Origin of the sequence: Marinobacter sediminum (assembly GCF_023657445.1) — a bacterium.
Lineage (GTDB): Bacteria > Pseudomonadota > Gammaproteobacteria > Pseudomonadales > Oleiphilaceae > Marinobacter > Marinobacter sediminum_A.
The window spans coordinates 3,778,792-3,862,884 of record NZ_JAGTWY010000001.1 but is presented as its reverse complement, the minus strand read 5'-3'; the positions used below and the strand labels follow the sequence as shown (position 1 = coordinate 3,862,884).

General features: G+C 56.3%; 72 protein-coding genes, 7 tRNA genes and 3 rRNA genes (1 of these 82 only partly in view). 41 read left to right on the top strand and 41 right to left on the bottom strand.

Going from position 1 to position 84,093, the window contains the following annotated elements:
• Positions 1 to 84: 84 nt before the first annotated feature.
• From KFJ24_RS18080 to tyrS, 13 genes are all read right to left on the bottom strand, one after another.
• Positions 85 to 160 (bottom strand) — tRNA-Thr (locus tag KFJ24_RS18080).
• 14 nt (positions 161 to 174) lie between these two features.
• A tRNA-Gly gene (locus KFJ24_RS18075) sits at positions 175 to 249 on the bottom strand.
• A gap of 9 nt (positions 250 to 258) precedes the next feature.
• A tRNA-Tyr gene (locus KFJ24_RS18070) sits at positions 259 to 342 on the bottom strand.
• 39 nt (positions 343 to 381) lie between these two features.
• Positions 382 to 457, bottom strand: a tRNA-Thr gene (locus KFJ24_RS18065).
• Positions 458 to 488: 31 nt separating this feature from the next.
• Complete coding sequence (locus tag KFJ24_RS18060; RefSeq protein ID WP_250832519.1) at positions 489 to 1,160, bottom strand: hypothetical protein; 672 nt, start codon at positions 1,158 to 1,160, stop codon at positions 489 to 491.
• A complete protein-coding gene (locus KFJ24_RS18055) occupies positions 1,157 to 1,891 on the bottom strand; it encodes a type III pantothenate kinase (RefSeq protein WP_250832518.1) in 735 nt (244 codons plus the stop codon). Before KFJ24_RS18055 ends, KFJ24_RS18060 begins: the two co-directional genes overlap by 4 nt.
• Entirely contained in the window at positions 1,888 to 2,853 is a 966-nt protein-coding gene (locus tag KFJ24_RS18050) for a biotin--[acetyl-CoA-carboxylase] ligase (protein ID WP_250832702.1), read from the bottom strand. Before KFJ24_RS18050 ends, KFJ24_RS18055 begins: the two co-directional genes overlap by 4 nt.
• A gap of 294 nt (positions 2,854 to 3,147) precedes the next feature.
• Positions 3,148 to 3,262, bottom strand: a 5S ribosomal RNA gene (gene rrf / locus KFJ24_RS18045).
• Between the two features lie 91 nt (positions 3,263 to 3,353).
• Positions 3,354 to 6,248: ribosomal RNA gene (locus KFJ24_RS18040) — 23S ribosomal RNA — on the bottom strand.
• A gap of 319 nt (positions 6,249 to 6,567) precedes the next feature.
• A tRNA-Ala gene (locus KFJ24_RS18035) sits at positions 6,568 to 6,643 on the bottom strand.
• Between the two features lie 45 nt (positions 6,644 to 6,688).
• Positions 6,689 to 6,765: transfer RNA gene (locus tag KFJ24_RS18030), tRNA-Ile, on the bottom strand.
• An 89-nt stretch (positions 6,766 to 6,854) separates the two neighbouring features.
• Positions 6,855 to 8,394 (bottom strand): 16S ribosomal RNA (locus KFJ24_RS18025).
• Together the 16S, 23S and 5S rRNA genes with 2 tRNA genes alongside form the textbook arrangement of a ribosomal RNA operon.
• Before the next feature lie 471 nt (positions 8,395 to 8,865).
• Positions 8,866 to 10,068 carry a tyrosine--tRNA ligase gene (tyrS, locus tag KFJ24_RS18020; RefSeq protein ID WP_250832517.1) on the bottom strand — a complete coding sequence of 401 codons (1,203 nt, stop codon included), beginning with the start codon at positions 10,066 to 10,068 and terminating at the stop codon, positions 8,866 to 8,868.
• A 307-nt stretch (positions 10,069 to 10,375) separates the two neighbouring features.
• Between tyrS and KFJ24_RS18015 the strand changes: the two genes are divergently transcribed.
• Positions 10,376 to 11,773 (top strand): peptidoglycan DD-metalloendopeptidase family protein, encoded by a 1,398-nt coding sequence (locus tag KFJ24_RS18015; RefSeq protein ID WP_250832516.1) that lies wholly within the window; start codon positions 10,376 to 10,378, stop codon positions 11,771 to 11,773.
• Positions 11,774 to 11,778: 5 nt separating this feature from the next.
• Complete coding sequence (locus tag KFJ24_RS18010; RefSeq protein ID WP_250832515.1) at positions 11,779 to 12,876, top strand: anhydro-N-acetylmuramic acid kinase; 1,098 nt, start codon at positions 11,779 to 11,781, stop codon at positions 12,874 to 12,876.
• A gap of 60 nt (positions 12,877 to 12,936) precedes the next feature.
• Here the strand turns inward: KFJ24_RS18010 and erpA are convergent, their stop codons facing one another.
• From erpA to argC, 4 genes are all read right to left on the bottom strand, one after another.
• Positions 12,937 to 13,269, bottom strand: coding sequence for an iron-sulfur cluster insertion protein ErpA (gene erpA, locus KFJ24_RS18005; protein WP_250832701.1), 333 nt, complete (start codon positions 13,267 to 13,269; stop codon positions 12,937 to 12,939).
• 85 nt (positions 13,270 to 13,354) lie between these two features.
• Positions 13,355 to 13,837: a bactofilin family protein gene (locus KFJ24_RS18000; RefSeq protein WP_250832514.1), complete on the bottom strand. Its 483-nt coding sequence runs from the start codon at positions 13,835 to 13,837 to the stop codon at positions 13,355 to 13,357.
• 1 nt (position 13,838) lies between these two features.
• A complete protein-coding gene (locus KFJ24_RS17995) occupies positions 13,839 to 14,579 on the bottom strand; it encodes a DUF6776 family protein (protein ID WP_250832513.1) in 741 nt (246 codons plus the stop codon).
• 9 nt (positions 14,580 to 14,588) lie between these two features.
• Complete coding sequence (gene argC, locus KFJ24_RS17990; RefSeq protein WP_250832700.1) at positions 14,589 to 15,626, bottom strand: N-acetyl-gamma-glutamyl-phosphate reductase; 1,038 nt, start codon at positions 15,624 to 15,626, stop codon at positions 14,589 to 14,591.
• A gap of 153 nt (positions 15,627 to 15,779) precedes the next feature.
• Here argC and KFJ24_RS17985 point away from each other — a divergent pair, with 153 nt between their 5' ends.
• The 6 genes from KFJ24_RS17985 (at position 15,780) to KFJ24_RS17960 (ending at position 21,996) form a co-directional block, all read left to right on the top strand.
• Entirely contained in the window at positions 15,780 to 17,555 is a 1,776-nt protein-coding gene (locus tag KFJ24_RS17985) for a chloride channel protein (RefSeq protein ID WP_250832512.1), read from the top strand.
• A 3-nt stretch (positions 17,556 to 17,558) separates the two neighbouring features.
• Entirely contained in the window at positions 17,559 to 17,981 is a 423-nt protein-coding gene (gene hemJ, locus KFJ24_RS17980) for a protoporphyrinogen oxidase HemJ (RefSeq protein ID WP_250832511.1), read from the top strand.
• A gap of 41 nt (positions 17,982 to 18,022) precedes the next feature.
• Positions 18,023 to 18,781, top strand: coding sequence for a bifunctional hydroxymethylpyrimidine kinase/phosphomethylpyrimidine kinase (thiD, locus tag KFJ24_RS17975; RefSeq protein WP_250832699.1), 759 nt, complete (start codon positions 18,023 to 18,025; stop codon positions 18,779 to 18,781).
• The gene (gene thiE, locus KFJ24_RS17970; protein WP_250832510.1) at positions 18,769 to 19,437 is read left to right on the top strand and encodes a thiamine phosphate synthase; all 669 of its coding nucleotides are present in this window, start codon (positions 18,769 to 18,771) and stop codon (positions 19,435 to 19,437) included. Before thiD ends, thiE begins: the two co-directional genes overlap by 13 nt.
• A 15-nt stretch (positions 19,438 to 19,452) precedes the next feature.
• Positions 19,453 to 20,733, top strand: coding sequence for a glutamate-1-semialdehyde 2,1-aminomutase (gene hemL, locus KFJ24_RS17965; protein ID WP_250832509.1), 1,281 nt, complete (start codon positions 19,453 to 19,455; stop codon positions 20,731 to 20,733).
• A 342-nt stretch (positions 20,734 to 21,075) separates the two neighbouring features.
• The gene (locus KFJ24_RS17960; RefSeq protein ID WP_250832508.1) at positions 21,076 to 21,996 is read left to right on the top strand and encodes a lipase family alpha/beta hydrolase; all 921 of its coding nucleotides are present in this window, start codon (positions 21,076 to 21,078) and stop codon (positions 21,994 to 21,996) included.
• A 32-nt stretch (positions 21,997 to 22,028) separates the two neighbouring features.
• On the opposite strand, the gene KFJ24_RS17955 is transcribed toward KFJ24_RS17960, so the two are convergent.
• From KFJ24_RS17955 to KFJ24_RS17940, 4 genes are all read right to left on the bottom strand, one after another.
• Positions 22,029 to 23,357 carry a tetratricopeptide repeat protein gene (locus KFJ24_RS17955; protein ID WP_250832507.1) on the bottom strand — a complete coding sequence of 443 codons (1,329 nt, stop codon included), beginning with the start codon at positions 23,355 to 23,357 and terminating at the stop codon, positions 22,029 to 22,031.
• A gap of 146 nt (positions 23,358 to 23,503) precedes the next feature.
• Positions 23,504 to 23,899 carry a hypothetical protein gene (locus tag KFJ24_RS17950; protein WP_250832506.1) on the bottom strand — a complete coding sequence of 132 codons (396 nt, stop codon included), beginning with the start codon at positions 23,897 to 23,899 and terminating at the stop codon, positions 23,504 to 23,506.
• Positions 23,896 to 24,603: an anti-sigma factor family protein gene (locus KFJ24_RS17945; protein WP_250832505.1), complete on the bottom strand. Its 708-nt coding sequence runs from the start codon at positions 24,601 to 24,603 to the stop codon at positions 23,896 to 23,898. The genes KFJ24_RS17950 and KFJ24_RS17945 overlap by 4 nt, the downstream gene beginning before the upstream one ends.
• A 4-nt stretch (positions 24,604 to 24,607) precedes the next feature.
• Entirely contained in the window at positions 24,608 to 25,144 is a 537-nt protein-coding gene (locus KFJ24_RS17940; protein ID WP_350455583.1) for an RNA polymerase sigma factor, read from the bottom strand.
• A 268-nt stretch (positions 25,145 to 25,412) separates the two neighbouring features.
• On the opposite strand from KFJ24_RS17940, the gene KFJ24_RS17935 reads away from it, so the two are divergent.
• Positions 25,413 to 26,321 carry a DUF4382 domain-containing protein gene (locus KFJ24_RS17935; RefSeq protein WP_250832503.1) on the top strand — a complete coding sequence of 303 codons (909 nt, stop codon included), beginning with the start codon at positions 25,413 to 25,415 and terminating at the stop codon, positions 26,319 to 26,321.
• Positions 26,322 to 26,418: 97 nt separating this feature from the next.
• On the opposite strand, the gene KFJ24_RS17930 is transcribed toward KFJ24_RS17935, so the two are convergent.
• Together KFJ24_RS17930 and mrcB are read right to left on the bottom strand one after the other, a co-directional pair.
• On the bottom strand, positions 26,419 to 26,994 hold the full coding sequence (locus KFJ24_RS17930) for a tetratricopeptide repeat protein (RefSeq protein WP_250832502.1): 576 nt from the start codon (positions 26,992 to 26,994) through the stop codon (positions 26,419 to 26,421).
• The gene (mrcB, locus tag KFJ24_RS17925; RefSeq protein WP_250832501.1) at positions 26,991 to 29,321 is read right to left on the bottom strand and encodes a penicillin-binding protein 1B; all 2,331 of its coding nucleotides are present in this window, start codon (positions 29,319 to 29,321) and stop codon (positions 26,991 to 26,993) included. The genes KFJ24_RS17930 and mrcB overlap by 4 nt, the downstream gene beginning before the upstream one ends.
• 121 nt (positions 29,322 to 29,442) lie before the next feature.
• On the opposite strand from mrcB, the gene KFJ24_RS17920 reads away from it, so the two are divergent.
• Both KFJ24_RS17920 and KFJ24_RS17915 read left to right on the top strand, forming a co-directional pair.
• Complete coding sequence (locus KFJ24_RS17920) at positions 29,443 to 31,020, top strand: AAA family ATPase (RefSeq protein ID WP_250832500.1); 1,578 nt, start codon at positions 29,443 to 29,445, stop codon at positions 31,018 to 31,020.
• 35 nt (positions 31,021 to 31,055) lie between these two features.
• A complete protein-coding gene (locus KFJ24_RS17915) occupies positions 31,056 to 31,430 on the top strand; it encodes a Rieske (2Fe-2S) protein (RefSeq protein WP_250832499.1) in 375 nt (124 codons plus the stop codon).
• Here the strand turns inward: KFJ24_RS17915 and sfsA are convergent.
• On the bottom strand, positions 31,414 to 32,145 hold the full coding sequence (gene sfsA, locus KFJ24_RS17910) for a DNA/RNA nuclease SfsA (protein WP_250832498.1): 732 nt from the start codon (positions 32,143 to 32,145) through the stop codon (positions 31,414 to 31,416). The genes KFJ24_RS17915 and sfsA overlap by 17 nt on opposite strands.
• 178 nt (positions 32,146 to 32,323) lie before the next feature.
• Between sfsA and dksA the strand changes: the two genes are divergently transcribed.
• The 10 genes from dksA (at position 32,324) to pgi (ending at position 44,367) form a co-directional block, all read left to right on the top strand.
• The gene (dksA, locus tag KFJ24_RS17905) at positions 32,324 to 32,764 is read left to right on the top strand and encodes an RNA polymerase-binding protein DksA (protein ID WP_250832497.1); all 441 of its coding nucleotides are present in this window, start codon (positions 32,324 to 32,326) and stop codon (positions 32,762 to 32,764) included.
• Positions 32,765 to 32,831: 67 nt separating this feature from the next.
• The gene (gene gluQRS, locus KFJ24_RS17900; protein ID WP_250832496.1) at positions 32,832 to 33,704 is read left to right on the top strand and encodes a tRNA glutamyl-Q(34) synthetase GluQRS; all 873 of its coding nucleotides are present in this window, start codon (positions 32,832 to 32,834) and stop codon (positions 33,702 to 33,704) included.
• A 50-nt stretch (positions 33,705 to 33,754) separates the two neighbouring features.
• Entirely contained in the window at positions 33,755 to 33,931 is a 177-nt protein-coding gene (locus KFJ24_RS17895; RefSeq protein ID WP_250832493.1) for a hypothetical protein, read from the top strand.
• The gene (locus tag KFJ24_RS17890) at positions 33,921 to 36,884 is read left to right on the top strand and encodes an ATP-binding protein (RefSeq protein WP_284709218.1); all 2,964 of its coding nucleotides are present in this window, start codon (positions 33,921 to 33,923) and stop codon (positions 36,882 to 36,884) included. The genes KFJ24_RS17895 and KFJ24_RS17890 overlap by 11 nt, the downstream gene beginning before the upstream one ends.
• A 7-nt stretch (positions 36,885 to 36,891) precedes the next feature.
• A complete protein-coding gene (locus KFJ24_RS17885) occupies positions 36,892 to 38,295 on the top strand; it encodes a sigma-54-dependent transcriptional regulator (RefSeq protein ID WP_250832492.1) in 1,404 nt (467 codons plus the stop codon).
• A gap of 716 nt (positions 38,296 to 39,011) precedes the next feature.
• Entirely contained in the window at positions 39,012 to 40,379 is a 1,368-nt protein-coding gene (gene pcnB / locus KFJ24_RS17880; protein WP_250832491.1) for a polynucleotide adenylyltransferase PcnB, read from the top strand.
• The gene (gene folK / locus KFJ24_RS17875) at positions 40,379 to 40,891 is read left to right on the top strand and encodes a 2-amino-4-hydroxy-6-hydroxymethyldihydropteridine diphosphokinase (protein WP_250832490.1); all 513 of its coding nucleotides are present in this window, start codon (positions 40,379 to 40,381) and stop codon (positions 40,889 to 40,891) included. The genes pcnB and folK (KFJ24_RS17875) overlap by 1 nt, the downstream gene beginning before the upstream one ends.
• A gap of 147 nt (positions 40,892 to 41,038) precedes the next feature.
• Complete coding sequence (panB, locus tag KFJ24_RS17870; protein WP_250832489.1) at positions 41,039 to 41,833, top strand: 3-methyl-2-oxobutanoate hydroxymethyltransferase; 795 nt, start codon at positions 41,039 to 41,041, stop codon at positions 41,831 to 41,833.
• The gene (gene panC, locus KFJ24_RS17865; protein ID WP_250832488.1) at positions 41,830 to 42,678 is read left to right on the top strand and encodes a pantoate--beta-alanine ligase; all 849 of its coding nucleotides are present in this window, start codon (positions 41,830 to 41,832) and stop codon (positions 42,676 to 42,678) included. The genes panB and panC overlap by 4 nt, the downstream gene beginning before the upstream one ends.
• A gap of 30 nt (positions 42,679 to 42,708) precedes the next feature.
• A complete protein-coding gene (gene pgi, locus KFJ24_RS17860; protein ID WP_250832487.1) occupies positions 42,709 to 44,367 on the top strand; it encodes a glucose-6-phosphate isomerase in 1,659 nt (552 codons plus the stop codon).
• On the opposite strand, the gene folK (KFJ24_RS17855) is transcribed toward pgi, so the two are convergent.
• Positions 44,353 to 44,877 (bottom strand): 2-amino-4-hydroxy-6-hydroxymethyldihydropteridine diphosphokinase, encoded by a 525-nt coding sequence (gene folK, locus KFJ24_RS17855; RefSeq protein WP_250832486.1) that lies wholly within the window; start codon positions 44,875 to 44,877, stop codon positions 44,353 to 44,355. The two genes, pgi and folK (KFJ24_RS17855), sit on opposite strands and share 15 nt — an antisense overlap.
• Positions 44,877 to 45,233, bottom strand: coding sequence for a dihydroneopterin aldolase (gene folB, locus KFJ24_RS17850; RefSeq protein WP_250832485.1), 357 nt, complete (start codon positions 45,231 to 45,233; stop codon positions 44,877 to 44,879). Before folB ends, folK (KFJ24_RS17855) begins: the two co-directional genes overlap by 1 nt.
• 142 nt (positions 45,234 to 45,375) lie before the next feature.
• Between folB and plsY the strand changes: the two genes are divergently transcribed.
• The gene (gene plsY / locus KFJ24_RS17845; protein WP_250832484.1) at positions 45,376 to 45,969 is read left to right on the top strand and encodes a glycerol-3-phosphate 1-O-acyltransferase PlsY; all 594 of its coding nucleotides are present in this window, start codon (positions 45,376 to 45,378) and stop codon (positions 45,967 to 45,969) included.
• A 9-nt stretch (positions 45,970 to 45,978) separates the two neighbouring features.
• Here the strand turns inward: plsY and tsaD are convergent, their stop codons facing one another.
• A complete protein-coding gene (tsaD, locus tag KFJ24_RS17840; protein WP_250832483.1) occupies positions 45,979 to 47,034 on the bottom strand; it encodes a tRNA (adenosine(37)-N6)-threonylcarbamoyltransferase complex transferase subunit TsaD in 1,056 nt (351 codons plus the stop codon).
• A gap of 236 nt (positions 47,035 to 47,270) precedes the next feature.
• Between tsaD and rpsU the strand changes: the two genes are divergently transcribed.
• From rpsU to KFJ24_RS17805, 7 genes are all read left to right on the top strand, one after another.
• Entirely contained in the window at positions 47,271 to 47,486 is a 216-nt protein-coding gene (rpsU, locus tag KFJ24_RS17835) for a 30S ribosomal protein S21 (protein WP_007153483.1), read from the top strand.
• A gap of 155 nt (positions 47,487 to 47,641) precedes the next feature.
• Positions 47,642 to 49,369: a DNA primase gene (gene dnaG / locus KFJ24_RS17830; RefSeq protein WP_250832482.1), complete on the top strand. Its 1,728-nt coding sequence runs from the start codon at positions 47,642 to 47,644 to the stop codon at positions 49,367 to 49,369.
• Positions 49,370 to 49,488: 119 nt separating this feature from the next.
• Positions 49,489 to 51,336 carry an RNA polymerase sigma factor RpoD gene (gene rpoD, locus KFJ24_RS17825; RefSeq protein ID WP_250832481.1) on the top strand — a complete coding sequence of 616 codons (1,848 nt, stop codon included), beginning with the start codon at positions 49,489 to 49,491 and terminating at the stop codon, positions 51,334 to 51,336.
• 99 nt (positions 51,337 to 51,435) lie between these two features.
• A tRNA-Ile gene (locus tag KFJ24_RS17820) sits at positions 51,436 to 51,512 on the top strand.
• Positions 51,513 to 51,632: 120 nt separating this feature from the next.
• On the top strand, positions 51,633 to 52,277 hold the full coding sequence (locus KFJ24_RS17815) for a PEP-CTERM sorting domain-containing protein (RefSeq protein WP_250832479.1): 645 nt from the start codon (positions 51,633 to 51,635) through the stop codon (positions 52,275 to 52,277).
• A gap of 642 nt (positions 52,278 to 52,919) precedes the next feature.
• On the top strand, positions 52,920 to 55,214 hold the full coding sequence (locus KFJ24_RS17810; RefSeq protein ID WP_250832697.1) for a molybdopterin-dependent oxidoreductase: 2,295 nt from the start codon (positions 52,920 to 52,922) through the stop codon (positions 55,212 to 55,214).
• A 20-nt stretch (positions 55,215 to 55,234) separates the two neighbouring features.
• Positions 55,235 to 55,696: a DUF2489 domain-containing protein gene (locus KFJ24_RS17805; RefSeq protein ID WP_250832478.1), complete on the top strand. Its 462-nt coding sequence runs from the start codon at positions 55,235 to 55,237 to the stop codon at positions 55,694 to 55,696.
• 328 nt (positions 55,697 to 56,024) lie between these two features.
• On the opposite strand, the gene KFJ24_RS17800 is transcribed toward KFJ24_RS17805, so the two are convergent.
• The 3 genes from KFJ24_RS17800 to KFJ24_RS17790 all read right to left on the bottom strand — a co-directional run bounded on the left by KFJ24_RS17800 (position 56,025) and on the right by KFJ24_RS17790 (position 60,584).
• Entirely contained in the window at positions 56,025 to 57,389 is a 1,365-nt protein-coding gene (locus KFJ24_RS17800) for an HDOD domain-containing protein (RefSeq protein WP_250832477.1), read from the bottom strand.
• A gap of 148 nt (positions 57,390 to 57,537) precedes the next feature.
• Positions 57,538 to 59,613: an ATP-dependent DNA helicase RecG gene (gene recG, locus KFJ24_RS17795; RefSeq protein ID WP_250832475.1), complete on the bottom strand. Its 2,076-nt coding sequence runs from the start codon at positions 59,611 to 59,613 to the stop codon at positions 57,538 to 57,540.
• 8 nt (positions 59,614 to 59,621) lie between these two features.
• Positions 59,622 to 60,584, bottom strand: coding sequence for a hydrogen peroxide-inducible genes activator (locus KFJ24_RS17790; RefSeq protein ID WP_250832474.1), 963 nt, complete (start codon positions 60,582 to 60,584; stop codon positions 59,622 to 59,624).
• A 75-nt stretch (positions 60,585 to 60,659) separates the two neighbouring features.
• Between KFJ24_RS17790 and KFJ24_RS17785 the strand changes: the two genes are divergently transcribed.
• Positions 60,660 to 61,526 carry an NAD-dependent epimerase/dehydratase family protein gene (locus tag KFJ24_RS17785; RefSeq protein WP_250832473.1) on the top strand — a complete coding sequence of 289 codons (867 nt, stop codon included), beginning with the start codon at positions 60,660 to 60,662 and terminating at the stop codon, positions 61,524 to 61,526.
• 55 nt (positions 61,527 to 61,581) lie between these two features.
• Here the strand turns inward: KFJ24_RS17785 and KFJ24_RS17780 are convergent, their stop codons facing one another.
• From KFJ24_RS17780 to KFJ24_RS17760, 5 genes are all read right to left on the bottom strand, one after another.
• On the bottom strand, positions 61,582 to 61,968 hold the full coding sequence (locus KFJ24_RS17780) for a RidA family protein (protein ID WP_250832472.1): 387 nt from the start codon (positions 61,966 to 61,968) through the stop codon (positions 61,582 to 61,584).
• A 78-nt stretch (positions 61,969 to 62,046) separates the two neighbouring features.
• Complete coding sequence (locus KFJ24_RS17775; RefSeq protein ID WP_250832470.1) at positions 62,047 to 64,188, bottom strand: RelA/SpoT family protein; 2,142 nt, start codon at positions 64,186 to 64,188, stop codon at positions 62,047 to 62,049.
• A 165-nt stretch (positions 64,189 to 64,353) separates the two neighbouring features.
• Complete coding sequence (rpoZ, locus tag KFJ24_RS17770; protein ID WP_250832468.1) at positions 64,354 to 64,566, bottom strand: DNA-directed RNA polymerase subunit omega; 213 nt, start codon at positions 64,564 to 64,566, stop codon at positions 64,354 to 64,356.
• An 86-nt stretch (positions 64,567 to 64,652) separates the two neighbouring features.
• The gene (gmk, locus tag KFJ24_RS17765; RefSeq protein WP_250832466.1) at positions 64,653 to 65,285 is read right to left on the bottom strand and encodes a guanylate kinase; all 633 of its coding nucleotides are present in this window, start codon (positions 65,283 to 65,285) and stop codon (positions 64,653 to 64,655) included.
• Positions 65,286 to 65,387: 102 nt separating this feature from the next.
• The gene (locus KFJ24_RS17760; RefSeq protein ID WP_250832465.1) at positions 65,388 to 66,254 is read right to left on the bottom strand and encodes a YicC/YloC family endoribonuclease; all 867 of its coding nucleotides are present in this window, start codon (positions 66,252 to 66,254) and stop codon (positions 65,388 to 65,390) included.
• Positions 66,255 to 66,436: 182 nt separating this feature from the next.
• Here KFJ24_RS17760 and rph point away from each other — a divergent pair, with 182 nt between their 5' ends.
• Positions 66,437 to 67,153, top strand: coding sequence for a ribonuclease PH (gene rph / locus KFJ24_RS17755; RefSeq protein ID WP_250832464.1), 717 nt, complete (start codon positions 66,437 to 66,439; stop codon positions 67,151 to 67,153).
• Between the two features lie 135 nt (positions 67,154 to 67,288).
• Here the strand turns inward: rph and KFJ24_RS17750 are convergent, their stop codons facing one another.
• Entirely contained in the window at positions 67,289 to 68,095 is an 807-nt protein-coding gene (locus KFJ24_RS17750) for an exodeoxyribonuclease III (protein WP_250832463.1), read from the bottom strand.
• 81 nt (positions 68,096 to 68,176) lie between these two features.
• Between KFJ24_RS17750 and pyrE the strand changes: the two genes are divergently transcribed.
• Both pyrE and KFJ24_RS17740 read left to right on the top strand, forming a co-directional pair.
• Positions 68,177 to 68,815, top strand: coding sequence for an orotate phosphoribosyltransferase (gene pyrE / locus KFJ24_RS17745; protein WP_250832462.1), 639 nt, complete (start codon positions 68,177 to 68,179; stop codon positions 68,813 to 68,815).
• 3 nt (positions 68,816 to 68,818) lie between these two features.
• Positions 68,819 to 69,466: a DUF4124 domain-containing protein gene (locus KFJ24_RS17740; protein ID WP_250832461.1), complete on the top strand. Its 648-nt coding sequence runs from the start codon at positions 68,819 to 68,821 to the stop codon at positions 69,464 to 69,466.
• Positions 69,467 to 69,563: 97 nt separating this feature from the next.
• Here the strand turns inward: KFJ24_RS17740 and KFJ24_RS17735 are convergent, their stop codons facing one another.
• Together KFJ24_RS17735 and KFJ24_RS17730 are read right to left on the bottom strand one after the other, a co-directional pair.
• Positions 69,564 to 69,968: a hypothetical protein gene (locus KFJ24_RS17735; protein ID WP_250832460.1), complete on the bottom strand. Its 405-nt coding sequence runs from the start codon at positions 69,966 to 69,968 to the stop codon at positions 69,564 to 69,566.
• A 190-nt stretch (positions 69,969 to 70,158) separates the two neighbouring features.
• A complete protein-coding gene (locus tag KFJ24_RS17730) occupies positions 70,159 to 70,497 on the bottom strand; it encodes a DUF2782 domain-containing protein (RefSeq protein ID WP_250832459.1) in 339 nt (112 codons plus the stop codon).
• 87 nt (positions 70,498 to 70,584) lie between these two features.
• On the opposite strand from KFJ24_RS17730, the gene polA reads away from it, so the two are divergent.
• Positions 70,585 to 73,311 carry a DNA polymerase I gene (gene polA / locus KFJ24_RS17725; protein ID WP_250832458.1) on the top strand — a complete coding sequence of 909 codons (2,727 nt, stop codon included), beginning with the start codon at positions 70,585 to 70,587 and terminating at the stop codon, positions 73,309 to 73,311.
• Between the two features lie 297 nt (positions 73,312 to 73,608).
• A complete protein-coding gene (locus KFJ24_RS17720; RefSeq protein WP_250832457.1) occupies positions 73,609 to 73,989 on the top strand; it encodes a hypothetical protein in 381 nt (126 codons plus the stop codon).
• A gap of 35 nt (positions 73,990 to 74,024) precedes the next feature.
• Here the strand turns inward: KFJ24_RS17720 and KFJ24_RS17715 are convergent, their stop codons facing one another.
• From KFJ24_RS17715 to KFJ24_RS17705, 3 genes are all read right to left on the bottom strand, one after another.
• Positions 74,025 to 75,482: an OmpP1/FadL family transporter gene (locus KFJ24_RS17715; protein ID WP_250832456.1), complete on the bottom strand. Its 1,458-nt coding sequence runs from the start codon at positions 75,480 to 75,482 to the stop codon at positions 74,025 to 74,027.
• A gap of 102 nt (positions 75,483 to 75,584) precedes the next feature.
• Positions 75,585 to 76,706 (bottom strand): PilT/PilU family type 4a pilus ATPase, encoded by a 1,122-nt coding sequence (locus tag KFJ24_RS17710; protein ID WP_250832455.1) that lies wholly within the window; start codon positions 76,704 to 76,706, stop codon positions 75,585 to 75,587.
• A 37-nt stretch (positions 76,707 to 76,743) separates the two neighbouring features.
• Entirely contained in the window at positions 76,744 to 77,778 is a 1,035-nt protein-coding gene (locus tag KFJ24_RS17705; protein WP_250832454.1) for a type IV pilus twitching motility protein PilT, read from the bottom strand.
• Between the two features lie 140 nt (positions 77,779 to 77,918).
• On the opposite strand from KFJ24_RS17705, the gene KFJ24_RS17700 reads away from it, so the two are divergent.
• The 6 genes from KFJ24_RS17700 to metW form a co-directional block, all read left to right on the top strand.
• Positions 77,919 to 78,623, top strand: a complete 705-nt coding sequence (locus tag KFJ24_RS17700; RefSeq protein ID WP_250832453.1) for a YggS family pyridoxal phosphate-dependent enzyme — start codon at positions 77,919 to 77,921, stop codon at positions 78,621 to 78,623.
• A 62-nt stretch (positions 78,624 to 78,685) separates the two neighbouring features.
• Positions 78,686 to 79,519 carry a pyrroline-5-carboxylate reductase gene (gene proC, locus KFJ24_RS17695; protein WP_250832452.1) on the top strand — a complete coding sequence of 278 codons (834 nt, stop codon included), beginning with the start codon at positions 78,686 to 78,688 and terminating at the stop codon, positions 79,517 to 79,519.
• A 22-nt stretch (positions 79,520 to 79,541) separates the two neighbouring features.
• A complete protein-coding gene (locus tag KFJ24_RS17690; RefSeq protein WP_250832451.1) occupies positions 79,542 to 80,126 on the top strand; it encodes a YggT family protein in 585 nt (194 codons plus the stop codon).
• Between the two features lie 253 nt (positions 80,127 to 80,379).
• On the top strand, positions 80,380 to 82,344 hold the full coding sequence (locus KFJ24_RS17685; RefSeq protein ID WP_250832450.1) for a dynamin family protein: 1,965 nt from the start codon (positions 80,380 to 80,382) through the stop codon (positions 82,342 to 82,344).
• A 123-nt stretch (positions 82,345 to 82,467) separates the two neighbouring features.
• On the top strand, positions 82,468 to 83,616 hold the full coding sequence (gene metX / locus KFJ24_RS17680) for a homoserine O-succinyltransferase MetX (protein WP_250832449.1): 1,149 nt from the start codon (positions 82,468 to 82,470) through the stop codon (positions 83,614 to 83,616).
• A protein-coding gene (metW, locus tag KFJ24_RS17675; RefSeq protein WP_250832448.1) for a methionine biosynthesis protein MetW crosses the window boundary here: on the top strand, positions 83,613 to 84,093 show its 5' portion. The gene runs 125 nt beyond the window's last position; the window shows 481 of its 606 coding nt (coding positions 1-481); its start codon is at positions 83,613 to 83,615; its stop codon lies off the right edge, out of view. The genes metX and metW overlap by 4 nt, the downstream gene beginning before the upstream one ends.

The window sequence follows — 84,093 nt, the reverse complement described above, 5'->3', positions numbered from 1 at the left end:
TGGCTTACTGCGATCAAACTTTTCTTTAGACATTCGACCAGTCCCCCTAATCAACCTCGATCGTCACGTTGACCGGATTAATGATGGAGCTCATGGGCGGATTTGAACCGCCGACCTCACCCTTACCAAGGGTGTGCTCTACCAACTGAGCTACATGAGCATTTCAAATCAAATTGGAGCGGGCAGCGGGAATCGAACCCGCGTCATCAGCTTGGAAGGCTGAGGTAATAGCCACTATACGATGCCCGCGGCAATAAGTGGTGGAGGGGGCAGGATTCGAACCTGCGAAGCTTTCGCGTCAGATTTACAGTCTGATCCCTTTGGCCACTCGGGAACCCCTCCGAGTCAAACCCGCTTCCGCGGATTTGCTACTACAAAAAGTGGAGCTGGCGGACGGAATCGAACCCCCGACCTGCTGATTACAAGTCAGCTGCTCTACCAACTGAGCTACGCCAGCTCACATTCGCCTCGTCAGCGAGGGCGGTATACTACGGACTTTTTTCTGGTGTTGCAACACCCTTACAAGCGTTGATTTCGACGAAATCGAAATTCTTGCCGTAGTCCATTTCCACCGCCTGAACCATCTCTTTCGCAAGTTCCGGTTCAGCCTCAAAAGCGAGCGCGTAGCTTATCTGATTTCGGGGGAAGTTGGCCAGTACCACATTAAGATTCTGGCCTTTTTTTTCTTCAAGCACGGATATTGCAGCTTCGCGGGACTCGAACAGGCCCAGGGAGATTGCATTCCGGTTCTCGCCCTCGGTAACCAGGTAGGAGTCAATGCCCTGGCGCTGGATATCCCGGAACTGCCTGCTCGCAACCTCAGGTGGCTGCGGAGGGATGATCACCCAGTACAGGGAGGGGAGCTCCCGCTCCAGCTCCTGGACGGCAAAGGCGAACTCTGTGGCCATCGGCTGGTCGTTTACCAGTGCCTCGACCGCTTCACGGGAGTCGAACCAACCAACCCTGACACAGGAGAGAGCACCTGCCTCTGCCGGACGGGCATCACTGGCCATTGCCTGTGGATTGGGATTCTTGAGACTGGCGACCCTTGGCAGGGTTCCTCTTGCTTCAACACCAGATTGAGAAGGAGACTGCAGCAATCCCGCCAGGTACCAAACACCAATGTTCAAGATCAGCACAACAAGCGCAAGCCGCTTCATCCCCGGCACTCCTCCGCATCTATCGCCTGCAGCCCCTCAAGCACAAGCGAAGGATGGTGGACACCCGCCAGACCGAGACCGATCAAACGATCGGCATCTCCACCAGTTACCAGAATATCCGGCAGCCCGTAGGTTCCCGCATCTGCGTGGATTTGAGCCACCAGTGCGCCAGACAACCAGGCAAGTCCATGATTGACACACTCACCGGTGCTCACTCCCGGACGGGTATCCAGCACCTGATCGGGGTCGAAACCAATTCTCGCCGCATCGGATCTGAGGCTGCGGAGCATCATCTGCAAGCCAGGGAGAATAAAGCCACCAAGATGCTGTCCGGCAGGATCAACATAATCAACGGTGACAGCGCTGCCTGCATCTACCACAGCAAACCCTCGCCTATGCTCCTGCCATGCCCCGTACATGGCGTGCCAGCGATCCGCCCCCATCCGTTCACAGGCGGCATATGCGTTGGTCAAACCGCCCCGCGCCGCCTCTGCCCAGTAGAAGCTGACAGGCGCACCTGTACGCTCTACAAGATACTCCAGGAGGCGCAGTCTCTTTTCTTCCGATGCAACTGTGGATACCGCCACCCGGGTAATCTGACCAACTTCATCTGGCAACCCATGCAACGGATCGGTGTCATCGAGCGCACCGGTCCCCTTTTCGATCCATTTGCCGGATTGCTCGAGGCGCCACTTCAGACGAGAATTTCCTGCGTCAACCAACAATCTCATGAAGCAACCCGCAGGCTGATCTCACCAGCTCTCACTGGAACCACCCCCTGTTCGGTACGAAGCAGGTAGTTACCGTTTTCATCAACGCCGCAACCCGTGCCGTTAATTTCACCACCTCTTGCCTGGACAAGCTTCCCGCTGAAGATGTCCCTTTTCTGCCAGGGACCACGGAAATCGCGAAAGCCCCGATCGGAGAAGAGTCGTGCAGCATCAAGCACTGCACTAATCACTGCCCCGGCAACCTGGTTTCGGGACCATTCAATGCCAGGGTATGCAGATCCAAGACTGCTCCACGGCTGATCCACGCCCTCTGCTTCTGACATATGAACGTTAATTCCGATGCCGGCGACTACCTGGACCACACCCTCTTGTAGTTCGCCTTGTAATTCAACAAGAATACCGCCCAGTTTGCCTGTGGGGAGAAAGATGTCGTTCGGCCATTTCAAACCAATATCTGCGGCGCCCAGCTGTTCGAGGGCGTTTGCGACAGCAACCCCCAAAGCCAGACTGAGACCATCAAGAACCGCAAATCCGCCATGAAACGTCAATCCCATACTGAGGTACAGGTTTTCGCCGCGGGGACTGCGCCAGGTTCGACCTCTGCGGCCACGGCCTGCCGTCTGGCAGTCTGCAATGGTTACCGGAAGCCCCTTACCGCCCTCCGCAATCTGGCGAAGGACCTCGGCATTGGTGGAGTCCACGTCATCGAGCACCCTCAGGGCCAAGTCAGGCCGGAGCGTCGGATCGAGCTGACTCAAAACCGCATCGTAGTCCAGCAGGTCGACGCGGGAAATCAGCTGATAACCCCGGCCGCGAATGGTCTCTATCTTGAAACCATCGGCCATCGCACGGCGAATTTGCTTCCAGACGGCAGTCCGGCTGACACCAAGCTGTCCCGCAAGAGATTCTCCGGAATGGACCTGTCCGTCACTGAGCAAGGTGATGAGTGCTTTGGATTTCATTAGAGTTAGTCCGGCCAGCAGAATGAGTACCGCCGGATTAAACACCAGGAGAGCAAAAAAAACAAAGTTGTTTACCCTGCATGCCCCGGTAGTACGCCGCAGCGCCCGGATGTTGCCATCCACCTTTGCACCATCACGAATATAACAGCCCATCGCCAACACATCGGCGTTGGCCTGAACGTCGAGATCCATCCCAGGGCTTACCCAGGCGGAAACCGGGCGGGAATTCACCACTTTTTTTCAGGCAATAAAAAACCCCAGCTTCGAAGAAGCTGGGGTTTTCAGGTATTAAGAGTCTGACGATGACCTACTCTCACATGGGCAATGCCACACTACCATCGGCGCAGGCCTGTTTCACTTCTGAGTTCGGGATGGGATCAGGTGGTTCCAAGCCGCTATGGTCGTCAGACAAATCGGTTGATCACTGGGGGACGAGATGGAACTGAGTGATGCTGATTTCGTTGGTGCTTTGCGTTATCCGCAATTGTCTTGGGTGTTATATAGTCAAGCCGCACGAGCAATTAGTATCGGTTAGCTCAACGCCTCGCAGCGCTTACACACCCGACCTATCAACGTCCTGGTCTTGAACGGCTCTTCAGGGACCTCGAAGGTCCAGGGAGATCTCATCTTGGAAGGGGCTTCCCGCTTAGATGCTTTCAGCGGTTATCCTATCCGAACATAGCTACCGGGCAATGCGTCTGGCGACACAACCCGAACACCAGCGGTTCGTCCACTCCGGTCCTCTCGTACTAGGAGCAGCTTTCCTCAAATCTCCAACGTCCACGGCAGATAGGGACCGAACTGTCTCACGACGTTCTAAACCCAGCTCGCGTACCACTTTAAATGGCGAACAGCCATACCCTTGGGACCGGCTTCAGCCCCAGGATGTGATGAGCCGACATCGAGGTGCCAAACACCGCCGTCGATGTGAACTCTTGGGCGGTATCAGCCTGTTATCCCCGGAGTACCTTTTATCCGTTGAGCGATGGCCCTTCCATACAGAACCACCGGATCACTATGACCTACTTTCGTACCTGCTCGACGTGTCTGTCTCGCAGTTAAGCGGGCTTGTGCCATTACACTAACCGCATGATGTCCGACCATGCTTAGCCCACCTTTGTGCTCCTCCGTTACGCTTTGGGAGGAGACCGCCCCAGTCAAACTACCCACCACACAGTGTCCTCAACCCCGATAAGGGGTCCAAGTTAGAACCTCAAACATGTCAGGCTGGTATTTCAAGGTTGGCTCCACGATGACTGGCGTCATCGCTTCAAAGCCTCCCAGCTATCCTACACAAACATGCTCAAAGTTCACTGTGAAGCTATAGTAAAGGTTCACGGGGTCTTTCCGTCTAGCCGCGGATACACCGCATCTTCACGGCGATTTCAATTTCACTGAGTCTCGGGTAGAGACAGCGCCCCCATCGTTACGCCATTCGTGCAGGTCGGAACTTACCCGACAAGGAATTTCGCTACCTTAGGACCGTTATAGTTACGGCCGCCGTTTACCGGGGCTTCGATCAAGAGCTTCGCACGAATGCTAACCCCATCAATTAACCTTCCGGCACCGGGCAGGCGTCACACCGTATACGTCCACTTTCGTGTTTGCACAGTGCTGTGTTTTTAATAAACAGTCGCAGGGGCCTGGTATCTTCGACCGGCTTCTGCTCAACCCGCGAGGGGCGTCACATACCACCGGCGTGCCTTCTCCCGAAGTTACGGCACCATTTTGCCTAGTTCCTTTACCCGAGTTCTCTCAAGCGCCTTGGTATTCTCTACCTGACCACCTGTGTCGGTTTGGGGTACGGTCTCGAATAGCCTGAAGCTTAGAAGATTTTCCTGGAAGCAGGGCATCAATAACTTCCCGCCCTAAAAGGGCAGTCGTCGTCGCGTCTCAGAATTGTGGAACCGGATTTACCTAATCCCACTCCCTACACGCTTAAACCGGGACAACCGTCGCCCGGCTTACCTAGCCTTCTCCGTCTCTCCATCGCAGCTATCCAAGGTACGGGAATATTAACCCGTTTCCCATCGACTACACCTTTCGGTCTCGCCTTAGGGGCCGACTCACCCTGCGCCGATTAGCGTTGCGCAGGAACCCTTGGTCTTCCGGCGTGCGGGTTTTTCACCCGCATTGTCGTTACTCATGTCAGCATTCGCACTTCTGATACCTCCAGCATGCTTCTCAACACACCTTCGCAGGCTTACAGAACGCTCCCCTACCCCGCATACAAAGTATGCAGCCGCAGCTTCGGTGACCAGTTTGAGCCCCGTTACATCTTCCGCGCAGGCCGACTCGACTAGTGAGCTATTACGCTTTCTTTAAAGGATGGCTGCTTCTAAGCCAACCTCCTAGCTGTCTGAGCCTTCCCACATCGTTTCCCACTTAACTGGTACTTGGGGACCTTAGCTGGCGGTCTGGGTTGTTTCCCTCTTCACGATGGACGTTAGCACCCACCGTGTGTCTCCCGGATAGTACTCACAGGTATTCGGAGTTTGCATCGGGTTGGTAAGTCGGGATGACCCCCTAGCCGAGACAGTGCTCTACCCCCTGTGGTATTCGTCCGAGGCGCTACCTAAATAGCTTTCGGGGAGAACCAGCTATCTCCGGGCTTGATTAGCCTTTCACTCCGATCCACAAGTCATCCCCTGGCTTTTCAACGACAGTGGGTTCGGTCCTCCAGTTGATGTTACTCAACCTTCAACCTGCTCATGGATAGATCGCCCGGTTTCGGGTCTATGCCCAGCGACTAAATCGCCCTATTCAGACTCGGTTTCCCTACGGCTCCCCTAAACGGTTAACCTCGCCACTGAACATAAGTCGCTGACCCATTATACAAAAGGTACGCCGTCACAGAACAAGTCTGCTCCGACTGCTTGTACGCATACGGTTTCAGGATCTATTTCACTCCCCTCACAGGGGTTCTTTTCGCCTTTCCCTCACGGTACTGGTTCACTATCGGTCAGTCAGGAGTATTTAGCCTTGGAGGATGGTCCCCCCATATTCAAACAGGATATCACGTGTCCCGTTCTACTCGATTTCACTAAACTCAGGTTTCGGATACGGGGCTATCACCCACTATGACGGCACTTTCCAGAGCCTTCTCCTACCAGTTGTTTAGCTTAAGGGCTAATCCCCGTTCGCTCGCCGCTACTTAGGGAATCTCGGTTGATTTCTTTTCCTCGGGGTACTTAGATGTTTCAGTTCCCCCGGTTCGCCCCTTACACCTATGTATTCAGTGCAAGGTACCTGGCCGAAACCAGGTGGGTTTCCCCATTCAGAAATGTCCGGATCACAGCTCGTTTGCCAGCTCCCCGAACCTTATCGCAGGCTTCCACGTCTTTCATCGCCTCTGACTGCCAAGGCATCCACCGTATGCGCTTAGTTGCTTGACTATATAACCCCAAGACAACTGTTCTTCGAAGCAACACCACTCACCGGGCAAGCCCGATGCGCGAGTTATTTCGAGACAGTCTCTTGAAGTGATATAACAACCACTTCAACGACAACACCGGATAACGCTTGAAATCGTTATCACTCTGATCAATGAATTCCGGAGATAATGGAATCCATTAATCGTGTTCTATCTCGTCCAATTTGTTAAAGAGCAAATCTGACCCAGTGATCAGAAAGAAGAACTTCATCCAACAACTCTATCGTCGTGATGAAATGCTTGTTTCTGGACACTGCTAACCGAAGTTAGCCAGTAAATTTTGGTGGAGCTAGGCAGGATCGAACTGCCGACCTCCTGCGTGCAAGGCAGGCGCTCTCCCAGCTGAGCTATAGCCCCATTTAAGCTACCTCAAATCGTTCAACTCCAGGAGTTGAGCAATTTTGGTGGGTCTGGGTGGACTTGAACCACCGACCTCACCCTTATCAGGGGTGCGCTCTAACCACCTGAGCTACAGACCCAATGGTACGGGCCTGAAAGACCCATCTGCTCTCTTTATTAATCAACCAAGTAATTCGTGTGGACTCTGACCGAAGCATTCGGCTTCGTTTAAGGAGGTGATCCAGCCGCAGGTTCCCCTACGGCTACCTTGTTACGACTTCACCCCAGTCATGAACCACACCGTGGTAATCGTCCTCCCGAAGGTTAGACTAACTACTTCTGGTGCAATCCACTCCCATGGTGTGACGGGCGGTGTGTACAAGGCCCGGGAACGTATTCACCGTGACATTCTGATTCACGATTACTAGCGATTCCGACTTCACGGAGTCGAGTTGCAGACTCCGATCCGGACTACGATGCGTTTTGTGAGATTAGCTCCCCCTCGCGGGTTTGCAGCCCTCTGTGCGCACCATTGTAGCACGTGTGTAGCCCTGGCCGTAAGGGCCATGATGACCTGACGTCATCCCCACCTTCCTCCGGTTTGTCACCGGCAGTCTCCCTAGAGTTCTCAGCCGAACTGCTAGCAACTAGGGATAGGGGTTGCGCTCGTTACGGGACTTAACCCAACATCTCACGACACGAGCTGACGACGGCCATGCAGCACCTGTGTCAGAGTTCCCGAAGGCACCAATCCATCTCTGGAAAGTTCTCTGCATGTCAAGGCCAGGTAAGGTTCTTCGCGTTGCGTCGAATTAAACCACATGCTCCACCGCTTGTGCGGGCCCCCGTCAATTCATTTGAGTTTTAACCTTGCGGCCGTACTCCCCAGGCGGTCAACTTAGTGCGTTAGCTGCGCCACTAAGGATTCAAGATCCCCAACGGCTAGTTGACATCGTTTACGGCGTGGACTACCAGGGTATCTAATCCTGTTTGCTCCCCACGCTTTCGCACCTCAGTGTCAGTGTTGGTCCAGGTAGCCGCCTTCGCCACTGGTGTTCCTTCCTATATCTACGCATTTCACCGCTACACAGGAAATTCCACTACCCTCTACCACACTCTAGCCTGACAGTTCGAAATGCCGTTCCCAGGTTAAGCCCGGGGCTTTCACATCTCGCTTATCAAACCACCTACGCGCGCTTTACGCCCAGTAATTCCGATTAACGCTTGCACCCTCCGTATTACCGCGGCTGCTGGCACGGAGTTAGCCGGTGCTTCTTCTGTGAGTGACGTCAAGGCTAGCCAGTATTAGTGACTAACTTTTCCTCCTCACTGAAAGTGCTTTACAACCCGAAAGCCTTCTTCACACACGCGGCATGGCTGGATCAGGGTTGCCCCCATTGTCCAATATTCCCCACTGCTGCCTCCCGTAGGAGTTCGGGCCGTGTCTCAGTCCCGATGTGGCTGATCATCCTCTCAGACCAGCTACGGATCGTCGCCTTGGTAGGCTCTTACCCCACCAACTAGCTAATCCGGCATAGGCACATCCAATAGCGCAAGGTCCGAAGATCCCCTGCTTTCCCCCGAAGGGCGTACGCGGTATTAATCCGGGTTTCCCCGGGCTATCCCCCACTACTGGGCAGTTTCCTATGCATTACTCACCCGTCCGCCGCTCGTCAGCGGGTAGCAAGCTACCCCTGTTACCGCTCGACTTGCATGTGTTAAGCCTGCCGCCAGCGTTCAATCTGAGCCATGATCAAACTCTTCAGTTTAAATCATACAAGATCCGAAGATCTTTAATCTTGCTCAAGACAAAACTCAATTTCGACGAGTCACTGTCCTGATATTTCATATCCGAAATACCTCGGCCAGCGCCCACACGAATTACTTGGTCAATTTTTTAAAGAGCGTTTGAGCTGTTGCTCAATCAAGGCCGCGTATTCTACATCGAACCGCCGCCTTGTCAACCGTTTCTTTTTCCTTGCTTTCCGTCTCCGGAAACCGCCGAAAAATGAACCGGCTTACTGCTTGTCTCGAGGGGCGCATTCTACAGCGAATCGCTTTCCTGTCAACCGCTTTCTGAAGAATTTTGAAACTCAATTTCTTCAGCGCTTTCAAGCAGTTACTCCCTCGGCAAACCGCTGTGTCAGTGGCTTGTCCCTCAGAAGAGATGCGCATTCTACAGACCTGCCCAGAGGTGTCAACGGCGATTCTGGAAAAAGCTCAAAATCGCCGGAAATCGGTCACGCAGTAATCAAAACCCGGGCAATCTTCTTTTTACCTGCCTGGATGACGCACTCATCACCCTTAACAAAGACACGATCCCCCTCAAACTTCTGACCGTCAACAAACACTGCGCCACGACCAAGGACGTCCCGCGCGGCCGCTCCATTCTTTACCAAACCTGCCAGGCGCAAGACGGACGCCATGACCATTTCAGGCTGACCTTCCAGCGGCACCTCTACTGTCGGGACATTATCCGGAATCTCCCCAAGCGCAACCCGGTTGCCAGCAGACTTGTGCGCCGTCTTTGCCGACTCCTCATCGTGGAACCTGGTAATTATCTCTTCCGCCAACAGCTTCTTATAGTCCTGCGGGTTCGCCCCACCCTCTACTTCCTTGCGAAACTCAGCCACTTCCGCCAAGGGGCGGAGACTGAGAAGCTCGAAATAACGCCATAACAGATCGTCGGGCATAGAGAGAAGCTTGGTGTACATTTCTCCGGGGGCATCGTTCACACCCACATAATTGCCCAGGGACTTGGACATTTTCTGCACGCCATCCAGACCTTCCAGGATAGGCATCGTCAGAATCACCTGGGGTGACTGACTGTAATGCTTCTGGAGAATCCGCCCCATGAGCAGATTGAATTTCTGATCTGTACCACCGAGCTCAACGTCTGCTTCGAGCGCCACTGAGTCATAACCCTGCACCAGCGGGTAGAGGAACTCATGAATGGCAATAGCCTGCTCAGCCCGATACCGCTTGGTAAAGTCATCCCGCTCAAGCATCCGGGCAACGGTATACTGACCCGCCAGCTTGATCATGTCTGCGGCTGTCAGCTTGCTCATCCACTCGGAATTGAATACGACGCGCGTTTTTTCCGGGTCCAGGATTTTAAAGACCTGCTCTTTATAGCTGACGGCGTTTTCAGCAACCTGCTGCTCAGTCAACGGCGGACGCGTGGCACTCTTGCCTGTGGGGTCACCAATCATCCCGGTGAAATCACCGATCAGGAAAATCACCTCATGACCAAGATCCTGGAACTGTCTAAGCTTGTTAATAAGGACAGTATGCCCAAGGTGGAGATCCGGAGCCGTAGGATCGAAGCCCGCCTTGATACGGAGGGGCCGCCCCTCCTTTAATTTACTAATCAACTCGTCTTCAGGAATCAGTTCGTCAACGCCGCGTTTGATTACGGCCAACGCCTCATCAATAGATGCCATGAACAACACGTCCCCAGTTTTGATCTTGATAGATTCTTTCGGTTACAGACTTCTACAAAAGAATTCTGTGAGAGTTACCCGCCACCCTGATAAAGTAGACTCGGTTATTTTTTAAACACCACCAAGCGAACAGGGCGGCGTATTATAACAATGCTGCCAGCAGAAATCCGGAGGATGGAACAGTAACCGTAATGTTCCACGCTGTCCCGCATGCATTTTATACGGTAATCTGTTGGTCTATACTTGAACAACAGCTTTAATTAGGTAGTTCAACCTGCCGGAATGCCGATTAAAACGGGTGCGATACGTGCTAAAAATGTTTCCCAAATCACACATTACCATTGCCGCCGCTGCTACCGTTGTAGTGACTGCAGCTATTCTAATGAGCCCCAGCGCTGACGTTGAAGCCAAGCGCATGTCCTACACGCTGGACCTTGAAGAAGGTACGGTTTCCGGACAGGGCAAGATACAGCAGTCAAACCCTGAGGCGCCAGCCCAGGCAGCGACGGAAGAACAGACCCCGGTCGAGAATGAGGGACAACTGCAGGCGAAGCTTGAAGCTCCGGCCCAGCCGGCCGTTCCCGCAGCCCCCGAGCTCGACTGGCAGACGCTCGACGTGAATTCCGGCGATACGCTCTCCTCCCTGTTTAAGGAAGCCGGGTTCAATGACGGCATCATGCTTTCTGTTATTCATGGTGAAGGCGAAGCCGACAAATTACAGCGCCTTTACGCAGGAGAAACCATCAGGTTTGCAACGTCTGACACCGGCGACCTGGAAGCGGTTGAACTTCAGCGGAGCCTGCTTGAATCCCTGAAGATCGAAAAGACCGAAGACGGCTTTTCCGGTCAAACCGTTATGCGGGAGCCGGAAGCACGTCCGACCTTCGCATCCGGTGTCATTGATGGCTCCCTTTATCTCTCCGCACGCGAGGCCGGTCTGAACGACCGCCTGACTATGAAGCTCGCTGGTATTTTCGGTTGGGCCATCGACTTTGTATACGATGTCCGTAAGGGTGACCGTTTTGAAGTTGTCTATGAAGAGCTTTATCTGGACGGTGAAAAATTTGATACCGGTCGCATACTGTCTGCCCGGTTCATAAATCAAGGCGATGAAAACGTAGCCCTGCTCTATACAGACAGCAAAGGTGACAGCGACTACTACTCTCCTGACGGCAAGAGCATGCGCAAGGCGTTCCTGCGCACACCGATCAATGCCCGGGTTTCATCGCCATTCAACCTTCAGCGTCGCCACCCGGTGCTGGGCGTTGTTCGCCCCCACGAAGGCACGGACTATGGGGCACCGACGGGGACACCTATCAAGGCCGCAGGTACGGGGCGTGTTCGTTTCGCCGGCTGGAAGGGCGGTTATGGCCGCACCGTCGTACTTCAGCATGGCGACAACATATCAACGCTTTACGCTCACATGAGCCGCCTGGGCAAGGGCATCAAGAACGGCACCCGAGTCAAGCAGGGGGAGACCATCGGATATGTGGGATCCTCAGGCATGGTGACCGGTGCTCACCTGCATTACGAATTCCGGGTCAACGGCACGCCGCGCAACTCGCGCAAGGTAAAACTACCGGACGCCAAGCCGGTACCCGCTTCGGAAATGGCCCGCTTCAAAGGAGCCACCGAACAGCGTCTGGCACAGTTTGACGTGTTCCGGGACAGCCACAACCAGCTCGTTCTCGCGCAGGGCGAGTAATCTTGATGGAAGCCTGGGTCGGCCTGATGTCCGGTACCAGCATGGATGGCATCGATGCCGTGCTGGTTTCCTTTCGCGACAGCAAGATCCAGGTTCACACTACCAAAACCCTGAGCTATCCTGATGCCTTGCGGTTGCGTCTCCTGTCAGTAAGCCAGAATCAGGGGACACCAGACGAAGTAGGCGAACTGGACACTATGACGGGTTCCCTCTTTGCCGAGGCCGCCAGCGCCGTCATTAAAGAGGCGGCCATTCCCGTCTCTTCCATCCGCGCCATTGGTAGCCACGGCCAGACTATTCGACACCAACCCTCAGGTTCTTCTCCTTTTTCGATCCAGATAGGCAACCCGGCCATCATCGCCGAGAAGACTGGCGTGACAACGGTCGCAGACTTCCGGCGACGGGATATGGCCGCAGGTGGACAGGGTGCACCACTGGTACCGGCATTCCATAAAGCGTTCTTTGGCTCAACCAGAGAAGACCGGTGCATCCTGAACCTGGGCGGCATTGCCAACATCACCTGGATCCCCGGAACCTCCGGTCAGCCGGTAACGGGCTTTGATACCGGGCCCGCCAATGCCTTGATGGATGCCTGGTGCCTCGACCAGACCGGCATGCCTTTTGACAGCGATGGTCATTGGGCACAAGAGGGCATGGTCGACCAATCCCTGTTGGACGATATGCTCTCAGATGCCTATTTTGCGAAACCCGCTCCGAAGAGCACCGGCAAGGAAAGGTTCAATCTCGATTGGGTGAAAACCCAGGTCCAGCGTCATCCGGATCTTCGGGCAGAAGACGTCCAACGGACGCTCTTGCAGCTAACCATCACAAGCATCGTTCGCCAGTTACCTCAGACTTCGGCAATGAACGTATATGCATGCGGGGGAGGTACCAGAAATCCTCTTCTGATGAGCGAACTGGAAAAAGCACTGGGCTCCACTCAACTCCTGATCACTTCAGAACTCGGCCTGGATCCCCAGTGGGTCGAGCCCGTGGCTTTTGCATGGCTGGCCCAGCAGACCCTTGGCGGGAGTGCCGGCAACCTTCCAGAGGTAACCGGCGCACGCGGCCCTCGCATACTCGGGGCCATTTACCCGGCCTGATTTTGAATACCCATAAAAAAAGGAGAGCAGTTAGCTCTCCTTTTTTCGAATTGCCCCCGATCAGATCGAGAACGAACTACCGCATCCACAGGTTGAGCTGGCATTCGGGTTCTGAACCACGAATTGAGACCCCTGGAGACCTTCCTGGTAATCAATGGTAGCTCCGACCAGATACTGATAGCTCATGGGATCCACCAGCAGACTTACCCCATCCCGCTCAATCACCGTGTCTTCTTCATCCTGGGCCTCATCAAATGAGAAACCATACTGAAAACCGGAGCAGCCGCCCCCTGTCACAAAGACACGCAGCTTGAGATCGGCATTGCCTTCTTCCTCAATCAACTCACGCACCTTGGCAACGGCACTGTCGCTGAAAAACAGCGGCGCGACCATCTGTTGCTGAACTACACTCAAGTTCGCCTCCGGATTACCTGTGAACAACTTAAGTGATTATGGTATTCCTGACTAAAACAATCAACTATTCGGACTTTCCACCACCCTCAACATCTGCACTCAGTTCGGTGGCAGGCTGATCAGCCAAATTAGCTTGGGGCTTTTCGCCACGATTGTCTCTGGTCAGCAACCCCACCGGCTCCCTTTGATGCACCAGGTTGCCATTGACCGAAGCTCCCATCGCCATTTCGATAAGGTTGTAATAGACATTGCCGTTAATGGAGGCTTTCTCGGCCAACTCAAGATGCGCCGATGCGTATACATCACCATGCACCGTCCCGTTTATGACGACATGAGGAGCAACAATATCGCCAGAAACCTCGCCAACCTCCGAAATCCGGAGCACCGCATCACTTCCCTCTTCAGCCGCGACCTTGCCGCGCACCCGGCCATCCACATGCAAGCCACCTGAAAAGTGAACATCCCCTTCTACTGTCGTGCGAGAGGAAATCAATGTGTCAAAGTGGCCTGTAGGGCGGCGGGGTTTCTGCTTCTTCTTACCAAGCATTTCAATTCTCCGTTAAGTCATCCCAGTCAAATGTTCGTTCTGCCTGAGAGGATTTTTGTCCCTCGGCCTGAGCCACCACCTGAATTTCCAGCGGCTCAAAGTCTTCGGGCAGCACCAGTGTACCTTCCACATCCTGAAAATAACGGAAGCGGAACTTTACACCGAGGTCTTCAATTTCCTCAGACAGGTCACGCAAAGCGATGACTTCTCTCTCTTCGTCACGCAGGCCTATGACATTCACCGCCACCAGGCCTGCAATATAGCTCTTGTTATTGCCCACCTGAGTGAGCACAAACTTGAAGTCGTACGCCCTGGGCTGTCGATCGCTACCCAGCGTGAAACTGTCCACTTGAAGGCCTTTGCTGGTTTCCGAGGGTGCCATGATATTTTTATAGAAAGTCAGGTCCGACTTCAGTGATGCAATCCGGGTTTCCAGAGCAACAATTGAAGTACGGGCCTGGTCGAGCGCCTGCTCGTCAATCGCTCTTCCCCGCTCCAGGTTGATAACCTTCTGGCGAGCTTCCGTGTAATTGTCACGGAGCGTCTCCAGCTCTTCCTCCAGAACCTCATTCGAAGCTTCAACACTGGAAAAACGAAACCCGCCCTGGCTAAGCCCGGTGACATAGCCGGCAACCGCCGCAACAATAGTGAACACCAGCAGAATGGCGCTCCGCCGGAGTCGGTAACCCGGCCGGTGACGGATGACGACATACTCTTCCGCAGGTTTGCGCTCTTCGCTCACAGGCACTCCTCAGGGAAGCAGTGCCGGGGCTTCCAGCCCGAGCGTTTCCGGCAGGCCAAACATGATATTCATGTTCTGCACCGCTTGGCCTGCAGCTCCTTTCACCAGGTTATCAATGACCGATGAAACGATGACAACATTGCTCTGTTCCTGCCTGTGCAGCGCCATACGACACTGGTTAGCACCACGAACGCTGCGGGTTTCCGGATGGCTGCCAAAGGGCATCACATCGACAAAAGGCTCGTTTTCGAAGCGTTCTTCAAACAGGCCCTGAAGCCGGTCAAATTCAGCCGGATTGTTCAGCTCAGCATAAAGGGTCGCCTCAATACCGCGAATCATAGGAATCAAATGAGGCACAAAGGTAACGCCAACGTCACCGCCAGCAGCGCCGGCAAGTCCCTGGCGAATTTCCGGCAGGTGGCGGTGGCCAGAAGCACCGTACGCCTTGAAACTCTCTCCGACTTCACCATGCAGCATGCCGATCTTGCCTTGGCGACCGGCTCCGCTGGCTCCGGATTTGGCATCGGCGATCAACCGGGCGGGGTCAACCAGCCCATTCTCAAGCAGAGGCAGGAAGCCGAGCTGAACGGCTGTCGGATAACAACCCGGATTTGCAACCAGTTGAGCTTCCCGGATAGCAGAACGGGTAACTTCTGGCAGACCGTAAACGGCCTTTTCGGCCCACTCGGGGCTTTCGTGGGGCATGCCATACCAGCTCGCCCAGACATCCAGGTTCTTCAACCGGAAATCGGCAGAAAGATCCACCACACGCACACCGGCCGCCATCAGTTCCGGCACCATGCGCATGGCAACGCCATGAGGCGTTGCAAAGAAGACAAGGTCACACGCCTTGAGAACAGCCGCGTCCGGCTCAGAGAATGCCAGGTCATAGTGCCCGCGAAGGTTCGGGTACATATCCGCTACGGGCATACCCGCTTCTGAACGGGAGGTAATGCAACTAACCGTAACTTCAGGATGAACCGCGAGAATTCTCAGCAGTTCCACACCGGTGTAGCCGGTGCCGCCAACGATACCTACTTTAATCACCATTTTCTCCAGCGACGTCGTATCAGGGGTTCGAGATTGCCTCGTAGTCTACCATGATAAACCAAGGACTTATTGCAGCCCTCAGGCCGACAGTTACAATGTTGTCAGAAACTTTCTGGCACTCCACCACATCAACCCGGAATCCCAGCGTTCATGCAAAGAATCTGGCACCAGATTACCGAGAATCTGATCCCTGTTTTCCGGCGCCGGCTGTCCGGCGTGGATGCATTGCCACAGCTGGCAGTACTGGGGCTGCTATCCGGCCTTATTACCGGCGGCGTTATTCTTGTTTTCCGCCTCGCCATCGAGTGGCCCCTTGAGCATTTTCTGCCAGGTTCAGGATCAGAATCTTTCGAGGAACTGAGCTGGTTAACCCGCGGATTGCTGCCTCTGGCAGGCGCAGCTGCACTCGGGCTGATGCTGCACCGTCTTGGCACCAGCAACCGCAGGGTTGGCATTGTCCACGTCATGGAACGCCTTAACTATCACCAGGGATACATTACGTTTCGCAGTGCCGTCGTTCAGTTCGTCTCCGGTGTCGTTACTGTTGTAACTGGACAGTCTGCCGGCCGGGAAGGCCCTGCAGTACATCTTGGCGCAGCGTTTTCCAGCCTTATGGGGCAATGGATGCGCCTGCCAAACAACAGCATCCGGACACTGGTCGCCTGCGGCTGTGCGGCGGCTATTTCTGCTTCGTTCAACACCCCGATTTCCGGCGTAATCTTTGCGATGGAAGTCGTGATGATGGAATACACCATCGCCGGATTTACGCCGATCATTCTCGCGGCGGTAAGCGCGGCCGTAGTGACCCAGGCCGTCTACGGCTCAGAGCCTGCGTTCAGCGTACCGGCACTGACCATGAACTCTCTGTTGGAAATCCCGTGGGTTCTGGTCATTGCGATAATCATTGGAGTTGCCGCGGCACTCTTTATCCAGCTGGTGGATTTCATGGGGCGTCACCTTCATCGGCCCGTCCTCCTGCGGATCGTGATAGCAGGCCTTCTGATGGTGCCTTTTGCGATTTTTATCCCCGAAACCATGGGCATTGGTTACGACACCGTGGACAAAACAATCAATGGTCAGCTGGGTTTCTGGTTGCTGCTGATTGCAGGCGTGGCCAAACTGGTCATCACATCGCTGACCATTGGCCTGGGCATGCCAAGCGGTGTTATAGGCCCGACGCTGTTCATGGGTGCCACACTCGGCGGTGCGATGGGATTGATCGGAGCCCAGATCATGCCCGAGCACGCCTCCTCAGTCGGGTTTTACGCCATGCTCGGGATGGGCGCGATGATGGGTGCAGTGCTTCAGGCGCCATTGGCAGCATTGATGGCTTTGATGGAATTGACACGCAATCCCAACATCATTCTGCCCGGCATGCTGATTATCACCACGTCGAGTCTGGTGACCAGCGAGGCATTCGGCAAGAAATCCCTGTTTTTAACCATTCTGAAAAGCCAGGGCCTGAGCTATCAGAACTCCCCCGTTATACAGGCGCTTCGGAGGGTCTCGGTTGGTGCCATCATGGACCGGAGCATTCTGCGAACCGAGCGGCACCTGTCCGTGGAAGAAGCCCGAAAGATACTGAAATCAGAACCGAAATGGCTCATTGTGGAGGGCAGCAGCGGCCCCACGGCGCTGTTACCCGCAGTGGACCTGGCACGCTATCTGGAGGATACCGACAAACTGGTCGCCGAGGGAGAAGCCGAATCACCGGAATCCATCGATCTTATAAACATACCTGCCAACCGGCGAGATATTGCGCCGGTCCAGTATCAGGCCACCCTCGAAGAAGCCCTGAACGAGTTCGACTCAACCAATGCCGAGGCGTTGTACGTACAACGGCATGTGGCACCAATGATTCAACGGGTTTACGGCGTGGTGCTGAAATCCGATATCGAGAGTTATTACCAATACCGACGGAGCTGACGGATGCTGTGGGTTAAAGCTTTCCACATAATTTCTATGGTGTGCTGGTTCGCCGGCATTTTCTACTTGCCAAGACTGTTTGTGTATCATGCCGCCTGTGAGGATGAGCCCGGCCGGGAGCGATTCAAAATCATGGAACGCAAGCTGTACCGGGGTATAACAACCCCTTCCATGGTGGCCACGGTAATCTTTGGTGTGTGGCTTATCAGTTACAATGTCTCTGGCTATTTCAGCCAGGGCTGGCTTCACGCCAAACTGGTTCTGATCGTCCTCCTGATCATTTACCACTTTTACTGCGGGTACCTGGTGAAAGTATTCCGCGACGACCTCAATAGTCGCAGCCATGTGTTTTACCGCTGGTTCAACGAACTGCCGGTTTTTATTCTGCTCGCGGTCGTAATTCTGGCTGTTGTTAAACCGTTTTAAGGAGCCGAGCCATCAAACGCTATACCCGACCCCAGGTTTTGATTCTTTCCGGGCTCGACCCGTCCGGCGGTGCAGGCATTCAGGCTGACATTCAGGCCATCACCTCACTCGGCTGTCACCCTCTGCCTGTACTTACCTGCCTGACTGTCCAGGACACCGTCAATGTCTATGGTGCAGAGGCCATCAATGCCGAACTGATTCGCCGGCAATTGAAATGTGTTGCCTACGATGCCCCCATTCACGCCATCAAAACCGGGGCGCTGGGAAATTCAGCCATCGTGGACGTGCTGGTGGACTTCATCGGCGAGCACCCGGGGATCCCCTTGATCACCGATCCGGTGATCAAGGCCGCGGGGGGCGGCGACCTGGCCGATGACGAGCTAATCATGGCGATGAAGGAACGCCTGTTCCCGTTAGCCGAGATGATCACCCCGAATGGCATTGAGCTCGCCATGCTGGGAAACAACCCGGACGCCGGGCAGGCGGCGGCAAATCTTCTGGAGAGTGGTTGTTCCTCGGTCCTTGCGACCGGTGGCCACGGCACGGGGCTGCATATCATCAACACGCTCTTCAATCATGCACCGGAGCCTATGACCTGGCAGATCGAGCGCGTTGGCGGCGAATACCACGGCACCGGATGCACACTGGCCGCCGCGATTGCAGCTGGCCGCGCCAGCGGTCTCTCTCAACGGGCTGCCATATCCCAGGCCCAGAATTATGTGAACCATGCGATCCTGCACGCACTGGAGGTTGGCAAAGGCCAGCCTGTTCCCGACCGGGGTATTCTGTGGGAACGTTGAACAAGGGACTGAAGCCCGGGCTCTACGCCGTTACCGACAGTCAGCTGACGCCCCCGGAATCACTGACTGCTTCCGTAGAAGCCGCTCTTCGCGGCGGTGCAGTTTTGATACAATACCGGGAAAAGCAGGCAGCGTGGCCGGAGCGTTTTCGTCAGGCATCGGAACTTCAGGCTGCTTGCCGGAATGCCGGGGTTCCGCTGGTCATCAACGATGACCCGGAACTCGCGAACCGTGTTGGTGCAACAGGGGTTCACCTGGGCCAGAGCGACCGTTCAATAGCGGATGCCAGGCACCTGCTCGGTGACGAGGCAATTATTGGCATCACCTGTCACGCAGATCTTGCGCTGGCGGCCTCAGCACTCGAGTGCGGTGCGGACTATCTGGCATTTGGCCGGTTCTACAACTCTGCCACCAAACCCGACGCGCCTGCGGCCGATCCGGCAGTCCTCACAGACGCCAGGCACTTTAACCGCCCTCTTACGGCGATTGGCGGCATCACAATTGAAAACGGTGAACCACTGATCAGAGCGGGTGCCGACATGCTCGCCGTAATAGGCGGCCTGTTCGGTGGCACTCCTGAAGACATTGAACAACGGGCGAAAGCCTTTACTCGCCTGTTTGAACAGCATCATCCACTTTTCTCACTACCCAGATAACAGGAATCCAGACCCATGACACACTCCGAAACCCTGTTCGAAGAAGCCCAGAAATACATCCCCGGCGGCGTGAACTCGCCGGTCAGGGCGTTTCGTGGCGTGGGCGGCACTCCGATATTCTTCAACCACGCGGAAGGCGCCTACCTGTTCGACGAAGACGGTCGCCGCTATATCGATTACATTGGATCCTGGGGCCCGATGATCCTTGGCCATTCAGACCCACGCATCAAGAACGCCCTGCATGCCCAGGTGGATCTTGGCATCGGCTACGGCGCCCCCACCTCCCTCGAAACCGACATGGCCAAAAAGGTCTGTGACCTGATTCCGTCCATTGATCTCGTCCGGATGGTGAATTCCGGTACCGAAGCGACCATGAGCACCATTCGTCTGGCCCGTGGGTATACCGGTCGAGACAAGATTGTGAAGTTCGAAGGCTGTTACCACGGCCATGTGGATTCACTTCTTGTGAAAGCCGGCTCCGGCGCCCTGACCCTGGGCGTGCCGAACTCACCTGGCATTCCAGCCAGCCTGGCCGAACACACGCTGACCCTGACGTTCAATGACATCGACAGTGTGCGCGAAACCTTTGCAAAAATGGGCGATGAGATCGCTGCCATCATCGTCGAGCCTGTGGCCGGCAACATGAACTGCATCCCCCCCGCGCCAGGTTTCCTGGAAGGCCTGCGCGAGGTCTGTGACGAACACGGCACTGTACTTATTTTTGATGAGGTTATGACCGGCTTCCGGGTATCCCTTGGTGGAGCCCAGGAACTCTATGGCGTCACGCCAGACCTGACCGCTCTGGGCAAGGTTATTGGCGGCGGCCTGCCGGTAGGTGCATTTGGCGGCAAGCGGGAAATCATGGAGTATATCTCTCCCCTCGGCCCGGTTTATCAGGCCGGCACCCTGAGCGGCAATCCGCTCGCCATGTGCGCGGGTCTGACCACGCTAAATGCCATATCCGAACCAGGCTTCCATGATCGACTGACGGAAAAAACCAACGCGGTGCGCGATGGTATCAAGGCAGCAGCCGATGAGGCAGGCATCCCGCTGGTCGTTCAGAGTGCCGGAGCCATGTTTGGCTTCTTCTTTACCGACGAGGAATCTGTGACCCGGTTTGATCAGGTGATGGGTTGCGATGTCGAGCGCTTCAAGAAGTTTTTCCAGGGCATGCTCAAAGAAGGTGTTTACCTGGCGCCATCTGCGTTCGAAGCAGGGTTCACCTGCGCGGCCCTCACGGATGCAGACATAGAATTTACCATTAACGCCGCACGCAAGGTGATGGCGACACTCTGACTGGCGGCCACCCCACCGGCCTCCTCCGGCCCCGCATAATCGCCACTCCAGGCATGTCATGCGGGGCCATCCTCGTGATCCCCGTCACAGCTTCACGGTGAACATGACCGTTTCGGAGTTCGGAGCGTTGACTTGACGATTCGGCTGGTCAAATCTTGGCCAGGTCTCAATTGAGATGCTCTGACGGCAACAATCTAACAATCACAACACAGAAGTCAGCACACGGAAGTTCTCGTTCTGCCCAACCTGGCAGATGCAGTATGAGAAGCAGTCTCTGGAGCAGCCCGTTAGGTTGAGCCGCAGTTTGAATAACAAACACAAGATCAAACTGTAGGAACGACAATGAAACTCTGGATCAAAGCAATGGCTCTGACCTGCGCAGTCGCGTGGTCAGCCCCCTCCGCCGCCTGGTGGTGGGACTCTACCCCCTCTAATTACACCGATACTCGCTATCCGATTGTGCTGGTACACGGCATGTTCGGGTTTGATTCCATCGCCGGCGTGGACTATTGGTACGGCGTGGCAGAAGACCTCCGGAAATATGGCGCTGACGTCTACACCACACAAGTGCCAGCACTGGACAGCACCATTGCCCGGGGCGAAGCTCTGTTACCACAGGTTCAGGCGATTGCAGCGGTCTACGGCAAGGTCAACCTGATTGGTCACAGTCATGGAGGCCCCACCGCCCGCTACATTGCCCGGGTCCGCCCCGACCTGGTTGCGTCGATAACGTCGGTTGGCTCGCCCCATAAAGGGTCACCGGTGGCCGATCTGATCTACGGTTCACCAGCCGAAAGCCTGGCGGCCTCAGTTGGAAATGCGCTGGGCAGCATGATTGACCTGTTCTCTGGCGGCGGTTACAACCAGGACCTGCGCTCAAGCCTGCAATCGCTGACAACCCAGGGCAGTGCGGACTTCAACAGTTTCGCTCCGGCCGGCATTCCAACCACATCCTGTGGCGAAGGAGCATACTCGGCGAATGGGGTTCGATTCTATTCCTGGGGCGGCACCGGGGTGCTGACCAACGCTCTTGACCCCTCAGATGCTCTGCTGGGGACCACCAGCCTGGCATTTGGCTTCAGCGCGAATGATGGTCTGGTAGGACGCTGTAGCAATCACTTCGGCAAAATAATCCGGGACAATTACTTCATGAATCACCTGGATGAGGTCAACCAGGCTCTGGGCCTGCACAGCCTGTTCGAAACTGATCCCAAAGCTGTCTTCAAGCAACATGCAAACCGCCTGAAAAACATCGGGCTCTAACCTTCGCAACGGCCCCGGCAAAAATGCCGGGGCTAGAACGCACCCTCCAGGGTTGCCATAACAGTGTGCCGACGATAATCATAACGACCGATCGAACTCTCGTTATCCTGAACTATCCACTCACCTCTCATCAGCCACCGGTCATCCAACCGGTTTTCCAGAAAAAGGCCGGCCTCGATACGTGCATCTATGCGACGTTCCGTGACCAGTGCTCCGTCAACGAGCAGGGTGTGGGAATCCCGATACTGACTGTACCTGACTGACCCAGTCCAGCCTGCCTTCAACCGCGGGCGGAGTTCATAGTGCCCCGCCAGCTCAAGCTTGTGATGGGCCGGAGAGACACTGATAAACTGCTCGTCCATATGGAAATCACGTCGGTCATTTACTTCCCACAGGTATTGACCATTCAGCCCCCAGTTACCGAATCGCTTCACTGCAGACATCCCTATCCGGTACCACTGACCATCATACGCCTCGAACTCGCTGCCACCACTGACCTGCGCCAAAGCCACAAACAGGGAACAGCGAGCGAGCCCCAGGGGCCCGGCACAGGCCCGCCAGCGATGGAATCCTTCCAGGGTATAGCGGCGCTCAAGCGCATCGGCATCAAACCAGGATTGACTGAGGACAAAGGCGGCCCCCACCACGGAGGCATCCCGATTGCGGGACCAGGCCAGCGTGCCCTGCAGCAGCCCTGAATTGAAGTCCCCATCCGACGGGTATCGACGGGCATATGCAGCGCCCTCAATGGTCAGAAGGTCTGCATTCCGGGCTGACAAACCGACAGAGCCGGCAGCGAGAACATCGACGAACCCGCCGCCCTTGCTGGAGGCCGCGGTTTCCGGAAGGCCGGCAATGTTACTGTCATAACCACCAGAAAAGGCAAGATACCCATTACGTCCGCCAGCCATACGCCACGTCGCAGAGTCTGCTGACAGCTTTTCAAGCTGCACAACAGCCAGTTTTCGAAGTTTATCCGGAGATTCGGAAGTGTTGACCTGAACAAACCAGTCTCTGGCCGATGCCTCGTTTCCCCTGGCCAGTGCAACCAGCCCAAGATTGTAGCTGGCCAGAACACGGTTATTCGTGGCGAGGAGCTCGCGAAAGGTACGCTCGGCGGCGTCAAACTGGCCCAGGCGATAATAAACCACACCGAGATTGTAGATCAGGGAAAATGATTGGAGCCCTCCCGCTCGCGCCGCTTCAAACGACTCGCGGGCATCTTCCAGGTTGCCGGACTGGAACTGTTCGACACCAAGGGTGAACGCATCCGCTGAAGAGTTATGCTCAGAGGCAGAAACCCACGAAGGCGCCAGAGTAAGCAGCCAGCAGCACAGAAGGGTTAGCCGAAATGCCTGCAAGAACGCTCTCCGGATCAGCGAATGGGTCAGCAGGCTGGCGAAAGAGAGTCCCAGCGCTACCGGGCGGTAACGCTGGAGAGTATAGCAGGGGGCGGGCTAAAAAAAGGTCGTGGACGCCTACACGTAAACGGAATCACCTGGTCGGATCAGCGGTCCAGCCCGGGCGGGGTTTTATCACGGACGTCCTGAACACGGTCTTTTACATCAGAGGGCATCTCAGGGCGCTCCGGCTTTTCCCGCATTTCGCCAACACTCCCCTTCGCGCTGCGCGCGTCTTCGGCGACTGACTGACCGAACTCACGACCACTGTCGCGTGCATCCTCTGCGGTATCCAGTCCGGAGGCTGCCTTGTTCCTTTGCAGTTCAGAAGGCGTCGCCAACGGCAGCTCGATCTCCCGGACAACAGAGTCTGTCAGTTCGGCGTCATCCAGAACCATGCGCATGGTGACATCAAGGTCGTCGGCGGCTGCAGCGCCCAGGGATATAGAGAAACCCGCGACCACCGCAAGCGCACGAATGGCTCCGAAAGTACAATACTTCACGACGATGGCTCCCCCTTTACAGCATTCTCATAGTCCGGGATGACCGCCCGGAATGTTTTCTGGCGTTCCCCGGTGTCGAGCCTGGCCACCAATTCTCCGGCTCCTGGAAACAGCACTTTCAGCGGCAGCGCCAGAACGTTTTCTCCCGCGTCCAGACTTACCTTCCAGCTCAATTCGTGCTGCCCTGGCCTGGAAGCAAGCTCCACGTGTGGCGGTAACTCAAGCGTCAGGGTGACATTTTCCAGCGGCTTGCCCGAGCGAAACGCCAAACGAACGGTGCGCTGGACTGGTTCGACAACCGCCGCGGGATTAATACGGGACGGCTCTTCGGTCACCGACGACTCGGCCACCACGGACGTATCCGTGCTTGAGGGCTCGCCATCCAGCAAGACACCCAGAGCAACCCCCAGGGCAAGCGCCGCAGCAACCGCACCGCCGAGAACCGTATGACTCCAGCGCTTACCTGAATAACCAGACCGGCCGGTTGCAGCCCCCAGAACCCGGGACTCAAAACCGGATGAAGGCGCAGGAATGGCAGTCTGCCTCCGAAGCGCGCCGCTCAGCGAACGTTCCGCTTCAAAACGAGCCTGACACGAAGGACAGGCACGCAGGTGCTGCGCAATCTCTTCATTACGCGCCTCAGACAGCTCATTGTTGCTGTAGCCAGACAGGCTTAAACGAATTTCGCGACAGGACATAGTCATTACCTCACTCACCTACACGCCCGGATCTCGGGATTGGTTCCAGCTCGCGCTGCAATTTTTTTCGCAGCATCGCGCGGCATCGGTGCAAGCGAGATTTTACGGTACCCAGGGGAATGTCGAGAACCTCAGCGATATCTTCCTGGCGCCAGCCATCTACGTCGTGAAGCAGCACCAGCGTGCGCTGGTCCGGAGAAAGCGTCTTCAAAACCCGGTCCAATGCCGGTCTCAGCCGTTCGTGCTCCAGCAGGGCCTCCGGCCCCTCATCGTCTGATTCAAGGCTGTCGAGCCAATCGCCATGGTTCTGCGTGTCAACCAGCTCACTCAGAGGGCGATCACCCTGACGGCCCTTTCGTCTGACCTGGTCAATAAAGTGCCGGTACAAAACCCGGTTCAACCAGGGACGGAGCTGTTCGACCGATTCCAGCTCCTCAAGCCGGGGATAGAGCTTGACCACCACATCCTGAACCAGATCTTCAGCGTCCTGCTGCTGGCCAGCCAGCCGATAGGCAAACCGGTACATAACCTCCAGGTGAGGCTGCACAAGAGCTTCGAAACGTCGGGTCTTAGAAAGACTGAAAGGAATTAGCGCCAAATCCGGTACTGCCTGCGTGGTCTTTATTCAGCCCGGCAGTTTATAACAGTTACCTGCTTACTGCATTCACACAACCTCACTGGAAACGCCTTGATGACTACACTATGAGGAAACGTTAACAAAAATTGCGGAACTCTAAGGATTTCGTCAACGTGATAGTTACGTCAGATAGAGTACTTATTAGCGATATATCAAGAAATAAACCAAGGGGGTTTATATGAAGCGTTCCACCCGTTTTTTCACCGTTTCGGCTCTGGCTGCAGGTATTGCCGCCTGTGGCGGTGGTTCTTCCGACACTGCATCAACCGGAACAGTGAACGTCGGACTCACTGATGCACCGGTGGACAATGCAGTGGAAGTGAATGTAGAAGTTGAAGCACTTGTACTCAAACACTCTGACGGAGAGAGGAGTCGTTTCGAGTTCAAGATGGCCGAGCCGGTGGACCTGCTCAAACTTACGGGCGGGAAAGTGATGTCTCTCCTGGAGGACGAAGAGGTAGCGGCAGGCGAATACAACTGGATGCGACTGGAGCTTGGTAATGGCAACACCATCAAGCTCAAGACGGATGGCGGGCTGTATGACTTGACCACACCCTCGGCTCGCGGAGTCCAGACCAGTGGCTTCATCGTTCCTGCTGGCGGGGAAATTAATCTGACGATCGACTTCGATGTCCGAAAATCCATCGTAAATCCTCAGAATGACCCGAACAGCTACAAGCTGAAGCCGGTAATCCGTCTCGTAGACAATGCTGAAGTCGGCACCATCAAAGGAACTGTATCTGGCGAGCTCATTACGGCACAGTGCGGCGAAGAACATATGGCTTCGCCGGACTCGTTTAATGGCAGCATCTACGTTCACGAAACAACGGAAGGAGTTGCGGCCACCCCGGATGATATCGGCAGTGAAAATGAGCCACTGGTGGTAGTCCCGGTCGAGTACACTGACAAATACGAGTACACCGCCGCATTCATACCTGCAGGCTTCTATACCCTGTCGTACACCTGCGACGATGATAAAATTGAAACGGTAGACGGTGAGCCTTCAGATGACCAGATCAACTTAGTTGTTGGCACACCAGACGTTGTTGAAGTAATTCAGAACGACACTGCAACTGTAACCTTTTAATAAACTGCAATAGAGCGCTTATTCAAAAAAAGCGTTTACCAAAAAAGGGGCCATAACGGCCCCTTTTTGTTTTGCTCACTAAAGCACCAGTTCAACGTCAAAGCGCCGCGGCCCGCGCCTCGGCCTGATCAGCCCCGGCCACATTACCCCTCGCCCGCCGGATATCCGCCAGCAACATCCACCCGGCCCGCTGCAAGCTTGTATCGTTGCCAGCAAGGGACAACCCCTTCAGGGTGAACTGCTCTGCAGAACCCAGCTGCTTGCTCGCCACATAGGCCTCGGAGAGTTTGAAATAGATTTCCGCGGACCGGGGCGCAATGCGCTGGGCACGTTCAAGACGGGCTATCGCCGCAGGCGCATCTCCCTGACGCAACAAACTATCGGCTTCACGAACCAGGCTGAGCGCCGCCGGAGAAAGGCTTTCGCCGGAATCCCGGTAACTCGGCGCACTGGTATCGGGAGCCGTCTCGGCCGGCTCGACCACTTCCGGCTGCTCGCTTTTACGCCATACCTTCGGCTCCTGCGACTCACCGGTTGTTCGCGGAGGCTCCGGGGCCCGTGAAGCCTCACCCCCAATCGGCACATAGATCGAACCACCGGGACTGGAAGCGCAGCCTGCCAGCGTCAGGAGTGCGGCCACCGCACCAGCACGAAAAAGAAAACACATATTCATTGGAACAATCCCTCAAACCAGCCTTTGATTCGCCTCTGCAGGTTACCTGAACAGGACACTTCCTGCGTCGGTTCGCTGCCGGAAATAAACGGCACAAGGCGCGCATTATCGCAGTGCTCACGGGTCAATGCCTGCCTCTCCCCGTTTACCCAGTAATAGTTGACGCCATCGGGCACAACCGGCGAGAGGCTGTGCTGGGGAACCTGCGCCATAAACCGGGACCAGACAGGCAGGGCCCCACTTGCACCCGTCAGTGAGGTGGGGCCGTTATCATCCCGGCCAACCCAGGCGACCGCCAGCAAGTCGCCACTGAAACCGGCAAACCAGGAATCCCTGCCGTCGTCGGTTGTTCCGGTTTTTCCGGCCAGCGCCAGTTCATCCGGTACCGTGTAATACGCCGACTTACCGGTGCCTTCCTGCATGGTTTCCTGCATTGCGTACTGGACAAGGTGTACCGCCACGGGATCCGCCACCTGATCCACTTCCAGGCTGTACCGGGTCAACGCCTCCCCATTGGCATCAGTCACCTCCCGGATGGTCCTCAACGGCGTATTGAAACCCGATGTCGCCAGTCCCTGATACATCTGGGCAACCGTAACCGGGTTCATGGCGACGGCCCCAAGCAGCATTGATGGGTACTCGGAGATATCCGAGGTTACCCCAAAGGCCTGCAGAGTCTCCTTGACCACATTAACACCAATATCCAGCCCAACCCGCACGGCCGGGAGGTTGTAGGAATGAGACAGGGCCTTATGCAACTGAACTTCCCCACGTTCTTTCTCGTCATAGTTCTTGGGTTGCCATCGTTGCCCGTCGTCAAACTCCAGGGTGAAGGCCTTGTCCAGCACAGGGGTGATCAGTGTGTAACGCTCGGGCTGCGCAAGAGCCGACAAATAGATAAAGGGTTTGATCAGCGATCCGATCGGACGGTTTGCGTCCAGAGCACGGTTGAAACCGGCAAAGTTCGGATCACGGCCACCCACCAGCGCCAACACCTCCCCACTGTCCTTGGATGTCACCACCAGCGCAGCCTCAAGCGCTTTTCTGGTTTCACCACGGCTCAGCCTGGGCAGGACATCGGTCACCGCAAACTCAGCGGCGTACTGAATGGCCGGGTTCAGGGTTGTGAAAATCCTCAGCCCCTCACTCTGGAGATCCGCCTCCCGGTAGTCCCGGGCGAGGTGCCTGCGAACCAGGTCGATATAAGCCGGATACCGGTTTTCCGAATACGACGGTCTTTCACTGACCCCCAGTGGCAGCCCCCTGGCCTGGGCAGCGCGAGCAGATTCTATAAGGCCCGCCTCTTCCATCTCGGAAATCACCAGGTTTCGCCGCTTCATGGCACGCTCGGGGTGGCGCCGTGGGTTGTAATAACTCGGTCCTTTAACCATTCCAATCAGCAGTGCGATCTGATGCACATCCAGATCTTTCAGGGATTCACCGAAGTAAAACTGACTGGCGAGGCCGAAGCCATTAATGCTGCGGGTGCCTGCCTGCCCCAGGTAGACCTCATTCAGGTATGTCTCGAGAATGTCTCCCTTCTCGTAATGGAGCTCAAGCAGGATAGACATAAGCGCTTCGTTTCCCTTGCGCAAAAGGGTCTGGTCGCGGGTCAGGAAGAAGTTCTTCACCAGTTGCTGGGTCAGTGTGCTGCCTCCCTGAACAATCTGGCCGGCACGGATATTTGCCAGCATGGCTCGTGCAATCGACAGTGGCGCAATGCCGAAATGATCGTAAAAATTCCGGTCTTCGACCGCCATCAGCGCCGTGGGCAGAAGTGCCGGGATTTCCTCAAGCTGAACCAGAATCCGATCTTCCTTGTGAGACGGGTAGATACCACCAATCTGGGCCGGCTCCAGCCGAACAATCGGCGAGGCATCGCCACTGCGAACGGAAAAGTCCCGGATCCGGTCACCGTAGATATTCAGAGCAAGCTTGCGCCTGGACTCTTCTCCGTCCGGAAAACGGAAGCCCCGGGTGCTGATGACAAAGTGTCCACCATTGCGGCGGTAGCTACCCGCCTTGTCGCCATCCCCTTTGCGGAAGCCTGATAACTGAAGCTCTCTTTCCAGCGCGCCTGAACTGATACCGGCACCGTCGTAGAGTTCCAGAGGCCTGGCATAAACCCGGGAGGGAACCTCGAATCGCCGACCCTCAAAACGCGAGGTAACTACGGCGTCCAGATAAATCATCCAGCCGGCCAGCAACACCAGGCCGATGGCCGAAGCGCGAAAGAAAAAACGCCAAAACCAGGGGCGACGCCCGGAGTTGGATGACTTGCGGGGAGACTTTTTGTTGGATCGGGGAGTTCGGTTCGATTTTTTCATGTCTGGATTATAACGAAGGCATTCGCTCCTGAGGCAGACCAACTGTGTGTTATTTATGTAATCTGCCCGTTATGATGGAGCAAGAAAAATCAAAGAGTTCAGGGACTGCGAGGAGAACACCGTGAGTGAAACACCACCAGACAAGCTGATTCTGGCACTGCAAAATCCGGATCTTTACGACCACCCGGTCGAGGATTTTCAGGTCATTGAGACTCACATTTCCCAGGTCATCCTGACCGGTGACTACGCCTACAAGATCAAGAAACCAATGGATTTCGGTTTTCTGGACTTCTCGACGCTTGAGAGGCGAAAGCATTTTTGCGAGGAAGAACTGCGCCTGAATCGCCGCCTGGCAGCGAAACTCTACCTCGAGGTTCTGCCGATTACCGGCACACCGGAACATCCCGTTATCGGTGGCAGCGGGGAAGCCTTTGAGTATGCGATCAAAATGCGCCAGTTCGGGCAGGATCAGCTGTTCGACCGCCAGCAGGAACAGCATAGTCTGGAGCCTGAACTGCTTGCCAACCTCGCGCAGCAGGTAGCAAGCTTCCACGAGCAGCTGCCACCGGTTGCCGACGACAAGCCCCTGGGCACCCCGGAGGCGGTGTACGCCGGTATGCAGGAGAATTTCGATCAGATCCGGCCAATGATCGATGACACAGGGCTTCTTGCCCAGTTGGAGAACCTGGAGGCCTGGACCCAGAGCACGTTTGAGCGCCACCGGGATCTGATTGCCGAGCGGCGCGCCAACGGCTTTGTCCGTGAATGTCACGGTGACCTTCACCTGGCCAATATCACCCGGTTTGAGGGCGAGGTCACGGTTTTCGACTGCATTGAGTTCAACGAACCGTTCCGCTGGATTGATGTCATCAACGACCTGGCATTCCTGCTGATGGATCTCGAATCCCGCCGGGAGTACAGGCTCGCCAACCTGGTGCTGAACACCTATCTAGAATATCGGGATGATTTCGCAGCCTTGCCTCTGCTGCCGCTGTACAAGGCGTACCGCGCCCTGGTCCGCGCCAAGATCGCCCTTTTCACCCTCGGCAACCCGTCGCTGAGTGAAAATGAGAAAGCGGACCTGATGCAGAAGTACCGGGATTACGCGCAACTTGCCGAAGACTACAGCTCCATACCCAACCCCTACCTGCTGGCCACAACCGGGTTATCCGCCAGCGGCAAAACCTGCATCAGTGCCGCCATGGCCGGCGAACTGGGACTGATCAGGCTGCGCTCCGATGTAGAGCGAAAGCGAATCCACGGATTGGCCCCCCTGGACGACAGCAAGTCACAAACCGGCGGAAACCTTTACACCGAAGAAGCCACGGAGAAAACCTACCGGCGCCTTGCAGACCTTGCGGATAATCTGCTGGCCTCCGGCTTACCGGTGATCGTTGATGCCGCCAGCCTGAAAGAAAAGGAACGCTCTCTGTTTGCCGATGTAGCGGAGGCGAAAGGTTTACCCTTTGCCCTACTCCACTGTGAAGCACCGGAAGATCTGCGCCGCGAGTGGATCCGGGCCCGCAAGGGTGACGCTTCGGAAGCCACGGAAGCACTGCTCGACACCCAGCAAAGCTGGTTTGAGCCGCTAACGACTGAAGAGAAAAGCCATACCATTCACCTGCACACAGATCAGGAACACGTGGCAGAAGCGGTTGCCGACCGGATTCGCCAACACTTCGGCCTGAGCCCGACATAACAAATGTCTGCATACAGGCGGACAACGGCGTTTTGATGAGCGACAGAACCAACGATCAGTGGCAAACAGTCTGCCAGTTTGACGAACTGACACCGGAGAAGTTCGTGGAATTCCGGGTTCATCAGAAAAATCCGGAACCCGGCGCCATGCCGCTCACGGGCTTCCTGTTTCTGGACGGTCGGGAACCAAGGGCCTTTCTCAATCAGTGCCCGCACCTGGGCATTGAACTGAACTGGATGCCGGGGCGCTTTATGGACGCCGACAACCTGTTCATTCAGTGCTCCACTCATGGCGCCCTGTTCAAACCCGGTACCGGGGAATGCATTGCCGGTCCCTGTCAGGGCGATGCGCTTCCGGCCCTTGACCTTCGGGTCGAGGGCGGCGCCATTCAGGTCAGACTTCCAGAATAACCGGCACTGGCTCGACCAGCGTTATCGCTCCAGAGGGAGAACCAGACTCGCCCCACAGGGCTGCGCGATACGCCACCACCTCTACCCCGGCATCACAGGCTTCCCGCAATAACTGACCGTATTTCGGGTCAATGTGATCTGCGGGACGAACGGTTTCGATACCGGTATGGTTGACCACAAAGAACAGAACCCCGCGGTCTCCCTTCGCCACCTGAGCCATGAGTTCCCGCAGATGTTTTTGCCCACGGGTAGTGACCGCATCCGGGAAAAATCCCTGGCCATCTTCAGCCAGAGTCACATTTTTCACTTCAACCCAGGCATCAGGACGACTGTCATGCGCGGACAAAAGCAGGTCAATCCGACTCTTTTCCTCTCCGTACCTGACTTCGGACCGGCAGGAACGGTAACCGCCCAGCTCCGGGACGATACCACTTTCGATGGCCGCACGGGCCTGGCTATTCGGTCGCGCAGTATTGATACACGCAAGCATGCCCGGCTCAGTTTCCACCAGTTCCCAGGTGTAGGGCAGTTTACGTTTGGGGTTATCGCTGCGGCTCAACCAGACCCGGGCGTTCGCTGGCTGGCACCCCAGCATGGATCCTGTGTTCGGACAGTGGGCCGTCACTTCCGAGCCGTCCGGCAGGCGCACGTCCGCAAGGAAGCGCTTATAACGGCGAATCAGATGCCCTTCAACCAATGGTTCTGGTAACTTCATGTGATCTCCGTGCAAAAGTAGGTGTCACAAGGCTGGCACCCCTGTGACTAATCTGCTATTTTCCGCAAATTCCCGTTTCAGGACGAATGCTTCATCCAGGGTATAACCGCGCAGCCACGGGGCTCACGCGGTGGGAAGCAGAGCGTTCTTGTGAAGTACAAACAAGAGGCCGGGTTCAATGGCAAACACTGCACAACAACCACGCGAACGTTTTACCAACTTCACCCCTTATGAAATGAAAAAGGGTGAAGAATACATGAGTGCTGAAATGCTGGAGCACTTCAAGAATCTGCTGCTGCAGTGGAAGCAGGAGCTGATGGAAGAAGTCGACCGCACCATGCACCACATGCAGGAAGACGCAGCAAATTACGCGGATCCCAGTGATCGCGCAACCCAGGAAGAGGAGTTCAGCCTGGAACTGCGCACCCGTGACCGCGAGCGCAAGCTGATCAAGAAAATCGATCAGACTATCGATCGCATCGACAAGGACGACTACGGTTTCTGCGATCAGTGCGGTGTTGAAATCGGAATCCGGCGTCTGGAAGCGCGGCCGACAGCGACTCTGTGCATTGACTGCAAGACACTGGCAGAAATCCGCGAGCGCCAGACCGGAATCTGATCCGTCCACTATCCAACACAGTGGCCGGCAGAGCTCACTATCAGGGCGGCCGGCACGCTGATCTCTTATGACAAGAGCACCTTATCGGGGGCGTTTCGCGCCCTCCCCAACCGGTCCATTGCACTTCGGCTCTCTCGTTGCTGCACTGGCCAGCTACCTTGAAGCACGCACTCACCACGGACAGTGGTTTAGCCGGATCGAAGACCTTGACCCACTGAGGGAACCACCAGAAGCCACCGGCCAGATCCTGCGCAGCCTCGAAGCACATGAGCTGTTTGCTGACGAACCCGTCCGCTTTCAATCCAGGCGGCACGATGCGTACCAGGACGCCATCAAGTGCCTGATCACGCAGGGCGATGCCTATCGCTGTATCTGTTCCCGGAAGCAGCTGCAGGAAAATAACGGGCGCCACCCCAACCACTGTCGCGATGGCCACATCAGGCCCGGCGATCAGCCCTTTGCCATTCGCTTTGCCCTGAAAGACGAAGAAAGCCACTGGCATGACCAACTCCTCGGGCCGCAACACCAGACCGTAAGAGCGGAGCTGGATGACCCGGTCATCCTTCGCAAGGAAGGCTTCTACGCTTATCAACTGGCCGTCGTGGTAGATGACATCGACCAGTGCATCACGGATGTCGTCCGCGGCTCCGACCTGCTGGACATGACCGCCCAGCAACAACAAATCTACCGGGCGCTTGGTGCCCTCCCTCCCCGCTGGCTGCACATTCCGGTGATCCTCAATGAGCAGGGTCAGAAACTCAGCAAACAGACCCATGCGCCGGCACTGGACGATGAGAAGGCGGCACGCAACCTGTTCGCCGCCCTTGAGGCGCTGGGACAGGAACCGCCGGGTTCATTGGCCCGGGAACCCGTGGAACACATCCTGAAATGGGCAGTCGGGCACTGGCGAAGAGAGGCCATTCACCTGACATCCCGGTGAGTGTCATGGTATAAAGCCTTTCACAAACCTCAGCGCGGATAGCATGTCTGATGTATATCTACCGTCTGGTCTTCCTCTTGGTTCTGGCCATCTACATTTTTTCCCCGAACATACTCGATTGGTGGACCTCGCCAGACAACGCGTGGTATAGCCCCTATGCCATCTGGGGCGGACTGATTGCCATCGGCTTCTGGCTGGAATGGCGGCGGGATCCCAATGAGTTTTAGTGCAACCGGGCTGCTTTTCGCCAGCCTGCTCTATCTGGTTCTTCTGTTCGGTATCGCCTGGATCACAGAACGGGGCATTCTGCCACGACACTGGGTAAGGCATCCGCTGGTGTACACCCTGAGCCTGGGCGTCTACGCCGGCATCTGGGCCGTTTACGCCGCAGTCGGCGTGGCTGCGGAAACCGGTTACGGATTTCTCGCCTACTACCTGGGCATCAGTGGCGCGTTCCTGCTGGCCCCGGTATTGCTCAACCCGATCATGCGGATTGGCCGGGCCTACCAGCTCACCTCTCTTGCCGACCTGTTCGCCTATCGTTATCGGAGCCAATGGGCCGGTACGCTCGTCACCCTGTGTTCGGGCGGGGCCATCCTTTCGCTACTGAGCATGCAAATTCAGGCCATAACCACGTCTGCCAGCCTGCTTGCACCGGACACATCCCCCAAAGTCATCAGTGTGCTGTTCAGCTTTACCGTCGTGCTCTTTGCCATGCTTTTTGGCGCTCGCAAAAACCAGAACTCAGAGAATCACCAGGGGCTGGTACTGGCGATCGCTTTTGATTCCCTGGTCAAACTTTTTGCATTACTGGTACTCGGGGGCATGATCCTTTTCGGAGTTTTTGGTGGTATGGACGGGCTGGACCTCTGGCTGGCCAACAATAACAGCACGGCTACCACGATGACGCTCAGCATCGACGATGGCAGCTGGAGAGCTCTTATGCTGATGTCCTTTGCCGGCGCCCTCGTGCTCCCACACATGTACCACATGACGTTCAGCGAGAACCCATCGCCAAAGGCATTGGCCAAAGCCAGCTGGGGCCTCCCTCTGTATCTGCTGCTGATAGGCTTGCCGGTTCCACTTATCCTGTGGGGCGGACAGGAGCTGGCGGTCACCACCGGGCCAAGCTTTTACAGCATTGGTACCGCCCAGGCACTGGGCAGCCCGGGGCTGACTTTATTGATGTACATCGCCGGCCTGTCCGCCGCCAGTGGCCTCATGATTGTCAGCACTCTCGCACTCGCCGGCATGGTTCTGAACCACGTGGTGCTGCCGCTCAAAACACCAAGAGAACAGGGTGACATTTACCAGTGGCTGCAGTGGATCAAACGTCTGCTGATTGCTGTCATTATCTTTCTGGCATTGTTGTTTCACGAAACACTCGGCAAGAACCTGGACCTGTCCATTCTTGGCATCATCTCGCTATCAGGCACGCTCCAGCTTCTCCCGGGAGCGCTCGGCGTTATCTATTGGCCGGAAGGGAACCGCCGCGGACTGATTGCCGGCCTGTTGGCTGGCCTCGCCATCTGGGTAGTGACTCTGGTACTGCCGTTCTCTCATACGGCGAACCTGCTGGCCCTGCTCGATGCGCCCCTCGTCCCGGACTACAGCAACTGGCATATCTTTACCTTTGTGAGCCTCACCGCCAACATAACCCTCTTTGCACTGGTCTCCATTCTCAGCACCAGCTCCGGCGAGGAAACCAGCGCCGCCCAGGCCTGCTCCATGGGCGCTCTTTCCAGGCCCCAGCGCCGGGAACTTCTGGCAACCTCTTCGAAAGACTTCGTAAAGCAACTGGCAGAGCCGTTGGGGTATGGCGTTGCCAAACGCGAAGTTGAGCGCGCCCTGGCCCAACTGAAACTTCCCAACATGGAATACCGGCCCTATCAACTGCGCCGGCTGAGGGATCAGGTCGAGGCCAACCTTTCCGGACTTCTGGGGCCTTCGGTTGCACGGGACATGGTAAAACGGCACCTGGGCTTCAAACCCATGGCCAGGGGAGGCACGGCGCAGGACATCCGTTACGTGGAAAGGGCTCTTGGTGAATACCAGAACCGCTTGACCGGCCTCGCGGGGGAGCTGGACAACCTTCGGCGACACTACCGACAGACACTCCAGAACCTGCCGATTCCCGCATGCTCAGTTGGTGACGACGGCGAGATCCTGATGTGGAATCATGCCATTGAGGCCCTGACCAGCATTACTGCTGACGATGTCCTTGGTGCGCGGCTGATGGCGTTGCCCGAGCACTGGCATCTGCTGCTGGATGACTTCAACCGGGGTGAAGAACTCCACCGCTACAAACACCGTCTGGACCTGCGAGGCAGGCCACACTGGCTGAACCTGCACAAGGCCGCACTCAGCGGCCCTGACCATACGGAAGGTGGCAGCATTATCCTGGTAGAAGACCAGACCGAAACACGGCTGCTTGAAGACGAGCTGATGCACAGCGAGCGACTGGCCTCGGTCGGCCGGCTCGCTGCCGGTGTAGCCCATGAAATCGGCAACCCGGTGACCGGCATTTCGTCGCTGGCGCAAAACCTGAAGCTGGAAACTGATAACCCGGACATCCTTGATACCGCCAACCAGATTCAGCAACAAACCCGGCGGATTTCCACCATCCTGCAGTCATTGATGAACTTTGCGCGAACCGGCAATCACGCCCAGGCCAATCGCTACGAACCGGTGACCATTCGCCGTTGTGTGGACGAGTCCATTAACCTGCTCTCACTCAGTAACCAGGGGCTGGGGATCCATTTCGTGAATGACTGCCCTGTGAATCTCCAGGTGCTGGGCGATGAACAGCGGCTTGTTCAGGTTTTCGTCAACCTGCTCGCAAACGCCCGGGATGCTTCTCCGGATGGTGGTACCATCCGGGTCAGTGGAAGCCGTGACGGCTACTCCGCTATCATTGAAATCATTGACGAGGGCTCTGGTATTCCGGAGGATCAGCTCGATCATATTTTCGAACCGTTTTACACGACCAAGGCACCCAACAAGGGTACGGGCCTTGGCTTGTCGCTCGTGTACAGCATTGTTGAAGAGCATTACGGCAATATCCAGGTGGAAAGCCCGGCCAACCCCGAAACCGGCACAGGTACCTGTGTACGGTTGAGACTGCCCGCCTACGAACCGGAAACCGGCAATACCACCGTCAGCCAGAACCAAAGGTCATGAAACTGTTATGCCTCGCATTCTGATCGTAGAAGATGAAGATATTATCCGCTCAGCGATTCGCAAACTGCTACAGCATGCCGGATATGAAGTAACCGACGCCGGTTCGGTAGAAGAAGCAGAACAAAACCATGAGCCAGACCAGTTTGACCTGATCATCTCCGATCTGCGTCTGCCAGGTGCCGCAGGGACCGAACTGATTAACCGGGCGCCCAATACGCCGGTCCTGATCATGACCAGCTACGCCAGCCTGCGCTCGGCTGTCGACTCCATGAAAATGGGTGCGGTGGAATACATCGCGAAGCCTTTCGATCACGATGAAATGCTGGCAGCCGTGGGAAACATCCTGTCCAGGAAACCGACAGCCTCAGGTGCTTCGGATGAACAGGGCGACGCTGTCTCCACACCTGAAAACAGCGACCCCGCCAACATCATGTTTGGGGACTGCGAACCCATGCAGCGGGTGTTCACGCTCATTCGGAAAGTTGCTCCCACCGAAACCACCGTGCTCATTCAGGGGGAGTCCGGTACCGGTAAGGAACTGGCAGCCAGGGCCTTGCACCTGCTCAGCCCTCGCGCGTCCAAGCCACTCATTTCCGTAAACTGCGCCGCTATTCCCGAAAGCCTGATTGAATCTGAACTCTTTGGGCACGAGAAGGGAGCGTTTACTGGCGCGGTCTCTGCCCGCACCGGTCTGATCGAAGCCGCTGACGGCGGAAGTCTCTTCCTCGACGAAATTGGCGAGCTGCCAGCAGAAGCTCAGGCCCGCCTGCTCCGGGTGCTGCAGGAAAGTGAAATCCGGAAAGTCGGCTCGACCCAGAGTCGTAAGGTAAATGTCCGAATGATTGCGGCCACCCACCGCAACCTGAAAGCCATGACGCGAACCGGTGAATTCCGGGAGGATCTCTACTACCGCCTGAACGTCATGCAGATTCGGATCCCGCCTTTACGTGAACGTTTAAGCGACATCCTGGGTCTTGCTCGCCGCTTCCTGAAGCGCCAGGGAGAAAAGATGGGCAAACCCAATCTGAACCTGAGCCCTGAGGCCATGCGCACACTGGAACGCCACCGGTGGCCCGGTAACGTTCGAGAGCTCGAAAACGCCATTGAACGGGCAACCATATTGTGTGACAGCGATGTTATTTCCCCCTCCCTGCTGGATCTGGACAGTGAAGTCGCGGATGAATACATCCCGGAAACACTGGTAGAGGGAAATAACGAACAAACCCGCGCCACCGACGTGGATTCCGCTAATGACCTTTCACTCGAGGACTACTTCCAGCACTTTGTCCTGGAAAACCAGGACCGCATGAGTGAAACCGAACTGGCTCAAAAACTCGGAATCAGCCGCAAATCACTGTGGGAGCGTCGTCAGCGACTTGGTATTCCCCGTAAAAAACCTTCAGGAAACTGATTTCCTGCCAATCGCACCTTTCACGATCTGGCGGGCCACCCAATTCAAAGTGTGAACCAGAACTCAGTTGTTACCCCGCGTTCCTATCGGTAACACTCTAGGAAAAAATCACGCGACATCAGTAACACTTCAGTCGGGTACGGGGTAACACTTACGGCCTACAAAATCGTAACATGCTGTTAATAAAGCAAATTAGAAAACTGGCACGCGGACTGCAATCTAATAAGCGCACAACAACAAGAACAAGAGTGACAACGCAGCGTCAAAACAAATACAAAAAGCTGCAGGAAAACGTTCGGTAACAAAAACAAAAACAGAACGTGAGCGAACTGAGTGTTTTGGGTACTTTGCTTTTTAGTGGTTCCATGGCATGTGTGAGTTGTAGATGTAGAGAAGAATCGCTGTTAAGGCGACGCTACAGATACCCCGAACTCTCCCAATGTCTCTGACCGCTCTGTGTATTCAAAGCTTTCCGTTTGCACTGCTGAAAGCCCCGATCGTGGGGATAGACAGTGGGGTAAAAAAACAAAGAAAAATCCCGGTAACAACAAAAACAATGCAGATCGTCAACGCTTTGAGGGCGGATTCGTGTAAACGGATCCGCCTTTTGATTATCTGCCTTCAGGCATTTTGGCACTGCATTCCCTGCCAAACGTGTGCAAATCCTGCGCAAACCGTTAAACTCTCGGTTTTTGCTCATCGAACCACGGATTTCAATGCCTAAACGACTCGTCGACAAACTCCGCTCATTCATGCCCGGCAGCGGAAAGAAAAAGCCCCTAACATATCAACGCAGGGAAATTCCCCGCGACCAGCATAATGTCTCTCGCTCAATGATCAGCGAGCCCGCGAAAAAGGTTCTTAACCGGTTGAACAAGTCCGGTTTCGAGGCCTACCTCGTTGGTGGCGGCGTTCGGGACCTTCTCCTGAACGGCAATCCGAAGGATTTCGACATTGCCACCAATGCGACGCCAGAAGAGGTCCACGACCTGTTCCGGAACTCGCGCCTGATCGGCCGGCGGTTCCGCATTGTTCATGTGGTCTTTGGTCGCGAAGTCATCGAGGTCACTACCTTCAGGGGTAACGCCAGCCAGGCGGATGACGACCCGGAAGATGACGATCGCAAAACCAGTGAGCATGGATTGCTTCTGCGGGACAATGTGTATGGCAACCAGGAAGAGGACGCGCTGCGCAGAGACTTCACCGTTAACGCTCTCTATTACTGCATTCGGGACTTTACGGTTATTGATTTTGCCAACGGCGTAGAGGATCTTCGCAATCGCCAGCTAAGACTGATCGGTGACCCGGAAACCCGCTACCGGGAGGATCCGGTGCGCATGTTGCGGGCGATTCGCTTCGCCGCCAAACTGAATTTCGATATTGAACCGGAAACCGAAGCACCAATCCGGGAGCTGGCCCCGCTGCTGACGCACATTCCTCCTGCACGACTCTTTGAGGAAGTCCTGAAGCTGTTTTCCGCTGGTCAGGGCGAAGCCACCTACGACCTGCTGACACGGTACAACCTCCTGGCACCACTGTTCCCTGAAACCGTGAGGGCAATCGACGCTGGCGAGTCCGATGAACTTATCCGGCAGGCACTCAGAAATACCGATGCACGCATTGCCCAGGGCAAGTCCGTGACACCCTACTTCCTGTTTGCCGCCATGCTCTGGCCCGCCCTTCAGGCCGAATGGCATCGCCGTCAGGATAACGGCGACCCGGTACAACCGGCTCTTCACGGGGCCATCGGCAAGGTTATTGGACAGCAGGTCCAGGCCACCTCCATTCCCAAGCGATTCTCCGGTCCCATGAAGGAGATCTGGGAATTGCAGATGAGGCTGCCGCGCCGACAGGGTAAGCGGGCTTTCGTCACACTGGGCCATCCTCGCTTTCGTGCAGCCTACGATTTCCTCCTGGTCCGCGAAGCATCCGGCGAAACAGAGCCCGGGCTCGGCAAGTGGTGGACAGACTTTCAGAAACTGGACGAGCGCGGGCAAGAGCGCATGCTGACCGAATTAGGCAGTGACGCACCCAAGAAACGCCGGCGCGGCCGGAAACCACCGGTTAAACGGCCTGCCCCGTAATGAAGACCGACGCGTTCATCGGGCTGGGCAGCAACCTCGAAAACCCCGCTGCTCAGCTTGCCAGGGCCGTTGCCGAGCTGGCTTCGATGCCGGGCACGGTTCTGGTGGCACAATCGCCTTTTTACGCCAGCCGCCCGGTCGGCCCTCAGGACCAGCCGGATTTTGTTAATGGAGCGGTCTGGCTGAGCACCGAACTCGCCCCCCACACCCTGCTGGACCACCTGCAGAAGATCGAACAGCTTCATGACCGGAAGCGGCTTCGCCACTGGGGGCCCCGAACTCTGGATCTGGACCTGCTGATCTTCGGGGCACAGACGCTTGACGACGAACGGCTGACCGTCCCCCACCCGGAACTTCCAAACCGGGACTTTGTGCTCCAGCCACTCCTGGACCTGAATCCGGACATCACACTTCCCAATGGCAGCCCTGTAGCGCAGTTGCGGCAACGCTGCCCCGACAATCATCTCCGGAAACTTCCGCCTGTAGCACGGGATCCGGCTTCACCTTGGTGACGACAGTTCCGGCAACGCCCACACCTAAGCCTCGGTTATGGTTCATGCTACTATTGCCTCAGGCATACCCCCGGATTACCCTTAGCAACTAAATGCCGGCAGACCCCGGCCCGGTCTTGGCCCATCCACCCAAAAGGCAAGGATTATATGGCTGTAACGATCAATACCCTTCGGGAATACAAGCAGAAGGGCGAGGCCTTTTCCGCCCTTACCTCATACGACGCCACTTTTGCCCAGGTGGTCAGTGAAGCGGGTGTCGATGTCATTCTCATCGGCGACTCTCTCGGCATGGTTCTCCAGGGGCACGACAGCACCCTGCCTGTGACCATGGACGATATGCTCTACCACACCAGCTGCGTCGCAAAAGGCAATCGTGGCTCGCTGGTCATGGCTGACATGCCCTTCATGACTTACGGAACCGTAGACGCCGCTCTTGAGAACGCAGCGGAGCTCATGCGTGCGGGCGCGCACATGGTCAAGCTCGAAGGCACTGACTGGATGAAAGAGACCATCAGCGCGTTAAGTGAGCGCGGGGTGCCCGTTTGTGCGCATCTGGGGCTGACACCGCAATTCGTCAACAAGTTCGGAGGCTACAAGGTCCAGGGTCGCGACGATAAAGCGGCTGAAATGATGATCGAGCACGCCTGTGAGCTGGAGGCAGCCGGCGCCGATATTATTCTCCTGGAATGTGTGCCCGCACCACTTGCGGCCCGGATCACTCAAACCGTTAAAGCGCCCGTTATTGGTATTGGCGCTGGCTCAGACACTGACGGCCAGGTGCTGGTATTACACGACATGCTGGGCGTTACCACCGGGCGTAAACCGCGCTTCGTGAAGAATTTCCTGGCTGAGACCGAGTCTGTACAGGAAGCTGTGTCTGCTTATGTGAAAGCAGTCCGCGAACGCACTTTCCCCGGCGAGGAGCATACGTTCAAGGCATGAGAACCGTACATTCCCTGAAAGAACTTCGCACCATTCTCCGTGGCTACCGTCGGCAAGGAAAAACCATTGGCCTCGTGCCAACGATGGGAAACCTGCACGAGGGGCACATCTCGCTGGTTAGAAAAGCAGCCGAGGCCGCAGATATCGTGGTCACCAGCATCTTTGTAAACCCCATGCAGTTCGGTGCCGGTGAAGATCTGGAGTCATACCCACGCACTCTGGCCGAGGACCAGGAGCAACTGGAAGCCGCCGGCAATACGCTGGTCTTCGCACCCACGGCCAGTGAGGTATATCCGGACGGGCTGGCTCAACAAACACAGGTCATTGTACCCGATGTCAGCGATGGCCACTGTGGCGCAAGCCGCCCCGGCCATTTTGAGGGCGTAGCCACCGTGGTATCCATGCTCTTCAACATGGTGCAACCGGATTTCGCCGTGTTCGGAGAAAAGGATTTCCAACAACTGGCCGTTATCCGAAAGATGGTTCGGGATTTGATGGTTCCCGTGGAGGTGGTGGGAGCCCCTACCATCCGTGAGACCGATGGCCTTGCGAAGAGCTCTCGAAACGGCTACCTCTCGCCGGCCGAACGCAAAGTGGCGCCGGTGGTCTACCGCACACTCCGGGAAACCGCAGAGAAAATCGAGGAAGGACATCCGGATTTGCAGGCTCTGGAACAGGATGCGACGGCCAAACTCAGCAAGGCCGGTCTGCGCCCTGACTACTTTAATATTGTGAACAGCCGGACGCTGAAACCGGCCACGCCAGAAGACAGCGACATCACCCTGTTGGTGGCAGCGTTCCTGGGAACCACGAGGCTGATTGACAACCTGTCCATAACCCGCTGATAAAACGAACTGACAGAGAAGGATCCTCAAATGCCCACGAACCGGCCAACACTGACATCCAGCCCCGAATGGCAGGCATTGAGGCAACAGCAGGAAAAACTGGAATCGCGTCCAATGACGCGACTGTTTGCCGAGGATCCGGATCGCGGAAAACGATTCTTTATTCAGGGTGCAGGTGTGTCCCTGGATTTCTCCAAAAACCGCATCACCGATGAAACCATGGATGCACTGATGGCCCTGGCCCACAGCTGCAACCTGGAAGAACGCCGGGACGCCCTGTTACGGGGTGAAAAGGTTAATGTCACCGAGAATCGCCCTGCCCTCCATACGGCCCTCCGTCACCCGGGTAATGAAGCCATCATGGTAGACGGGGTCGATGTTGTCGCCGAAGTCCGGAAGACCCTTGACCGTATGGAGGCACTTACCGACAGCATTCTGGACCAGTCCAGAACTGGCTTCAGTGACAAAGCCTTTACCGATGTGGTCAGCATCGGCATTGGCGGCTCCTACCTGGGACCCAAACTGGTAGGCGAGGCTCTGCAGCCCTACTGGCACGGTGGAATACGCTGCCATTACGTCGCCAATATCGACGGCACGGATATCTGCGAAACCCTGAGGCTGGTCAATCCGGAAACCACCCTTTTTCTGATTCAGTCCAAGTCATTCCGCACGCAGGAAACCCTGGAAAACAGCAGGGTCGCACGGAAATGGTTCCTCGAACACGGCGGCGATGAGCCGGCGATTGCCAGGCACTTCCTGGCCGTGACCGCGAACGTAGCAGCAGCTGAAGATTTCGGTATCAAGGCCGACAATGTATTTCCGGTATGGGACTGGGTCGGCGGCCGCTACTCCCTCTGGTCGGCCATTGGTCTGCCTGTTGCGTTAACCATCGGCATGGACAGTTTTCGGGCGCTGCTGGCCGGCGCACACGCTATGGACGCCCACTTCAGGGATGCACCTCTGCGGCAGAATCTCCCGGTGGTGATGGGACTGCTCAGCGTCTGGAACAACAATTTCTGGCATGCAGGGTCCCACGCCATTCTCCCCTATGATCATTACCTGCGCAGCCTGCCGGACCATCTGCAGCAGTTGGACATGGAAAGCAATGGCAAACGTGTGAATGAGGCGGGACAGCCGCTGGATTACGAGACAGGCCCGGTGATCTGGGGAGGCGTTGGCTCGAACGGCCAGCACGCCTACCACCAGTTGATTCATCAGGGCACGCGACTGATACCGGCAGACTTTATCATTCCGCTTAAGACCCACAACCCGGTGGCGACTCACCATGCCGATCTTTTTGCCAATTGCCTGAGCCAGGCTCAGGCCATGATGGCAGGAAAATCACTTGAAGAGGCTCGGGCTGAACTGGCTGCAGAGGGACTCTCCGAGACCGAGATTGAACGGCTTGCGCCCCATAAGGTCGTCCCCGGCAACAAACCCAGCAACACTCTGCTGGTGGAGAAGGTAACACCGGAAACGGTGGGCGCCATAATCGCGCTCTACGAACACCGGACGTTCGTGCAGGGTGTGATCTGGGATCTGGACTCGTTTGATCAGTGGGGCGTTGAACTTGGCAAGCAGCTTGGCCAAGGCATCCTGCCACGACTGTTGGGCGACGCGGACAAAAACCCTGACAGCGATAGCTCAACAGACAATCTGATTGAGCTGTTCCGTTCAGTCAGCCGGTAGCGAAATCTGGCGCCCTTGCCAGCTAAAACCAATCGGCCATAGTTTCTGATCGGTACTGTATTCCTGCCAGAGCTGGCCATAGGGTTTGCCGCATACCGGGTGCAGAACCTCGGCTGCGATATCGGCAAGGGGGCGAAGCACGAAAGCATTCTTCAGGATTTCACCACGCGGCAGCTCCACGCCGTCGACCAACCCCACGGCGTCTCCGTAGGTCAGGATATCCAGATCCAGGGTCCGGGCACTGAACTTGGGCACGTTCCGACGCCGCCCGTTCTCGGCTTCCAGCTGTTTGAAACGCCGGGACAGCTCACCCACCGACAAGTCCGTGGCAACGCCCACCACCAGGTTCAGAAAGGGTGAACCATCAAAGCCAACGGCCTCGCTCTCATAGACCGGTGAAATCTCAAGCTCACCAAACCAGCCACCAAGCGCATCCAGGGCGGCCAACACATAACGTTCCCGATCGACATTGCTGCCGATACTGATGTAAACCTGAACCTTGCCGGCCATTAGCGCGCCCCTCTCTCGATGCAAACACCAACCCATCTGGCCGTCGGCACGGCACCGGGCTTCTTGAGTGTCAGCCTGAGCCAGGAAATGCCAAACGCCTCCTGCAGATCTGCCGCAAGAACTTCCGCCCCGTGCTCAAGTAACTGGGGTTTGAGTGCCTGCAGGCAGGACGTCACCCGCTCACTGACCGCTGCATAATCGAGCGCATCATTCACATCGTCAGAGGCTCCGGGAATACGGTTGTCCCAGGCCATCTCCAGATCTATCAACAGGCGCTGGTCAACCTCCCGCTCCCAGTCATAGACACCGACAACAGTCTCCACTGCCAACCCTTCAATGAGCACACTGTCTGTCAAAGCGACTCCCGGAGTATTCCACTCTTTGATAATTGAATAACACTCTCGGCCAGCGGATACTGTGCAATGACTGACCTGCAGTTTCGGGGTCGGCATTTTCGCACACAACACCCTGAGACGTCTCCGCCTTAGAGCCAACACCATGAATCTGCCCAGCGACCCGGTTGTTACCGTTCTGCTTTGTGCCGCCGCCTATCTCGCCGGTTCCGTGCTGTTTGCAATGCCGGTATGTCGCCTCTGGAAACTTCCGGATCCGCGTGCCCAGGGCTCCGGCAACCCAGGCGCCACCAACGTCTACCGAACCGGAGGCTGGCCGCCGGCGTTGGTTACCCTGATCCTTGATGCCGCCAAAGGCTGGCTCCCGGTGTGGCTGGCCCACGCCGCCGGTCTTTCAGTCATGGTGCAGGCCATCGTGGCCCTTTTTGCCGTAACCGGGCACATGATCCCCGCTTTTTACCGCTTCAAGGGCGGCAAGGGCGTGGCAACCGCCCTCGGTGCCGGCCTCGCCCTGGCGCCGATGACCACCCTGGTCCTGGCGGCAATCTGGCTGGCAGTCATGTGGCGGTGGCGTATTTCAGCCCTGGCATCCCTCATTGCGGTTGCCTGCGGCCCGCTGATCAGCGCATTTATTGAACCGGAAACCCTGCCCCTGTTCGGGCTACTGGCCATCCTGATTGTGGTGCGACACCGCAACAACCTGATACGGCTGGCCCAGGGGCGCGAGGCAGGACTTTAAGCACCCGCTTCACTCCACCAGTCCGGCGGGTCTTGATTCGCTGATCGCCGGGAGGGTATTCATCGGCCAGCGGGGTACCGCGACAATACGCTCACCATCCTGCTGTCCGGCCTGAAGGCGCTGTGCACCGGCATAAGCGATCATGGCGCCGTTATCTGTGCAAAACTCCGGCCGGGCGTAGAACACGAGTGCCTTCAACTTTTCCGCCATTTTTTCCAACCCGGCCCGCAGCCGCTTGTTGGCGCTGACACCGCCTGCAATTACGAGGCGCTTGCAGCCAGTCTGCTCAAGCGCGCGACGGCACTTGATGGTGAGCGTATCGACAACCGCGGATTCAAACGCCAGCGCGATATCGGCACGGGTCTGGTCGTTCAGGTCACCGGCCTCCCGGGCAGCATTCACCGTGTTCAGGGTAAAGGTCTTCAGGCCACTAAAACTGAAATCAAGACCGGGACGGTCGGTCATAGGCCGGGGAAACCGGTAGCGCCCGGCCGTGCCCATCTCTGCCAGAGCGGCAACCCGGGGACCACCCGGGTAATCGAGCCCCAGCATCTTGGCGGTTTTGTCGAAAGCCTCGCCTGCGGCATCATCCACGGATTCGCCGAGCATTTCATACTCACCAATGCCGTCTACCCGGACCAGCTGCGTGTGGCCGCCGGAAACCAGCAATGCCACGAACGGGAAGTCGGGTGGATTGTCCTCCAGCATCGGGGCTAAAAGGTGCCCCTCCATGTGGTGAACACCCAGCACTGGCACACCCAGCGCAAACGCCAATGCATGCGCCACTGAACCACCGACCATCAGGGCGCCAACGAGCCCCGGGCCGGCCGTGTAGGCAATGCCCTCAATATCCTGGCGGGTCTTGCCAGCCTCCGCCAGCACCTGGTCACACAGAGGCAGGAGTTTCCGAACATGGTCCCGGGACGCCAGTTCCGGCACTACGCCGCCATAGTCCGCATGCATATCGATCTGGCTGAACAGCGCGTGAGCGAGCAGGCCGAGCCTGCTATCAAACAGCGCCACGCCAGTTTCATCGCAGGACGTTTCAATACCGAGAATCAGCATAATATCCGGACCACATTGGTTCACTTGAAATGAGAGCCCGGCATTTTAGCAGAAACCCGAAACAGCCTGTCAGATTCATCGAACAAACATTGACCTCGCCATAACGCAGGCGCTATCATTGCCGCCCTAAAATATGCACTGGTCGAGTTTTAGCCAATCTGACCAGGGATCGAACCGGTCTGGCCTCGCCAGGCGGACAAAATTGAAACCGAATCTATCAGGTAGGTGATTTTCGAATGCCAGCTGTTAAAGTGAAAGAGAATGAACCGTTTGACGTAGCACTGCGTCGCTTCAAGCGTTCCTGCGAAAAAGCAGGTGTACTTTCAGAAGTACGTCGTCGTGAGCACTATGAGAAGCCGACCGCTGTTCGTAAGCGCAAAGCAGCCGCCGCCGTTAAGCGTCATCTCAAGAAGCTTCAGCGGGAACAGCGCAAGTTCGAGCGTCTGTACTAAGTTTCCAACTGACGCCGCTTGACTGCAAAGCACTGATTGCCTGTCCAGCCGCAGGCTGCACAGAGCGACTCAAAAAATGCCGCCGAGGCCTGGCTTCGGCGGCATTTTTGGCTATGGCCGAACTCTGACAAACCCCCGGTTGATCTGGAGTCTCCATGAGCGGACTGATCCCTCAACGCTTTGTTGAAGACCTGCTTGATCGCGTTGATCTGGCAGAGTTGATCGGTTCACGTATAACGCTTAAGAAAGCCGGTGCAAACTACAAGGCCTGCTGCCCGTTTCATGACGAGAAGACACCGTCTTTCAATGTCAGACCGGACAAGGGCTTTTATCACTGCTTCGGCTGTGGCGCCCATGGCGACGCCATCAGCTTTATCCGGGAATTCGAGGGGCTTGGATTCACCGAAGCCGTTGAAGACCTGGCGAAGCGGGCCGGGCTCGAAGTGCCCTATGACCAGGCCGCCAAACAGGAAATTCAGCAAGCCCGCACACTGACGGACGCGCTGGACTTTGCCAGCCGGTTTTATCAGTCGGCACTCAAAAGCCAGCAAGGCGCCTATGCGCGGGATTACCTGGAACAACGGGGGCTGGATGATGCCATCGTCCAACAGTACCAGATCGGCTACGCGCCGCCTGCCGGGACTGCACTGTTCGATGCCGCCAGCAAGGACCTGAAAGGCCCGCTAATTGAAACCGGCACGGTGTCCGACAAATACGGCCGCCCGAGAGACCTGTTTCGCAACCGGGTCATGTTCCCGATCCGCAACGGCCGGGGCAAGATCATCGCCTTTGGCGGACGGACGCTCGGCGACGACAAGGCGAAGTACATCAACTCCCCGGAGTCTGATGTATTCCACAAGAGCCGGGAGATTTACGGCCTGTTTGAAGCCAAGCAGGCACTGAAACAACTGGACAAGCTGCTCGTTGTCGAAGGCTACATGGACGTCATTGCCCTGGCTCAGCATGGCATCCATTTCGCCGTAGCAACACTGGGCACGGCAACGAACCAGGACAGCCTGACTGCACTGCTGAAACAGGTCCGACACATTGTGTTCTGTTTTGATGGTGATCAGGCCGGGTTCAGGGCGGCTGATCGCGCCATGGATAATGCTCTCGAACTGATGGCAGACGGACTGCACCTGCAGTTCCTGATGCTGCCACAGGGCGAAGACCCGGACACACTGGTGCGCAAGGAAGGCCCCGAGGCTTTCCAGAAACGCATCGAAGGCGCCACGCCGCTTTCGCGATACCTGTTTGACCGGCAGAGCGAAGGCCTGGACCTGCAACTCCCGGAGAACCGGGGCGAACTGCGGGCACGGGTCGAGCCGCTGCTTAACAAAATGCCCAGATGCACGCTCCGGGATGCAATGTGGCATGAAATGCTGCGTTTGTGCGGTGGTCGCAACCAGTGGCAGAACCGCGATCAGCAAAAGCGGGGCAAATGGAATGGTGAACGCCGCGACCGCGTCAATGAAGAGCGCATTGATGTAAAGCTGAGCAAGGACAGCATTTTATGCCTGGCCCTGCTGGAGGCCCCGGACCTGGCCACGGAAGTGGCCGAGCTCGCGGGAAGCTCACGGCAGTTCGGCCAGGCCGGAAACTTCGCCGGCTGGATTTTGGAGCAGAAAGTCCAGGATCGGAAAACACTGGTGCGAAAACTGGCACTGGATAACCAGGCCCGGGAGCGGTTCTACCATCTGTTCGACGGTATAGAACACATTCCGGCAAGGGAAAGTACACTGGCCGCCGCTCGGGAGCTGTTAAGCCCGAACGAAGAGGCATCGCGGCAGCAACGGCTGGCCGCACTGTTACGCAACCTTTCGAACCTCACGACCGAGGAACGTAAGGAGCTGAAAGCCCTGAGTAGTGGAACCCAGGACTAACAGCACTTGAAACTTGACGCACTGATCACCATCTAACCATTCGGTGGCAGAGCAACAGAGCGACAGCTATAATGGCTGTTTAACTTTTTTCCTTCTAGAAGCGAGTTCACAGGGTGTCTATGTCAGGCAATTCGCAGAAATCACGTTTGAAAGACCTCATTGCACGAGGCAAAGAACAAGGTTACCTGACTTACGCCGAGGTAAACGATCACCTGCCGGAAGACATCGCCGACCCGGATCAGGTCGAAGACATCATTCGCATGATCAACGACATGGGCATTCAGGTATCTGAAGTCGCACCCGATGCCGACACACTGCTGATGACCGACGGTGACTCCACCGCGGACGAAGCCGCAGCCGCAGAAGCTGCCGCAGCGCTGGCAGCCGTTGAGTCTGACGCAGGCCGAACCACGGATCCCGTTCGCATGTACATGCGCGAAATGGGCACCGTGGAACTGCTGACCCGCGAAGGCGAAATTGTCATTGCCAAGCGCATCGAGGAAGGTATCCGCGATGTCATGGCCGCCGTGGCTCACTTCCCGGGCACTGCCGGCACCGTGGCCCAGGCCTATGACCGGATCATCGAGAACGAAGGGCGTATCAGTGACATCGTTACTGGCTTCCTGGACCCGGACGGCGCCGAGCCGTTCATGCCCGAGGAAACGCCTGCGGAAAGCGCAAACAGCTCCGACTCAGACTCCGACGACGATGACGACTCAGACGAGGAAGAAACAGACAACGGCCCGGATCCCGAAGAAACCCGGCTCCGGTTCGAACTTCTGAGAGAAAAGCTGGATGCCGCCAATGCGGCGCTGGAGAAACACGGCCGCTCTGACAAGAAAACCCAGGTTGCGCTGAATGAACTGGGCCAGGTCTTTGCCCCGTTCAAGCTGGCCAACAAGGCCTTCGATGAGCTGGTTAATGTGGTTCGCTCAACCAATGATCTGGTGCGTGAGAACGAGCGCGCCATCATGCGGATCTGCATCCGTGACTGCAAAATGCCACGCAAGGAATTCATCAAGTCGTTCCCGGGCAACGAAATCAACCTGGACTGGGCCGAAAAGATTACCAAGAGCAAAAAGCCCTACGGCGCCCCCATGGCTGAGCGCCTCGATGAAATCGTTCGCCTTCAGAAGCGTATCCAGAATGTCCAGAACGACGTGGACCTGGACGTCGCCGACATCAAGGAAATCAACCGTCGGGTATCCATTGGCGAAGCCAAGGCCCGTCGTGCCAAGAAGGAAATGGTTGAAGCCAACCTGCGTCTGGTTATTTCCATCGCCAAGAAGTACACCAACCGCGGACTGCAGTTCCTGGACCTGATTCAGGAAGGCAATATCGGCCTCATGAAGGCGGTAGACAAATTTGAATACCGTCGCGGCTACAAGTTCTCAACCTACGCCACCTGGTGGATTCGTCAGGCCATCACCCGCTCTATTGCGGACCAGGCCCGTACCATTCGTATCCCGGTACACATGATCGAAACCATCAACAAGCTCAACCGTATCTCCCGCCAGATGCTGCAGGAGATGGGCCGCGAACCTACGCCGGAAGAGCTGGGTGAGCGCATGGAAATGCCGGAGGACAAGATTCGGAAGGTCCTGAAGATCGCCAAAGAGCCGATTTCCATGGAAACCCCGATCGGCGATGACGAGGACAGCCATCTCGGCGACTTCATCGAAGATATCCAGGCGCTCTCGCCGGTGGATACTGCGACCGCTGAAGGCCTGCGCGAATCCACCCGCCTGGTACTGGCCGGTCTGACCGCCCGCGAGTCCAAGGTGCTGCGCATGCGCTTCGGTATCGAGATGAACACCGACCACACCCTGGAAGAAGTCGGCAAGCAGTTCGACGTCACCCGGGAGCGGATCCGTCAGATCGAAGCCAAGGCCCTGCGCAAACTGCGCCACCCTTCCCGCTCCGATCACCTGCGCGGATTCATTGACGACCAGGGCAATCAGGGTTAATTCCCTCAAACAGTAGCGGGCGCCGCACCTCACCGGTATAATGGCGCCCGCTTTGTTTCCCATGTCCGGAAACACCTTTCAAAACAGCACTTGCTGCACGGGCCTATAGCTCAGTTGGTTAGAGCAGGGGACTCATAATCCCTTGGTCGGTGGTTCGAGTCCACCTGGGCCCACCATTATTAAAACACTCACACTTGCCCGCCGAGCCAATCACTGCGTCAATAAGTTTTACACTTCTCAAGCCACCAAATACTCTGAGACTCCTCAGACTCCTGTTTTTCTTGCTTATATAGTACATGGCATGGCATCTGCTTAACTTTCAAATAGGCAAGGAGCGGATACCGAGCCATAAAACTAAACAGGGAACCCCTGAGGACGGCAAGGAAATGAAAAACTTAATGAAATTCGTGATACCCTCCCTCACTTCAGTCATGCTGCTTTGGTCTCTGTCAGCAAGTGCCGTGCTGCTTGGACCAGGAGATGCCGACTTCGAACATGACCCAGGCCCTCCGAATAACACTTTGGACGCGGATGATGTAGCAGCCTTCTTCGGAACTTCAGATCTGAGCTTGTTGTATAAAGCCGAGGTCGATCCAGCTGCCGAGGAAGGCCCTTACCAGTCCTTCTATTCTACAGCCTTTAGTGGCGACCCCAACGATGCTCTCATTACTTGGGACGGGCCTGACTACATCAGTTGTCCGGAGTGTTATCTGGTGGTTAAAGATGGCAGTCAGCACCCACAATATCTGTTCGATCTGGGTAACTGGAATGGCAAAGACGCTTTGGACTTACAAGGCTTTTATCCTGACGGTGGCGCAATTTCCCATGTAGCCATATTTGGCAAGTCCGTTTCGGTGCCAGAACCTGGCACACTGGGTCTGCTGGGTCTCGGTATATTGGGTGTGGTCACTATGAGGCGCAAGCTCCAGAAACCCATGTGAATGTCAGCTCATTTTACACTTCTGAAGCTCCCCTCGCCGGGGAGCTTTTTTTGTGCGCCAACACTCCGCTACAAAATGACATACTTTCGACCTGCCTTGCCCACGAGATAACGACCAACTTGCCAGCGACAGACCAGTGTGGTTTTGCCGACACCGGCCCCTGTCAAAAAAACCAAAGTCTCTACGAGACAAGCCATATACACTTAAAGCCGATCAAACCTACCAGTCATGTTCTCTAGACGGAATCACGACCCGATTATAAAAACAACGAAATGACGGGGTATTTCAATCCCGGTTTGCAGCACAGGGGATGTCCCTGGCAGTTGCAGCAGTATCCGCCGGCGTTTCCATGTCAACCACCGCCAGCTTGGGCAACCTTGGCACCACTTACGGGGCATGCCTATGGACGTGGCAACGGTCCAGCCGCTCTCCATGTTCAACCGCCAGGTACCTGCTACTTATTACAACCGGGTAAATGAGATCCCGGCAGAGCTCCATCCTGCTTCAGGCCAGCCCATCGGAATGGCCTTTTTTGCCTGCGAGGGCCGTCATGACTTTTCCCATCCCGTTTCATTCCTGCTAATCTGGTTGCACAATGAAACCGACAAACCCACAAGAATAAACCGCTCCGGGGGATCATCCATGGAAAACGGCATCCATTACCGCACCTGCCACCTCTGTGAAGCCATGTGTGGCGTGGCAATAGAGGTGAAAGACGGACACATCGCGTCCATCAAGGGTGACGAGGATGACCCCTTAAGCCGAGGGCATATCTGTCCGAAGGCGGTGGCACTGCAGGATCTCCACGAGGATCCGGAGCGACTCCGGAAACCCGTTCGCCGAACGGAGAAGGGGTGGCAGGAGATGGAGTGGGACGAGGCGTTTGAACTCGTGGCCCAGAAACTGCACCAGACCCGCAAGGAATTCGGCCGTAACAGTGTCGGGGTCTATCTGGGCAACCCCAACGTCCATAACCACGGCTCCCTGGTTGCAACCATGCCGTTCCTGAGAGCCCTTGGCAGCCAAAACCGGTTCTCAGCAACCTCAAACGACCAATTGCCGCATATGCTGGCGAGTCTTGAGATGTTCGGACACCAGATCCTGTTTCCGATACCGGACATTGACAACACCGACCTCTTTATCTGTATTGGCGCCAACCCCATGGCGTCCAACGGCAGCCTGATGACGGTCCCCGATTTCCGTGGCCGCATCAAAAGCCTGAAAAACCGAGGGGGAAAGCTGGTTGTGGTGGATCCGCGCCGCACGGAAACAGGCAAGCTGGCCGATGAATTTCATTTTATCCGGCCTGGCACCGATGCCTTCCTGCTGATGGCCATGGTGCACACCCTTTTCGACGAGGAGCTGGTTGACCTCGGCCCCGCCGAACATCTGGCGAAAGATGTGGACCTCTTACGACTGGCCTCTCTGAGCTTCGCTCCAGAGGCTGTCAGCAAACACACCGGAGTGCCAGCTGAAGACACCCGCGCACTCGCCCGCACGCTGGCAAATACCCCAAAGGCCGCCCTGTATACACGAATGGGCACCAGCACCCAGGCGTATGGTGGCATCGCAACCTGGTTGGCTTACTGCCTGAATATCCTTACCGGAAAACTGGATACACCTGGCGGACTGCTGTTCACCCAGCCCGCCATTGACCTGGTTGCCTTGGGCGCCATGTCTGGCCAGAAAGGCCATTTCGGCAAGCGCCACAGCCGCGTGAAAGGCTTGCCGGAGTTCGGCGGAGAATACCCGGCCAGCACCATGGCCGATGAAATCCTGACTCCGGGGGAAGGACAGATCCGCGCCTTCGTGACCGTAGCAGGAAACCCGGTGCTCTCCAGCCCCAATGGGCAACGTCTTGAACAGGCCTTTAGCGGCCTCGATTTCATGGTGTCCGTGGACTATTACCTTAACGAAACCACCTGTCACGCAGACGTGATACTACCGCCAACTGCAGCGCTTGAGCGCAGTCACTACGACCTGATTTTCAGCATGGCCGCCGTGCGCAACTTTGCCAAATACAGCGACGCGCTTTTCGATGCCGGGCCGGACAGTCGTCATGACTGGCAAATACTGCTGGAACTGGCCCACAGGTTGGAAAAACAACGCAACGGGGGCCACTTACCTATCCGTTCCGAGCTTGGCTGGCGGACCTTCAAACAGATCGGACCTGACCCGATACTGGACCTGCTGCTCAGAACAGGTCCTTACGGCACCGACGTTGGCCGTATTCGGGGACTGACCCAGCCAGCCATCGACCTGGTTATGGATATTCTGCCCGAGCGTCATCCATTAAGGGGTATGGCAAAACTGAGCCCACTGAACCGGCGTTGGCAGCAGCTTCCGAAAGGTCTGTCCCTGTCCGCTCTGCGGGATAACCCCAATGGTGTGGATCTTGGTCCCCTGCAACCGTCACTGCCGGAACGCCTGTTCACCCGGGATGGCAGGATCAACCTTGCGCCCCGGCGGTATCTGCAGGATTTGAAACGCCTGCATGATCAGCTTGACCAACCGGTGCAAGATGATCTGCTTCTCATCGGCCGCCGGCATGTTCGCAGCAACAATTCCTGGATGCACAACAGCCGGCGCCTGGTCAAAGGCAAGGACCGGTGCACATTGATGATTCACCCCCGGGATGCCAGCAGGCTCGGCTTGCAGGCCGGCGACTCCGCCGAGATCAGCGCCCAGGACCGGAAAATCGTACTGCCGGTGGAGATTACCGAAGACCTGATGCCAGGTGTCGTTTCAGTACCTCACGGCTGGGGACATAACCGTCAGGGAACCGGGCAATCGGTTGCTGCGGCTCATTCCGGAGCCAGCATCAATGATGTTCTCAGCGACGAACAGATTGATCCGCTGGTGGGCACCTCCGTATTGAATGGTCAGGCCGTTACTGTCAAAGTCTGGCGTCCGGAACGACAACGTAAACGGGCCTGACCCGAAATGAGGAGAACGGAATGCCGCAGTGGCTACAATGGACCCTGATCATTGGTGGAGTGGCGGCCATCACACTGCTGTTGATTTTCATCCGTCGCCACGCCGGGATTATTTCGGAAAGCCGCCGCCGCAGCGAAAAGGCGGACGCTTTTCAAAAGCAGCGGCGACAGGACATGATCGACAGCATTCGCGTTATCGCCATGGCAGTCGAGACTGATCAGGTGGAATACTCAGAGGCCTGCCTGCGCATCAAGGGCCTGCTGGATCATGTTGCCCCGGAGCTTCTGGAGCAGTCGCCGTTTCGGGTTTTTCTTGTCGTGCACGAGAAACTACAACACATGCCGACGCATGGCGCCCGACAAGCGACGGAAACGCGCTTTGTGGAGAAGATGGATAAGGAACGGTTTGAAGTGGAAGAAAAGCATGCCGATGAGATACGGCGTGCGGCAACCGCCATCAGACACCATCAGTTCGCTCCCTGACCATGGCCGCCTCAGTCACTGGTCAGACCTCCTTTTTGTAACAGTTTGTAACCGGAGGATCGAATGGCCTCAACTATTAGCAATGCAAATCAATAGCTTCCGGACAAGCTCAAAACCGACGAAACGTTCATTTATTGATGCCTGCAGCGGTTGACTTTTATTTTTCCTGTCATTGTCTAAATTGAAAACAGGGCGGTATATATTTCTGCGACGATTACGGCCCTACGTTGTTTTCTCCTGATAAGCTTGGACGCCTCTGCAACAAGCGGGTGAACTTGCCGGCCTTCGGGCCGGCTTTTTTGGAGGGGAAGTGCGGGGGAGTGTCCAGCTACTGATGCATCATGCCTGCCATCGCCATGATACTGTTTTTGCTGTTGACCAGTTCATCAAACTGCTCTTCAACCCGTTCCCGGTTCAGCCCGAGCTCATCATATAACTCCTGGCTTACCTCTTCCCCTGCTCCCAGAGCCACACCCCGGGTAGTCAGGAGCTGTCGTCCAAGCCAGAGCAGTTTGGCGTAAACACCGCATGGTCCATCGTAGTGCTGATTCTTCTGATAGCGAATAGCGAGAGTAACCTCATCCGGCATACCCCAGTTTTCCATCAGCTGGGCTGCAATCTGTTCGCGGGTGATGCCAAGCAGATAGTGCTCAGTCACGGATGAGTCTGTCTGTGGATTCACCTCCAGAGAACGGCAGACCAGCTTGAAATGCGGGGGAAATACCTGGGCCAGCACGAGGTAGCCAAAGTTATGCAGCAGGCCAGCAAGGTAGGCGAGACCAAAAACCGGGCGCTCACCACGGGGCATCATACTGGCAAGAATACCGGCGGACTGGGCTTGCCAGATGGCCTGCTGCCAGTAATCCACATAACCGTCCGGATGATCCTGGGGTTGCTTCAGTGCGCGGCCCAGTGAAAGCCCCATAGCCAGGTTCATGACCAGATCAAACCCCAGGACCCGGGACACTGCATCGTGCACAGAGCGAACCTGCCCGGCTGCGGCATAAAAGGATGAAGAGGCCCAGCTCACGACCTGGGCAGCAAGGCTGGGGTCACTCTCGACAATATCCACCAAGTCCCCCATCACGGCGTTCGGGTTTACCCGCAGGTGGATTATTCGCTGGGCTGTCTCCGGCAAAGGGGGAAGTTCGAGCGTATCCTCGAGGCGCTGCTGAATACGGAGACCCGTGAATTTCTTGATAGCGGCATGAAACTGGTCCCGGTCTTTGGCGTGATCATCGAGGTTGACAGCAATGGACTCAGGATCCACCGCAAAAGAACGGCGCTCAGCCTTGTTCGTTAGCATCCGGAAATCATCTGCAGGCATAACCATTGCCAGATTCTGTTCCCCCAGCGCCAGAGCAACCGCGGGCAGTTCATCAACCCGACTATCCACAACCGTCGGCCAACCGGTAAGGGATGGCAGCGCCGGGAGCTCACTCAAACCGGCGCGTTCTCGAACCCGGACCTGCTCCCGCCGCTTCATCAGACCCAGGTCCCTGCCGAGATGCTTATTCAGCCGCTCAAGATCAATGAGATCCTCCTTGCGGCAAATAGCCTGGAGATTGCCCTCCCCGTCACTAAGCAGCACCATGCGAAGCAGCTCCTGCTTACTCGCCTGGCTTGCATTACGCAGTGATACCCCCGTGGCAGAATCCCCCAGGGCCTGCTGAACCGCGACAGGTAGTTCCATCGTCTTCTCCCGAATATTGCTGTTTACGGGATCACCGCGTGCTCCCGTAAGATTTCACTCAAGTATAGAGTAAAGTTCGACCCCAGATGTTGATGCAAACACATTCGAGGGGCAACTTAATACGCAAAGGGCAACTCAACAGACGTGCTCATACATCACCATAGCGGATTTTTTCACCCAGCCAGCGGCGGATCAGGCCATCAACGACAGACGGATTCCGCATCAGGCCAGGAGCCATTTCACGCACCGGCTCAATCCAGCCCTTGTCTCGTTCAAAATCCGCCAGCCGGAACTGCATCATTCCTGTCTGGCGGGTACCCAATACTTCACCCGGCCCGCGAATCTCCAGATCCTTCTCGGCAATAACAAAACCATCCTGACTGTCCCTGAGTGCCTGCAAGCGGGCTTTGCCATTGGCAGATAGGGGCGGATGGTACATCAGCACACAAAAACTGGCCTCCTCACCACGACCCACCCGGCCCCGGAGTTGGTGCAACTGGGCCAGGCCAAGGCGTTCCGGATTCTCGATAATAATCAGAGAGGCATTCGGTACGTCCACACCTACCTCGATAACGGTAGTGGCGACCAGCAGATCCAGTTCACCCGTCTTGAAGCGCTCCATAACGGCGGCTTTTTCCTGAGCTTTCAGCCGACCATGCACGAGGCCTACTTTCAGGTCCGGCAACCTTTCCGCTAATTCCTGCTCAGTAACTTCCGCGGCCTGGCACTGAAGCGCCTCTGACTCCTCAATCAGGGTACATACCCAATAGGCCTGGCGACCTGATCGGCAGGCACTGCGCACTCGCTCGATAACATCTTCCCTCCGGCTATCGGGTATCACGATCGTTTCTATAGGCTTGCGACCCGGAGGCAATTCGTCAATAACGGATGTATCCAGGTCGGCATAGGCGCTCATGGCGAGGGTCCTGGGTATGGGCGTCGCGGTCATAATCAGTTGGTGCGGTGCCAACGTGCCGCCGACACCTTTTTCGCGGAGTGCCAGACGCTGATGGACGCCAAACCGGTGTTGTTCATCAACAATCACCAGGGCCAGACGATTGAACACCACGTCATTCTGAAACAAGGCATGGGTGCCAATCACCACGCTGGCGGACCCGGACTGAACCGCTTCAAGCGTTTCCTTCCGCGCCCTACCCTTAACCTTGCCAGACAACCAGGCCAAACCAATACCTAACGGTTCCAACCAGCCACGAAAGTTCTGGAAATGCTGTTCCGCAAGAATTTCCGTCGGCGCCATAAGGGCAACCTGGGCACCCGCACCTATGGCCTGTAATGCGGCCAAAGCCGCCACGACGGTTTTCCCTGAACCAACATCGCCCTGCACCAGCCGCAGCATCGGCAATGGCTGGCTCAGGTCCTGACGGATATCAGTCATTACGTGACGCTGGGCGCCAGTGAGTTTGAAAGGCAGTGAATCGAGAAAATGATCCACAAGCGCCCCTGAGGGCAAAAGAGGCAAGGCTGCCCTTGCCTGGATCTGTTCCCGGACTTTCAACAGGCTGAGCTGGTGTGCCAGCAACTCCTCCATCACCAGGCGCTGCTGGGCAGGATGCCGGCCTTCCATCAGCAGGTGCACCGGTGCATTGGCGGGTGGCGAATGCACCAACTCGACCGCCTCAGTAATGCCCGGAAGCTGATAGTCAGCCAGTAATTCCGGAGGCAACAAATCCCTTATCGGAAATCTCTGGAGGTATCCCAGTGCCTGCTGGCAGAGGCCGCGAACGCGGGGTTGCTGGATGCCTTCGGTGAGCGGATAGACCGGCGTCAACGTTGCCTGCCCTTCGGCGGGCATGGGCGGAGGGTTAACCTGATATTCGGGATGATAGAACTCGTAGCCGGCACGCCCTGGGCGCACTTCACCGAAACAGCGAACCCGGGCGCCCTCAGACAACTGGTTCTTCTGGGCAGCGTTGAAATGGAAGAACCGCATCACCAGGAAACCGCTGTTGTCTTTCAAGGTGACCTGCAAGCTGCGGCGACGCCCCATAACCAGGTCCGCCTTCACGACCTCGCCTTCAACGACGGCTACATCACCAATTCGCAGACTGCCCATGGAAACCACACGGGTGCGATCCTCATAGCGGTGGGGCAAGTGAAACAGCAAGTCCTGAAGCGAGGAGATGCCCAGCCTGGCCAGCTTTTCCGCCAGGGCGTTTCCTACGCCCTTCAGCTGGGTGACCGGGATGTCATCCAGTGACGTCATAATGGATCTCAGGCACTTTCTTCGGCCACGACCGGTTTATCCGTTTTCGCTTTTTCAATGACCCTGCACTGACTGGCGGCCAGGGAGAGCACATCAATCGCCTTGGGACGCGGGAAGGTCACCCGCCAGGCAAGCGCCACAGTCCGGAAGGGGACGGGTGCTGCGAACGGCCGGACGGCAAGAATGTTTTCCTGGTACTGCATGGCGGTTGCCGCCGACAGCGGTAACACAGTGATGCCGAGACCCGAAGCAACCATGTGGCGAATGGTCTCCAGCGAGCTGCCCTCGGTCACGAGCGCGGGTGAATCCGCGTCAACCCGCCGTGTCACGGCATCCACCAGCGGCGGACAGGACTCCAGTACCTGGTCCCGAAAACAGTGCCCCGGCCCCAGCAGCAGCAACTGCTCTTTGGCCAGCTCCTCCGCAGTCAGCTCGTCCCTCTGCGCCAGGTGATGGCCGGCCGGCAACAAAACAACGAATGGTTCGTCGTAGAGGGGCAGGGTCAATACTTCCGGCTCTTCAAAAGGCAGGGCAATAATGATGGCGTCCAACTCGGAATGGCGCAGTTTCTGACGCAAACTGGCGGTGTAGTTTTCTTCTATATACAGCGGCATTTCAGGTGCCGCCCGCCGAAGTTCCGGTAACAGATGAGGGAAAAGATATGGACCAATGGTATAGATAGCGCCGACTTTCAGTGGCGAACTCAACTGATTCTTGCCGTCCTGCGCCATGTCCTTGATAACCCCGACCTGATCCAGAACCCGCTGGGCCTGGCCGATGATCCGCTGTCCGGTTTCCGTAACCCGGATGCTGCTCTTACTGCGCTCAAACAGCGGAATACCCAGCTCGTCCTCCAGCTTCTTGACAGCGACACTCAGCGTCGGCTGACTGACATGGCAGCGCTCGGCAGCGCGACCAAAATGCCTTTCACGGGCAAGCGTAACGACGTATCGTAACTCGGTGAGAGTCATGGTGAGCTCCGGTCAATGGGGACGGGTCGAAGATTCGTTTATTTATGAGGTAAAGCATAAGGATTGAAATTGTCTATGGCAATCACTGAAACGACACACTCTCCCCGAATTCTGGTGGCCGGCTGCGGCAAACTTGGTGGTGCGATTGCCAGCCTGATGGCCGACTCAGCCGAAGTCTTCGGCTTGAGAAGAAATCCAGACAGGGTACCGGAGGGCGTTCGGGGCATAGGTGCTGACCTGACACGCCCGGACACTCTCGAAAATACATTGCCTGACAGCCTCGATGTCGTGGTTTACTGCCTGACACCATCCAGCTACGACGAGCAGGGCTACCGGGACGCCTATGTTACCGGCCTCACCAATCTCATCAGGGCCTTAAACGGGCAATCACTGAAACGACTCGTCTTTATCAGTAGTACCAGCGTCTACTCACAGGACGATGACAGCTGGATCGACGAAGGCAGTCCGGCCGTACCCGCACGCTCTAGCGGGGAACAGATACTGGCAGGCGAGCAAGCCGCCCTGAACAGCGGGCAACCGGCCACCATCATTCGCTTTAGCGGAATTTATGGTCCCTCCAGGCGGCGCTTCCTTGAGGAAGTCATTGAGGGGCGGATGAATCCGCAAACGCCGGCACCTTTCAGCAACCGTATCCACGAGGACGACGCCGCAGCTGCCGTAGAGTACCTGGTAAAACGCTCGCTGCATGATCAGTCGCTGCAGGAGCTGTACACTGCCAGCGATTGCGAGCCGGTTCGGCTGGATGAGGTCGTGGCGTGGGTGCGCCAGCAAATCCCCTGCGCCACACCGGCCGACGATGCCAGGAAAGGCGGTCGTGCGGGCAGCAAACGGTGCAGCAACAGACGGCTTCTTGAAACCGGCTTCCGCTTCCGGTACCCGGACTTCAGGGCCGGCTACCGGCCCATGATTGAGGAAGGATAGAAGCCGGGAACGAAAAAAGGCGGCCTGAGGCCGCCTTTTTTGCTCAAGCAGGTTCTCAGCTGAGAACCATCACCGCTTCCATTTCGATAGGGACACCCTTGGGCAGGGCAGCGACACCAACGGCGGCGCGAGCAGGATATGGTTCCTGGAAATAGGTCGCCATGATCTCATTGACGGTGGCAAAATTCGCCAGATCGGTCATGTAGATGTTGACCTTTACAATGTCTTTCAACTCACCACCGGCTGCCTCACAGACAGCTTTCAGGTTCTCGAACACCTGACGTGTCTTGGTAGAAAAATCCCCGGCCACCACTTCCATGGTCTCCGGCACCAGCGGAATCTGACCAGACAGGTACACAGTATCGCCAGCTTTTACAGCCTGGGAGTACGTACCAATCGCCTGGGGCGCATTTTCGGTCTGGATAATGGATTTGTTGGTCATGCCTTTTGAATTCCTCTCTTTCAAAACGCCAATCGTCACCCCTTGGCGCAGTTACTGTCAACCGGGCTTTGGTCTGTCTCAGTGACGGACCCGGTTGATATGAGTAACCGCCCGGATATTGCGGATACGACGCATCACTCTCGCCAGGTGCCGACGACCACTGACGTGTACCACAAGGCTGACAATGCCGAACTTGGCATTCTGATCTTCGACGTTGATCCGCTCAATGTTGCCATCTGCCATGGCGACTGCATTGGCCACCTCGGCAATCACACCGCGCTGACGCTCAAGCTCCACACGTAACTCAACCGAAAACTCGTTGGTGATGTCCTTGGCCCACTTGAGATGGGTCAGGCGGGCCCTGCCTTCGTCATCTTCCGGTAGGCGGGAGCATGTGTCTGAATGAATGACCATGCCCTTACCGGAATCCATCATGCCCACAACCGGATCCCCCGGGATCGGTTTACAGCAGCTGGCAAAACGAACCAGCAAACCTTCCGTTCCGCTGATGGTCACCGGACTTCGATCACCACCCTGTATGTTCCTGGAGGCTGCAGCATTCTCGATGCCCTCAGCACCAGTGACCAGCTGGCGTGCCACCAGATAAGCCATTCGGTTCCCAAGGCCAATATCACTGATCAGATCGTCCAGACTGTTAACCTGGTTGTGGTTTACCACCGCCTGTACCTGGGCATCACTGATTTCTGACAGGCGTGCACTAAAGCCCTTGAGTGATTTTTTGAGGAGTGTTTTACCCAGCTCCAGAGATTCCGCGCGCTTCTGGTTTTTCAGAACATGCCGGATACTGCTGCGTGCCTTACCAGTGACCACAAAACTGAGCCAGGCAGGGTTTGGACGGGCACCCGGCGCGGTAATGACTTCAACAGTCTGGCCACTCTGCAGCGGCTGACTCAGTGACCCCAGATTGCGGTTGATTCTGCAGGCTACGGTGGCGTTCCCGATATCAGTATGGATGGCATAGGCGAAGTCCACGGGGGTAGCGCCACTGGGCAACTCCATGATCTTGCCCTTGGGCGTAAATACATAGATCTCGTCAGGGAACAGATCCACTTTCACATGCTCGATAAACTCCAGGGAGTCATCGGCGCGCTCACGCATCTCCATCAGACCCTTGACCCAGCGATCGACCCTCGCCTGATTTGCCGTGGTTACACTGCTGGGCTCATTCTTGTACATCCAGTGGGCAGCAATACCGTTATTGGCAATGTGCTCCATCTCCTCCGTCCGGATCTGGATCTCGATGTTCACATGCATGCCGAACAGGGTGGTGTGGAGAGACTGGTAGCCATTGGCTTTAGGCATGGCTATATAATCTTTAAACCGGCCGGGCAGCGGTTTGTAAAGACTGTGAACGGCGCCAAGAATCCGGTAGCAGTCGTCCTCGGTGTCGGTAATGATCCGAAAAGCATACACATCCATGATTTCATGGAAGGATTTCTGCTTGAACTTCATCTTGTTGTAGATGCTGTTCAGGTGTTTCTCTCGCCCAAGGATACGCCCCGGTAACCCGCGTTCTTCCAGTTTTTCCTGCAGCCTCCCGCGGATTTCCTCGATAATTTCACGATGGCTTCCTCTCAGCTTGTCGACCGCCTTGGAAATGTACTTCGAACGCATCGGGTACAGGGAGGTAAAACCAAGGTCTTCCAGCTCAGTGCAAATAGAATGCATGCCCAGGCGGTTCGCGATCGGGGCATAAATATCGAGGGTTTCGGTGGCGATGCGCTGACGCTTTTCGTAGGGCATTGGCCCCAGTGTCCGCATGTTGTGCAGACGGTCTGCGAGCTTCACCAGAATTACCCGGATATCCCTCGCCATGGCCAGAGTCATCTTCTGGAAGTTCTCAGCCTGGGCCTCTGCACGGGTACGAAACTCAATCTGGGTCAATTTGCTGACCCCGTCCACCAGCTCCGCCACATCATCGCCAAACTGCTCTGCGAGCGCGTCCTTGGGAATCCCCGTGTCTTCGATGACGTCGTGGAGCATGGCAGCCATCAGGCTTTGATGGTCCAACCGCAGATCAGCAAGGATATAAGCAACCGCCAGGGGGTGGGTGATATAACGATCACCCGTCTTTCGCATCTGCCCCTCATGGGCCTGCTCGGCATAATAGTAGGCCCGTCGCACCTGATTGATGCGATTGGTATCCAGATAGGTGCTCAGCTCTTTCGCCAGCCCTTCAACCTTAGCCTCTGCCGACACCGCGCCTCCAAAGCCTCAATATGTTTTCAGCGACAAAAAAACCCGAATGCACGCATCCGGGTCCTTCCGTAGTCCTACCAGCAACACTTATAGTTACACTATAAAAGCGCGGGGACAGATTTCAATGCTTCTCAGGCGTGGATACGTACTTGTACCCGCACCTTGTCACTCATCTTCATCTTCTTTCAGAAGATCGCGACCGATCTTGCCTTCCGCGATTTCCCGCAGGGCAATAACCGTGGGCTTGTCGTTCTCTTCCGGCACCATAGGTTCCGCACCTTTGGTAGCGAGCTGACGGGCACGCTTGGTAGCCAACATCACCAGCTGGAAGCGGTTATCAACGTTTTCCAGACAATCTTCAACGGTAACTCGTGCCATAACTTCCCCGAAAAATAAAATGACTGATTCAGCAGACCGCGTAGTTTACTGTGGCCGGCTCAATTTGTATACAGCTAAAGCCAGCTTCAGCTCCGGCCGGAGAGTCCGGCGAGCAAATCCCCGTGACGATCCTGCTGGACCTCCATGCGAAGCCTTTGGCTGCGGACAATCGCCAACAGGTCGGCCAACGCGACATCAAACCGGTCATTCACCACCAGGTAGTCAAACTCCACCGCATGCCGGCACTCATCCGCCGCCTCGGCCAGGCGACGCTCAACCACCTCGGGCGCGTCCGTGCCGCGGCCGGTCAGTCTTTCGCGGAGAATCGCAGTTGATGGCGGAACAATAAAGATGCCCACGCATTCAGGCATCAACCGACGCACCTGGGCCGCTCCCTGCCAGTCAATTTCCAGAATGACATCCTCACCTTTCGCAAGGGTCTCACGTACCCAGACATGAGATGTGCCATAGTAGTTGCCGAAGACATCGGCATGCTCGAGGAAATCACCCCGGGCTATCATCGACTCAAAAGCTTCACGGCTGACGAAGTGATAATTCACACCGTCCGACTCGCCGTCGCGCATCGGCCGGGTGGTGTGAGAAACCGATACACCCAGCTTCTTATCGTTGCGCAGCATCTCTGCTACAAGGCTGGTTTTCCCCGCGCCGGACGGTGCCGATATCACATACAACGTACCTTGCTCGACTGCCTGCCTCATCAAGAAAAAACTCCAACTGAACATGTACCAGAAAGCCGCCCGATAAAAGCAGCATCAACGGGAAGCCGCCGGATTATAAGGCTTTCGCCGAGGCTACGCACGTTACTCCAGGTTCTGCACCTGCTCACGCATTTGCTCGATCAAAACCTTCAGATCAACCGCTGCCCGAGTAACGCGAGCGTCGATACTTTTGCTGCTAAGGGTGTTGGCTTCCCGGTTCAGCTCCTGCATCAGGAAATCCAGACGACGCCCAATGGCGTCGTCACTTTTCAGGGTATCGGCAACTTCGCTCATATGGGCATCAAGGCGGTCCAGCTCTTCCGCTACATCACTTTTCTGGGCCAGCATGACCATTTCCTGAGCGACTCGATCGGCGTCCAGCTCCACCTTCGCCTTCTCAAACCGATCCCGGAGTGTCTGCTCCTGAGCGCCAAGAAGTTCAGGCATCAACTTACGCACCCGGGAAACAACATCAGTCATGGTGGTCAGGCGTTCCTCGAACAGCGGACGCAGGCGCTCACCTTCCCGCTCACGGACACTCACCAATTCACGGACCGTGTCTTCAAACAGACCGGCGGCCGCATCCAGGGCGGGACCATAGTCCTGCTCGGGAACCGACAACACGCCGGGCCAGTGAAGAATGTCCAGGGCACTGATATGGGCGGGGTTGTCGAGAATGCGATTGACATGATTGGCCGCCTCATTGACCGCCTTTGCCATATCGTCATTGATTTCGAAGCTCTGCGACGCCTTGTCGGCTGACTGCAGCCGCATGGACACATCCACCTTGCCCCGCTTCAGTTGTTTTCGAAGCTCTTCCCGGAACCCGTTTTCCAGCTCACGAAACGTCTCGGGTAATCGAAACGAGGGCTCGAGATACCGGTGATTCACCGTGCGAATCTCACAGGTTAGCGTCCCCCACTCTCCCTGAGTGTCCTTCCGTGAAAACGCGGTCATACTTCTGATCATGGCAGCTCCGGTCATGGTTGGTATCAGAGCTTCGAGTCTAACAGGCTCTTAACCCCAACGGCGAACCGAACCACAGGCGAAGCCATATCCCACGCCGTCGACGTGTTATACTCGCCGTCCTTTCAATTAAGATTCGGCCGGGACAGGCTCCCGGACATTCATCACAGACTTCAGGAAACACTATGCGACCAAGCGGCAGAACGCCCGAGCAACCCAGAGACGTTCGAATCACCCGAAACTACACTCGTCACGCCGAAGGCTCGGTGCTGGTGGAGTTCGGAGACACCAAAGTGATCTGCACAGCCTCCGTCGAAAACAAGGTACCCCCTTTCCTGCGCGGTGAAGGCAAAGGCTGGATCACCGCCGAATACGGCATGCTCCCGCGCTCCACCGGCAGCCGCATGGGCCGGGAGGCCGCTCGCGGCAAACAGGGCGGCCGTACCGTCGAGATCCAGCGCCTCATCGGCCGCTCCCTGCGCGCTGCCGTTGACCTTAGCGAACTGGGTGAACACAGCATCACCATCGACTGCGACGTGATCCAGGCCGATGGCGGCACCCGCACCGCGGCCATTACCGGCGGCTGCGTAGCATTGGTGGACGCCCTGAACTATCTGGTCGCCGAAAAGCGCCTGAAAAAATCACCGCTCAAGCAGATGGTGGCCGCGTTTTCAGTTGGTGTATATAAAGGCACTCCGGTTGTCGACCTGGACTACCCGGAAGACTCCGAAGCCGAAACCGACATGAACGTGATCATGACCGACCAGGGCGGGTTCATTGAAATCCAGGGGACGGCAGAAGGCGCGCCTTTTGTTCAGGAAGAACTGGACAACATGCTGATGCTGGCCAAGCAGGGCATTGAAAAGCTGTTTGAAATCCAGAAAGCTGCCCTGGAAGGCTAAATCAAATAGCCTGGGCGTTGGCGTAGGGCCTTCTGCCCGGACTGTTGAAGGCCAGGGATGGCCGGAAACAAGCGTACAGGGATGTACTCGCAGCGCGTCTGGGCAGAAGGCCCTACTTCCACGCTTCCACCACGCTTAAAAGCCAATCTGGATATCGTAATCCATGATCACCGGCGCGTGATCAGAGAACCGGGTTGCATCGTCGATCCAGCCGTCCTGAATCGTATTGCGGATACCCGGCGTCAACAATTGGTAATCCGTGCGAATTCCGGCGTTCTTGCGAGCACCCTCTGCTTGCTCAGGCCACCAGGTAAACTGACCACTCTGCTTGTTGATTTCCCGGAATGCATCAATACAGCCCATTTCATCGAACAGGCGGTCCAACCACGCGCGCTCATGGGGCAGAAATCCGGAGAAGTCGAACTTGTGATAGAGCGGACTGGCATCGGTCACATTGTGTGCCGTCTGAAGATTGGCGCACAATATGAACTGTCGACGCTTACGCAGGGTCTTCTGCATGTGCAGGCCGAACCCGTCCAAGAACTCGTCCTTGTGATCCAGCACCGTAAGGTCATCGTCACCGATCAGCTCTTCCTCACGCCCCAGTGCACAGGGGGCAAGCACGCACGCGACAGAAACCTTATCGAAGTCGGCCTGAATGAAACGACCCTCCCGGTCTGCCTGCTCGTTGGCGAATCCGTACATAATGGCCTTCGGGAAATGGCGAGTGTAGATTCCAACACCGCCATCCTCGTTCTTTTCGCCATCGATGAAGTAAGCCTCATAGCCTTCCGGGATGAGGTTGTAATCTTCTACCTCATAGGCACGCATGCGGTGATCCTGAACGCAAACGACGTCAGCATCCTGTTCGGCCAGCCAGTCAAAAAAACCCTTTTCAACAGCCTGGGCCAGGCCATTGACGCTGATTGATACTACCCGCATACGTGTTCCCTGATTCGGTTTGTGTGTATGATACCGTTTTTACGCGCTAATTAAAGATTCACACCCGCCAGAAGCCTTGTCATGCACGACTATCAGCAAAAATTTATTGAATTTGCCATCCGCCGGAACGTACTTCGCTTTGGTGAGTTTACGCTTAAATCCGGCCGTACCAGTCCGTACTTTTTTAACGCTGGGCTGTTCAACACCGGAGATGACCTGCTTCAATTAAGCAAAGCCTATGCCGCAGCGATAGAACGGAGCGGCCTGAATTATGACATTATTTTCGGACCAGCCTATAAGGGCATTCCGCTGGCAACCGTGACAGCCATGGCACTTGCTACAGACGGTAACAGCAAACCGTTTGCCTTTAACCGGAAAGAAAAGAAAGATCATGGCGAAGGTGGCAATATCGTGGGTGCGCCTTTGCAAGGCAAAGTACTTATCGTCGATGATGTCATTACTGCCGGCACCGCCATTCGTGAGTCCATTGATCTGATTCGTGGTGCCGGTGCAGAGCCAGCTGGCGTGCTGATTGCACTGGACCGGCAGGAGAAAGGCAACGGTGAGCTGTCCGCTATCCAGGAAGTGGAAAAGGAATTTGGCATTCCCGTTGTGAGTATCATCCGCCTGGAACAGGTTCTGGATTATCTCAAGGCCAACCCGGACTTTGCCGGCCACGCCGAGAAGGTAGCCAGTTATCGGGATCGTTACGGAGTCTGATCGATGCTCAACCGTCTGACAGCATTCAAAACAGCTTCTGCCTTTGCCCTTGTGCTGAACCTTGTTACCACAGCGGAAGCCGGAATGTACCGTTATACGGATGAAAACGGCCAGGTGGTCATTAGCAACACCATTCCCCAGGAAGCCACCAAAAGGGGTTACGACATCCTTGGCAGCAGTGGTCGGGTAATCGAAACCATTCCTCCCGCACCAACCGAAGAAGAAATAGCGGAGCGGGAGGCTGAAGAGCAGCGCCAGAAGGAACTGGAAATCCAGCGTGAGAAGGACCGCCAGCTTCTGAAGCGCTTCAGCCACCCGGACCAGGCCGTCCGGGCCATGCATCGGAAGGTTCGGGAGCTTGAAGGGCTGATACAGCTCAAACGCGGCAATATTTCCGTCATCTCCAATCAACTCGATAATGAACAAAGCCGCGCGGCTGACATGGAACGGGCGGGCCAGAAGATTCCTGAAGCGAGACTGGATAAAATTCGACGCCTGGAATCCCAGATACAGGATATCGAAGCGGAAATCAGCGCTCAGAAAAAGGAAATGGAAGAACTCCGGGGAGACTTTGAAAGGGATATTCAACGACTGGAAGAAATTACCGGTGAGCCCCGAACCCCAGCCCCAAAAGAAGCTGAGACGCAGTAACCTCAGACGAACGCAGAGCATCGGACAAAAAAAAGGGTGGTGCTTTTCAGCACCACCCTTTTTACTGTTGGTCGCCAGTCAGCGACCCTTCAGCTGCTCAGGCAGAAGCAGTCGTCTTCTTCGCAGTAGACGTGCTCTTGCTAGCAGTGGTCTTGCGAGCGGCCGGCTTCTTGGTTTCCTGAGTTGCCTCGGAAACTTCCTCGGCGGCCTCAGATACTGCATCAGCACCTTCCGCTACTTCCTTCTCGAGCTTGGCTACCAAGTCTGCTGCAAAGCTGCCAAGACGGCTGTTCAGACTACGCAGTTGCTCGAACAGGCTCTCACTGTAACCATTGTAACGCTTGCGCAGGGTCTTCACGCTGTACTCACGCGCTTCAGACTCGAGCTTCTCGGCATAATCAAACGGCATTGATGCCAGTTTTTTCTGCTGCTCTTCCGCCGCATTGATGCCTTTATCAACGATTTCCTGAATCTGTTCCTGGTATGACTTGAGTTTACCCATGTCTGTTCTCCTTGGTTTCTAAAAGTGCTTCGGGCCTTAGGGACTCGCCCTGTTAATAGGCCTTTACCCGAATCTCACATACCAAGTTACAGACAAAAATTAGAATGTTCATACTAAAAGCGGCGAACAGGATAATAAGGACTTCTACGGATGATCCATCTGCCACCCAGAGCTTCCTGAGCGACGGAGCTTACCAGCGAAACAGAACCCAACTGGGCACCAGCATGTCCGACTCGGTCTCCCGGATCCAGCCACCGCCATCCGCCGGCACGAGGTAGTATTCCGGCCCGGCTTCCGGCACCACCTTGATTTCCATTAACTGGCCATTGACCCGGTACTCGTAAAAGATTTCCTCTTCTCCAGGCCGGATGACAATCTGGGGCCCCTCACTGGTGGGCTGATAGTCCGAAACCACTACCGGCTCATCGGGCGTTTCAACAAGCGTCTTATCCAGCGCCCCTTCTTCCTGGGCAAAAACGACCCCGGAGAAACAGACGAGCAGTAGTGCCGGACAGGAGATTGCTTTCATTTTCGTGGTACCCTTTTAGCCATTGAATTCCATACAGAGTTGCATAAGCCAACCCACGCTTCAATCAGATTCCGGACCTGTTTTGACATGACTGAGCAAAAGACCCCACCTGTGGTTCTTGTTGATGGATCTTCCTATCTTTTTCGCGCTTATCACGCGCTGCCGCCACTGACCACGAGCAAGAACCATCCCACAGGAGCCATCAAGGGCGTGATCAGCATGATCCGCCGCCTGGAGCAGGATTTTCCCGGCTCCAAAATGGTCGTGGTTTTCGACGCCAAGGGCAAAACCTTCCGGCATGAAATGTATGAGGAATACAAAGCCAACCGTCCGCCCATGCCAGAGGATCTAGCCTGCCAGATTGAGCCGATTCACGAGATCGTGAAAGCCATGGGGCTCCCGCTGCTAACAATCACAGGCGTCGAAGCAGATGATGTAATCGGCACGCTGGCAAATGAAGCCACCAGCAAAGGCATTGATGTGGTGGTTTCCACCGGCGACAAGGATATGGCGCAACTGGTAAGCGACCACGTCACCCTGATCAATACCATGACAGAAACCAGCATGGATCGTGACGGCGTGGTGGAAAAGTTTGGTGTCACCCCCGAACAGATCATTGACTACCTGGCACTGGTGGGCGACAAGGTCGACAACATTCCCGGCGTCAACAAGTGCGGCCCGAAAACTGCCGTGAAATGGCTGCAGAGCTACCAGGATCTCGACAATCTCATGGCGCACTCCGATGAGATCAAGGGCAAGATCGGTGAATATCTGCGGGAAGCCACAGAAACTCTGCCCCTGAGCCGTGACCTTGCCACCATCAAGACCGATGTGGACCTGGAGTTCGGCCTGGAGGACCTGACGCTGCGGCAGCAGAGTGACGACCAGCTGCTGGAGCTGTTCAAAGAATACGAATTCAGGAACTGGGTCGCCGAACTCGAAAACGGCAACAGTAAGAGCAATACCGATGACACCCCCGAGCCTCAAAGCAGCCAGCCGACCGAAAAGCGCTACTCCGTTATCACCGAGCAGAAAGAGTTCGATGACTGGCTAAAGCGCCTCAAGCAATCCGATCTGTTCGCATTTGATACCGAAACCACCAGCTTACGCTACAGCGACGCAGAAGTGGTCGGCGTGTCCTTCGCCATCGAACCGGGGGAAGCCGCGTATGTGCCTCTGGCCCACGACTACATGGGAGCGCCCGATCAACTGAACCGCGAAGCGGTGCTGGAACAGTTGAAACCGTTACTGGAAGATCCGAAACAGGCCAAGGTCGGACAAAACCTCAAATACGACAAGAATGTACTGGCCAATCATGGCATCACCCTGGAAGGAATCGCAGAAGACACCATGCTGGAGTCCTATGTGCTGAATTCTGTGGCCACACGCCATGATATGGACAGCCTTGCCATGCAGTATCTGGGTGAAAAGACCATTACCTTCGAGTCCATCGCCGGCAAGGGCGCAAAACAGCTGACATTCAACCAGATCGAGCTGGAGCAGGCCGGCCCTTATGCCGCTGAAGATGCTGACATCACACTGCGCCTACACCGGACCCTGCAGCCGTTGCTGGAACAGACCGGCAAGCTGGCCTCGGTGTACCGCGACATTGACCTGCCGCTGGTACCGGTTCTCTCCCGCATGGAGCAACGGGGCACCCTGATAAATGCCAGCACACTGAGAAAACACAGCCAGGAGCTGGCCGAGCGCTTGGCCGAGCTGGAAAAGGAGGCGCATGAGGTTGCCGGCGAGACCTTCAACCTCGGCTCCACCAAGCAGTTGCAAGCCATCTTCTACGACAAGATGGGGCTACCGGTAATCAAGAAGACCCCAAAAGGGGCGCCTTCCACTGCCGAGCCGGTACTGCAGGAGCTGGCCCACGAACACGAACTGCCCCGGCTGATTCTGGAGCACCGTAGCCTGAGCAAACTGAAGTCGACCTACACGGATACGCTTCCGGAGCTGATCAATCACCGCACTGGACGGGTTCACACCTCCTATCACCAGGCCGTCACGGCCACCGGCCGGCTGTCCTCCTCCGAGCCCAACCTGCAGAACATCCCGATTCGCAGCGAACAGGGACGACGCATTCGCCAGGCTTTCATCGCTGATAAGGGCTGTAAGCTGTTGGCAGCGGATTATTCTCAGATTGAACTGCGCATCATGGCCCACCTGTCGGGAGATAAGGGCCTGCTGACGGCGTTTGAAAAGGGTGAGGACATTCACAAGGCGACCGCCGCCGAGGTTTTCGGTGTATCGGTAGATAACGTATCGGGCGATCAGCGTCGGAGCGCCAAGGCCATCAACTTTGGCCTGATCTACGGCATGTCTGCCTTTGGTCTGTCCCGGCAACTGGATGTAGAGCGGAAAGTGGCTCAGCAATACATCGACCGCTATTTCGAGCGCTACCCCGGCGTCCTCAAATACATGGACAATATCCGCAAACAGGCCCACGAGGACGGTTTCGTGGAGACCCTGTTCGGACGTCGCCTCTACCTGCCCGAGATCAACGCCCGCAATAAACAGATGCAACAGGCAGCCGAACGGACCGCAATCAATGCCCCTATGCAGGGTACAGCCGCGGATATCATAAAACGGGCAATGATTGAGGTTGAGGACTGGCTGACGCGGGAGCACGCTGATAAGGCCCGGATGACCATGCAGGTGCACGATGAACTGATCCTGGAGGTCAACGAGGACGCACTGAGCCAGATTCGGGAAGGCCTGGTGAAGCGAATGTCCGCCGCCGCCGAACTCGACGTTCCACTGCTGGTAGAAGCCGGCGTAGGAGATAACTGGGACGAAGCTCATTAGCGGCGGCCCCGCCGACCCCCTTGCAGTTCAACACCGGGGACCACCCGGTGTTGAACGTTCAGCAACCGCCAAAACAGTGCATTGCCTTCACAAAATGCACCTTATAAAAGCGCATTTTTTACCCCACCACTGAACTGTACCCGACCAACTTTGGCCGGGACCCTCCATACCAGCGCGCCCAGGGACTTTCGGAAGAACCCGGCATGGAATTCGCATCAGCTGGGATGTCGATGCTCGCCCATTTAACGTAAACCGGGCAGCGCCATGTTGTGACATATCCATTCCGAGGTCGTAACCATGACATCTCTGGTATCTGAACGAAGCTGGCTGTTGGATCCGGGCCTGCTCAAACTGGTTCACCAGTGCCGTCGCCTGATTCGCTCCGAATTCGGCGTAAAATTGCACCTCACGGAAGAAAATCTGGAGCAACAGCTGGCGGAATACGCCAGCAAGACGCGCTCAAGCCACCTGATGCGCACATGGGCAACCCTCCAGGAAAAGGTCCCTCAGCTAAGCGTTCAGACGGAGCGTGCAGGCAGTGAGGAGGCGCCGAAACGTATGTATCGGGGTCAGGAAATTGCCGAGGACACCAGACCAGTGACGGCAAACAGTGAGGAATCGGAAGAGGACCCGCCACGGAAGAAGAAGGTCATCTACCGTGGCCAGGTTGTTGGCTGATCAGCGGGCGTTTGTCGCCAACATGGACTCGCGACTTAAAAAGCCTTGCTAACCTCGACAGCCGCACTCCAGGCACTCAGTTCATACGTTCCCTGATAGTTCGCCGCGGTCGTAGGCTCACCGGCCGGATCGTCGTGACTATATTGACGGTCATTTACCTTCGCGTCATCGGCAAAGATCAAGGTGCCAACTGCTGCATCAACGGTCCAGCCGCTTTGCCCATCAGCCCACTGAGTTCCGAGCGTCAACCAGTGACGATCTTCAGACGGAATTCGAGCCGTTACGTAATTTCCGTTAACCGGGGATTCGTCCCAGGCGTAACCGGCCTTGAACGCCCAGGCCGACGTAGCCTGCCATATACCGCCGACATTGAACTGCCAGGTGTTGCTCCACTGTTCGGTGATATGGCTGATAGGGTCATCTCCACTGCGACCCGTTGCCGCTGAAACGGCGCCATTTTCCCCCTCACGGCTATAAACATCCAACTCTTCGAACCGGCTCCACTTAGCATAGGTTGCACCCGCCAGCAGAGTGACGCCTTCGGTGAGACGATGACGCGCCCCAAACGTGATGCTCTCCGGGATGGCAAGAGGAACTTCAACCTTTTCCGTCAGGGTCGTCGTTGTTAGGCCTGACGGCCCAAGAACAGGGAAATTGGAAACACTGATATCACCCTTGAGATCAATTTCAGTTCCGCTCTGCGCACTCAGGCCAAATTGGGTGTGATCCGAAAGCTCATAAAGAAAGCCTGCACGGAAAGTCACACCAATGTCGTCACCCTCAACATCTGAATAGGGGTCCGCTGGCAGGCTACCAACGACTCCAGCGGCTGTTGCAGCTGCGGCCGCTTGATCACCACCGTTCGTCGCAAGCGCCTGGCGGTATACGATTCCGCTGACATCCGAGTACTTGGACAGTCTTCCCTCTGCATAAATGATATTCAACCCCGCTCCCATCGAGAGACCTTCACCATTACTGACAGCGACTGATGGCGTAAACGCAATGGCTGTTAGCTCAGTCTTATCGGCAAAGAAGCGGCCCGCAAAGTCGTCTTCGTAATCTGCGGCAAGACCATAAGGCGCATGAATACCAAACCCGACATCAATCGAGTCGTTGACCTCGTGAGTCAGATAGAAATTCGGTAAGACCGCAGGATCCGCTATGTCTCCACCATTGCCCGCGGGCGCGATCGGGATCTGGGGAACTTGACGCTGGGCCGAAACGGAATCCTTTTTCGCCTCAGCATCAATGTCCAGCACCGCCGCACCCAAAGAAATATTGGTACCGGAAAGCTGGCTCATGCCGGCCGGGTTAAACAGGACAGTGGTAGCATTTTCCGGGTTGGCAGCAGCACCGGCATTAGCAATACCCATTGCGCTGGCGCTTTGCTCATTCAGTGAAAAGCCGCCTGCGTAAACGCTGGGCGGCGCGGCAATAATTGCGAGTGATGCAAGACGTACCGCCCGGACAGGCAGCGAGGATCTCGTGCGCATGGTATCTCCTGTTTAATTTGGCGCGGAGTATACGCAGCACAGAGCAATGGCCTCAAATGCCAATCCTACTGGTTTGAAAGCCTAACCGTTTACGACTTTAGTCTAGTCATCCTGGATCGACAATTTATCAACCGATGAGGACAACTTGTCAGCTCCCTGGGCGTCGGCACCCAGCTTGATCATCAGGCGCAGGTCGTTCGCCGAATCAGCATGAGCGAGTGCATCTTCGTAAGTGATCGAGCCCTCAGCGTAAAGCCTGTAGAGCGCCTGATCGAAGGTCTGCATGCCGGATTCGTTGGATTTCGCCATCAACTCCTTAAGCTTGTGCACCTCACCCTTACGAATCATGTCGGCCACCAGAGGCGTATTGACCAGCACCTCGATGACCGCCTTGCGACCCTTGCCATCCGGTGTTGGCACCAACTGCTGGGCAACGATGGCCTTGAGGTTCAGGGAAAGATCCATCCAGATCTGGTGGTGCTGCTCAGGCGCGAAGAACTGAATAATCCGATCCAGAGCCTGGTTGGCGTTGTTGGCGTGCAGAGTGGCCAGACACAGGTGACCGGTTTCCGCAAACTGCACCGAATATTCCATGGTCTGGCGAGTCCTGACCTCACCAATCAGGATCACGTCCGGCGCCTGACGCAGCGTATTCTTCAGCGCCACCTCAAAGCTTTCAGTATCAATACCCACTTCACGCTGGGTTACGATACATCCCTGGTGCTGGTGCACGAATTCGATCGGGTCTTCGATGGAAATGATATGACCACGACTGTTGCGGTTCCGGTGTCCGAGCATCGCAGCCAGCGACGTGGACTTACCGGTCCCCGTCGCCCCCACGAACATGATCAGGCCACGCTTGGTCATGGCCAGATCCTTGACGACTTCGGGCAACGACAGATCGTCGATCTGGGGGATCTTTACTTCGATCCGACGCAGCACCATGCCGCAGAGGTTACGCTGGAAAAAGGCACTCACACGAAAACGGCCGATGCCCCGGGCACTGATAGCAAAGTTGCACTCGTGGGTTTCCTCGAACTCGGCCCGCTGCTTGTCGTTCATGGAACCGTAGACAAACTCGCGGGTTTGCTCCGGGGTCAGGGCATTCTTGGTGACGGGAAGGACCTTGCCGTTCACTTTCATGCTGGGGGGCACGCCGGCGGTAATAAACAGATCCGAGCCGCCTTTTTCAACCATCAGACGAAGCAGTTTATCAAATTCCATATGAGCACCTGTTTTCGTATGTCCTGTTAGGAACCAATCAGAAATTATCCGGTATTTTCGCCTTGGCCCGGGCCGCTTCGCGGGAAATCAGTCCCTTTTGCAACAAGCGTTCCAGGCATTGATCCAGTGTCTGCATGCCCAGGGATCCGCCAGTCTGGATCGAAGAATACATCTGGGCAATCTTGTCTTCGCGAATCAGATTTCGGATGGCTGAGGTGCCGATCATTATTTCGTGAGCCGCAATCCGTCCACCACCCATTTTCTTCATCAGGGTCTGCGAGATGACCGCCTGCAAAGACTCAGACAACATCGAACGCACCATGGATTTCTCTGCCGCCGGGAAAACGTCCACGACCCGGTCAATGGTCTTGGCCGCAGAGGTGGTATGCAGGGTACCAAACACCAGGTGGCCGGTTTCTGCAGCAGTCAGCGCCAGACGAATGGTCTCAAGGTCACGCAGCTCACCAACCAGAATGATGTCGGGATCTTCCCGCAAGGCAGAACGCAGTGCCTCATTAAAACCCAGGGTGTCCCGATGAACTTCCCGCTGGTTTACCAGACACTTTTTCGATTCATGCACGAATTCGATCGGATCCTCGATGGTAAGGACATGCTCGTACCGGGTGTCGTTGATGTAGTCCATCATCGCCGCCAGCGTGGTGGACTTACCGGAACCGGTCGGCCCGGTCACCAGAACCAGCCCGCGCGGCACCGAAGAAATATCCTTGAATGTCTGCCCCATTCCGAGGTCTTCCATGGTCAGGACCTTGGAAGGGATAGTCCGGAATACCGCGCCGGCGCCCCGGTTCTGGTTAAAGGCGTTCACGCGGAAACGGGCGACACCTGGAACCTCAAAGGAGAAGTCGGTTTCCAGGAATTCTTCGTAGTCCTTGCGCTGCTTGTCGTTCATGATGTCGTAAATCAGCCCATGCACCTCTTTGTGCTCCATGGGCGGCAGGTTGATACGACGAACATCGCCGTCAACACGAATCATTGGCGGCAGGCCAGCAGACAGGTGCAAGTCAGACGCACCCTGTTTGGCCGAAAAGGCAAGCAGTTCAGTAATATCCATAGGAATCCTCGGAAGGCTTTTTCTTTTGTCCTGACAGCATCTGTCCGGCGAGTCTCCGAAGCGGTTCACTTGGCATTTCAGTGACCTGCGGGTAACGTGTCGACGTACAAGTGACAAACCGGACGTGGCAATTTCACACTATGAGCAGCATAGCAGACAACATCGGGAGCGTAACCCGACGCATACAAAAAGCAACAATGCAGGCGGGCCGGGCGCCCGGGGCTGTACGCCTGCTGGCGGTCAGCAAGACTCGCCCCCCGGAAGATCTGCGCGAGGCGGCGGATGCGGGCCAGTGTGCGTTTGGTGAAAACTATCTGCAGGAAGCCCTGGACAAGATTGATGCCCTGAGCGACGTACCGGACATCGACTGGCATTTCATTGGTCCTATCCAGTCCAACAAAACCCGCCAGATTGCCTCAACCTTTTCCTGGGTACACAGTGTGGACCGCCTCAAAATTGCACGGCGGCTCAGCGAACACAGGGATCCCGACCTACCGCCATTGAATATTTGTCTTCAGGTCAATATTAATGAAGAAGAGAGCAAATCCGGCTGCCGGCTTGCTCAACTGCCACAACTGGTGGCGGACATAGGTGAACTGCCAAACCTGTCACTGCGCGGCCTGATGGCAATCCCCGATCCGGACCAGCCGGACGAGAGTTTGAGGCAGAGCTTCCGCAAACTGGCGGATTCTCTGAGCGAACTAAAAACCAGTCAGCCGGCTGCAGGCCCTCTGGACACCCTTTCCATGGGCATGTCCGATGATCTTGAAATAGCCATTGAAGAGGGGGCGACCTGGGTCCGTGTTGGGTCGGCCTTGTTCGGGGCGAGGCCACCGAAGAGCTGAAACCGGCAGTTCCTGATATGATCAGGACCGGACGTTTAACCGATCAACCGTTGGAGTCAACCTTGAGCACATCACCAACCATTTCATTTATTGGCGCCGGCAACATGGCCACCGCCATCATTGGCGGTATGCTGGACAGCGGCTACAAGGCCGCTGACATCTGGGTCAGCGCCCCCGATGACGGCCACTTGCAGTCAATTCGCAAGAAATTCGGCGTAAGCGTCACCACCGACAATCGCTATTGTGCCCAGCAGGCTGACATGGTGGTTCTGGCCGTTAAACCCCAGGTTATGGCGGACGTTTGTCGCGACATCGCTCCGCTTGTCCAGAACACCCGCCCCCTGATGGTATCCATTGCTGCCGGCCTTACAGCGGAGACTCTGGATGAGTGGCTGGGCGGCGGTTTGCCGCTGGTTCGCGTTATGCCCAACACACCATCCCTGGTGGGCAAAGGGGCCGCAGGGCTGTTCGCCAACGCTCAAGTAAAAGAAAACCAGAAAAAGATGGTTGAGTCTGTCTTCGAGAGCATCGGCTCCGCGCTCTGGGTTGACGATGAAAACCTGCTGCACAGCGTCACTGCGCTGTCTGGAAGCGGGCCGGCCTACTTTTTCCTGATGCTGGAAGCCCTCGAAGAGGCCGCTACCAAAGCGGGAATCGCGCCAGACACCGCCCGTGAACTGGCCATCCAGACCATGGCCGGAGCGGCAGAAATGGCCGCCCGCAGCGAGCACGATCCCGGCCAGCTCAAGCGTAACGTCATGTCCCCCGGCGGTACCACCGAACAGGCAATCAAAACCTTTGAAGAAGGTGGTCTGCGAGAGCTGGTGCAAAAAGCCTACAGCGCAGCCTTTAAGCGTTCGGAAGAAATGGCCAAACAACTCGCAGGCAAACAGTAACCGATAACGGAGACAGGGCTTCATGCTGGCAGACATCCTGATTACGATCCTGCTGATCGCATCCACCTTTTACCTGACCATTGTGCTGCTGCGCTTTCTTCTGCAGCTGGCCCGGGCGGATTTCTACAACCCGATTACACAGTTTGCGGTAAAGGCAACCAACCCGCTGCTGCGACCTCTGCGCCGGTTCATACCCGGCTGGGGAGGAATTGACGGGGCATCACTGGTATTGGCTGTGGTCATTCAGGCCATTACCTTTTTCCTGATACTGGTCGCGCTCAATGGTGGCATCCCGGCGATCAACCCCCTTACCTTGCTGGTCTGGGCCGTACTTAACGTGCTGGACCTGATCGTCAAAATCTACTTCTGGTCAGTCATTGCCGTGGTTGTAGTGAGCTGGATCGCACCTGGCAGCAGCCATCCGGCCATCCAGCTGGTCGCGCAGATTACCGAGCCGATAATGCGCCCCGTGCGTAATATCATGCCGTCCATGGGCGGCCTGGACCTTTCTCCGATCATCGTGTTCCTGATCCTGAATGTAATTTCCGTTGTAATTGAGCACATGAAACTGTCGGCAGGGTTGGGCTCGATCGGCCTGGGAATGTAAACCACTTCTCAACTATACATTTGGTAACAGTTCGCCACGAAAACGAAAAAACCGAAGCCGCAACTTCATCCTCATGATTTTGCGGCTTTTTTGTTGAATTTTCTGTCGTTTACTACAACACTACCAGATCCACCCCGCCCCAAAGATGCAGGGAACAGGATACTATTAACGGTAATTAATCTGTCGCCCGAGGGCACCCTTAATATTGACCGTTTGCCCGGGATACCCAGAAGTCGCGCAGAAGGAAAGTCCAATGAGCCAACAGGGAACTCTGTCGCAGCAGGTCGAGGCATATCATGACTGGAAAAAGGAGCTGATCCGGCAGATCGGCCGTTACCGGTTGTGGCTGCAAGATAACAACCTGTTCTCAGACGACGTCCGTACCCGGATTCGTCACGGCCTTGAGCTGTTAATTGAAGACGAATTGACCATTGCGTTCGTCGGAGAATATTCCCGTGGCAAGACGGAACTGATCAACGCCCTGTTCTTCTCGGAGTATGGCCAGCGAATGCTGCCATCCCAGGCGGGGCGAACTACCATGTGCCCCACCGAGCTGTTCTTTGATCGCAGCGCCAACGAAAACTACCTGTTACTCCTCCCCATTGAGACCCGCACCGGTGAGCTCTCACTGCAGCAACTGCGCAAGCAGACTGAACGGTGGGTAAAGCACCAGCTGGATGAGCGTGATCCAGAGCTTATGCGCGAGGTCCTCGCCGAGGTGGCGCGAGTCAAGAGCGTACCGCCGGAAGAAGCCCGGAAGCTTGGCTTCGACGAGGATATGCTTGAGCACGACCGCAATAACCCGGGCAATGTCCTGGTGCCAGCCTGGCGCAATGCCCAGATCAGTATCCGCCACCCGCTGTTCGAGCGCGGCTTGCGCATTCTGGATACTCCAGGTCTGAATGCCTTGGGGTCAGAGCCGGAACTGACCATCAGTATGCTGCCCCGCGCCCATGCGATCATTTTTGTGCTGAGCGCGGACACCGGGGTCACCGCCAGTGATATGACGATCTGGAAGGAGCACATTGATACGGAGCACGCAGATCACCGTGCGGGCCGCTTTGCCGTACTTAACAAGATCGACGTTCTCTGGGACGACCTTCAGGGCGAAAAGCACACCCTGGACGCCATCGAACGGGTTCGCGGCTACACCGCTGACCATCTGGGCATTCGCCAGCATGATGTCATTCCCCTTTCGGCCAAACAGGGGCTGGTAGGCCGCGTCCGAAATAATCCCGAGCTCTTTGAACGCTCCAACATCGGCAAGCTGGAGCAACTGATCATCCAGCGGATTCTGATGCACAAGGAACAGTTGATCACCCAGAGTCTGATCAACGATCTTCTGGGCATGCTGCAGAATAGCCAGGCAGCCATGCAAACCCGGCTGAGCTCCCTCGAAGAGGAACTGCAAGCCTGCTCGGGCATCACCATGGACAAAGCCGCCCTGAGTCGTCTCGCCGATCGCGCCCAGAAGGACTATGACTTCTATTACAAGAAACTGATCACTTTGCGCTCCAGCCGACGCCTGATGGACTCCCAGGGCGACATGCTGAAGGGCCTGGTGAGCGAGGAGCGCTTCGAAACCCACGCGGAAAAAATTCGCAACACCATGTCAAAAAGCTGGACCACAGCTGGCATGAACCGGGCCATGGATCAGTTCTTCGAGTTGCTGGAAAGCGACCTGACGAACCTGCTGAGCGAGGGTCGCCTGGCCGAAAAAATGGTAGGGGCCATCTATCGCCGTTACAACGAGGATACCCGTGCACGTCATCTGGAGCCCATCCCGCTTCGCTCCGGACGGCATGTCATCGCGATTCGTGAACTCCGCAAGAAGGCCGCCCGCTTCCGTATCAGCCCAAAAAACCTTCTGACCGAGCAGTCCCTGCTGGTACGCCGGTTCTTCAATGTCATGGTTAGTGAGGCCCGGACTCTGCACGCGCGCGTCCGAAAGGACGTTGATCGCTGGCCACAGGAAGCCCTGCTGCCGATCATGCAATATTCCATGGAACAGAAGCAGTTGCTGGAACACCAGATCCGCCGACTGCGGGACATGGTCCGCAGTGACCGCGACAGCAGGGCCGAACGTGAGCGGCTTAACCATACCATTGCGGACCTGCAGCGCCAGCTGGAACTGGCGGATGCAATGCAACGTCAGATCCGCAAACCCGCGCCGACTCTGATCCAGCAAAAGGTAGTCAACATTTCCGGGGCTATCTGAGCCCCGACCTCCCTGTGCGCAGGCAGTTGCAGCCATGCCGGCCCGGCTTTAAACTGCTGAGCTGGCAGTGGCTTCATCGCTGTTCCAGACACTTACGGATCGAACCAGGAACCTGTCGCACCAATGCCCGATTCCCTGCCCACGGATTCTGTCGGGATTGTTTCCCCGCAGACCTATCATTTTGAGACTCCCATTGAGCTGGCGTGCGGCCAGGCGCTGGAAAGCTACGACCTGGTTGTTGAGACCTATGGCGAACTGAACGCGGACGCCAGCAATGCGGTGCTCATTTGCCACGCTCTGAGCGGACATCACCACGCCGCTGGCTATCATTCCATGGACGAGCGCAAGCCCGGCTGGTGGGATAGTTGTATTGGTCCGGGCAAGCCCATCGACACCAACCGTTTTTTCGTTGTCAGCCTCAATAACCTTGGCGGATGTCATGGCAGTACCGGGCCAAGCAGCACCAACCCGGCAACCGGCAAACCCTATGGCCCCGATTTCCCGGTCATTACCGTCAGCGACTGGGTCAAAAGTCAGGCCCTTCTGGCGGACCGGCTCGGTATTGAATGCTGGGCGGCAGTGGTTGGAGGCTCCCTGGGAGGGATGCAGGCCATGCAGTGGAGCCTGGATTTTCCTGATCGACTGCGTCACTCGGTGGTGATCGCCTCCACGCCAAGGCTCACCGCCCAGAACATTGCCTTCAACGAAGTAGCGCGACAGGCGATCACCTCTGACCGGGAATTCCACGACGGCCGTTACTACGATTTCGGCGCCCTGCCACGCCGGGGGCTGATGCTGGCCAGAATGGTGGGACACATCACCTATCTTTCCGACGCCTCCATGGGCGAAAAGTTTGGCCGCGAATTGCGTGACCAGGCCTACAAGTTCGGCTACGACGCCGAGTTCCAGGTGGAGAGTTATCTTCGTTATCAGGGCGAACGTTTTTCTGAGTCCTTCGATGCCAATACCTACCTGCTGATGACCCGGGCATTGGACTATTTTGACCCTGCCTATGAATTCGGCGGTGACCTTTCCCGAGCTCTGGCACCGGCTAACTGCGAATTCCTGGTCGTGTCTTTCAGCACCGACTGGCGATTCACCCCCGCGCGCTCGGAGGAAATGGTGAACGCCATGATTGCCGCCAGGAAAAAGGTCAGCTATGCCGAGGTTGACGCGCCCTGGGGCCATGATGCATTCCTGATTCCCACTCCCAGGTACACGGATATCTTTAACGCTTACATGGATCGCGTTGCCAGGGAGGTGGGCGCATGAGACCAGACCTCGAGATCATCCAGCAATGGATCAAACCCGGACATCACGTACTGGACCTCGGCTGCGGCGATGGCACATTGCTCGACTACCTCCAACGGGAGCGGGGCGCCAGCGGCTTCGGCCTTGAAATCAACCCGGAACACATCACCAGCTGCATGGGCCGGGGCGTGGCGGTCATTGAGCAGAACCTGGACACCCAGGGCCTTGGCAATTTTGATGACAGCAGTTTCGACGTCGTACTGATGACTCAGGCACTTCAGGCTGTGCGTCGGCCTGACAGAGTCCTGGATGAAATGCTGCGTGTGGGCCGCGAGGGTATTGTCACCTTCCCCAACTTTGCCCATTGGCGACTGCGCTGGGGTCTTAGTTTGAGCGGACGTATGCCCGAATCCGAAGCACTGCCGTATAAGTGGTATAACACCCCTAACATCCGGCTCTGCACTTTCAAGGATTTTGAAGCGCTGTGCCGCCAGAAAG

What these genes read in the sequence shown, in the direction of transcription:
- KFJ24_RS18060 (WP_250832519.1), bottom strand. Translation starts at nt 1,160, where the DNA reads ATGAAGCGGCTTGCGCTTGTTGTGCTGATCTTGAACATTGGTGTTTGG.
- KFJ24_RS18055 (WP_250832518.1), bottom strand. Translation starts at nt 1,891, where the DNA reads ATGAGATTGTTGGTTGACGCAGGAAATTCTCGTCTGAAGTGGCGCCTC.
- KFJ24_RS18050 (WP_250832702.1), bottom strand. Translation starts at nt 2,853, where the DNA reads ATGAAATCCAAAGCACTCATCACCTTGCTCAGTGACGGACAGGTCCAT.
- tyrS (WP_250832517.1), bottom strand. Translation starts at nt 10,068, where the DNA reads ATGGCATCTATTGATGAGGCGTTGGCCGTAATCAAACGCGGCGTTGAC.
- KFJ24_RS18010 (WP_250832515.1), top strand. Translation starts at nt 11,779, where the DNA reads ATGGAAGCCTGGGTCGGCCTGATGTCCGGTACCAGCATGGATGGCATC.
- erpA (WP_250832701.1), bottom strand. Translation starts at nt 13,269, where the DNA reads ATGGTCGCGCCGCTGTTTTTCAGCGACAGTGCCGTTGCCAAGGTGCGT.
- KFJ24_RS18000 (WP_250832514.1), bottom strand. Translation starts at nt 13,837, where the DNA reads ATGCTTGGTAAGAAGAAGCAGAAACCCCGCCGCCCTACAGGCCACTTT.
- KFJ24_RS17985 (WP_250832512.1), top strand. Translation starts at nt 15,780, where the DNA reads ATGCAAAGAATCTGGCACCAGATTACCGAGAATCTGATCCCTGTTTTC.
- hemJ (WP_250832511.1), top strand. Translation starts at nt 17,559, where the DNA reads ATGCTGTGGGTTAAAGCTTTCCACATAATTTCTATGGTGTGCTGGTTC.
- hemL (WP_250832509.1), top strand. Translation starts at nt 19,453, where the DNA reads ATGACACACTCCGAAACCCTGTTCGAAGAAGCCCAGAAATACATCCCC.
- KFJ24_RS17960 (WP_250832508.1), top strand. Translation starts at nt 21,076, where the DNA reads ATGAAACTCTGGATCAAAGCAATGGCTCTGACCTGCGCAGTCGCGTGG.
- KFJ24_RS17945 (WP_250832505.1), bottom strand. Translation starts at nt 24,603, where the DNA reads ATGACTATGTCCTGTCGCGAAATTCGTTTAAGCCTGTCTGGCTACAGC.
- KFJ24_RS17935 (WP_250832503.1), top strand. Translation starts at nt 25,413, where the DNA reads ATGAAGCGTTCCACCCGTTTTTTCACCGTTTCGGCTCTGGCTGCAGGT.
- KFJ24_RS17930 (WP_250832502.1), bottom strand. Translation starts at nt 26,994, where the DNA reads ATGAATATGTGTTTTCTTTTTCGTGCTGGTGCGGTGGCCGCACTCCTG.
- mrcB (WP_250832501.1), bottom strand. Translation starts at nt 29,321, where the DNA reads ATGAAAAAATCGAACCGAACTCCCCGATCCAACAAAAAGTCTCCCCGC.
- KFJ24_RS17915 (WP_250832499.1), top strand. Translation starts at nt 31,056, where the DNA reads ATGAGCGACAGAACCAACGATCAGTGGCAAACAGTCTGCCAGTTTGAC.
- sfsA (WP_250832498.1), bottom strand. Translation starts at nt 32,145, where the DNA reads ATGAAGTTACCAGAACCATTGGTTGAAGGGCATCTGATTCGCCGTTAT.
- dksA (WP_250832497.1), top strand. Translation starts at nt 32,324, where the DNA reads ATGGCAAACACTGCACAACAACCACGCGAACGTTTTACCAACTTCACC.
- gluQRS (WP_250832496.1), top strand. Translation starts at nt 32,832, where the DNA reads ATGACAAGAGCACCTTATCGGGGGCGTTTCGCGCCCTCCCCAACCGGT.
- KFJ24_RS17895 (WP_250832493.1), top strand. Translation starts at nt 33,755, where the DNA reads ATGTATATCTACCGTCTGGTCTTCCTCTTGGTTCTGGCCATCTACATT.
- KFJ24_RS17890 (WP_284709218.1), top strand. Translation starts at nt 33,921, where the DNA reads ATGAGTTTTAGTGCAACCGGGCTGCTTTTCGCCAGCCTGCTCTATCTG.
- KFJ24_RS17885 (WP_250832492.1), top strand. Translation starts at nt 36,892, where the DNA reads ATGCCTCGCATTCTGATCGTAGAAGATGAAGATATTATCCGCTCAGCG.
- pcnB (WP_250832491.1), top strand. Translation starts at nt 39,012, where the DNA reads ATGCCTAAACGACTCGTCGACAAACTCCGCTCATTCATGCCCGGCAGC.
- folK (WP_250832490.1), top strand. Translation starts at nt 40,379, where the DNA reads ATGAAGACCGACGCGTTCATCGGGCTGGGCAGCAACCTCGAAAACCCC.
- panB (WP_250832489.1), top strand. Translation starts at nt 41,039, where the DNA reads ATGGCTGTAACGATCAATACCCTTCGGGAATACAAGCAGAAGGGCGAG.
- panC (WP_250832488.1), top strand. Translation starts at nt 41,830, where the DNA reads ATGAGAACCGTACATTCCCTGAAAGAACTTCGCACCATTCTCCGTGGC.
- pgi (WP_250832487.1), top strand. Translation starts at nt 42,709, where the DNA reads ATGCCCACGAACCGGCCAACACTGACATCCAGCCCCGAATGGCAGGCA.
- folK (WP_250832486.1), bottom strand. Translation starts at nt 44,877, where the DNA reads ATGGCCGGCAAGGTTCAGGTTTACATCAGTATCGGCAGCAATGTCGAT.
- plsY (WP_250832484.1), top strand. Translation starts at nt 45,376, where the DNA reads ATGAATCTGCCCAGCGACCCGGTTGTTACCGTTCTGCTTTGTGCCGCC.
- tsaD (WP_250832483.1), bottom strand. Translation starts at nt 47,034, where the DNA reads ATGCTGATTCTCGGTATTGAAACGTCCTGCGATGAAACTGGCGTGGCG.
- rpsU (WP_007153483.1), top strand. Translation starts at nt 47,271, where the DNA reads ATGCCAGCTGTTAAAGTGAAAGAGAATGAACCGTTTGACGTAGCACTG.
- dnaG (WP_250832482.1), top strand. Translation starts at nt 47,642, where the DNA reads ATGAGCGGACTGATCCCTCAACGCTTTGTTGAAGACCTGCTTGATCGC.
- rpoD (WP_250832481.1), top strand. Translation starts at nt 49,489, where the DNA reads ATGTCAGGCAATTCGCAGAAATCACGTTTGAAAGACCTCATTGCACGA.
- KFJ24_RS17815 (WP_250832479.1), top strand. Translation starts at nt 51,633, where the DNA reads ATGGCATGGCATCTGCTTAACTTTCAAATAGGCAAGGAGCGGATACCG.
- KFJ24_RS17810 (WP_250832697.1), top strand. Translation starts at nt 52,920, where the DNA reads ATGGAAAACGGCATCCATTACCGCACCTGCCACCTCTGTGAAGCCATG.
- KFJ24_RS17805 (WP_250832478.1), top strand. Translation starts at nt 55,235, where the DNA reads ATGCCGCAGTGGCTACAATGGACCCTGATCATTGGTGGAGTGGCGGCC.
- KFJ24_RS17800 (WP_250832477.1), bottom strand. Translation starts at nt 57,389, where the DNA reads ATGGAACTACCTGTCGCGGTTCAGCAGGCCCTGGGGGATTCTGCCACG.
- recG (WP_250832475.1), bottom strand. Translation starts at nt 59,613, where the DNA reads ATGACGTCACTGGATGACATCCCGGTCACCCAGCTGAAGGGCGTAGGA.
- KFJ24_RS17790 (WP_250832474.1), bottom strand. Translation starts at nt 60,584, where the DNA reads ATGACTCTCACCGAGTTACGATACGTCGTTACGCTTGCCCGTGAAAGG.
- KFJ24_RS17785 (WP_250832473.1), top strand. Translation starts at nt 60,660, where the DNA reads ATGGCAATCACTGAAACGACACACTCTCCCCGAATTCTGGTGGCCGGC.
- KFJ24_RS17780 (WP_250832472.1), bottom strand. Translation starts at nt 61,968, where the DNA reads ATGACCAACAAATCCATTATCCAGACCGAAAATGCGCCCCAGGCGATT.
- rpoZ (WP_250832468.1), bottom strand. Translation starts at nt 64,566, where the DNA reads ATGGCACGAGTTACCGTTGAAGATTGTCTGGAAAACGTTGATAACCGC.
- gmk (WP_250832466.1), bottom strand. Translation starts at nt 65,285, where the DNA reads ATGAGGCAGGCAGTCGAGCAAGGTACGTTGTATGTGATATCGGCACCG.
- KFJ24_RS17760 (WP_250832465.1), bottom strand. Translation starts at nt 66,254, where the DNA reads ATGATCAGAAGTATGACCGCGTTTTCACGGAAGGACACTCAGGGAGAG.
- rph (WP_250832464.1), top strand. Translation starts at nt 66,437, where the DNA reads ATGCGACCAAGCGGCAGAACGCCCGAGCAACCCAGAGACGTTCGAATC.
- KFJ24_RS17750 (WP_250832463.1), bottom strand. Translation starts at nt 68,095, where the DNA reads ATGCGGGTAGTATCAATCAGCGTCAATGGCCTGGCCCAGGCTGTTGAA.
- pyrE (WP_250832462.1), top strand. Translation starts at nt 68,177, where the DNA reads ATGCACGACTATCAGCAAAAATTTATTGAATTTGCCATCCGCCGGAAC.
- KFJ24_RS17740 (WP_250832461.1), top strand. Translation starts at nt 68,819, where the DNA reads ATGCTCAACCGTCTGACAGCATTCAAAACAGCTTCTGCCTTTGCCCTT.
- KFJ24_RS17735 (WP_250832460.1), bottom strand. Translation starts at nt 69,968, where the DNA reads ATGGGTAAACTCAAGTCATACCAGGAACAGATTCAGGAAATCGTTGAT.
- KFJ24_RS17730 (WP_250832459.1), bottom strand. Translation starts at nt 70,497, where the DNA reads ATGAAAGCAATCTCCTGTCCGGCACTACTGCTCGTCTGTTTCTCCGGG.
- polA (WP_250832458.1), top strand. Translation starts at nt 70,585, where the DNA reads ATGACTGAGCAAAAGACCCCACCTGTGGTTCTTGTTGATGGATCTTCC.
- KFJ24_RS17720 (WP_250832457.1), top strand. Translation starts at nt 73,609, where the DNA reads ATGACATCTCTGGTATCTGAACGAAGCTGGCTGTTGGATCCGGGCCTG.
- KFJ24_RS17715 (WP_250832456.1), bottom strand. Translation starts at nt 75,482, where the DNA reads ATGCGCACGAGATCCTCGCTGCCTGTCCGGGCGGTACGTCTTGCATCA.
- KFJ24_RS17710 (WP_250832455.1), bottom strand. Translation starts at nt 76,706, where the DNA reads ATGGAATTTGATAAACTGCTTCGTCTGATGGTTGAAAAAGGCGGCTCG.
- KFJ24_RS17705 (WP_250832454.1), bottom strand. Translation starts at nt 77,778, where the DNA reads ATGGATATTACTGAACTGCTTGCCTTTTCGGCCAAACAGGGTGCGTCT.
- KFJ24_RS17700 (WP_250832453.1), top strand. Translation starts at nt 77,919, where the DNA reads ATGAGCAGCATAGCAGACAACATCGGGAGCGTAACCCGACGCATACAA.
- KFJ24_RS17690 (WP_250832451.1), top strand. Translation starts at nt 79,542, where the DNA reads ATGCTGGCAGACATCCTGATTACGATCCTGCTGATCGCATCCACCTTT.
- KFJ24_RS17685 (WP_250832450.1), top strand. Translation starts at nt 80,380, where the DNA reads ATGAGCCAACAGGGAACTCTGTCGCAGCAGGTCGAGGCATATCATGAC.
- metX (WP_250832449.1), top strand. Translation starts at nt 82,468, where the DNA reads ATGCCCGATTCCCTGCCCACGGATTCTGTCGGGATTGTTTCCCCGCAG.